The organism is Streptomyces sp. NPDC002004 (assembly GCF_053593975.1).
Window position 1 is genome coordinate 1 of record NZ_JBSFDP010000009.1, and the last position, 113,129, is coordinate 113,129.

Consider the following 113,129-nt stretch of genomic DNA (forward strand, 5'->3'; position numbering starts at 1 on the left):
CGCCCGCGCGCCCCCCGGCCGCGGCCGCGCATTCGCCGGCCGGCGGGGGTTCCCCCGTGGTCCGCGGGCCCCCCCCCCCCCGCCGCCCGGGCCGCCACCCCCGGGGCCGGGCCCCCCCCCCGGCCGCGTGCGCGGACGCCCCGCGGGTGCGGCGCCGCGTCAGCGGGACAGCACGTCCAGCAACCGGTCCACGTCCGCCGCCGAGTTGTACAGGTGGAAGGCGGCGCGCAGATGACCGGCCCGGTCGGAGAGCGCGATGCCCGCGCGCTCCAGCTCCGGCTGGCGGGAGCCGAGTCCCGGCACGGAGACGACGGCCGAGCCGGGCGAGGGCACGGGGGTGCGCCCGAGCTCCGCGAGCCCCGCGCGGAACCGGTCGGCCAGCGCCACGTCGTGGGCGTGCACCGTCTCCACGCCCAGCTCCCCGATCAGTGCGAGGGAGTGCCGGGCACCGGCGTACGAGAACAGGCTCGGGCTCTCGTCGAAGCGCCGCGCCGAGCGGGCGAGCTCCTCGACGGGCCCGTAGCAGCTGTCCCAGGGGCGCTCGCCGGCGACCCAGCCCGCGAAGACGGGGGCGAGCCCGCCGAAGTCCTCGGGGACCACGAAGAACGCGACGCCGCGCGGGCAGAGCAGCCACTTGAAGCCCACGGCCGCGGAGAAGTCGTACGCGTCCGCGTCGAACGGCAGCCAGCCGGCGGCCTGCGACGCGTCGATGTACGTGCGGGCCCCGTGCGCCCGCGCGGCCTCACGGATCGCCGCCAGGTCCGCGATCCGGCCGTCCGCCGACTGCACGGCGCTGACGGCGACCAGGTCGGTGCCGGGGCGCACCGACTCGGCGACGCGCTCCAGCGGGACGGAGCGGACCTTGAGGTCGGGCCGGACGTGGAACGGGTTCACCAGCGAGCTGAAGTCGGCCTCCGCGGTGAGCACTTCGGCGCCCGAGGGCAGCGAGGAGGCGATCAGGCCGGTGTAGACGGCGACGGAGGCTCCGGCGGCGACGCGGTGCGCGGGCACTCCGACGAGCCGGGCGAACGCCGCGCGCGTGGCCTCCACGTCGGAGAACATGTCCGTCGGCTCGCCGGCGGCTGCCGCGCTCAGCGCGCGGCCCATGGCCTGCACGGTGCGGGCGGGGAGCAGCCCGCTGCTCGCCGTGTTCAGATAGGTCGGGCGGGGTGCGAACTCGGTGCCGGCGAGAGTGCCTTCGAGAGTCTCCATGGACTCACTCTGCGTCCCATGGAAGTAGAAGTCCATTGCCGATTTTTACGCGGTTTCCCTAAGCATGACTTATGCATGCCCGCTGACCTGGGATGTCGCCGTAGGTGCCGGACTGCGGCCCGGTGTCACTGCTGCGGTACGGCACACCCGTCCGGCCCGCAGGCGTCGGCGTCGGCATCCGTGGCCGCCGTGACCGTGCCGAGCGGGGCGCGGGAACCCCAGGCCTGCTGGAGCGCCTGCGTGAACACCTCGGCGGGCTGGGCTCCGGAGACCCCGTACCTGCGGTCGAGCACGAAGAACGGCACGCCGTTGGCGCCCAGTTCTGCGGCCTCGCGCTCGTCGGCGCGCACCGCGTCGGCGTAGCGGTCCGGGTCGGCGAGGACCGCACGGGCCGCGTCGCCGTCGAGTCCGGCCTCGACGGCGAGCTCCACCAGGCGTTCGTCGTCGCCGAAGACGGAGCGCTCCTCGACGAAGTTCGCCCGGTACAGGACCCCGATGAGCGCGTCCTGTCCGCCCTCCTGCCGGGCGAAGTGGAGCAGCCGGTGCATGTCGAAGGTGTTGCCGTGGTCGCGTCCCTCGGTGCGGTACTCCAGCCCCTCGGCCGCAGCCTGGGCGCCCAGGTTCCGCTCGCCGGCCCGGGCCTGCTCCTCGCTCATCCCGTACTTCGCCATCAGCATCGGGATCACGGGTGCGGTGTCGGCCTTGGCGCGCCCCGGGTCGAGCTCGAACGACCGGTGCACCACCTCGACCTCGTCCCGGTGCGCGAAGGCGGCCAGCGCCTTCTCGAAGCGGGCCTTCCCCACGTAGCACCAGGGGCAGGCGATGTCGCTCCAGATCTCGACGCGCATGAGTGACTTTCTCCAGACGGTGTCGTAGGGCTGCGGAGGGACCCTCCGCTCCGAGGGAGAACAGAGGAGCGGAGCGGCGTATTCCCCGGTCAGGCGGCCGGTGCACGGGGGAACCGTGTGCGGTGGGCGCCGGGGCGTGGGCCGGGTGCGCACGGGGTCCCGGTGTCCGAGGCCCGGGTCAGCTGCCGTCCCGCAGGCCCTTGGGCCAGTGGTCCTCGTAGCGGATGCCCTCGTACGTGACCACACAGCCCTCCCCCACCGGGGACTGGGTCATGAAGCCCACCAGGGCCTGCGCCGACTCCTCCCCCTCCCCCAGCGAGAAGATCCGCACGAAGGTCCACCGCTCCCCGTCCGTCGACGCGTGGAAGGCGAACGCACGCCCCGTGCGCGAGACGCGCAGCCACACGCTCGGGCCGTCGACGACGAAGGAGTTCGCGTCGTCGGAGTGGCCCCGGGTGACCACCGTGCAGACGGTGGGCAGGTCCGGGGAGCGCTCCAGGCAGAGCTTGGCCCACCGGCGCTCGCCGACGTGCACGTAGAGCACCCCGGCGTCGAAAGCCGCGGCGAAGCCGACCGTGACGCGGGCGATCAGCTGGAAGTCGCCCGTGGGCGCGCCCAGCAGGCGGGGCGCGTCGGACGCCGGGTCCAGCGCCTCTCCGGTGGGCGGGACGAAGCGGTCCTGGCGCGGACCCGCCCACCCGGTGAGCACACCGTCCTCGTACGACCAGCCCCCGTCGGGTCCGTAGGTGCGGAGCAGGAAGGGCAGCTCGGGCAGCTCCAGTTCCATGGGGTCAGTGTCCCAGCGGGTGCCGCGCGGCACGCACTCAGCTCTCCGGGCGCCCGTTGAACCGCCGGGGCAGCCCCAGCGGATTGTCGTCCCGCAGTTCCGGGGGCAGCAGCGCCGCGGGGGTGCTCTGGTAGGCGACGGGCCGCAGCCAGCGTTCGACGGCGGTGCCGCCGACGGAGGTCGACGTGGAGGTGGTCGCCGGGTAGGGGCCGCCGTGGTGCTGGGCGGGGGCGACGGCGACGCCGGTGGGCCAGCCGTTGACCACGACGCGTCCGGCCAGCGGGGTGAGCGCGGCCAGGATCTCCGCGCCGCGCCCCTCGCCCGCGGCCTCGTCGCCGGACAGGTGCACCGTCGCGGAGAGGTTGCCGGGGAGCCGGGAGAGCACGGCGGCGACCTCGTCGTCGTCCTCGTACCGTGCGACGACGGTGACCGGGCCGAAGCACTCCTCCAGCAGCAGCTCGTGCGTACCGGCCGCGACGTGCCGTGCGGGCACCGTCAGGAAGCCCGCGCTGACGGTGTGCTCGCCGCCCGCTCCCGGCGTCACCGGCGCCTCGACGCCGGGCAGTTCGGCACGCTCGGCGACGCCGACGACGAAGGCCGCGCGCATCCGGTGGTCCAGCAGGACGCCGGGCTCGGTGTCGCTGACCGCGTCCGTCAGTGCCTTCACCAGCCGGTCGCCGGACTCCCCTGCGGGCGCCAGCACCAGCCCCGGCTTCACGCAGAACTGGCCCATGCCGAGCGTCATGGAGCCCGCGAGTCCGGCGCCGATCTGCTCGGCGCGCTCGGCCGCCGCCTCCTCGGTGACCACGACCGGGTTGAGCGAGCCGAGCTCCCCGTGGAAGGGGATCGGCGCGGGCCGGGCCGCCGCCCTCTCGAACAGGGCGCGCCCGCCGCGTACCGACCCGGTGAAGCCGGCCGCGGCGATCAGCGGGTGCTGCACCAGCTCTACACCCGAGTCGAAGCCGTGCACGACGCCGAGGACGCCCTCGGGGATCCCGTGCCGTGCGGCGGCCCGGCGCAGCAGGACCGCCACCAGCTCGGACAGGGCGGGGTGGTCGGGGTGGGCCTTGACCACGACGGGGCAGCCCGCAGCGAACGCGCTCGCGGTGTCGCCGCCGGCGACGGAGAAGGCGAAGGGGAAGTTCGACGCCGAGTAGACGGCGACGACACCGAGGGGCACCTTGAAGCGGCGCAGGTCGGGGACGGGCGGGGTCGCGGCCGGATTCGGGTGGTCGATCACCACGTCGAGGAAGGCGCCCTCGTCGACGAGGTCGGCGAAGGCCCGCAACTGGTAGGTGGTCCGGGCGAGTTCGCCGGTGAGCCGGACCGGGCCGAGCACGGTCTCCGCGTCGGCGACCTCCACGAGCTGGTCCCTCGCACCGTCCAGCAGCTCGGCGGCGGTGCGCAGGAAGGCGGCGCGTACGGCACGGTCCACCAGGGCTCCGCGGGCGGCGTGCGCGGCCCGCACGGCAGTGTCGACCTCCTCGGGTGTGGCCTCCACCGCAACCTGTTCGCGCTGCTTCCCGGTACGGGGGTCGACGCTCCAGACTGGTGCTGCTGCCACCGCGGATTCCTCCCGTCGTCGGCCCGGATGCCGGGCACGGGCCCCGGGCCTCGGGTCCGGGCGTCACGTCCGGACGTCGGCCCGGACGCCATGCCACCCACCAGGGCTGTTCGATATGCTGAACACCGTCTCTGATGCTGAATACAGCCGGAGACTCGGCACAGTAGTTCTCCGTGAACGAAGGGGTCAAGGGCGATGTCGGCAGGCGAGACGAGCGGCGGGGCGGGCGGCGGCGCGCAGGTCAAGTCCGCGGTGCGGACGGTGGAGTTGCTCGAGTACTTCGCCGGCAGCCCCGGTATGCACTCCCTCGCCGCCGTCCAGGAGGCCGTCGGTTACCCCAAGTCCAGCCTGTACATGCTCCTGCGCACCCTGGTCGAACTCGGCTGGGTCGAGACGGACGCCACGGGCACGCGGTACGGCATCGGCGTACGGGCACTGCTCGTCGGCACGTCGTACATCGACGGCGACGAGGTCGTGGCCGCCGCGCGGCCGACGCTGGACCGGCTCTCGGACGACACGACCGAGACCATCCATCTGGCGCGCCTCGACGGCACGAACGTCGTGTACCTCGCGACCCGCCAGTCCCAGCACTATCTGCGACCCTTCACCCGCGTGGGGCGCCGGCTGCCCGCGCACTCCACCTCGCTCGGCAAGGCGCTGCTCGCCACGTACACCGACGAGCAGGTCCGGAGGATGCTGCCGCAGACGCTGCCCGCGCTGACCGAGCACACGATCACGGACCGCGAGAAGCTCATCGAGGAGCTGCACCAGGTGCGCGAGCAGGGCTTCGCCGTGGACCGGGAGGAGAACACGCTCGGCCTGCGCTGCTTCGGCGTCGCCATCCCCTACCGCACACCGGCCCGGGACGCGATCAGCTGCTCGGTGCCGGTGGCGCGGCTGACAGCCGCCCACGAGCAGATGGTCAAGGACGCCCTCTTCGACGCGCGCGACCGGCTCACGCTGGCGACCCGGAGGCTCTGATGGAGATCGCCCTGCGTGCGGTCCACGACAGCGATCTACCGGTGTTCTTCCGGCAGATGAACGACCCCGAGGCGCTGCGGATGGCCGCGTTCACGCCGGAGGACCCCGCCGACCGGGAGCGGTTCGACGCCCACTGGGCCAGGATCCGGGCCTCGTCCGCCGTGCTGCGCACGATCCTGGCGGACGGCGACGTGGTGGGCAGCGCGGCTGTGTACGGGGAGCCGGGCGAGCGCGAGGTGACGTACTGGGTCGACCGCGCCCACTGGGGCCGCGGCATCGCCACCGCCGCCCTCCGGGCCCTCCTCACCGAGGTCCCCGAGCGCCCCCTCCAAGCCCGTGCCGCGGCCGACAACGCCGGGTCGCTGCGAGTGCTGGAGCACTGCGGGTTCCTCCCCACGGAGCGGACCAGGGGGTACGCGAACGCCCGCGGCGAGGACATCGACGAGGTGGTCCTCGTCCTGGAGGGCTGACCCGGAAGGGGCACCGGCTCCCCTGCGGGCCCCGGCGGCCGGCCCCCTCGGCGTCTCCGTCACACGGCCGGGACACCGCGCGGGCCCCGTGGACGGTCCTCGGGCAGTCCGCCTCCGCCGCCCGGCGGAGGCGGATCGTCGTACGGGACGAGGATCCCGGCGGGCCCGCGGCGGCACCGTGAGGGCATGCCGAAAACCCCTGCCTCCGCGCCGCACCGCACCGCCCCGTCCCCGACGGGCCGCACCGGCCTGCCGCGCCGTGCGCTCCGCGCCGTCGCCATCGTCTCCTGCCTGCCGTACCTCGCACTCAAGATCGCCTGGATCGGCGGGAGTCACCTCGGGATACCGGACGGCAGCGTGCTGCTGGAGCACCGCGCCATGATGGTCGCGGCGAACTCCCTGACCGTGCTGATGGACGGCGCCGTGATCCTGCTGTCACTGGTCCTGACCCGGCCGTGGGGCATGCGGGTGCCCGCGTGGCTGCTCGCCGTGCCCATGTGGATCGCGACGGGCCTGCTGACGCCGATCATGATCGGCTTTCCGGCGCAGCTGGCGGTCCGGGCCGTCCAGGGCAGCGGCGGCGGACCGTCGACGGGACCGCACGGGTCGCCGTTCCTCGCCGAGTGGGTCTTCGGCGTGGTGTACACCGGCTTCATCGCACAGGGCCTGGCCCTCGGCGCACTCTTCGTCCTGTATGCCCGCGACCGCTGGTCGCACCTGTGGCGCGGCCGCGTGTGGGAGCTGCCGGCCGGCCGGGTCGGCGCGGCGCAGCGGGCGACCGCGGTCGCCGCCGCCCTGTTCGCGCTGTACCCCGTCGCCATGCACGTCCTGTGGGCGCTGGGCAGCACGGCCGGCCTGGGCGCCCGGCCCGAGGCCCGCACGAGCGACTTCTCCGTGGTCGAGGCCACGCACGCGCTCTGTCTCGTCACCGCCGTCGCGGGCGCGCTGCTGCTGGCCTTCCGGCGCGGCCGGGCGTGGCCCGTCAAGGTGCCGCTCGCGCTCGGCTGGGCCGGCACCGGCGCCGCGGCCTGCTGGGGGGCCTGGACGGCGGTCTCCGCACTGGGCGTCGGCGAGATGGGGAAGCAGCCCTCCGCGGCGATGGTCCTCACCTACGCTGTGCAGATGATCGTCGGAATACTCGGGGGGACCGTCGGCGCGTACTTCTTTGCCGAGCGCGCGAGTTGCACGGCCACGGCCGGGTGCCGCGCCGGCTCCGCACCGGCGTGAGGGGGTTCGGCTCCGCCCTGTTCGGGCGGCGGGCGCGGCGCCGCTGGATCCATCTGATCCTCGGCGGGGCGCTCGCCATGCCGTACGTGTTCGTCGGCCAGGTCCTCATCGGGCTGCTGACCGGCGGCCGGAGCGGGTTCACCTCGCTGCCGGCGCAGTTCGCCGCCTTCCTCGTCGGGCTGCCGCTCGCCGCGGTCACCGCCCTGTTCCCGCTCACCCGGCCCATGTCGGTGGCCGCCGTGCGGGCGCTGTGCGACGTGGACGCCGCGGCGCTGGCCGACGGCCCGGCGCGGACCCGGGCCGCGCGGGGCCGTACCGCCGCCTGGTACACGCTGCACCTCGCGTTCGGCGGGATCCTCAGCGGGATGTCGCTGGCGCTGCCGCCGTTCGCGGCGGTCGTGATCGCGCTGCCGGTGGTACCGGGGCTGCGGGACTCGCGCATGAGCCTGCCCGCGGCCTTGATGCGGCCCTGGGCGCTGGCCCTGGCGCCGGTCGCGGGCGCTGCCATGCTGGTGGCGCTCGCCGGGTGCGCGGCACTGGCCGGGGCGCTGCTCGCACGCTGGGCGCCCGTGCTGCTGGGCCCCACGCCCACGGACCGGCTGGCCGCCGCGGAGCAGCGCGCCGCCGACCTGGCCGTGCGCAACCGGCTCGCCCGCGAGCTCCACGACTCGGTCGGCCATGCGCTGAGCGCCGTCACGCTCCAGGCGGGCGCGGCCCGGCGCGTCCTCGACAGCGACCCCGCCTTCGTCCGCGAGGCACTCGCCGCGATCGAGGACACCACGCGGCGCACCGTGGGCGAACTCGACGCGGTGCTGGGTGTGCTGCGGGAAGCCGACGGCGCCTCGTCGACGGCGCCCGCGCCCACGCTCGCCGCCGATCTCGGCGGCCTGTTGCGCCGCACCCGCGCGAGCGGGCTGCGAGTGCAGGACACGGTCGGCGTGGATCCCGGGTCGCTGCCTCCGATGGTGTCCCGGGAGGCCTACCGGATCGTTCAGGAGTCGCTGAGCAACGCGCTGCGGCACGCGGGGGCCGACACCGCCGTGACCCTGCGCATCACGGTCGAGGACGACTCCCTGCACATCGTGGCGGAGAACCCCCTGCCCGGGGAGCAGCGGCCCGCGCCCGGCCGGTCGGGCGGCGGCCACGGCCTGCGCGGCATCGCCGACCGCGCCCGGCTCCTGGGCGGCACCGCCGAGGCGGGGCCGGACACGGGGGTGTGGCGACTGCACGTGCGACTGCCCGTGCAGCCCGCAGGGCCCGCACGGCCCGCATGAGAACCAGGACGCCCGCATGTCGCACGAGACGCGCGAAGGCCCGCATGCGAGACGCGCACCACGGAGGCCCCGCATGCCGCATGAGAACCACGGAGACCTGCATGCCGCATGAGAACCACGAAGCCGAAGACTGGTACGACCCCCGGGGAAGGACCCGCATGACAACCGTGCCCAACGGGACCGGACGGACCCCGTCGGACCCCATCCGGATCGTCCTCGCCGACGACGAGCGGATGGTGCGCAGCGCGCTGCGCGCGATCCTCTCCGCCGAGCCGGGGCTCGAGGTCGTCGGGGAGGCCGCGACGGGCGCCGAGGCCGTGTCCGTGGTGAGGGAGGTGCGGCCCGACGTGGTGCTGATGGACGTGCGGATGCCGGAGATCGACGGCATCCGCGCCACCGAGCAGATCCTCCGGACCGGCTCCGGGGACCTCCCGCGCATCGTCGTCGTGACGACCTTCGAGAACGACGCGTACGTCTACGAGGCGCTGCGCGCCGGCGCCGCCGGCTTCCTCCTCAAGCGGGCCGAAGCGGATGCGCTGGTGCAGGCGGTACGGCTGGTCGCGCGCAGCGACACCCTGCTGTTCCCGGCGGCCGTGCGGGCCCTGGCGGACCAGTACGCGCCCGCCTCCACGGCCGTGCCGCCCTGGGTGGCGCGCCTGACCGCACGGGAGAGCGAGGTGCTGAGGCTGATGGCGGCGGGGCTGACCAACGCGGAGATCGCGGGCCGGATGGACGTCGGTCCGGCGACCGTGAAGACGCATGTGGCGGCGGTGCTCGCGAAGACGGGCACGCGGGACCGGACCCAGGCGGTGATCGCGGCGTACGAGGCGGGGTTCATGAAGCGCATCGCCCCTCGGTCGGGGTGGTGAGGGCGGATGGACGTGAACGGGGCGAACGGCCCGCCGATCGACCGTCGGAAGGCGGCTGCGGCGAGGTACCGCAGGGACCCCGTGTCGATTTCGGCGATCGCGGCTCCCGCCGACCGGCGGGGCAGGGCCATGGCCGTTGCGAGGCGCAAAGTGGCTGGATCACCGCAGTCGGTGGCCACTTGTTGCTCAAAGTAATGCCGCAGGGCAACGGCAGATGACATCATCTGCGGTACTCGCGGCAGCCCTCTCGTTGTAGGCCCGCGGCGAGAGGGCTGGGCGCACACGCCGAGGGGGAGCCCGGCTCGCTCTCTGCTCGCCTGCGACGGTCCTACCTGTCCATGCACGACTTGGGGCCGTTCATGACCTGGTACCACCACAACTGGCTCGCCGCCTACGCGTTACCGGCCGCCCTCAGCGCCGGCCTTGCGTGGATCGGCTTGGCCCGCCATTCCGTCGGCAAGGGCCGGCTGCTGGGCAGCTGGAGATCCGCCTCCTTGGCACTCCTGGTCCTCGCCCTGACAGGCGCAGTCGGGATCGCCGCCGGGCTGGCGCTTCCGCACCTGGCGAAGCTGCCTCCGATCGCCGCGGGCCTGGCCACCGGTGTCACGACCATGCCGCGCAAGAGGCAGGACGATACGACTCAGCCCTACGTCAAGTTCATGACGCTCGGCATTGCCTGGTTCAGGGAACGGCTCGAGTACCGCATGCAGCTCGACGCTCGCAACTGGTGCGACCGGTTCATGGACGGCTTCGAGAAGTCGACACAGCTCCGGGTGTTCATTCACGAGCTCAAGAACTACCTGCTGGACCGACATCCCACGCTCAGCAAAACGGTCACCAACCTCTTCGACGCCGCCGACAAGGCCATGATCAACGCCCTTGAGGTGCAGACCAAGACCGATGAGGCCCGCCGCGAGATCCACATCACCTGGACGCGGGAGCCGACCGACGAAGAGGTGTATCAGTGCCGCAGTGCTTTCGGTGAAGCACGCAACCGCTGCGGAGACCTGTTGCTGTACGCCTACCTGCACGGCCGCCGGACGGAACAGGCCGAGCTTGCGACACTGCGCACCAAGGCACTGTCCAACGATGCCTTCCACAGTTCGGCAGTGCCTCAGCAACAGCGACGGTTCAGCCTCCGCCGCAACCGCCCCTGAGCGGCGTTCCGACCCCTGGTGGCGTCGCCGTCCGATCGGCGGACGAGAGGCCCGGCCTGCTGCTAGCGATGCGTAGGGATGACGCTTCCACGCAAAGGCGATGACTGTCCGCTGCTGACCGACGGCCCCTGTGCAGTGTGTGGGCTGCGGGGAGAAAACCTGATCTCAACGTCTGCGCCCAGCGCTTCCGCTGCCGCAGCCAACGTACGCACCGTCAGGTTTGCGTCACCCGACATGATCTGACTGACCCGACCAGGGCTGACACCCATGGCCTTGGCAAGGTCCGAACGTGTCTTTCCCAGCCCTGCCAACAAGCCTGCGAGAGAAGCGGTGGCCTGGCGCGCCAACTGAGCGCCGGCTAACTCGGCGTTACTCTCACTACGAGCGAAGAAGCTCAAGATATGACCCCCAACTCATGTAACCGCAGCGGACGTTGCCGCTGCCTCAAGGATGCCACCTTTAGGTCTAGCTAAACATTCAGTTCCCGCAAAAACTCCGGGCGCGACGGCGCACATCGCTGCGTCGGTGTGCCTGCGACCTGCGACTATGCGCTTCCCGCGGCAGTCGATACGTGACTGGTTCAACGTCACCCCAATGGGTGTGCGGCGACTCCGACCGGCGGTCCGACGCCCCCCGTAGCGGGACATGGGTGACGGGACACGGGTCACCACAGCCACTCCAGTTATCCGAGCCTCCTCAGTCACCTCAGTCACCAGCCCATGCGCACGCGTCACGGGCCCCACGCGTCACTTGCCCGGACGTCGCAGGGCCACCCCCCCCAGCACCGCCCGAGCCCCCGCCTCAGCCTCAGCCTCAGCCTCAGCCCGAACATCGCAGGGCACACCGGCCCGGGCTCGTCGGAGGGCCGCCACGGGGAGTATGAAAGGTTCCTGAGAAAACCGGGCTTATGCGGCCGGATGGGAACGATTCCGCTGGGCTCGTTCGTCTGTCCGGGGGATGAATACGACGATCAGGCGCGCCTCGGTCTTCGTGCTGCTGCTCGTGCTGGCCCTCCTGGGCAGGGCCACCTGGGTGCAGTTCTACAAGGGCGAGGCGCTTGCAGACGACAAGCACAACCGGCGGAAGACGATGGAGCAGTACGCGCACCCGCTCGGCGACATCATCGTGGGCGGAGACGCGGTGACGGGCTCCCGGCGGACGACGGGCAGTGACCTCGCGTACAAGCGCACCTACAAGGACGGCCCGCTGTACGCGCCGGTCACGGGCTACAGCTCGCAGGTGTTCGGCGCCACCCAGCTGGAGGGGATCTACCAGGACCAGCTGGACGGCACGGACCCGCAGCTCAAGAACCCGATCGACGCGGTCACCGGGAAGCACACCGAACCGGGCGACGTGGTGACCACCATCGATCCGGCGGTGCAGAAGGCGGGGTACCGCGCACTCGGCGGCCAGAAGGGCGCGGCCGTCGCGATCGACCCGAAGACGGGCCGGATCCTCGGCATGGTCTCCACGCCGTCGTACGACCCGTCGGACTTCGCCGGTTCCGGCGCCTCCGACAGCAAGGCCTGGCAGGCGCTCGCCAAGAACCCGGACAAGCCCCTGGTGAACCGTGCACTGCGGCAGCCCCTGCCGCCCGGTTCGACGTTCAAGCTGGTGGTGGCGGCTGCCGCGCTGGAGGACGGGATGTACTCGTCGGTGGACGTGCCGACGAAGAGCCCGAACCCGTACACCCTGCCCGGCACCACCCGTGTCCTGGACAACGAGAACAGGGCAGCCCCCTGCGAGGACGCGAACATCCGCACGGCGCTTCAGTACTCCTGCAACAACGTCTTCGCCAAGATGGCCGTCGACCTGGGCCAGGACAAGGTCAGGGCGATGGCCGAGAAGTTCGGCTTCGACGACACGAAGCTGGACGTGCCGGTGCGGGCGTACCCGAGCGTGTACCCGTCGTCGATGGACAAGGCGCAGACGGCGCTGTCGGGCATCGGGCAGTTCGACGTGACGGCGACCCCATTGCAAATGGCCATGGTGTCGGCCGCGATAGCCAACGGCGGTGAGCTGGTGTCGCCCCATATGGTCTCGAAGATCGTCGATGGGAACGGCGATGCGGTGCAGAGCTTCGACGACGCCGGTTCGAAGCGGCTGGTGAGCTCGTCGACGGCCGGCCAGCTGCAGTCCGCGATGGAGACGGTGGTGCGCAAGGGCACCGGTACGAACGCACTGATACCGGGCGCCACCGTCGGCGGCAAGACGGGCACGGCGCAGCACGGCGAGAACAACAGCAAGACGCCGTACGCGTGGTTCACGTCGTACGCGAAGGACGACGGCACCGGCAAGGAGGTCGCGGTCGCCGTGATGGTGGAGCAGTCGGACGCAGCCCGCTCGGAGGTGTCCGGCAACGGCCTGGCGGCCCCGGTCGCGAAGGCGATGATGACGGCGGCGCTCAAGGGCTGAGCGCCGCCGGGCGGGCCGTCAGCCCACGAAGTACATCGGGTTGGGGAGCTTGTAGGTGCGGTCGGCGTAGCCGCCGTCGAGGTCGGACTGCTGGTCACCGAAGTTGGCGATCAGGTCGTAGCCCTCGGACTCGATGTGGGCGCGGGTGCCGCCCTTGTACTGCACCGTCGTGCAGGTCCAGGTGGGCTTGGCGCAGGAGTCCAGGTACGACGGCGGGTTGACCTTGTCCTTGAGGATCAGGTGCTCGTCGTCGAGGGGGACGTCGATGCCGACCTTCTTGAGGTTGGCGGCGGCCGGCTCGCGCAGCGAGGCGTCCATGCCGGTGAGGAAGAAGACCTCGACGCCCTTGTCGTGGGCGTAGGAGACCAGCTCGGGGATGCCGTAGACGGCGACGCGGCTCTCCTTGTTCACGTAGTCGTTCCACGTGGCCGTGGAGTACGTGAAGTTGGTGGCCTTCTCGTAGTCGTAGCTGAGCAGGGTCGTGTCGTCGACGTCGAGGACGATCGCCGGCTTCATGCCGTGCTTGAGGTCCTTGGCGGCGGCACGCGCGATGTGGCGCTTGGCCGTGGCCTCGATGCGGGCCACGTCGTGCGCGTAGGCGCTGTCGGACGACGCGGACCAGGTGCCGTCGGCGTTCTTCTTGCCGCCGTAGTACGAGTCGATCTGCTCGACGAGCTTGGCGAGGTTCTGCGGCTCGGCGGTGGTCTTGGCGGTCGCGGGACCGGCGGACGCGGCGCCGGTGCCGAGCAGGGCGGCACCGGCCAGGGCACAGGCGGCGGCGGCAACGCCCGCCGCTCTCAGGGATGTACGCATGGCATGTGTCTACGCGCATCACACAGCCCGGCGCGAGCGCCTTCCGGCGCCCGTTGCATGATCGATATACGAGTGTGTCCGACCCTGACGCGACACTGTCCGATTTCTTACGGTCCGTTATGGCATCGCCCTTCCGCTTCCCCACGGACCGTCACTCCGCCCGAGGAGAGGCGGAGTTGACGGCCGGGGCGGGCACGCGATGCCGTGCCCGGCGTCCGGGCACGTGCTGCGGTCGTCGTGGGCCGTGTCGCTGCGCGGCAGGAACGCCGACGCCTTCATGCCCCGAGGCCCTCGGCGGGCGCCCCGAGGAGGGCGTTTCCGCGTTCGACGAGTTCGGCGAGCCGCTCGACGTGCTCCTCGGCCGGCTCCTCCAGCGGCGGCCGCACCTCGCCGACGTCCAGGCCGCTCAGCCGTACGCCGGCCTTGACGAGCGAGACGGCGTATCCGCGGCCCAGCGCGCGCAGTTCGCCGAGCGGACGGTAGAAGCCGTCGATGAGGCGGCCCACGGTCGCGTCGTCGCCGCTGCCGAGGGCCCGGTGGAAGGCGAGCGCGATCCCGGGTGCGAAGCAGAACACGGCGGAGGAGTACAGGGTCACGCCGATGCCGCGGTAGGCGAGGCCGGTGAGTTCGGCGGTGGGCAGGCCGTTGAAGTACAGGAAGTCGTCGAGCCCGGCGGCGCGCACGGCGCTCACGATGCGCTGCATCAGGTCCAGGTCGCCGAGGCCGTCCTTGAGCCCGATGACCCCCTCCGTGCGGGCCAGTTCGACGACCGTCCCGGGAGTGAACACGGCGTTGTCGCGCTGGTAGACGATCACGTCGAGGGAGGTGGCGGCGGCGAGCTCGGTGTAGTGCCGCAGCAGTCCCTCCTGGCCGGCGACCACGAGGTACGGCGGCATTGCGAGCAGCCCGTCGGCGCCCGCCTCCTCGGCGAGCCGGGCGAACCGGACGGCGAGCGCGGTGCCGTACCCGGTGCCCGCGACGACCGGGACACGGCCCGCGGTCTCCTCGACGGCGGCCCGTACGCACGCCTGGAACTCCTCGGGCGCGAGGGCGTGGAACTCCCCCGTGCCGCAGCAGGCGAAGACGGCGGCGGCTCCGGCGTCGCCTCCGCGGCGCACATGGGTGCGGTAGGCGTCGAGGTCGACCGCGCCGTCCGGGCCGTACGCCGTGACGGGGAAGAACAGCGGCCCGCTGGGAACACGGAGTCGGGCGGCGAGCGGGGCTGACGTCACTGACTCTCCCTCGTCGTGCATGTTCCTGATTCTTGTCCATGTTTCTGAACATCGCCACGCTAAGCCGACGCTCGCGAGGCGGTCAAGCGCGCGCTCGCGCGACACGCACACGGAAGGACCCATTCCCCCTGAGGAGGTTTCTCGCAGTTCCTGCCGAGGAGTTGCCTCTCCATGCCCCCTTGACCGGACGATGTGGATCTCCTTAGCGTGTCCACGCATGTGAATTATCTGGATGAACACGGCCGCCTCGTACGGACGCCCCAAGGAGACCCGCATGTCCGCTCCCCGCACCCTCCTGATCACCGGCGCCGCCGGCGGAGTCGGCACGATGATGCGGGAGCTGCTGCCCGCGTACGGCTACGAGCTGCGGCTGCTCGACATGGTGCCGGTCGAGGGCGAGCCCGGGGCGATCACCGCGGACCTGGCCGACACGGCAGCGCTGCGGGAAGCCGTCCGGGGCGTCGACGGCATCCTGCACCTCGCGGGCATCGCCCTGGAGTCGTCGTTCGACCGGATCATCGAGGCCAACATCCGCGGGACGTACCACCTTTACGAGGCCGCGCGCGCGGAGGGCGTGCGCCGGATCGTTTTCGCCTCCTCCAACCACGCCATCGGCTTCACTCCCCGCCCCCAGGGCAACGACCCGCTGATCCCCGGGCACACGCCGCACCGCCCCGACACCTACTACGGCCTGTCGAAGGCGTTCGGCGAGGACCTCGCCCAGCTGTACTGGGACAAGTACGGCCTGGAGACCGTCTCCGTCCGCATCGGCTCCTGCCTCCCGGAGCCCACCACCGTGCGCATGCTGTCGCTGTGGCTCTCCCCCGGCGACGCCGCCCGGCTCTTCCACGCGGCGCTCACCGCCGACGGGGTCGGCCACACGGTCGTCCCCGGTTCCTCCGCCAACACCCGACTGTGGTGGGACCTCGCGCCCGCCCGGGCCCTCGGCTACGACCCGCAGGACGACTCCGAGCCGTACGCCGAGAAGCTCCTGGCCGAACAGGGCGAACTGGAACCGGCCGACCCGGACCACATCCACCTGGGCGGGCCGTTCTGCACGAACCCGCCGCTGTGGCCGCACTAGGCCTGCCGGTCGGCGTGCCGGGCCCCGTGGGGCCGGCCCCACCACGGCGAACGGGCACGGAACGGGCTCGTCCGCGGTGGGAAACGGGCAGCCCCGTGCCCGTCCCCCGCCCGCACCCCAGGTCCGCGGCGGGCAGCCGTCGCGGGAAACGGGCACAGTCGGGCAGTATCGATGCCGCAACGAACCTGGTCACGACCCCGCACCCCCGGTAGAACTTCCCCAGTGGCCCGGACCGGGCCCGAACGGGCAGGGACGCGGAAGGCGGGTGAGGCCGTGGGCGCCGAGGAACGACACAGGGCGATCGTGCACGCGGCGCGCCGCACCGGCTCCGTCGACGTCGCGGCGCTCGCCACCGAACTGGGCGTCGCGAAGGAGACGGTCCGCCGCGATCTGCGCGCCCTGGAGGAACACGGGCTGATCCGCCGCACCCACGGCGGCGCCTACCCCGTGGAGAGCGCCGGCTTCGAGACGACGCTCGCCTTCCGCACCACCATGCACGTGCCGGAGAAACGCCGGATCGCCGCCGCCGCTGCCGACCTGCTCGGGGACGCGGAGACGGTCTTCGTGGACGAGGGCTTCACGCCGCAGCTGATCGCCGAGGCGCTGCCCCGGGACCGTCCGCTCACCGTGGTCACCGCATCGCTGGCCGCCGCGGGCGCCCTCGCCCAGGCGGACAGCATCACCGTGCTGCTGCTCGGCGGCCGGGTCCGGGCCGGAACCCTGGCGACCGTGGACCACTGGACCACCCGCATGCTGGCCGGGTTCGTCATCGACCTCGCCTACATCGGTGCCAATGGCATCACCCGGGAGCACGGGCTGACGACACCCGACCCTGCGGTCAGCGAGGTGAAGGCGCAGGCGGTCCGCGCCTCGCGGCGGACGGTGTTCGCGGGCGTGCACACCAAGTTCGGCGCGGTGAGCTTCTGCCGGTTCGCCCAGGTGTCCGAGCTGGAGGCGATCGTCACGAGCACCGGACTACCCGCGTCCGAGGCCCACAGGTACGCACTCCAGGGACCCCAGGTCATCCGCGTGTGACCGGCCGCCCCGCCCCCTGACCGTCCACAACGGCTTCCCGCAGGCCCACGGAACCGAGCACGCCCACCCCGGGCGGCCGTCGGTGCGCTCCCGCACACCCGCCGCCGCCCCGCACATCCCCTTATATCCCGATAACTCCCAGGAGCGATCCATGCGAACCCAGAGCCGACGGAGGCCGCGCGCCTCGCTCGCCGCGGCCGCCGCGGGGACGCTGCTCGCCCCGCTGCTCTCCGGCTGCTGGGCCGGGGCCGGCGGGACCGGTTCCGGCGGCGACTCCATCAACGTACTGATGGTCAACAACCCGCAGATGATCCAGTTGCAGAAGCTCACGGCCGCGCACTTCACCAGGGCGACCGGCATCAAGGTGAACTTCACCGTCCTCCCCGAGAACGACGTCCGCGACAAGATCAGCCAGGACTTCGCCAACCAGGCCGGGCAGTACGACGTCGCCACGCTCAGCAACTACGAGATACCGATCTACGCCCGCAACGGGTGGCTGCACGAGATGGACTCGTACGTCCGCAAGGACCGGGCCTTCGACCAGCAGGACGTCCTGGCGCCCGTCCGGGCTTCGCTCACCGGCGACGACGACAAGGTCTACGGCGAGCCGTTCTACGGCGAGTCGTCGTTCCTGATGTACCGCAAGGACGTGTTCGCCCAGAAGCACCTGCGGATGCCCGCGCACCCCACCTGGCAGCAGGTGGCGCGGCTCGCCGCCCGGGCCGACGGGGCCCGGCCCGGGATGAAGGGCATCTGCCTGCGCGGCCTGCCGGGCTGGGGCGAACTGGCGGCGCCGCTGACCACCGTGGTGAACACCTTCGGCGGAACCTGGTTCGACAAGGGCTGGAAGGCACGTCTGACATCGCCCGAGTTCGAGCGGGCGACGCGGTTCTACGTGGACCTGGTGCGCCGGCACGGCGAATCCGGCGCCGCACAGTCCGGATACGCCGAGTGCCTCAACGACCTCACCCAGGGAAAGACCGCCATGTGGTACGACGCCACGGCCGCCGCCGGTTCCCTGGAGTCCGCGCACTCGCCGGTCAGGGGGAAGATCGGCTACGTACCGGCGCCCGTCGAGCGCACCCGCAGCTCCGGCTGGCTCTACACCTGGGCGTGGGGCATGCAGAAGGCGTCACGGAACCCGGACAAGGCCTGGAAGTTCGTCTCCTGGGCGTCGAGCAAGCAGTACGAGGAGCTGGTCGGCGAACGGGTCGGGTGGGCCGACGTGCCCGCGGGCAAGCGGGCGTCGACCTACGCCAACCCGGCGTACCGCAAGCAGGCCGCCGCGTTCGAGGACGTCACCCGCGCCGCCATCGCGGGCGCACGCCCGCGCGACCCGGGAGTGCAGCCCCGCCCCGCGCCCGGCATCCAGTTCGTCGGCATCCCCGAGTTCACCGACCTGGGCACCAAGGTCTCGCAGGAGATCAGCGCCGCCATCGCCGGACGCCAGTCCGTCCCCACCGCGCTGCGGAAGTCCCAGCGTCTCGCCGAGAAGGTCGCGAAGGAGTACGAGGGACGATGACCGCCACCACGACCGCTCCCGTCGCGCCCGCCGGCGCCCCCGTCGCCCGCCGTCCCGTGGGACGTCTGCGTACCTGGGCCACCCGCGCCCCGCTGCTGCCCGCCCTGGTCTTCATGATCGCCGTGACGCAACTGCCCTTCGTGGCCACCCTGGTGATCTCCTTCTTCCGCTGGAACGCCCTCTACCCGGACGCCCGCCGGTTCACCGGACTCGCCAACTACACCCAGGTGCTGACCGATCCGGACCTGCGGCACTCGGTCCTGACGACGATCCTCCTGACGGTCACCGTCGTCGGCGCGAGCCTGGTGACCGGCCTCGGGCTCGCCCTGCTCCTGGACCGTAGGTTCCGCGGGCGGGGCCTCGTCCGCACGCTGCTCATCGCCCCGTTCCTGCTGGTGCCCGTGGCCTCCGCGCTGCTGTGGAAACACGTGCTCTACAACCCGGAGTACGGGCTGTTCAACGGCCTGCTGCACTGGGTCGGCGGCCCTCAGCCGGACTGGGTGTCGAACACCCCGCTGCTCGCCGTCGAGGTGTCGCTCGTCTGGCAGTGGACGCCCTTCATGATGCTGATCCTGCTCGCCGGGCTGCAGAGCCGGTCTCCCGAACTGCTGGAGGCGGCCCGCATGGACGGCGCGGGCACCTGGCAGATCTTCCGCCATCTGACGCTGCCGCACCTGCGCCGCTATCTGGAGCTCGGCGCCCTGCTCGGCTCGATCTACATCGTGCAGAACTTCGACGCCGTCTTCACGATCACCTCCGGCGGCCTGGGCACCGCGAACCTCCCCTACTCCGTCTACCAGACCTTCTACCAGGCGCACGAGAACGGACTCGCCTCGGCGGCCGGCGTCCTGGTCGTCATCGGCTCGATCGTCATCGCGACGCTGGCGCTGCGCATCGTGTCGTCCCTGTTCCGCGAGGAGGTGTCGCGCGCATGATCCCCGTACGAGCCCGCAGAACCGGCAGTGCCGGCCTGGGCCTGGCCGCCTGGCTGGCCGCCCTGCTGTTCTTCCTCCCCATCGCCTGGATGGTCCTGACGTCCTTCCACTCCGAGGAGGACGCGGCGACCAACCCGCCGTCCCTCGCCGCCTCCCTGACGCTCGACGGCTACCGCGACTTCTTCGGTGCGGGCGGTGGCGCGAGCCCCTGGCCCGCGCTGGTCAACTCGACGGTGGCGTCCGCGGTGTCGACGCTCTGCGTCCTGCTGCTGGCCCTCCCCGCGGCGTACGCCCTGTCCATCCGGCCCGTGAAGAAATGGACGGACGTCCTGTTCTTCTTCCTGTCCACGAAGATGCTGCCGGTCGTGGCGGGCCTGCTGCCGGTCTACCTCTTCGCCAAGGACACCGGCCTGCTCGACAACATCTGGCTGCTGGTCCTCCTCCACACCTCGATGAACCTGCCGGTCGCGGTGTGGATGATGCAGTCCTTCCTCGCCGAGGTGCCCGTCGCCCTCATCGAGGCCGCACAGCTGGACGGCGCGAGGCTGCCGACGGTCCTCGCGCGGGTGGTGGCGCCGGTCGCCCTCCCGGGAATCGCCGCGACCTCGCTCATCTGCTTCATCTTCAGCTGGAACGAACTGCTCTTCGCACGGGTGCTGACGGGTGTCGTCGCCCAGACCGCGCCCGTGTTCCTGACCGGCTTCATCACCAGCCAGGGCCTGTTCCTTGCGAAGGTGTGCGCCGCGTCCCTCGTCATCTCCCTGCCGGTGCTCGCCGCGGGGTTCGCCGCCCAGGACAAACTGGTCCAGGGCCTGTCTCTGGGAGCCGTGAAATGAAGGCCGCCGTCATCGAGTCCGTCGGCAAGGCGATCGTCACCGAGGTGCCGGACCCGCTGCCCGGCCCCCGCGAGGTGGTCGTGGAGGTCGCCGCGTGCGGCCTGTGCGGCACCGATCTGCACATCCTCCAGGGCGAGTTCGCGCCCACGCTGCCCGTGGTGCCCGGGCACGAGTTCGCGGGTGTCGTGGTCGAGCGCGGCCGTGACGTCACGGAGCTCGCGGTCGGCGACCGGGTGGCCGTCGACCCGTCCCTGTACTGCTTCGAGTGCCGATACTGCCGCAGCGGCCACAACAACCTCTGCGAACGCTGGGCCGCCATCGGCGTGACCACGGCGGGCGGTGCGGCCCAGTTCGCGGTGGCGCCCGCCGCCAACTGCGTCAAGCTCCCCGACCACGTCCGCACCCAGGACGCCGCCCTCGTCGAGCCGCTGTCCTGCGCGGTGCGCGGCTACGACGTGCTGCGCGCCCGGCTCGGTGCGCACGTCCTCGTGTACGGGTCCGGGACCATGGGCCTGATGATGCTCGAACTGGCCAAGCGCACGGGTGCGGCGAGCGTCGACGTCGTCGACGTCAACCCGCAGCGGCTCGCCACGGCCCGGCAGCTCGGGGTCTCCGGATCCGCCGTGAGCGCCGACGAACTGGACCGCCCGCAGGGCTGGGACGTCGTCGTGGACGCGACCGGGAACGCCGCCGCGATCCAGGACGGGCTGGGACGGGTCGCCAAGGCGGGCACGTTCCTCCAGTTCGGCGTCGCCGACTACGCGACCCGGGTCACCATCGACCCGTACCGCATCTACAACCAGGAGATCACCATCACGGGTTCGATGGCCGTCCTGCACAGCTTCGAGCGTGCCGCCGAGCTGTTCGCGGGCGGAGTCCTCGACCCCGGCGTGTTCATCAGCGACCGGCTGCCGCTGGAGGATTACCCCGAGGCCCTGGAGCGCTTCGCCTCGGGGGCGGGACGCAAGATCGTGGTGGTGCCGTAGGGCCCCCTTCGCCCCGCTGCTCCCCGTCCCCGGCTCCGGGCTCCGCCCCTGGTCACGGGGAGGGGCGCGGTGGGGGAAATTCCTTTGGTAAGGGAACGGCAAAGCCCACCCGGTCGTTACCCCTGGCATGACAGCTATGACCCCAGGCTCGAACATCCCGCTCTCCGCCACCCGCGTGGCGGTGGACGTCACCGCACCGGTCCGGCTCGACGTCTCGGGCCTGCTCCTCACGGCCGACGGGAAGGTCCGTTCGGACGACGACTTCATCTTCTACAACCAGCCCGCGGGCCCGGGTGTCACCCACCGCTCGGGCGGCGGCACCGCACCGGACGCCATCACGGTCGACACGGCCGCGGTACCCCCGGGCATCGAGAAGATCGTCGTCACGGCCAGCCCGGACGCGGCGGGCCAGACCTTCCAGGGCATCGAGCCGACGGCCACGATCCGCGACGCGGACACGGGGTCGCCGCTGGCCACGTTCACACCGCCGCAGCTCGGCACCGAGACGGCCCTGGTGATCGTCGAGATCTATCTGCGCAACGGTCAGTGGAAGGCCCGCGCGGTCGGCCAGGGGTATGCGAACGGTCTGGCGGGCATCGCCACGGACTTCGGGGTGACGGTCGAGGAGCCCGCACCCTCACCGGCCCCGTCCCCCACGCCCGCCCCCGCGGCGGACGCGCCGGCGCCCCCGGCCGCTGCCCCTGCCGCCCCGGCTCCCGGTGCCGAAAAGATCAGCCTGGACAAGGGACGCGTCAGCCTTCAGAAGAACCAGACGGTGTCCCTGGTCAAGGGCGGCCGGCCGCTGCTGTCGCAGGTCAGGATGGGCCTCGGCTGGGAGCCCGCCTTCCGCGGCAAGGACATCGACCTGGACGCCTCGGTCATCGCCTACGGCCCGCAGCGCGACCACGTCGACAGCTGCTACTTCGGCAAGCTGTCGATCCTGCACGACGCGGTCAGGCACTCCGGGGACAACCTCACCGGCGAGGGCGGCGGGGACGACGAGGTGATCACGGTCGACCTGGGCCGCATCCCGCAGGAGGTGACGGCCCTGGTCTTCACGGTCAACTCGTTCTCGGGCCAGAAGTTCACGGAGGTCGCCAAGGCGTACTGCCGGCTGATGGACGCCGCCACCGGGGAGGAGCTCGTCCGCTTCGACCTGACGGGAGCCGAGCCGCAGACCGGTGTGATGATGGCGAAGCTGATCCGCCAGTTCTCCGGCGAGTGGGAGATGACGGCAATGGGCCGGTTCGCCAAATCCCGCACGGTGCGCGGGATGGTGCAGCCGGCGGCCGAGGCCCTGTAGTCAGCCGGCCGGACCCCCTCCGGGGCCCCTCGTGTCGGCCCGGAGCCGGGCACGGCCCCGCCACCCCTCGCCGCTCGGCCCGCCACGGGGGCGACCCCGCACCGGGCGCCCGGACGGGTGACCCGCCACCTGTTCGGAGGATCTTCGACCGGTGCGCCCCACTCTCCGTGTGCGGGGACGTCGGGGGGTGCGCAGGCTGGGGGGTGTGATCGTAACGGTGGTGTCGATGCCGGAGGGGGCCGTCGCGCGTACCGACATGGCTGGGGCACGGGAGCGGCTGGCGGCGTCCCGGTTCCTGGTCGTGGACGTCGAACTGCCGGAGGAGGGGTCGCCCGAGGAGGAGCAGGTCGCCCACCTGCTGGGGCTGGACGCGCAGGAGCTGGACTGGTTCGGCAGGGAGGGCGAACCCCCACGGGCCGAGGACGAGGGGCGGACGGCGGGGTTCGTCCTGCCCGTGATCCAGGACGACGAGGTCGTCCATGTGCACGCCGTGATGAGCGAGCAGTATCTGATCACGGTCCACCGCGGTCCGGTCGCCCTGCTCCAGCGCTTCACCGCCCGGTTGCAGCACGACCGTCCCCCCGACCACATCGCCACCGTGTTCCTGCTGCTGCAGGGCGCCCTGGAGACGTTCCGCCGGTCCGCGACGCAGGGCGTCCTGGAGGTGGAGGACCTCGAGGACGAGATGTTCGAGGAACGCAACCAGCAGCAGGTCTACGCGATGGCCCTGCTGCGACGCCGCGCGGCCACGCTGCACCACGGGCTCCTGCCCTTCGCGCAGGCGATGCAGGAGGTCCTCACGCGCCGGGCGGTGGACCGTGACGTCCCCGAGGAGCGGCGGGCGCTGCACCGCGCGTACGAGACCAGTGCGAGCCGGGTGCTCGGGGCCATCGAGGAGCTTCAGAACGCCACGCGCCGGGCGATGGTCACCTATTCGTCCCTGGTCGGCGGCGAGCAGAACGCCGTGATCAACCGCCTGACCATCCTGTCGACGATCTTCCTGCCGCTGACCTTCCTCACCGGGTTCTTCGGCATGAACTTCAGCTATATGACGAACGAGCTGACGAGCGAGGTCACCTTCTGGCTGCTCGCCGTGGCCCTGCAGGTGGCCGTTCTGGTCGCGGCTCTGTACGTGGTGCGCCGCACACAGTTCTGGCGGGAGCTGCGGGGGGACGACTCCGGCTCGGGCACCGAGGACTGAGACCGCCGCCCGGGCGGACACCCCGGGCGGCGGCAGGGTACGAAGGGAGTCCGTGCCTACCTGCGCTGGCGCTTCCAGGGCCCGGTGATCGCCAGCATGATGCCCGGCTCCTGGATGTTCGCGTACAGGGTGCAGCCGTCGGGCGAGAAGGTGACGCCGGTGAACTCGCTGTACTCCGGCTCCTCCTCGGTGCCGATGTTCAGCTCGTTGCGCGCGATGGGGTACGTGCGACCGCTGTCGGTCGCACCGAACAGGTGCTGGATGCCTTCGCCGTCCTCGGCGATGACGAGGCCGCCGTAGGGCGAGACGGTGATGTTGTCGGGGCCGTCGAAGGCGCCGTCCCGTGACGGGTCCTGGTTCACGCCGAGCAGCACCTTCAGGGTGAGGGTGCGGCGCTTCGGGTCGTAGAACCACACCTGCCCGTCGTGCTGCACCGGGCTCTCCTCGCGGGCGAAGGAGGAGACGATGTACGTGCCGCCGTCGCCCCACCACATGCCCTCGAGCTTGCGGGCCCGGGTGATCTCACCGGCGGCGAACTGCTTGCGCACCGAGACGGTCTTCGCGTCACGGTCCGGGACGTCGACCCAGTCGACGCCGTACACGGTGCCGATCTTCGTGGCGCGGGAGAGGTCGTCGACGAAACGGCCGCCGGAGTCGTAGCACTTGGGGGCCTGGAGGACACCCGCGTCGTCGGCGAGCGTCGCGAGCCGGCCGCGGCCGTGCTCGAAGCCCTGCGGCGGGGTCCAGCGGTACAGCAGGCCGTTCGGGCCGGCCGCATCCTCGGTCAGGTACAGCTGGCCGCGCCGCGGATCCACGACGACGGCCTCGTGGGCGTACCGACCAAGTGCCTTGACGGGCTTGGGGTTCCGGTTGGCCCGGCGGTCCTGCGGGTCGACCTCGAAGACGTAGCCGTGGTCCTTGGTCATGCCGTTCTGGCCGGCCTTGTCCTCGGTCTCCTCGCAGGTCAGCCAGGTGCCCCAGGGGGTGCGTCCGCCGGCGCAGTTGGTGGACGTGCCCGCGATGCCCACCCACTCCGCGACATGGCCGCCGTGGCGGACCTCGACGACGGTGCAGCCGCCGGACGCGGCCGGGTCGTAGACGAGGCCCTCGGTGAGCGGAACCGGGTACGTCCAGCCGGCGCGGGGGCCCTTCAGCTCGTGGTTGTTGACGAGGAGGGTCGTGCCGCGCAGGCCCTCGAACGTGGAGGTGCCGTCGTGGTTCGACGGCGTGAACTCGCCCGACTCCAGCTTGGTCACGCCGCTGTGCGTGATGACGCGGTACGAGAAGCCGGCGGGCAGCGCGAGCAGACCCTCCGGGTCGGGGAGCAGCGGGCCGTACCCGACGCCGTCGTCGTGCCCGGCTCCCCCGGGGGTGCCTGCGCTCTCGGTGTCCTGCGAGGCGAGGGCGCCGGGGGCAGTGGCCAGTACACCGGCACTGCCTGCCAGAGCGACACCGGCGCCGGTCAGCGCGGTTCGTCTGGCGAAGTCCCTGCGGGTGAGCGACATAGGTTTCTCCTACGGGCACGTCGGCTGGACTCGGATCCGACCGTACGCTGCCGGGCCCGCCTGAACAGCAGTTGAACACCGGCCTACTCCCCGCCGAGGAATACCCCCGTCCGCCCGTCATTTTTCGCCACGCGGCCGACCCGGCTCCCTGCGCGGCGACGGTCGCGGGCCGTACCGGCGTGGCCGGGCGAGGCCGCACCGGCCGGGCAGCCGCACCGGAACCGCACCGCGCGCGAGGCAGGACGTCCGCCGCGGGCGGTCGGGGACACCGGACCGCCCGCGGCGGACGCGGGGCGTGAGGGGGCGTCAGCCCGCCTGCTGGGACCTCGCCTTGAAGGCGGCCTTGCGGGCCTCCTTCGCGACCCTCTTGTCGGGGTGGAGGCGGCCCATCGCCTCCAGGACGTCGGCCGTGGCGGGGTGGTCGACACGCCATGCGGTGTCGAAGAAGCCTGCGTGCTGTTCGGCGAGGCCTTCGACGAGCGCCTGGAGCTCCTCGGAGTTGCCCTCGGCCGCCAGCTGCGCGGCCACCGTGTCGATGGTGAGCCAGAAGACCATCGCCCCGGACGGCGGCGGCACGTCCTGAGCCCCGTGCTCCACCAGCCACACGCGGGCCAGCCCGCCGAGCTGCGGGTCGTCGAGCACCTCCCGCAGTGCGGGCTCCGCCTCGTTCCCGACGAGGGACAGGGCCTGCTGGCAGCGCAGCCGCCGCAGCGGGGCCCCGTCGTCGTCACCCCGCGCGGCGGCCAGCAACTCCTGTGCCGCGGACAGTGGTTCGCGCCGGGCGAGCCACTGCTCGGTCTCGGCACGGGCGGCGGACTGCGGAAACCCGCTCGTACCGGCGAGCAGCGCGTCCGCGCCCTTGTCGGTGAGCTCCCCCACCGCCGGCGCCTCCACGCCGGCCTCGAGCATCCGCACCCGCACCCCGTACCGGCCGAGCGGGGTGAGCCGCACCATCCCGTACCGCGTGACGTCGGAGTCGTCGACCGGCGCGGCGGGTTCCGCGTCCGCGTCGGCCATGAGCGCCTCGTCGACGGGCTGGAACTCGACGAGTCCGATGGGTTCGAGTGTGCGGAACTGGTCGTCGAGCCGCATCATCGCGTCCGACACCTGCTCCAGGATGTCGTCCGTGGGCTCCCCCATGTCGTCCGGCACGATCATCGACGCGGCGAGCGCGGGCAGCGGCACGGGCTCGTCGCCCGGCCCCTCCTGGTGGACGGAGAGCAGGTACAGGTTGCCGAGCACACCGTCGAGGAAGTCGGCCTCGGCCTCCGGGTCCCAGCCGAGCCGGTCGAAGTCGACGGTGCCGCCGCCCTCGATGGCGTCGACGAGATCGTCGAGGTCCGGCACGCTCGCGTCGGCGAGGACGGTGTCGAGCGCCGTGCGCCAGAGCCCCAGGACGTCCTGCGGCGATCCGGTGCCGACGAGCACGAGGGCGGCACCGGCGACGACGGTGCCCTCCTCCTCGTCGGCGATCTCGACGAGTCCGGTGTCGACGGCGACCCGCCAGGCCTCGCTGGCGTATGCGGCGGCGTCCTCGTCGTCCGGCAGACCCAGCGCCTGCGCGGCGGCCGGCAGCTGCTCGTCGACGAGTTCACCGCCCGCACCCACCCGGGTCTCGGGCCCCGCCCAGCGGGCGAGCCGTACGGCGCGGGCGAACAGCGGCGCCGCGAGCGCGTCCCGCGCGAGCTCCGCTTCGGAGTGCAGTCGCACCGGGGGCATGGGGGTGCTGGCTGACATCGGCTGGTTTCTCCTCCGGGCATCGGGGTTCACGGCTCAGCCTAGACGGATTCGTCCCATCCCTCCCGCCGGTCGAGGATGAGCGCGCTCCGACGAGCCCCCTGCCGAACCGCCCTTCTTGACCCGGTTCATGTACCCGTCAAATTCCGTACACGGCTGAAACCTTGACAACTACCCGTCGGTCACAAGAGATTGACGCGCGTAGAGAGCCATCAGGAAGCCGTAGTTGGCCACGGGGGGCCGCGGTGTCACCGCAGTACCGCACGGCCCGTGTCATCACACGCACCACCCTCGTCCCGGCGCTTCACCAACGTCCCCGGAGGGATCCCTTTGTCGAGCAAGACCCCGAGCAAGCCGAGCAGATCCATGTCGCGTCTCGCCGTGCTCACCGTCGCCGCCGTCTGTTCCACGGTGACCACCGTGGTGGTCACCTCGCCCGCGCACGCGGACGAGGTCCGTATCCATGACATCCAGGGCGCGACCCGGATATCCCCGCTCGCGAGCAAGCCGGTCACCGACGTGCCCGGCATCGTCACGGGCATTCGCACCTACGGCTCGTCCAAGGGCTTCTGGGTCCAGGACCCCGACCCGGACGCCGACCCCGCCACCAGCGAAGGCGTCTTCGTCTTCACCGGCTCGGCCCCGAAGGTCGCCGTGGGTGACGCGGTGAAGGTCTCGGGCACGGTCTCGGAGTACGTCCCGGGCGGCGCGACGTCCGGAAACCAGTCGGTGACCGAGATCACCAAGCCCACGGTGACGGTCGTGTCGTCCGGCAACCCGCTGCCGCAGGCCGTCGTCATCAACGCGAAGTCGGTGCCCTCCGCGTACGCCCCGGAGGGCGACACCGCGGCGAACGGCTCCATCAACGGTCTGACCCTCCGGCCGGCAGACTACGCCCTGGACTACTACGAGTCGCTGGAGGGCATGAACGTCCGCATCGGCTCGTCCCGTGTGGTCACGGCCACGGACCCGTACTCCGAGCTGTGGGTCACCGTGAAGCCGCACGAGCACGCGGACACGCGCGGCGGCACCGTCTACGGCTCGTACACCTCGCAGAACACCGGCCGGCTGCAGATCCAGTCGCTGATCCCGGCTGCCGACCAGCCCTTCCCGACCGCGAACGTCGGGGACGAGCTCCAGGGCGACACCGAAGGCCCCCTCGACTACAACCAGTTCGGCGGCTACACGCTGACGGCGCGTTCGCTGGGCAAGCCGGTCACGGGCGACCTGGCCCGCGAGACCACCCGCAAGCAGCGGAGCGGCGAGCTGGCCGTGGCGACGTACAACGTCGAGAACCTGGACCCGACCGACCCGCAGGACAAGTTCGACAAGCTCGCCGACGGCGTGGTGACGCACCTTCAGTCGCCCGACATCGTCGCCCTGGAGGAGATCCAGGACAACAACGGCGCCAAGGACGACGGAACCGTCGACGCCGATGTGACGGTGCAGAAGTTCATCGACGCGGTCGTGGCCAAGGGCGGTCCGCGGTACGAGTGGCGCTCCATCAACCCGGTCAACGACAAGGACGGCGGCGAGCCGGGCGGCAACATCCGCCAGGTCCTCCTCTTCAACCCGGACCGTGTCTCCTTCACGGACCGCCAGGGCGGCGACTCGACCACCGCGACCGGGGTGACCAGCACCCACGGCAAGGCCGCACTGACGCTGTCCCCGGGGCGTATCGACCCTGCGAGCGACGCCTGGGCCAACAGCCGCAAGCCGCTGGCCGGCGAGTTCGTCTTCCGCGGCCGCACGGTCTTCGTGATCGCGAACCACTTCGCGTCCAAGGGCGGCGACCAGTCGCTGCACTCGCAGTACCAGCCGCCGGTGCGCAGCTCCGAGACGGAGCGCCACCAGCAGGCCACCGAGGTGAACTCCTTCGTCAAGGACATCCTCAAGGCGCAGCCGAGCGCCGACGTGATCGCCCTCGGTGACATCAACGACTTCGAGTTCTCCGGCACCGCGCAGCGCCTGGAGGACGGCCGCGCACTCTGGTCGGCGATCAAGTCCCTGCCGAAGAAGGAGCGTTACACCTACGACTACCAGGGCAACAGCCAGGTCCTCGACCAGATCCTGGTGAGCCCGCGGATCCGCAAGGACGGCGACTTCAGCTACGACAGCGTCCACATCAACGCGGAGTTCGCGGACCAGAACAGCGACCACGACCCGCAGGTGCTGCGTTTCCACCCGTAAGGGGCGCGGGTACGGCGCCGGGGGCCCCGGCGCCGTACCCGGCGGGCGGCTCAGGCGAAGACGCCGTCCAGCCAGTCCTGCCAGGCGGCCTCGTTCGCCTTGGCGTCGGCACCCGACGCGAAGTCGTGGACGCTGATGCCGACCGGGGCGCCCCAGTGGTTGCGCCCGAAGAAGCGGACGAGGGCGTCGTCGGTGCGCAGTCCGATGAAGTACGGGTTGCGGAAGTCGACCACGGCGTCGAGGGACCGCCCCCCGGGGCCGTGGGCCGCGACGCGCCCGCCCTGCGCCGTGTCCTCGCTCAGGCCGAGCGCCCGTGCGACGGCGGCGAGGGCGTCCGGGGCGACGGACGCCACGGGCCCGTTCAGGGTCGCGAAGGCGACCGGGCGGCCGGCGAAGTGCGTCAGGTACTCGCGCAGGGTGTGCAGGTAGAAGTCGGTGTGCTTGTCGGCGCCGTCGTACTGGTTGTCCCAGTCCTCGACGAAGATTCCGCTGTGCACGTAGCGCACCCAGGCGCGTCTGCCCTCGTCACGCGGTTCGACGGTCTCGTCGATCTGGTTGAGGGTCTGCTGCGTCATCCCCTCGACGTTCTCCACAAGGCTGGTGAGCCGGTGCGGCGGGTCCCAGTTCGTGAGCGTGGAGCCGAAGGGTCCGGCGCCGCCCTGGCGCGGCTCGAACTCCATCGGCCACAGCCAGCCGCCGGTGCCGCTGGTGATCGCCTCCCACACCTGCTCCGGCGTGGCGTCGACCTCGAACTCGCGGGCGATCTCGAATTCCTTGGACATGGTGATGACTCCTGGGGTCAGCGGGGCGGCCACGGCGCCGTTCGCGCCGGTCCTGCGGGGCGTCACGACGCCCCCTCGGTATCTGTCGTCGCGGATGTCGTCGCGGACGGGGCGGCACCGGTGCCCGGCGCCGGACCCGGTGATCCGGCCTCCACCGCCGGGGGTGTCGATTCCTCCTCCACCGCCGGGGACGGCGAGCCCTGCTCCGCGGCCGGGGGCCCCGATGCGGCGTCGGGCCGGACCGTCGGATGCACGGCGACCACGATCCGGTGGTCCCGTCCCCCTTCGGCAGTGCCGTCGTGGTACTTGCGGATGAGTGCGCCGACGCCCTGGGTCAGCTCCTCGATGAAGGCGGCCCGGTCGGCGGCCGACGCGAAGCGCACCTCGCCGTCGAGCGCATAGGTCGCCAGCCTCTTGCGGGCCTTGGTGGCTCCGGTGATCAGCGAGCCGATGTCGCGTACGAGGCGGGCGGCGACGGCGAGCAGCCAGCGCGCGGAGAGCTGGTCCCGGGCACGCTCGGGGTCGGGCTGCACGGCGCCGAGGGCGAGCGGCGAGATGACGTACGACGCGGCGGTCGCACGCATCAGCCGCTCGGTGACATTGCCCTTGCGGCGCTCGCCCGCGAGCTCGACCAGGCCGTGCCGCTCCAGCGCCTTGAGGTGGTAGTTGACCTTCTGCCTGGGCAGTCCGACCTTTCCGGCCAGCATCGCGGCGGAGGCGGGCCCCGCCGTCAGCTCGGCCAGCAGCCGGGCCCGCACGGGGTCCAGCGAGACGGCGGCGGCGGCCGGGTCCTCGATCACGGTGACGTCCAGCATGCGTCCAGACTCTCACCGACAACTTTTTTTGTCCAGGCGGTTCGAGTTTTCGGTGAGTCGTGGGACCTGGTGCGGGATGCGCGGCGGTGGGGGCGGCGGCGGGGCTCCTCTTCGGGCATGACCGACGGGCACCCTTCGGCCCCGGCCGACGCAGGTGCGCCGTCGCGGAAGCGGTGGAGGGGGCGGAGATCCCGCCGGGACGCGGGGTCGGGCCGACGCCGAACGCCGCCTCGCGCACGAGATCCCGGCACATGGCCGTCGCGGCGAAGCGGGCGGGCGGCCGCGGTGAGAACCGCGTCAGGCGATGGTGTCCCCGTCCCGTCCGAGCCGGGCCAGTTGCGTCTGGAACCAGTCGAGGCGGGCCTGGAGCAGCGCCGCCTCCGCGACCAGTTCGGGCACCCCCAGGTCGGCGGGCGGCGCGGCCACGGTGCGGGCGGCGCCCGCGCGCACGGTCAGCCCTTCGCCGGCCAGCCGGGCGAAGCGGGCGAGCGTCAGCGACGTACGCGCCCCTGTGCACCCCGGGCAGGCGGCCTCCAGGGTGATCCAGCCGGGCAGGCCCCGGCCCGTGTCGGCGAGCGCGGTCGCCGTGGCACCGCAGCCGCAGGGCCCCACGGTCACGGAGCGCACCCGCTGACGGGCGTAGCGGAAGCCTCGTTCGAACCGGATGTACGCGCCGAGCACGGTGACCTCGAGGAGCGCGGCCCGCCGGTTCTCCGCGGTGCACAGCAGCGCCTCGGCGTCGGAGCGCACATGGACGCAGTGGAAGCCGCAGTCGCAGCGGCGGTGCGGGGCGCGGTGGCGCAGTCCGTAGGCGCAGCGCGCCTCGTCGAGCACCCCGTACGGCAGGGCGCCGCCCAGGGAGACACCGGTGAACCCGACCCGGGTGCCGTCCTGGGACAGCACCGGGTGGGTGATCTTGTACCCGGTCGGCGGCTCCGTCGGGCGTTCGGCCGGGAGCCGCAGTCTCATCCGCGGAACCTCAGCCGGCGACCGGGGCCTCGGCGTCGCGCGTGGCGACGGTCGTGGCGGCCGGGCGCTCCGGCTCCGGGTGGAGCCGTGCGGGCCGTGCGTCGCCCTCGTGTTCCTGGTCGTGCGTGGTCTCGCGCTGCCGTTCCTCCGCGACACCGGTCGCGAGCGCCTTGCCGAGTTTCATGACGCCTCCCGTGACGGGGCACTTGATGTCATGGTGCAGCACACACCCGCGGATGCGCACCAGGGCGTGCGGGGGCGGGCCGGCTCAGGCCGCGCCGAGCGCCACCGCCACGGCGTCCCTGACCTCGCGGTCGGTGGGCACGGGCCGGCCCCGGGCCGCCGCCATCGCGGCGAGTGAGGTCATCGCGACCTCGGGCAGCCCGCAGGCCGTGAACCTGGCGAACTCGGCCAGGTCCGAGGCCACGTTGAGCGCGAAGCCGTGGCTGGTGACGCCGCCGCGGATGCGCATCCCGATGGACACGAGTTTTTCGCCGCCGGGTGTCCATACGCCCACCAGGCTCTGCGCCCCGGGCGGAGTGTCGCGCCGGACGGTTTCGAAGCCGAGCGCGGCGCACGCCCGGATCAGCCCGTTCTCCAGCCGGCGCACGACATCGCCGGGACCGCTGCGGCGCTCGCGCTCGCGCAGGTCGAGCACGAGGTAGCCGATGAGCTGTCCGGGCCCGTGGTACGTCGCCTGGCCGCCGCGGTCCACCGCGACCAGAGGGACCGGGGAGTCGACGGGCAGATCCGCGGGCGGTGTCCGCGAGCCGTAGGTGATGACGGGCGGATGGCTCAGCAGCACCAGCCGGTCCGCGATCTCCCCCGCCCGCCGCTGCCCGGCCCAGCCGGCCATGCGCTCCACGGCATCGGTGTACGGCACTTCCCCCAGATCGACGCGTTCCGTTCCGGGGAACGCCCCTGCCCCGCTCATCCCATGCACCTCCTCGATGACCTTAGTCCGACACCACGCCGTAGCAGACCTGACCCGTATTCCGTAGAAGAATTAAGTGGTGCTACACAGTCGGCCTGCCGACACTACGTTCATGACCACATCGAGGCCCTTCGGCCGCGCGCTCTGCGCCATGATCACGCCGTTCACGGACACCGGGGTGCTCGACCTGGACGGCGCCCAGCGACTCGCGGACCGGCTGGTGGGCCGGGGGTGCGACGGGCTGGTGCTGTCCGGGACCACGGGCGAGTCGCCGACGACCACGGACTCCGAGAAGTCCGCGCTCGTGCGCGCCGTCTCCGAGGCGGTCGGTGGCCGCGCGGCGATCGTGGCGGGCGTGGGCACCGCGGACACCCGGCACACGGTCGAGCTCGCCCTCGCGGCCGAGAAGGCGGGCGCCGACGGTCTGCTGGTCGTGGCGCCGTACTACAGCAGGCCGCCGCAGGACGCGGTCGAGGCCCACTTCCGTCAGATCGCGGACGCCTCCGGGCTTCCGCTGATGCTGTACGACATCCCCGGCCGCACCGGCACCCGGATCGAACCGGACAGCCTGCTGCGCCTGGCCCCGCATCCGCGCGTCGTCGCGGTCAAGGACTGCGCCTACGACCTGTTCGGCAGCCAGCACGTGATGGCCCGCACGGATCTCGCGTACTACGCGGGCTGCGAGGAGTTCGTCCTGCCGCTGTACGCGGTCGGGGGCGCGGGGTACGTCTCGACGGTCGCCAACGCCGCCCCGGCCGAACTCCGCGCCATCCTCGACGCGTTCGACTCCGGCGACACGGCCGGGGCGGCCCGGCTCCAGCGCGCGGCCCTGCCCCTCATGGAGGCGATGATGGCATCCGGCCTGCCCGGCACGGTCACGGCGAAGGCCCTGCTCGGTGCGCTCGGCCTCCCGGCGGGCCCGGTCCGCTCCCCGCTGCGTCCCGCGGACCGGGAGGCGACGGAGGGACTGCTCGCGGCGTACCGCGCGCTCGTCGACGCACGGGCGGGTGCCGCCTGACGTCCCCCACCCGCACAGGGCCCGTCGGACGGCAGACTGGCCCCATGACCGCATCGGACCCCAAGGCCGACCTTCGCTTGTACCTCCAGTCCGCCCGTGATGCCCTGCTGTGGAAGCTCGAAGGGCTCTCGGAGTACGACGTCCGCCGCCCGCTGACGCCGACCGGCACCAATCTCCTGGGCCTGGTGAAGCATGTGGCCGGCGTGGAACTGGGCTATCTCGGCGACACCTTCGGACGGCCGTCCGGCGAGCCGCTGCCCTGGCTCGAGGACGGTGCCGAGCCCAACGCGGACATGTGGGCCACCGCCGACGAGTCACGCAAGCACATCGTGGAGCTCTACCGCAGGGCGTGGGCGCATGCGGACGCGACGATCGAGGCGCTGGCGCTGGACACCATAGGCAGGGTGCCGTGGTGGGCGGAGGACCGGAACGAAGTGACGCTGCACCATGCCGTGGTGCGCGTGATCGCCGACACGCACCGGCACGCCGGGCACGCCGACATCATCCGGGAACTCATGGACGGTTCCGTGGGGATGAACAAGGGCAACGACAGCATGGCGCCGGGCGATCCGGCGTGGTGGGAGAACCACCGGAGCCGGCTGGAGCGGGCGGCCCGGGAAGCGGACCGGAACGCGTAGCCCGAGGAGCCGGCCCGTACGAGCCGCACGGCACCGACGCGCGAGTGCCCTCCCAGGGCCGTGCTCGGGCCGTGGAAGGGCACTCGGCGAAGACCGACCGCGCCCGCTGCCGACGGCTCGTCGGCAGGTCGCTCAGTGGTCGGTGGGGCGGCCGCAGGTCGCGGCCGCCCTGGGTCAGTTGTGGCTGTGCAGGATGTCGTTCAGGCCGCCCCAGACCGCGTTGTTCGGGCGGGCCTCGACCGTGCCGGTGACCGAGTTGCGGCGGAAGAGGATGTTGGAGGCGCCGTTGAGCTCGCGTGCCTTGACGATCTGGCCGTCGGGCATGGTGATGCGGGTGCCCGCGGTGACGTAGAGGCCGGCCTCCACGACGCACTCGTCGCCCAGGGCGATGCCGACGCCCGCCTCGGCGCCGATGAGGCAGCGCTCGCCGATGGAGATGATGACGTTGCCGCCGCCGGAGAGGGTGCCCATGGTGGAGGCGCCGCCGCCGATGTCGGAGCCGTCGCCGACGACGACGCCCGCGGAGATGCGGCCCTCGACCATGGAGGTGCCGAGGGTGCCGGCGTTGAAGTTGACGAAGCCCTCGTGCATGACCGTGGTGCCCTGGGCGAGGTGCGCGCCGAGGCGGACACGGTCGGCGTCGGCGATGCGGACGCCCTTCGGCGCGACGTAGTCCGTCATGCGCGGGAACTTGTCGATGGAGGTCACCTGGAGGTGCAGGCCCTCGGCGCGGGCATTCAGACGGACCTTCTCGACGTCGTCGACGGCAACCGGGCCGAGCGAGGTCCAGGCGACGTTGGAGAGCAGGCCGAAGAGCCCGTCGAGGTTCTGGCCGTGCGGCTTCACCAGACGGTGGGACAGCAGGTGGAGACGCAGGTACGCGTCGTGCGCGTCCAGCGGCTTGTCCTCGAGCGAGGCGATGACCGTACGGACGGCGACCACCTCGACGCCACGGCGGGCGTCCGGGCCGATGGCCTTCGCGGCACCCTCGCCGAGCAGCTCCACGGCACGGTCGGCGGACAGGCGCTCGGTGCCGGCCGGGCCGAGGCCCTCGGCGGACGCCGCGACGAGCTCGGGAGCGGGGAACCAGGTGTCGAGGACGGTGCCGTCCGCGGTGAGGGTGGCGAGGCCGGCGGCGACGGCGCCGGTGGTGCGAGTAGCAGTCGAGTCGGTCATGCCAGCAACCTAACCGCCGAGGACCCGCCGAGGCGAACCGGTCTCAGCGTCCGGGCGCGGTCCCCACCAGGTACGGGCCGGTGTCCGGCGCAGCCGGCCCGCGACGAGCACCGCCGTCCCGGCCAGCGCCCCGAGGGCCGCGCAGGCGGGCCACAGCGCCGAGGGTGCCGCCGCGTAGAGGGCACCGCCGAGGGGCGCGGCGAGGACGGTGCCACTGACCGAGGCTCCGGAGTACAGGCTCTGGAAGCGGCCCTGCACATGGTCCGGGGCCTGGTCGGCGACGTAGGCCGTGGCCGTGGACTTGTACAGGACCTCGCCGAGCGTCAGCAGCGTCATCATGGTGACGGCGGTGGCGAGCGAGGCGCCGGCGAGCAGGGCCGCGTAGCCCCCGGCGACCAGCAGCAGTCCGGTGCCGACGACGGCGAGCGGGGAGCGCCGCCGCAGGGCGACCGCAGCGGGGAGCTCCAGGCAGAGGATCACGCCGCCGTTGATCGCCAGCAGGGCGCCGTAGACCTGCGCGTCCATGCCGTGGGCGGCGAGGAAGACGGGGAACGTCGAGTACTGCTGCCGGTATACCAGGTCGACGACCAGGATCGCGCCGAGCAGCACCAGCACGGCGGGCCGTGCCCGCAGCTCGGGCCACAGCCGGCCGCCGGCGTGTTCCGGGGCCGCCGTCTCCCGGGTCGCGCCGCGCGCCGGGACCACCCGCGCGGTCCACAGCGCGAGGAAGAGCGTGCCGGCCCCGTCGGCGACGAACAGCCAGCCGTACGAGGCATGGGTGGCGACCAGCGCGCCGAGCACGGGGCCCACGGTGAAGCCCGCGTTGGCGGCGGCACGGACGACGGCGAAGGCCTGGCGGCGGGCACCCTCGGGGACGATCACCGCGACGAGCGCCGCGCCGGCGGCGCGCACCACGCCGACGGCGTACTCGGAGACCGGTAGCGCCAGACAGAGCGCGGGCGTCGGGATGACGGGCAGCGCGACGAGGACAAGTCCGGAGGCGACGGCGGCGACGAGCAGGACCCGGCGGTGGCCGAAGCGGTCGCCGAACCAGCCGCCCGTGAAGTTGCCCGCGACGACTCCGGCGCCGCCGATGCCGCTGATCAGGCCCGCCTGGCCGACGTCGAGGCCGCGCGGGCCGGTGAGATAGAGGAACAGATAGACGAAGGTGAGGCTCACGACCATGGTGGCGAACTGGCCGCAGGCCAGCAGCCACACCGTGCGCGGCACGTCTTTCAGCGCTCGCATGCGCCTGCTCCCCCGATTCCCCCGCCGGACCTCGTGGTTCCGGCGATCAGCTCCGCCCGGGTCTCCGCCGCCCGAGTCAGTTTCTTTTGGGAACGGACTATGTCAGGATGCGAGTCTCCGGTCAACGACGTTTCCGCCGGGAGGAGCACAGAGCCATGGCCAGACGGACCAGCCTCGGCGACGCCGACTGCTCGATCGCGCAGGCCCTGGACGTGGTCGGTGACTGGTGGACGCTGCTGGTCGTCCGGGACCTGGCCCGCGGGGTGCACCGCTTCGAGGGGCTGCAACAGGAACTCGGCGTCTCCCGCAAGGTGTTGACGGAGCGGCTGCATCTCCTCGTGGACGCGGGCGTGGTCTCCCGGACGCCGTACCAGGAGCGGCCGGTGCGCCACGAGTACCGGCTCACGCCGCGCGGCCGGGCCCTGGTGCCGGTCCTGGTGGCCCTGCAGGACTGGGGCGACGCCTGGGTCCTGGGCGACGGCGCGACGACGGCGACGGCGGACCCGGGCTCGGCCGAGGCCCGGCGGGTCCACGAGCTGCGCGGCACCCGCGTCCCCGAGCTCCGGCTCACCGACCTGGACGGCGCCCCGCGCGACCCGGTCGCCGGCACCGCGTACACGGTCCTGTACTGCTTCCCCGGCGGCTACGCCCGGCCGGATGCGTATCCGCCGGGCTGGTCCGGGATCCCGGGCGCACCCGGCTGCACCCTGGAGTCGTGCACCTACCGCGACCGGCTCGCCGACTTCACGGCGGCCGGCGCCACGGTGCACGGCGTGTCCACCCAACGCCCCGACGAACAGCGGGCGTTCGCCGACGCGGAGCGGCTCGGCTTTCCGCTGCTGTCGGACACGGATCTGGAGCTGGCGGCGGCGCTGCGCCTGCCGACCTTCCGCGCGGCCGGCGCCAGCCGGCTCAAGCGGCTCACACTCGTCGTGGACCGGGAGCGGGTGGTGCGCGAGGTGTTCTACCCGGTGACGGACGTGGCGGGCAGCGTCGCGGCCGCGCTCGCGGCGGTCACGGACGTCACGGAGCCGACGGCTCCGGCTCCTCCCCGGGACCCGGGCCGGGCCCCGCGATCACCCGGTGCAGCATCTCCCGCGCATACGCCTCGTCGTACGCCCCGCCCGTGAGCAGCACCTGAAGGCAGATGCCGTCCATGAGCGCGACGAGCGCCCGCGCGGTCACCGGGTCGGTGCGCCGGGCCAGCGGATCGGCGAGACCCTCGCACCACTCGGCGGCGACCGGCCGCAGGGCGGGGCGGCGCAGGGCGGCGAGGTAGAGCTCGTACTCGAGCTCGACGCCCGTGGGGTCCCCGGCGAGCCACTCCCCCATCAGCCCGGCGAGTTCGCCGGCGAGGTCGGTGCGGCGGTCCTCCAGCGCGCCGCGGCTGCGCACCACCTTGGCGAAACCCTCGTTGGCCTGGCGCAGCGCGGCGACGAGGAGCTCGTCGAGGGTCTTGAAGTGGTACGTCGTGGAGCCGAGCGGCACGTCCGCCTCGGCGGCGGCGGAGCGGTGGCTGAGTCCGGCGATGCCGTGCGCGCCGACGACACGGATCGCGGCGTCGATGATGCGCTGACGGCGCTCGGGGTCGTAGCGGCGCGTCATGGCCTGGTCCCGGTCATCAGTGGGCACCGCCCAGGTTGAGCAGGACCACTCCGCCGATGACGAGGGCGATCCCGGCGAGCTTGGCCGCCGTCATCGGCTCGTCGAGGAACAGCATGCCGATCCCGGCGATGACGGCGGTGCCGACCCCGGCCCAGATGGCGTAGGCCGTGCCGACCTGGATGGTCTTGAGCGTCTGGGCCAGCAGCACGAAGGCGACGAGATAGCCGGCGACGGTGATCAGCGTGGGCCAGAGTCTGCTGAATCCGTCCGCGTACTTCATGGCCGTGGTCGCGGTGACCTCGGCGGCGATGGCTCCCGCGAGGAGCACGTATCCCATGTGTACGAGTGTACCCATCGATGCGTACACCCGTACACATGAGCGCGGCGCACCCGGCCGACCCGGGTCGGCCGGCCCGCAGCGGCCGCATGCTCAGTCGACGAGCGAGTTCTTCGGCCGCAGCACACAGAACTCGTTGCCCTCGGGGTCCTCCAGGACCACCCAGCCCACGTCCTCGCCCTGCCCCACCCCGGCGCGGCGTGCCCCGAGCGCGAGGATCCGTTCGACCTCGGCGTCCTGGTCGTCCGGCGCCAGGTCGATGTGCAGCCGGTTCTTCACGGTCTTCGCCTCCGGCACCGGCACGAAGCACATCCCCGGGTACGCCGACACACCGGCGCCGATGACGACTTCGTCCTCGGCCTCGAAGAGCACCTTCCAGTCCAGCACCTGGCACCAGAACCGCGCCTGGGCCGGCAGATCGTGCGCGTCCACCACGAGGTGGTACATCGATACGGTCATGCGGCCAGTCTCCCCCGGCCGCACGACACCCTCCAGTACCTCCGGACCGTCAGGACACCGTGAACCACGTGGCCCTGGACTTCTTCCACTCCGGGTGGGTGAGGTCCTTGGCCTCCGTACCGTCCCCGTACAGGTCGGCGGAGCCGTCGTCCGTGAGCAGCCGCGCGCGGGCACCCGGCGCCGACAGGTCCGGCACCGACACGACGGCCTCCCAGCCGCCCGGGTCGCTCGTCGGCAGGTCCACGCGCTTGACCGGCGCGTGCCCCGCCACCCCGTCCCACTGGTAGAGCGCATACGGGTCGAAGTTGTCGTCGGCGGCCCAGCTGCCGGCCACGATCAGATACTGGCCGGCGGCGTTCTTGCGGATGTCGCGGACGGAGAGCCCGCCGAGGTCCAGCTCGACCGGCGCCCCGAAGACCGGCTTCGCACCGCTGCCGACCACCTTGTCGATGTTGGTGACCGGCACGAGCAGCGCCTTGCCGCCGTTCTGCGGGGGCACCAGCGGGGCGCGGAAGCCGATGTACGCGGTGGTGGACGAACCGGGGGCGAACTCCAGGCCCTCGACGTTGAACCCGTCGATCTGCTTGGGCACCTGGCCGGCGGCCGTACCGGCCGCGAAGCCGTACCGGCCGCCGTTCGCCTCGTCCCAGGCCACGAGGTCGTCACGCAGCTTCCGGTAGGCGGAGCCGTAGGTCAGCTGCGTCGACGCGCCGCTCCCGGTCACCGTGGTGGTGAAGACGGTGTTGCGGGCGGACTTGTACTCGCCGTCCTTGTTGTTGCCCAGCGATCCCGTCCAGTAGACCGTGTCACCGACGCGGGCCGCGCCCTCGATGTCGATCTCCTTGTCCACGCCGATGCGGGAGCTGAAGTCCCACGTCCTCACGGGCGCTCCGGAGGCCGAACCGTCGTACAGCCGCAGCACATTGGACTCGTCGTCGGCGACGAGGACGTACCCGCCGCCCACGTCCACGGCGGCCGACGCGTCGGACGACCCGGTGAAGTAGCGGGTGTCCGCCGCCTGCTGGACGGCGGCCGACGCGGCGTAGTGCAGGGTCTTGGTGGCCGTCCTGCCGCCCAGTCCGGTCACCTTGAGGGTGAGGTCGGTGTAGCCCCGGCCGCGCGCGGCCACGGCGACGCTCCGGGTGGCGCCGGTCCCGGCGACGGAGACGTCGCCCGGCTGGGCGACCGAGGACTTCGTGCTGGCCGAGGCCGCCACGGTCAGCGATGAGGCGTCCGCACCGCTCTGCCCGACGGTGACGGTCACGGTCGGGTCGCCGGTCGCCCCGACGGCCCCGGACAGGTACGAGGCGGACAGGGAGATGGTCGGGGTTCCGTAACTCGCCGCGTGTGCGGGTGCGTTCAGGCCGACGCCGACGAGTGCGAGGACGCCGCCCGCGGCGGCGACGGCCCGGCGGCGGGACGGGGAAGCGGTGTGCGGCACAGGAGTGGCCTCTCCACGAGGTGATCTTGCCGGTGTCGAGGAGAAGGGTGGGCCGTCTCCCCCAACACGGGTGGCACGGCACCGGTACTCCGGGCGAACAACAGCCGTGCGGCGGGCGACACTTCGCCGCGCCGACGGCCTGCGCCGCACACGCCTCGCGCGCTGCGGGGCGCGCCGTGCCCCGTCCGCCCCGCGGCCCCCTGCCTCCTGCCTCCTGCCTCCGCCCCTCACCGGATCAGGCCCGCGCCCCGCGCTCCGGACACCGCCGGGGTCACTGCCGCACGACACGCTCCCCACGGACATGCGAAGGCCCCGGCTCGATGAGCCGGGGCCTCACACCGTGTGCGGCGGGTCAGACGTTGAAGCCGAGCGCCCGAAGCTGCTCGCGGCCGTCGTCCGTGATCTTGTCGGGGCCCCACGGGGGCATCCAGACCCAGTTGATGCGCAGTTCGTTGACGAGGCCGTCCGTGGCGGACTTGGCCTGGTCCTCGATGACGTCGGTGAGCGGACAGGCCGCGGACGTCAGGGTCATGTCGACGGTGGCGATGTTCGCGTCGTCGACGTGGATGCCGTAGATCAGGCCGAGGTTGACGACGTCGATGCCCAGCTCGGGGTCGACGACGTCCATCAGCGCCTCGCGCAGCTCCTCCTCGGAGGCAGGCTTGGTCGCGACTGCCTCCGGCGTTCCGTTCTCGCTCATGCGGTCTTCGCCTCCTCCGCGAAAGCCTGGGCCGTCGCGTCCTTCCACGCCATCCAGCTCAGGAGGGCGCACTTCACTCGGGCCGGGTACTTGGACACCCCGGCGAACGCGACCGCGTCCTCCAGGACCTCCTCCATGGCGTCGTCCGGCTCGATGCGGCCCTTGGACTGCATCAGCTCCAGGAAGACGCCCTGGATCTTCTGGGCCTCGGCCAGCTCCTTGCCGACCAGCAGCTCGTTCAGCACGGAGGCCGACGCCTGGCTGATGGAGCAGCCCTGGCCCTCGTAGCTGATGTCCTCGATCCGCTCACCGTCGTACTTCACACGGAGCGTGATCTCGTCGCCACAGGTCGGGTTGACGTGGTGCACCTCGGCGTCGCCGTCCCGCAAGCCCCGCCCGTGCGGGTGCTTGTAGTGGTCCAGGATGACGTCCTGGTACATCGAATCCAGCTTCACTGGCAGCAGCCCCTCAGCCGAAGAAGTTCCGTACGTGCTCCAGACCGTCGACGAGAGCGTCGATCTCGCCCGGCGTGGAGTACAGATAGAACGACGCTCGCGTGGTCGCAGGAATTCCGTACCGCAGGCAGACCGGCCGTGCGCAGTGGTGGCCGACCCGGACCGCGATGCCCTGCTCGTCGAGGACCTGGCCCACGTCGTGCGGGTGGATGTCGCCGAGCGTGAAGGAGATCGCCGCGCCCCGGTCCTCGGCCGTGGTCGGGCCGATGATCCGCAGGTCGGGGACCTCCAGCAGGCGCTTGACCGCGTACTCCGTGAGCGCGTGCTCATGCTGCTGGATCTTGTCCATGCCGATCGAGGAGAGGTAGTCCACGGCCGCGCCGAGGCCGACGGCCTGCGCGATCGGGGGCGTGCCCGCCTCGAACTTGTGCGGCGCGGGGGCGTACGTCGACGAGTGCATCGAGACCGTCTCGATCATCTCGCCGCCGCCCAGGAAGGGCGGGAGGTCCTCCAGGAGCTCCTGGCGGCCCCACAGCACGCCGATGCCGGTCGGAGCGCACATCTTGTGGCCGGTGAAGGCCACGAAGTCGGCCTGGAGCGCCTGCACGTCCAGGGCCATGTGCGGGGCGGCCTGGGAGGCGTCGATGCACACCAGCGCACCGACCTCCTGGGCGCGGCGCACTATGGCCTCGACCGGGTTGACCGTGCCGAGGATGTTGGAGACCAGGACGAAGGACACGATCTTCGTCTTCTCCGTGATGACCTCGTCGATGTTCGACAGGTCGAGACGGCCGTCGTCCGTGAGGCCGAACCACTTCAGCTTCGCGCCGGTGCGCTGCGCCAGCAGCTGCCACGGAACGATGTTGGAGTGGTGCTCCATCTCGGTGATGACGATCTCGGTCTCGTGGTCCACGCGGTAGGGCTCGTCGGCCCAGCCCAGCATGTTCGCCACGAGGTTCAGCGACTCGGAGGCGTTCTTGGTGAAGATCACCTCGTCGCGGCTGGGCGCGTTGATGAACGCGGCGACCTTGTCCCGCGCGCCCTCGTACAGCGCCGTGGCCTCCTCGGCGAGGACGTGCACGCCTCGGTGGACGTTGGCGTTGTAGCGCTCGTAGTACTCGTTGAGCACGTCGAGCACCTGGCGCGGCTTCTGCGAGGTCGCCGCGTTGTCCAGGTAGACCAACTTCTTTCCGTCGTGGAGCACCCGGTCCAGGATCGGGAAGTCCTTACGGATCGCCTCGGTGTCGAGGAGGCCCGGCAGCTGTGTCACGCGGATACGCCACCCTTCACGTAGGACTCGTAGCCCTCGTTCTCCAGCTTGTCGGCGAGCTCGGGGCCACCGGACTCGACGATGCGGCCGCCCGCGAAGACGTGCACGTAGTCCGGCTTGATGTAGCGGAGGATGCGGGTGTAGTGGGTGATCAGCAGGGTGCCGACCTCACCGGTCTCGCGGACGCGGTTGACGCCCTCGGAGACGATGCGCAGCGCGTCGACGTCGAGGCCGGAGTCGGTCTCGTCGAGGATCGCGATCTTCGGCTTGATCAGCTCGAGCTGGAGGATCTCGTGGCGCTTCTTCTCACCGCCGGAGAAGCCCTCGTTGACGTTGCGCTCGGCGAAGGACGGGTCCATGTTGAGGCGCTCCATGGCCTCCTTGACCTCCTTCACCCAGGTGCGCAGCTTGGGGGCCTCGCCGCGGACGGCGGTGGCGGAGGTGCGCAGGAAGTTGCTCACCGAGACGCCGGGGACCTCGACCGGGTACTGCATGGCGAGGAAGAGGCCGGCGCGGGCGCGCTCGTCGACGGACATCTCGAGGACGTCCTCGCCGTCGAGGGTGACGGTGCCGCCGGTGATCGTGTACTTGGGGTGACCCGCGAGGGAGTAGGCGAGAGTCGACTTGCCGGAGCCGTTGGGGCCCATGATGGCGTGCGTCTCGCCCTGCTTCACGGTGAGGTCGACGCCCTTGAGGATCTCCTTCGTGGCGTTGTCGGCCTCGACGGTGACGTGCAGGTCGTGGATTTCAAGCGTTGCCATGGGTGCCTCAGGACTCCTGGGTGAGGGAGACGAGTACGTCGTCCCCTTCGATCTTTACGGGGTATACGGGGACGGGGCGCGTCGCGGGGAGGCCGGACGGCTTTCCGGTGCGCAGGTCGAAGCTGGAGCCGTGCAGCCAGCACTCGATCTGGCAGTCCTCCACCTCGCCCTCGGACAGCGAGACGTTCGCGTGCGAGCAGATGTCGTAAATGGCGAACACCTCGCCCTCCGTCTGCACGATGGACACCGGCGTGCCGTCGAGTTCCACCCGCTTCGGGGTGTCCTCCTCCAGCTCGTTCAGGCCACAGGCGCGTACGAACGTCATGCGACCGACGCCTCCAGCTCTTCCTCGATCTTGTCGATGAGGCGGGCCTCGATGTCCTCGACGCCGATCTGCTGGACCAGCTCGGCGAAGAAGCCGCGGACGACGAGGCGGCGGGCATCGTGCTCCGGGATGCCGCGGGCCATCAGGTAGAAGAGCTGCTCGTCGTCGAAGCGGCCGGTGGCCGACGCGTGGCCGGCGCCGACGATCTCGCCGGTCTCGATCTCGAGGTTCGGCACGGAGTCGACGCGGGCGCCGTCGGTCAGAACCAGGTTGCGGTTCATCTCGTAGGTGTCCGTGCCCTCGGCCTTGGCCTCGATGAGGACGTCGCCGATCCACACCGCGTGGGCGCTCTCGCCCTGGAGCGCACCCTTGTAGGCGACGTTCGACTTGCAGTGCGGGGTGTTGTGGTCGACGAGGAGGCGGTGCTCGTGGTGCTGGCCGGAGTCGGTGAAGTACAGGCCGAAGAGCTCGGCCTCGCCGCCGGTGCCGGCGTACTGCACGCGCGGGTGCAGGCGTACCAGGTCGCCGCCGAAGGTCACCACGAACGACTTGAAGGTGGCGTCCCGGCCGATCAGCGCGTTGTGCTGGCCGACGTGGACGGCCTTGTCGTCCCAGTCCTGGACGGACACGACGGTCAGCTTGGCGCCGTCGCCCAGGACGTAGTCGACATTGGCGGCGAGCACGGCGTCACCGGTGTGGTCGATGACGACGACGGCTTCGGCGAAGGCTCCCAGCTCGACGACCTGGTGGCCGTAGGCGACCCCGCCCTCGCCGTGCACGGCGATGCGGATCGGCTCGGTGAGCACCGTCTCCTTGGGGACCGTGACCACGCCGGCCTTCTCGAACGCCGAGTACGCCTGGGCGGCGACGCGGTCCACCGGGGTGCCCGCCCTGCCGAGGCGCGCGTCGTCGCGGCCGACGGTCTCGACGGTGACGCCCTCGGGGGCCTGGACGACGACCTTCACGCCCTCGCCGGTGGCGACCGCGGTTCCGTCGTGCAGCCCGCGCAGGCGCTCCAGCGGGGTGAACCGCCACTCCTCCTCACGGCCGTGGGGGACCGGGAAGTCCGCCACGTCGAAGGACGGGGGCGCGCTCATGCGCGTGGCGACGGTCGACTCGGCGGCCACCGCGATCTGGCCCGCGGTGGTGGAGCCCACGGGGATGTTCTGAGCCTCAGCCATGGCTGTCGTAGTGCTCTCTCTCTGCGTAAGACGTGTGCTGACCGATGGGGCGGGGTTAGCCGACCGCGCCTTCCATCTGCAGCTCGATCAGCCGGTTGAGCTCGAGGGCGTACTCCATGGGCAGCTCCTTCGCGATGGGCTCGACGAAGCCGCGCACGATCATCGCCATCGCCTCGAACTCGCTCAGACCGCGGCTCATCAGGTAGAAGAGCTGGTCCTCGGAGACCTTGGAGACGGTCGCCTCGTGGCCCATGGACACGTCGTCCTCGCGGACGTCCACGTACGGGTACGTGTCGGAGCGGGAGATCGTGTCGACGAGCAGCGCGTCGCACAGCACGTTCGACTTCGATCCGGCGGCGCCCTCGCCGATCTCGACCAGACCGCGGTACGAGGTACGGCCACCGCCGCGCGCCACCGACTTGGAGACGATGTTGGAGGACGTGTTCGGCGCCATGTGGACCATCTTGGAGCCGGCGTCCTGGTGCTGCCCCTCGCCCGCGAAGGCGATGGAGAGGGTCTCGCCCTTGGCGTGCTCGCCCATCAGGTAGACGGCCGGGTACTTCATCGTCACCTTGGAGCCGATGTTGCCGTCGATCCACTCCATGGTCGCGCCCTCGTACGCCACGGCGCGCTTGGTGACCAGGTTGTAGACGTTGTTCGACCAGTTCTGGATGGTCGTGTAGCGGCAGCGGGCGTTCTTCTTGACGATGATCTCGACCACGGCGCTGTGCAGCGAGTCCGACTTGTAGATCGGGGCCGTACAACCCTCGACGTAGTGCACGTAGGCACCCTCGTCGACGATGATCAGGGTCCGCTCGAACTGGCCCATGTTCTCCGTGTTGATGCGGAAGTAGGCCTGGAGCGGGATCTCGACGTGCACGCCCTTCGGCACGTAGATGAAGGAGCCACCCGACCACACGGCGGTGTTCAGCGAGGCGAACTTGTTGTCACCGACCGGGATGACGGTCCCGAAGTACTCCTTGAAGAGCTCCGGGTGCTCCTTCAGGGCGGTGTCGGTGTCGAGGAAGATGACGCCCTGCTCCTCCAGGTCCTCGCGGATCTGGTGGTAGACGACCTCGGACTCGTACTGGGCCGCGACACCGGCGACGAGGCGCTGCTTCTCCGCCTCGGGGATGCCGAGCTTGTCGTACGTGTTCTTGATGTCCTCGGGCAGGTCCTCCCAGGACTCCGCCTGCTTCTCCGTGGAGCGGACGAAGTACTTGATGTTGTCGAAGTCGATGCCCGACAGGTCCGAGCCCCAGTTCGGCATGGGCTTCTTCTCGAAGAGCCGCAGGCCCTTGAGGCGGAGCTTGGTCATCCACTCCGGCTCGTTCTTCTTCGCCGAGATGTCCCGGACCACGTCCTCGCTCAGGCCACGCTTCGCAGAGGCACCCGCCTCGTCGGAGTCGGCCCAGCCGTATTCGTACTTACCCAGGCCCTCGAGCTCAGGGTGGGCAGTCTCCGTGGGGAGAGTCATGCGGGGTTCCTCCCGGCCGTGCTTGCGGATGATGGTGTCGTGGTCTGTTGTGCGGGCGGCGCCGTCTGCGGATCGCCCCGGGGGATGTACGTCGTGCAGACGCCGTCGCCGTGGGCGATGGTGGCCAGTCGCTGGACGTGCGTCCCGAGCAGGCGGGAGAAGATCTCCGTCTCCGCCTCGCACAGCTGCGGGTACTTCTCAGCGACGTGGGCGACCGGGCAGTGGTGCTGGCACAGCTGCTCGCCGCTTTGCCGACCGGGTGCGCTACGCGCCGTAGCAGCGTACCCGTCGGCACTCAGGGCCTTTGCCAGCGCCTCGGTGCGCTCCCCGGGGGGCGCCTTCTCGATGGCCTCACGGTACGCCTGGGCCTGGGCCTCGATCCGGTCGCGGGCGAAGGCCGCGACGGCCGCCTCCCCGCCCGCGTTCTCCGCGATCCAGCGCAGCGCGTCGGCGGCGAGTGCGTCGTAGGACTGGTCGAAGGCGTCCCGCCCGCAGTCCGTCAGCGCGAACACCTTGGCGGGCCGGCCGCGGGTACGCGCTCCGTAGACCCGCTGCTCGCGCGGCTGTACGACATCGTCGGCGACCAGCGCGTCCAGGTGACGGCGTACGGCCGCCTGGGTGAGGCCGAGCCGGTTCGCGAGCTCGGTGACGGTCGACGGGCCGTGGTCCAGGATGGACCGCGCGACCCGGTTGCGCGTGGAGCGCTCCCCGGTCACGAGCTCTTCGTGAGCCTCGCCGACGTTTTTCACAACGCCATTGTTGCGTAATTCCTCGGGCTCGGACAAGCGCCCTGGATACGGGCCCACGGTGTCCTCGATCACTAAGGGTTACCTAAATAGCCCGCGGCACCCCTTGGCGGGACCGGGATTCCGCGGTGGGGACCGGGGGCCCCGGCCTCCCGGCGGCCCGATCGGCTCCCTAGACTTGCGCCTCATGCGAAGTGAGCCCGTCGTCCAGGTTCAAGGCCTGGTCAAGCGGTACGGAACCAAGACCGCCGTCGACGGTCTCGACCTCACGGCCTCCGGCGGCATCACCGCCGTCCTCGGCCCGAACGGTGCCGGCAAGACGACCACCGTCGAGACCTGCGAGGGCTACCGGAAGCCGGACACCGGCACGGTGCGCGTCCTCGGCCTCGACCCGGTCCGGGACGCGGCGGCCCTGCGCCCGCGGATCGGCGTGATGCTCCAGTCGGGTGGCGTCTACTCGGGCGCCCGGGCGGACGAGATGCTGCGGCACGTGGCGAAGCTGCACGCGCACCCGCTCGACGTGGACGCGCTGATCGAGCGGCTGGGGCTCGGCTCCTGCGGCCGTACGACGTACCGGCGGCTCTCCGGCGGGCAGCAGCAGCGCCTCGCGCTCGCCATGGCCGTCGTGGGCAGGCCCGAGCTGGTCTTCCTGGACGAGCCCACCGCCGGCCTCGACCCGCAGGCCCGCCGGGCCACCTGGGACCTGGTGCGCGACCTGCGCGCCGACGGCGTCTCGGTGATCCTCACCACGCACTACATGGACGAGGCCGAACAGCTCGCCGACGACGTGGCGATCATCGATGCGGGCAAGGTCATCGCACAGGGCTCCCCCGAGGAGCTGTGCCGCGGCGGCGCCGAGAACACGCTCCGCTTCACCGGCCGCCCCGGGCTGGACCTCGCCTCGCTCCTCAAGGCGCTCCCCCCGGACTCCGCCGCCGCCGAGCTGACCCCGGGCGGCTACCGCGTCACCGGCGAGGTCGACCCGCAGCTGCTCGCCACCGTCACCACGTGGTGCGCCCAGCACGGGGTGATGCCGGAGAGGATCTCGGTCGAGCGGCACACCCTGGAAGACGTCTTCCTCGAGCTCACGGGTAAGGAGCTGCGGTCGTGACCACCGCCACCGGAACATACGCGCCCAAGCCGGGTGCGGCCCCGCTCCCCCGCATGATCGGCACGCAGGCGGCGCTCGAGACGAGGATGCTGCTGCGCAACGGCGAGCAGCTGCTGCTCACCGTCGTCATCCCGACGCTCCTGCTGGTCCTGTTCAGCTCGGTCGACATCGTCGACACGGGGCGCGGGAAGGCCGTGGACTTCCTGGCGCCCGGCGTCCTCGCGCTCGCGGTCATGTCCACCGCGTTCACGGGGCAGGCCATCGCGACCGGCTTCGAACGGCGCTACGGCGTCCTCAAGCGGCTCGCCGCGTCACCGCTGCCCCGCTGGGGCCTGATGACCGCGAAGACCGCATCGGTGCTGGTCACCGAGGTCCTCCAGGTGGTGCTGCTGACGGTGATCGCCTTCGCGCTGGGCTGGTCGCCGCAGGGCAGCCCGATGGCCGTGCTGCTCCTGCTGGTCCTCGGCACCGCGGCCTTCTCGGGCCTGGGTCTGCTGATGGCGGGCACGCTGAAGGCGGAGGCGACGCTCGCCGCCGCCAACCTGGTCTTCCTGCTGCTGCTGGTGGGCGGCGGCGTCATCGTGCCGCTCACCAAGTTCCCGGCCGCGGCCCGGTCGGTGCTGGAGCTGCTGCCCGTCTCGGCACTCTCGGGCGGGCTGCGGGACGTACTGCAGCACGGCGCCGGGGTGCCCTGGGGGGACCTCGGGATCCTGGCGGCATGGGCCGTCGTGGGGCTCGCGGCGGCCGCCAGGTTCTTCCGCTGGGAGTGACGGCTTCCGCCTCGCAGGCGGCGCGGGCGGCACGGTCCCACGGGGCACGGCGCCGGAAACGTCCCCCTCGTGAAGGCGTGCACAAGCGGCCCCCTACGATGGGGCCCGTGCTCAACGTGACCCGGGACGACGCCGTACGAGCCGTCCGCAATCCGCTCGCCTTCATCGCCGAACGCTGGACGCCGGACCAGCGGACCGTGCAGCGCGCCGCCTTCTCGGCCGTGCTGATGTCGGTGGTCATCGTGGTCACCGGCGGTGCGGTGCGGCTGACGAGCTCCGGCCTCGGCTGCCCCACCTGGCCGAAGTGCACGGACCAGTCGCTCACCGCGACCAGTGAGATGGGCTTCCACGGCGCGATCGAGTTCGGCAACCGGATGCTCACCTACGTGCTGTGCGCCGCCGTCGGCTGGGCGATCGTCGCCGCGCGCGCGCAGAAGCCGTGGCGCCGCGGCCTGACCCGGCTCGGCTGGGCGCAGTTCTGGGTCGTCATGGGCAATGCGGTGCTCGGCGGCATCGTGGTCCTCGTGGGCCTCAACCCGTACACGGTCTCGGCGCACTTCCTGCTCTCCACCGCGCTGATCACGGTCGCCGTGGTGATGTGGCAGCGCACGCTGGAGGGCGACGCGGCGCCCCGTCCCCTGGTCGGCAAGGCGGTGGTCCAGCTGGTGTGGGCCCTGGTCGTGGTCGCGGCGCTGCTGATCGGCGTGGGCACGGTGGTGACCGGCGCGGGTCCGCACGCCGGTGACTCCAGCGACGTCGCCCGGATGCCGGTGGGCTGGGAGGCCGTCGCCGAGGTGCACGCCGTCCTGGCGTGGATCGTGGTGACGCTGGCCTTCGCCCTGTGGTTCGTCCTGAAGGCGGTCGACGCCCCGCGGGGCCCGCTGCAGCGCACGGGCCTGCTGTTCGCCGTGCTGCTCGGACAGGGCCTGATCGGGTACGTGCAGTACTTCACCAAACTCCCCGAGGCCCTGGTGGGTCTCCATATGCTCGGCTCGTGCCTGGTGTGGATCGGGGTGCTGCGGGTGCTGCTGTCCCTGCGGGAGCGGCCGCAGACCGCGGTCGGCCTCCCGGCCCAGGCCGACCCCGAGCTCTCCTCGGTCTGACCCCGGGCTCCCCCGGTCCGGCACGGCACCCCGTTCCCACCCCGGGTCAGCGCTCCGACAGGCCGTACACCCGCCGTGCGTTGCCCGCCGCGATCATGTCGGCGACCCGGCGCGCGTCGCGCAACGACCAGGAGCCGTCGCGGACCCATTCGCCGAGCAGTTCCTCCAGCGCCGTGCGGAAGAGGCGGGCCCCGACGACGTACAGCTCGGGCAGGCCGTAGCCGTCGGTGGAGAAGAGCAGCTTGCCGAACGGGACGAGTTCCAGCATCTCCGCGAGCACGGCCCTGGCCCGTGACCCGGTGTGCGTCAGGGTCAGTCCCATGTCGGCGTAGACGTGCGGGAACACGGCCGCCAGATAGCCGGACTGCCGGTGGTACGGATAGCCGTGCAGCAGGACCAGATCGCAGCCGAGACCCTCGGTGGCCTTCATGAAGTCCGTCAGGAGCACCGGGTCGGACCGGTCGAGGCGCAGGTCCGGGTCGCCGAACCCGGTGTGCATCTGGAGCGGCAGACCGCTGGCGACGGCGCTCCACAGCAGATGCCGCAGCAGCACCGGGTCGCCGAGTCTGCCCTCCGGTCTGCGCTCGGCCAGCCACTTTCCCGCGGCGCGCAGGACCTCGCCGGGCCCGGGCGGCTCGGGGGCGAGACCCAGACCGTGCCGGTAGGCCGCGACCGACTTGAACGCGATCGCGGACTGGGCGGCGAGGTGCAGCGCCTCGGCGAGGTTGGTGACGAAGGACTCGGCGGTGCCGGAGGTGTCGGCGACCTGCTCGGCCAGGAGCTCCAGCCGGACGACCTCGTGGGCCCGCCCGCCGCCCGCCGCGGCCAGCTCGTCGGGGCTGGTCAGATCGCCGCGCAGCCCCGTGTCGACAAGGAAGGTGCCGATGCCGGTGGCGCCCAGCAGTCTGCGGCACGCCTCGTACGCACCGAGTTCACGGCGGCGTGCGAGATAGCGGGCGGGCGAGGTGTACGGGTCGAGTCCGAGCAGCGGCGGGCACCAGCGGCGCACGGCGAACCCGGTCTGGGTGTCGAAGAAGGTGGTGCCGGCCGCTGCGGGCGCGGCGGCCTCGGTGAGGTACGACTCGAAGGAGCCGAGCCCGAGATCGCCGAGCAGCACGCCGTGACAGTGGTGGTCCACCAGGGGCGGCAGGTCGAACATCAGTACCGCCAGCGGGTGGCTGCGGTGATCTCCTGCGGGGAGCGGCCTGCGAAGTCCTCCGCCTCGGCCCGGCGGACGGCCACGACGGCGCCGTGCAGCACCTCGCCCATGGCCGTGCGCAGCGTCTCGGAGGCCTCGAAGCGCGCGGTGGCCTCGTCGAGGGTCTCCGGGAGACGGGCCGCGCCGGGGACCCGCACGGGGTCGCCGGACACCGGCTTGGGCAGCCGGGCGCCCTCCTCCACCCCGGCCAGACCGGCGGCGATGACCGAGCCCGCGAGGAGGTACGGATTCGCGGCGGCGTCGAAGCACTTGACCTCGGCGTGTCCGTCGCCGGGAATCAGCCGGAGCGCCGCCTCCCGGTTCTCGACGCCCCAGACCTGGTAGGCGCCGGCCCAGCGGGACGGGGTGAGCCGCAGGTAGCTGGCCGGGGACGGAGCACCGACGGCGAGCAGCTCGGGCAGCCGCTCCAGGACGCCGGCGAGGAACGCCTCGGCCTCGGGCGCGAGGCCGTACTCGGCGCCGGGGACGCGCTGGAGCTCGGCACCGTCCCGGTGCAGGCTGAGGTGCAGATGGCAGCCGTTGCCGACGCCGTCCGGGTCGAAGCTCGGCGCGAAGGAGGCGCGCAGCCCGTGCCGGGCGCTCACGGCCCTGACGGTCTCGCGCACGAGCACCACGTCGTCGGCGGCGGCGACCGGCCCGTCGGCCGCGGCCGTGGAGATCTCGAACTGGCCGGGCGAGTACTCGGGGTGCAGCTGGAGCACCCGTACGTCCTGCGCCTCGAGGGCGCGTACGACGTCGCGTGTGTAGTCGGACAGCTCGACGATGCGGGTCATTCCGTACGCCGGACCTCGCGTCGCGTACGCCCCGTCCGGGGTGCCGTCGTCGCGGGTGACCTGCCACTCGGTCTCGTACCCCATGCGCAGGGTGAGCCCCGTCGCGGCGGCGCGCTCGGCCATGCGCCGGGCGAACAGGCGCTGGCACGCCGCGTAGGGCGAGCCGTCCTGCTCGTAGCGGTCGGCGGGGGCCCAGGCCCATCCCGGCTGGGCGTGCAGCGCGACCAGCCGGTCCTGGTCGGGGAAGAGCCGCAGGTCGCCGTCGGGACCGCCGAGGTGCGCGGAGGCGACCATGCGGTCCGCCGAGGTGTACGTCTCGAAGCAGGGGGACGCGCCGATCCCGCGCGCGGCGGCCTCCGCCAGCCGGGTGACCGGGAACGTCTTGGTCCGGGCGATGCCGGCGTTGTCGACGAAGGTGAGGGCGACCACCTCCACGCCCTGCGCGGCGAGTTCCGCCGCCCGGTCCCGCCGCTCGCCGTGAGCCGACCCCGTAGTTCCCGCTGCCATGACCTTCCGCCCCTCTCCGTCCGCCGGACGTTGCATCCGTCCGACCCCAGCTTCTTTCCCTGGGTTAACGGAACAGACGCGCCGGGGGTGTTGCCGAGCGGTATTCGGCCATTGTTGGCGGGTTCCGCGGCGGGTCAGGGCGCGGACCCGTCACGGGCGGCCGCCGAGGGCCGCAGGACACGGACCGGAGGCGTCGCGTCCGGGGCGTGACGGCCCGGGGCGGGAGGGGCCGTGGCCCTCACGCCCGGAGGCGCTCCGGCCTCGTGGCCGAAGGCGCCCCGGCCTCACGCCGGGAGGGCGGGGGCCCTCACGCCTTGGCGCCGCCGATCTGGATCCCGGCCATCCGGGACCATTCGTAGGGTCCGGTCTTCACCTTGGCGGCGAACTCGCCGTCGAAGTCCTCGTGGACGGTGATCCCGGCCTTGCGCACGGCCTTCTCGGCGACGGCGTAGCTGGGCGCGACGAGGTCGCCCCATCCGCCGTCCTCGCCGACCAGCACGATGCGGGCGCCCTTGCGGCCGATGTACGCGACCTGCCCCTCGGCCCCGCCGTGCGCCTTCGCGAAGGCACCGATCTCCTTGGCGAGCCGGGCGGCCCGGCGCTCGTCCTTGGCGGCCTGCTTGCCGACCGAACCGTCGGCGCCGCGCTCCTCAACCTGCTGCGTGTCTCCCATGAGCAGGATGCTACCCACGAGTAGATCAACTCGCGACGGCCGCGGCGAGTGGCCTTGCCCACGCGGATCCGCGACCCTCGTGCGGGACGCGCTCAGGGGCGCGACGGGCGGGGCTGCCGGGGCGGGCCGGAACCGTTGGTCCCGATGCTCCGGAAGTGGCTGAATTCGACGCCGGGCTTCGTCGGACAGGAGAGTTCGGCGCAGCGTCGGTAAGTGGTGGATATGCCGGAGGCAGGTCGGGTTCGGCGGATGCTTTTCGATTTGTCCGCCGCCCTGACGGCTCGGTTTTGGCGACCGGGGTGAGCCGGGAGCGCCCGGATTTACGGAGCCCGCAGAAGTATTTGCGGGCGCGGCCGTGGGTCCCGGCAGCGCCCGCGTGATGCACGGCGTGAATTTCAGCTCGCGAGGTGTCCGAGGGGCGCGCACGGAGAGCTTGCACGCCCCGACCGGGGCTACCGCAGGAAGGGGTCCACCGCCACCGCGACGAAGAGCAGGGAGACGTAGGTGATGGACCAGTGGAACAGTCGCATCTCCTTGAGCTTGCCTCCGGACAGACCCTCCTTGGCGCGCGTCTGGAGGCCGTGGGCCTCCCACAGCCACCACCCACCGGTCACGAGCGCGACCGCGGTGTAGAACCAGCCGGTGTACCCCAGCGGCGTCAGGAGGAGGGACACCGCGACCATCACCCAGCTGTAGATGACGATCTGCCGGGCGACCACCTTGTTGGAGGCGAGCACCGGGAGCATCGGCACGCCCACGCGCGCGTAGTCCTCCTTCACCTTCATCGACAGCGGCCAGTAGTGCGGCGGCGTCCAGAAGAAGATGACGAGGAAGAGGATGACGGCGGCCCACGACATGGAGTCCGTGACGGCCGACCAGCCGATGAGCACCGGCATGCAGCCCGCGATGCCGCCCCACACGATGTTCTGCGCGGTACGCCGCTTGAGGATCATCGTGTAGACGACGACGTAGAAGAGGAGCGCCCCGAGCGACAGCCAGGCGGACAGCCAGTTGACCAGGAGCCCGAACCACAGCGTGGAGACGACGGCGAGGGTGAGGCCGAAGACCAGGCCCTCGCGCGGCGAGACCATGCCGGTGACCAGCGGACGCTGCGAGGTGCGGTCCATCAGGGCGTCGATGTCGCGGTCGATGTACATATTGAGCGCGTTGGCGCCGCCGGCGGAGAGGTAGCCGCCCACGCAGGTCGCCAGGACCAACCAGAGGTCGGGCACGCCCTGCTCGGCGAGGAACATCACCGGCACGGTGGTGATCAGCAGCAGCTCGATGATCCGCGGCTTGGTCAGTGCCACGAACGCCTTGACACGGGCCCCGAACGGCCGGTGGCTTGGGCTGCTGTTCGTCCCGAGCTCCCCCATGGCCTTGAAGGCATGGGCGGTGCCCCCATCCGTTGGACGGGATTCGACGGCCGTCACGCACACCCCTGACAGAGACATCCCAGCGAGCCCGACGACGGACGGAAGTGAAGTCCCGGTAAAGGCTCGCGCGTACCACGCCACTCTAGACGTTGCCCATACCTCGCCCTTCGCCGGGGTGGGGTCGTGTTGGGCGGGATGCCGGGACGGGGCCGGGGGCGGCGGCGGGGGCGGGCACGACCCGGACGGACGGTGCCATCACCCCACGAATCGACCGTCCAGATGAGCGTCCGCCAATTCATCTGGATGATTCCTGAGCATCCATTTGAGCGGCGCCGTATTCACATGGTGAACACGCAGAATCGTTTGTCGCGATGCGGATGCGCCCCGGTCCCGGCAGTCTGGAATGAGTCGAAAAAATGCGCGTTCTCTCGGGGGTAGGCTCGACAGCGGCCGGTGAACGCAGAGAGCACCGGCATTCGACATGTGGAGAGGAGCCCTGACCCAGGGTGAGCACCAAGCCGACCACCACAGATCTCGAGTGGACCGATGTGGACCAGCGAGCCGTCGACACCGCACGTGTCCTGGCCGCGGACGCCGTACAGAAGGTCGGCAACGGCCATCCGGGTACGGCGATGAGCCTGGCTCCGGCCGCGTACACCCTCTTCCAGAAGGTGATGCGGCACGACCCGGCGGACGCCGACTGGACCGGCCGTGACCGTTTCGTCCTGTCCGCGGGCCACTCGTCCCTGACCCTGTACATCCAGCTGTACCTGGCCGGCTTCGGCATGGAGCTGGACGACCTGAAGGCGTTCCGGACGTGGGGTTCGAAGACCCCCGGCCACCCCGAGTACGGGCACACGGTGGGCGTCGAGACGACGACCGGCCCGCTGGGCCAGGGTGTCGCCAACGCCGTGGGCATGGCGATGGCCTCCCGCTACGAGCGCGGTCTGTTCGACCCGGACGCCGCCGCGGGGTCCTCCCCCTTCGACCACTTCGTCTACTGCATCGCCGGTGACGGCTGCCTCCAGGAGGGCATCTCGCACGAGGCGTCCTCGCTGGCCGGTCACCAGAAGCTCGGCAACCTGATCCTGCTGTGGGACGACAACCACATCTCGATCGAGGGCGACACCGAGACCGCGGTCTCGGAGGACACGGCCGAGCGGTACGAGGCGTACGGCTGGCATGTGCAGCGGGTGGAGCCGAAGGCGAACGGCGACCTCGACCCCGAGGCGCTGTTCCAGGCCCTCCAGGCGGCCAAGGCGGTCACGGACAAGCCGTCCTTCATCGCGATGCGCTCGATCATCGCCTGGCCCGCCCCGAACGCGCAGAACACCGAGGCCGCGCACGGCTCGGCGCTCGGCGACGAGGAGGTCGCGGCCACCAAGCGCGTCCTCGGCTTCGACCCGGAGAAGACCTTCGAGGTCTCCGACGAGGTCCTCTCCCACACCCGCGGGGCACTCGACCGGGGCCGTGAGGCCAGGGCCGAGTGGGAGAAGTCCTTCCAGGAGTGGCGCACCGCCGCCCCGGAGCGTGCCGCCGAGTTCGACCGCATCGCCGCGGGCGAGCTGCCGGCCGGCTGGGAGGAGAAGCTCCCGGTCTTCGAGACCGGGAAGTCCGTCGCCACCCGCGCCGCCTCCGGCAAGGTCCTGCAGGCGCTCGGCGCGGTCATCCCCGAGCTGTGGGGCGGCTCGGCCGACCTCGCGGGCTCCAACAACACGACGATCGACAAGACGTCGTCGTTCCTCCCGGGGGGCAACCCGCTGCCCGAGGCGGACCCGTACGGCCGCACCATCCACTTCGGCATCCGCGAGCACTCGATGGCCGCGGAGATGAACGGCATCACGCTGCACGGCAACACGCGCGTCTACGGCGGCACCTTCCTGGTGTTCTCCGACTACATGCGCAACGCCGTCCGGCTGTCCGCACTGATGCACCTGCCGGTGACGTACGTGTGGACGCACGACTCCATCGGCCTCGGCGAGGACGGCCCGACCCACCAGCCGGTCGAGCACCTGGCCTCGCTGCGCGCCATCCCGAACCTGCACGTGGTACGCCCGGCCGACGCCAACGAGACCGCGCTCGCCTGGCGAGAGATCCAGCGCCGCTGGACGAAGGAGTTCGGCAAGGGCGCCCCGCACGGCCTCGTGCTGACCCGCCAGGGCGTGCCGACGTACGAGCCCAACGAGGACACGGCGAAGGGCGGTTACGTCCTCGCGGAGGCCGAAGGGTCCGACGGACGGACCGCGGCGCCGCAGGTCGTGATCATCGGTACGGGCTCCGAGGTGCAGCTCGCCGTCGGGGCACGCGAGCAGCTTCAGGCCGCGGGCATCCCGACGCGTGTCGTCTCGATGCCGTCCGTGGAGTGGTTCGAGGAGCAGGACCAGGCGTACAAGGACAGCGTTCTGCCGCCGTCGGTGAAGGCGCGTGTGGCGGTCGAGGCCGGTATCGGCCTGACCTGGCACCGCTACGTCGGTGACGCGGGCCGCATCGTTTCGCTGGAGCACTTCGGTGCCTCCGCCGACGGCAAGGTCCTCTTCCGCGAGTTCGGGTTCACCGCGGATGCGGTGGCCGCGGCCGCGCGGGAATCGATCGACGCCGCTCAGCGCTGACGCAGACATACGACCAAGTAGGAGATGTAACCCCTCATGACAGACGCACTGAAGCGGCTCTCCGAGGAAGGCGTCGCGATCTGGCTGGACGACCTTTCGCGCAAGCGGATCACGTCCGGCAACCTGTCCGAGCTGATCGACCAGCAGCACGTCGTGGGCGTCACCACCAACCCGTCCATCTTCCAGAAGGCGATCTCGTCGGGTGACGGCTACGAGCGGCAGCTCGGCGACCTCGCCGTCCGCAAGCTCACCGTCGACGAGGCGGTCCGCATGATCACCACCGCGGACGTGCGGGATGCGGCCGACATCCTGCGGCCGGTCTTCGACGCGACCGGCGGCCAGGACGGCCGGGTCTCGATCGAGGTCGACCCGCGCCTCGCGCACAACACCCCGGCCACCATCGCCGAGGCCAAGCAGCTGGCCTGGCTGGTGGACCGCCCGAACACCCTGATCAAGATCCCGGCCACCAAGGCCGGCCTCCCGGCGATCACCGAGGTCATCGGCCTCGGTATCAGTGTGAACGTCACGCTGATCTTCTCGCTGGAGCGCTACCGCGAGGTCATGGACGCCTACCTGGCGGGCCTGGAGAAGGCCAAGTCCTCGGGCCTCGACCTGTCCAAGATCCGTTCCGTCGCCTCGTTCTTCGTGTCCCGCGTGGACACCGAGGTCGACAAGCGCCTGGACACCCTCGGCACCGCCGAGGCCAAGGAGCTGCGCGGCAAGGCGGCCATCGCCAACGCGCGTCTCGCGTACGAGGCCTACGAGGAGGTCTTCTCCTCGGACCGCTGGCTGGCCCTGGAGAAGGCGGGCGCGAACAAGCAGCGTCCGCTGTGGGCCTCGACCGGTGTGAAGGACCCCGCGTACAAGGACACCATGTACGTCGACGATCTGGTCGCCCCGGGCACGGTCAACACCATGCCGGAGGCCACCCTGGATGCCGTCGCCGACCACGGGCAGATCACCGGCGACACCATCGCCGGGACGTACGAGCAGGCCCGCACCGTCCTGGACGCGCTGGAGAAGCTCGGCATCTCGTACGACGACGTGGTGCAGCTGCTCGAGGACGAAGGCGTCGACAAGTTCGAGACGGCGTGGAACGACCTGCTCAAGTCGACGGAGGCGGAACTTCAGCGCCTCGCCCCTTCGGAGGGCTGAAACTGTGTCAAGCAGCAACCCGCTGCGTGACCCCGCAGACCGACGGCTCCCGCGCATCGCGGGGCCGTCGGGTCTGGTCATCTTCGGCGTCACGGGCGATTTGTCACGTAAAAAGTTGATGCCCGCCGTGTACGACCTCGCCAATCGTGGCCTGCTGCCGCCGGGCTTCGCCCTCATCGGCTTCGCCCGCCGGGAGTGGCAGGACGAGGACTTCGCGAAGGAGGTGCACGACGCCGTCAAGGAGCACTCGCGCACCCCGTTCCGTGAAGAGGTCTGGCAGCAGCTCAGCCAGGGAATGCGGTTCGTCCAGGGCGACTTCGGCGACGACGACGCCTTCGAGACCCTGCGCTCCACGATCGAGGACCTGGACAAGACCCAGGGCACGGGCGGGAACTTCGCCTTCTACCTCTCCGTGCCGCCGAAGTTCTTCCCGAACGTCGTGCAGCAGCTGAAGAAGCACGGGCTGGCCGAGCAGACGAACGGCTCGTGGCGGCGCGCGGTGATCGAGAAGCCGTTCGGTCACGATCTGACCTCCGCCAAGGAGCTCAACGCGATCGTCCACGAGGTCTTCGCGCCCGACCAGGTCTTCCGTATCGACCACTACCTGGGCAAGGAGACCGTCCAGAACATCCTGGCGCTGCGGTTCGCCAACACCCTGTTCGAGCCGATCTGGAACCGGTCCTACGTCGACCATGTGCAGATCACGATGGCCGAGGACATCGGCATCGGCGGCCGTGCCGGCTACTACGACGGCATCGGCGCGGCCCGCGACGTCATCCAGAACCACCTGCTCCAGCTGCTCGCGCTGACCACGATGGAGGAGCCCGCCTCCTTCGACGCCGATGCGCTGGCCGCCGAGAAGACCAAGGTGCTGGGTGCGGTGCGGCTGCCGAAGGACCTCGGCAAGCACACGGTCCGCGCGCAGTACGCCGAGGGCTGGCAGGGCGGCGACAAGGTCATCGGTTACCTCCAGGAGGAGGGGATCGATCCCAAGTCGAAGACCGACACCTACGCCGCGATCAAGCTGGGCGTGGACAACCGGCGCTGGGCCGGCGTGCCCTTCTACCTGCGCACCGGCAAGCGCCTCGGCCGCCGCGTCACCGAGATCGCGGTCGTCTTCCAGCGCGCTCCGCACTCCCCCTTCGACCACACGGCGACCGAGGAGCTCGGCCAGAACGCGCTGGTCATCCGCGTCCAGCCGGACGAGGGCGTGACCATGCGGTTCGGCTCCAAGGTGCCGGGCACCTCGATGGAGGTCAGGGACGTGTCGATGGACTTCGCCTACGGCGAGTCCTTCACGGAGTCCAGCCCGGAGGCGTACGAGCGTCTGCTGCTGGACGTCCTGCTCGGTGACGCGAACCTGTTCCCGCGCACCGAGGAGGTCGAGCTGTCCTGGAAGATCCTCGACCCGATCGAGGAGTACTGGGACAAGCACGGCCGGCCCGCGGAGTACCCGGCGGGCACCTGGGGCCCGGTCGAGGCGGACGAAATGCTCGCACGAGACGGACGGAGCTGGCGCCGGCCATGAAGATCGACCTTACGGACACCAACGCCAGCAAGATCAACAAGGCGTTGATCCAGGGACGCCGGACGATCGGCTCACCGGCCGTGGGCATGGTCCTCACCCTGGTCATCGTCACGGACGAGGAGAACGCGTACGACGCCCTGAAGGCCGCCAGCGACGCGTCCCGGGAACACCCCTCGCGCACGCTCGTGGTGATCAGGCGCGTCTCGCGCTCGCCCCGCGACCGTACGTCCTCGCGCCTGGACGCCGAGGTCCGGGTCGGCGCCGACGCGGGAAGCACCGGCGAGACGGTGGTGCTGCGGCTGTACGGCGAGGTCTCGGACCACGCCCAGTCCGTCGTGCTGCCGCTGCTGCTGCCCGACGCACCCGTCGTCGTGTGGTGGCCGGTCAACGCGCCGGTCGACGTGGCGAACGACCCGCTCGGCGCACTGGCCCAGCGGCGGGTGACCGACACCTACGCCACCGAGGATCCGGTGCAGGAGCTGGGCGCCCGCGCCGAGACGTACGAGCCCGGCGACACGGATCTGTCCTGGACGCGGATCACTCCCTGGCGCTCGATGCTGGCCGCCGCACTGGACCAGCTCCCGTGCCGGGTCACCTCGGTCGCGGTGGAGGGCGAGGAGTTCAACCCGAGCGTCGAACTGCTCGCGATGTGGCTCGCCGACCGGCTCCACGTGCCCGTCCACCGCGCCGTCTCGGCGGGGCCCGGCCTCACCGCCGTCCGGATGGACACCGACCGCGGCGCGATCGCCCTGGACCGTGCCGACGGGTCCCTCGCGACCCTGTCGATCCAGGGCCAGCCCGACCGCGCCGTGGCGCTGAAGCGGCGCGAGACCGCCGAGCTGATCGCGGAGGAGTTGCGCCGGCTCGACCCGGACGACATCTACGCGTCGGCGCTGCGGTTCGGCGTGGACCGGCTGGAGCAGTCGGCCCCGTCCGGCGCCGGTGCGCCCGGAGCGGACCCGGCTGCGGACACCGGCAAGGGCGGGGGCACGGCGAAGAAGCCGGCCGCCAAGGCACCCGCGAAGAAGGCGGCGGCGAAGTGACCGCGGCTCCGCAGCTCGTCGTCCACCGGGACAAGGAGCTGATGGCGCAGGCCGCGGCGGCCCGGCTGATCACGAAGGTCGTGGACGCCCAGGCCGCCCGCGGCTTCGCCTCGGTCGTGCTGACCGGCGGGCGCAACGGCAACGGCCTGCTGACCGCGCTCGCCGCCGCGCCCGCCCGGGACGCGGTCGACTGGTCACGGCTCGACCTGTGGTGGGGCGACGAGCGGTTCCTGCCGGAGGGCGACCCCGAGCGCAATGTCACGCAGGCCCGCGAGGCCCTGCTGGACCGGGTACCGCTGGACCCGAAGCGCGTGCACCCCATGCCCGCGTCGGACGGTCCGTACGGCAACGACGTGGAGGCGGCCGCGGCCGCCTACGCGGCCGAACTGGCCGAGGCGGCGGGACCGGAGGACCACGGCCCCGTGCCGTCCTTCGACGTCCTCATGCTGGGTGTCGGCCCGGACACGCATGTGGCCTCGCTCTTCCCGGAGATGCCGGCGGTCCGCGAGACGGAACGCACGGTGGTGGGCGTCCACGGCTCCCCGAAGCCGCCGCCGACCCGTGTCTCGCTGACCCTCCCGGCGATCCGGGCGGCCCGCGAGGTGTGGCTCCTCGCGGCCGGCGCCGACAAGGCACAGGCCGCGGCGATCGCCCTGTCCGGCGCGGGCGAGATCCAGGCCCCCGCCGCCGGTGCCCACGGACGCAGCCGCACCCTGTGGCTGCTGGACGCGGCGGCGGCCTCCCAACTGCCGCGCTCGCTGTACCCGCCGGCTTCACCCTGAGAGGGTGCGGAGGGGGGCTCCCCCTCCGCACCCTCCTGTTCCCGGCCCGTACCCGGCTTTCGGCCTCTGCGGGTCCGTGTCTCACTCCGAACGGTTCGCCTCACGCGCCGGAGGGGCTGGGCCGGTTCACCGAACCGACCCAGCCCCTCCGGCGTTTCCGGGCCCCTCGCCTCGGTGCACTGCGCTGATCCGTCCCGGACCGCCCGTCAGCCTGCGCTGCTCGTGCAGCAGCGCAATGTCCGCGTTGCCGCCGCAGGACCGCCCGTCGACGCGCCCGTACCCGGCCGTCCGGAGGCCGGAGGCAGGTCGAGGCGCGGCGCCGAGCGGCCGGAGGTCACTTCACCGACCCCGCCATCACCCCCTGTACGAAGTGCCGCTGGAAGGCGAAGAAGACGACCACCGGCACGATGAGGGACAGGAACGCGCCGGGCGCCAGGACGTCGATGTTGCTGCCGAACTGCCGTATCTGCGACTGGAGTTCGACGGTGAGCGGCTGCGATGAGCTGTCGGCGAAGAGGAGGGCGACCAGCATGTCGTTCCAGACCCAGAGGAACTGGAAGATGGCGAGGCTGGCGATGGCCGGTCGGCCCACCGGCAGCACGAGCCGGGTGAAGATGCGCCACTCGGTCCCGCCGTCCATGCGCGCCGCCTCCAGCATCTCCTTCGGCATTTCCGCGAAGTAGTTGCGCAGCAGGAAGACCGCGAAGGGCAACCCGTAGGCGACGTGGAAGAGGACCACGCCGGGGATCGTGCCGAACAGCCCCAGCTGGCCGAAGAGTTTGGCCACCGGCAGCAGTCCGATCTGCATCGGCACCACCAGCAGCGCCACCACGAGCAGGAACACCGGGTCCCGGCCGGGGAAGTCCAGCCAGGCGAAGGCGTATCCGGCGAGCGCGGCGATGACGACGACGAGGACGGTGGCCGGTACCGAGATCAGCACCGTGTTCCAGAAGGCCCTGGTCATTCCGGCGTTGCCGAGCAGCGCGGAGTAGTTGGCGAAGGACAGCTGTCCGGGGCTGGCCAGGGAGGTCCACCAGCCGCTGCCCGCGCTGTCGCGTGCGGAGCGCAGCGAGGAGAGGAAGAGCCCGGCGAGCGGGGTCATCCAGATCAGGGCGACGACCACCAGGGACGCCTGGACGAGGCCGCTGCCGAGCCATCGGGTGATCCGGTTCATCGTTGACTCCTGCGGAAGCGGCGGACGTTGAACACCATCGCGGGGATCACCAGGAGGAGGAGCAGGACGCCGAGGGCGCTGCCCAGCCCCTGGTTGTTGCCGCCGCCGAAGGAGACCAGCCACATCTGGGTGGCGAGGACGGTGGCGTCCTCCTGCACGGGGCCCGGCGCGATGATGTAGACGAGGTCGAAGACCTTCATCACATTGATCACGAGGGTCACGAAGACGACGGTCAGGACGGGTGCGAGGAGCGGCACGGTGATCCGCCGGAAGATCTGCCACTCGTTGGCGCCGTCCATCCGGGCGGCTTCCAGCGCATCGCGCGGCAGGGCGGCGAGTCCTGCCCCGATGAGGACCATGGCGAAGCCGGTCCAGATCCAGAGGTAGGCGCCGATGATGGCCGGCGTGACGAGGGTGGGGCCGAGCCAGGAGATGCCCTGGTAGGGCTGGGCGAAGTTCTCCGCGGGCAGCTTCAGCGTGTAGGGGCCGGCGGCGAGGCCGTCGAAGGAGAAGGAGCCGTCGGCCGCGGTGCCGGTGGTGGCGACCGTCCTCCCGTCGCGCACCGCCTCGACCGTCATCTTCGGCAGTCCGCTCTCGGACCTGTCGACGGCGCCCTGCTTGCCGCCCCCGCCCGGAGTGAAGTCCAGGTAGACGACACCGCGCAGCTCGTGCGCGCCGGCCGTCCGGTGCGCGGCGGGGTACGCGGGCTTCGCGCCCGCGGGCAGCTCGTCGGGGCGTACGCCGACCAGTCCGAGCCGCACGGTGTGGCCGGGGGACGCCGTGGCGGACGTACGGTACGAGCCGTCGGCAGCTCCGGCCAGGCCCTGGCCGTCGCGGGCGCGTGCGGTCGGGTAGGAGGAGGCGCCCTCGAAGGCGTCGTGGACGCTGACGGCCGCGGCGTTGAGGACGCCCTTGTTCGGGTCGTCGTCGTAGGCGAGGCGGAAGATGATGCCCGCGGCGAGGAACGAGACCGCCATGGGCATGAACAGCAGCAGCTTGAAGGCGGTCGCCCAGCGGACCTTCTCGACCAGGACGGCCAGGATCAGGCCGAGACCGGTGAGCAGGGTGGGGGCGACGACGACCCAGATGGTGCTGTTGCGGATGGCCTTGAGCGTGGCCGGGTCGTGGAACATCTCGCTGTAGTTGCCGCCGCCGACGAAGCGGGTGCCGGAGGCGTCGAAGAAGCTGCGGCCGATCGAGAACAGCACCGGGTACACGACGAGGGCGCCGAGCAGCAGCAGGGCGGGCAGGACGAAGGCGACGGCGACGACCCGCCCGCGGCGCCTGGCGCGGCGCCGCGGGTCGGTGGCCGGCGCGTCGCCGGGCCCCGAGGTCTTGGCGGGGGCGGCGGTGACGGCGGTCATGTCGTATCAGCCCTTGTAGGCCTTGGCGGCCGCGGCCTCGAGCCGGCCCGCCGTCGCCTTGGGGTTCGACGGGTCGCGCAGGAAGTCCTGGAGGAGCTTCCACTCCCCCATGCCCTTGGTGCCGCCGAAGGCGGCCGGGGCCTGGTCGGACATGTCGAAGCGGACCGAATTGCCCGCGGCGACCAGGGACTTGGCGGTCTTGCGGGTGACGTCGTCGCCGTACGCGGCGAGGTCGAGCTTCTTGTTCGGGGAGAGGAAGCCGCCCGCCTTGGCCCAGACGGCCGCGGCCTCGGGGGTCGCCAGGTACTCCAGGAGCGCCGTGGCGGCCTTCTGGTTCTTGCCGTCCTTGAGGAGGACCGCCGCGTCGCCGCCGCTGACGACCGGGGCCTTGCCGCCGCCGACCGCGGGGAACGGGAAGAAGTTCGCGTCCTGGCCGATCTTCTTGCCGAACTGGTCCTTGGCGACGCCGGCGACGAAGTCGCCCTCGTAGACCATGCCGGCCTGGGGCTTGGGGCCGAAGACCTTCTCGACGGAGCCCGGGAAGTCGGTGCTCAGTGCCTCCTTGGCGCCACCCGCGACGAGCTGCTTGTCTTTGAAGAGGGAGCCGAGGGTGGTGAGCGCCTTCACCACGGTCGGGTCCGTCCACTTGATCCGGTGGGCGGCGAGTGCGTCGTACTTCTCGGGCCCGGCCTGGGAGAGGTAGATGTTCTCGAACCAGTCGGTGAGGGTCCAGCCGTCCTGGCCGGCCACCGCGAAGGCGGGCAGGCCCGAGTCGGAGACGGTGTGTCCGGCCTTGAGCAGCGCCGCGTACGTCTTGGGGGGCTTGACGCCCGCCTGGTCGAGGGCGTCGGGGCTGTACCAGACGGTCGACTTGTGGGCGGCCTTGAAGTAGAGGCCGTAGAGGGTGCCGTCGACGCTGCCGTACTTCTTCCAGACGCTCGCGTAGTTGGTGTCGACGGACTGCTCGGTCTTCTTCGAGAGCGGCTTGAGCCAGCCCTTCTTCGCGAACTGCTGGAGCACGCCGACCTGGGGGACCATCACCACGTCGGGGGCGTTGCCGCCCTCGATCTTGCTGCCGACGACGGTGGACACGTTGTCGCCGGTGGACACGAACTGGACCTTGGCGCCGGTCTTCTCGGTGAAGGCGTCGAGGACCTTCTGGAAGTTCTTCTGCTCGCTGCCGGACCAGACGCCGGCGACGGTGACGGTCTGGCCGTTCAGCGCCTTGTCGCCGCCGCCGGCGGGGCCGACGGGGCCGCCGCCGCAGGCCGTGGCGCCGAGCGCGAGGGCGAGTGCGGTGCAGCCTGCAAGCAGTGTGGTGCTTCGTCGCGGAGTCATGGTGATGTCCCTTCGAGCGGAGTGAGGAGGGGGCCAGGGGTGGAGCGGAGGGAGGGGTCGGGTGGAACGCCGGGGAAATCGAGGGGGCCTCAGAGGTCCGAGGTGTCTGCGATCCACCAGGCCGCGGTGGAGCCGGGCAGGACGCCCGCCGGGCACGGGCCGCTGGCGAGCAGCGGGGCGCCCGCGACCGGGGCGGGGACGGGTGCGGTGCCGAAGTTGACGGCGCAGACCAGGCTGTCCCCGCGGACGAAGGCCAGGACGTCGGGCGCGGCCCTGATCCAGCGCAGGGTGCCTTCGCCGAGCTGGGGCAGTCCGGCGCGCAGATGGAGGCCGTCGCGGTAGAGATGCCAGAAGGAACGGGTGTCGGCGAGCGCCCGGTCGGTGGCGTGCTCGGCGAACCACTCGGGCTGCGGCAGCCACGGCTTGGCGCCCTCGGCACCGGAGGTGAAGCCGAACGGCGAGGCGTGGCCCGACCACGGCAGTGGGACGCGGCAGCCGTCGCGTATCCGGGCGCGGCTTCCGGTGCGGCGGAAGATCGGGTCGGTGAGGACCTCGTCCGGCAGATCGACGACCTCGGGCAGACCCAGTTCCTCGCCCTGGTAGATGTACGCGGCACCGGGCAGCGCGAGCATCAGCAGGGCGGCGGCGCGGGCGCGGGCGGCGCCGAGTCCGCTGCCCTCGGTGCCGGACTGCCCGTACCGGGTGACGGTGCGGACCTGGTCGTGGTTGTTGAGGACCCAGGTGACCGTCGATCCGGTGCCGGCGATGTCCTGCATGGCCTCGGAGACGACCTTGCGGAAGGCGTCCGCGTCCCAGGAGGCGCCGAGCAGGTCGAAGAAGAAGGCCTGGTGCAGTTCGTCGGGGCGGACGTACCGGGCGTGTTCGCGTGCGGTCGGCACGGACACCTCGCCGACGAGCAGCCGTTCGCGTCCGTCACGTGCGGTGTACTCCTCGCACACGGAGCGCCAGTGCCGCCACACGTCGTGCACCTCGGGCTGGTTCCAGGCCAGCGGATTGACCGAGTCGCGGGTGCGTGCGTCGGCCTCGGGGTCCGGCGAGTCCGGCAGGTCCGGGTGCTTGAACAGTCCGGCGGCCACGTCGATCCGGAAGCCGTCGACGCCGCGGTCGAGCCAGAAGCGCAGCGCCTGGTCGAAGTGGGCGCCGACCTCGGGATTGCGCCAGTTCAGGTCGGGCTGCTCGGGCGTGAACATGTGCAGGTACCACTGGCCGGGGGTGCCGTCCGGCCCGGTGGTCCGGGTCCAGGCGGGTCCGCCGAACATGGCGTGCCAGTTGTTGGGCGGCTCCTCGCCGTGCGGGCCGCGGCCCTCGGCGAAGTGGAAGCGGGCGCGGGCGGCGCTGCCGGGCGCGGCGGTCAGCGCCTCGCGGAACCAGGGGTGCTCGCTGGAGCAGTGGTTGGGGACGATGTCCAGGAGCACCCGGATGCCGAGCCGCCGGGCGTCGGCCATGAGCAGGTCGAACTCGGCGAGGTCGCCGAAGAGCGGGTCGACGTCGCAGTAGTCGGCCACGTCGTATCCGTGGTCGTGCTGCGGCGACGGATAGAACGGGCTCAGCCAGATGCCGTCGACGCCGAGTTTCTTGAGATACGGCAGTCCGGCCCGGACTCCCGCGAGATCGCCGACGCCGTCCCCGGTGCTGTCCAGAAAGCTCCGGACGTACACCTGGTAGATCACCGCGTCGCGCCACCAATGGTGCGTGTTCACCCATTGACCTGTCTGTGCGTGCCGATGGTTATGCATGCATGTTAAGTAGACGTGTCGAGCGGGTGTCAACGAGTAGGCAAGAAGTGCCAGGGAGTTGGTGTGCTTATGTCCAGTAATTTCCCCGCCGGAGACCCTGGCGAAGGCAGGCTGGGATACCTAACATGTAACTAGAAGAAGGAATCGAGCTCCGGGATTCAGCCCCGGCGGGCGATCTCCGCAAGCTCGCGGGCGAGGCGGCGCACGGCCGCCTCCGGCGTCTGGTGGCCGGTCATCGCGTCGTGCACGACCGCCTGCACCGCCAGGCTGACCTGGTCGTAGCGCGGGCTCTTGGGGCGCGGCGCCGCTGCGAGCACGCTCGCGCGCAGGGTCGGCAGATAGGGGAACTTCCTGATCAGCGCCGGGTCCTGGTACAGCGCGGCCCGCACGGGCGGCAGCGCGCCCTTGGTGAGGACCTGCCGCTGCACACGTTCACTGGTGAGGTACGCGATCAGATCGGCGGCGGACTGCGGATGACGGGCGTGACTGTTGACCGCGAGGTTGGAACCGCCGAGCACGCTGGTGCCGGGTCCGTGGGGGCCCGGCACGGGAACGGCGCCGACCCTGCCGGCGACCTCGGAGCCCGGGGCGGAGGCGCTGGCGTAGGCGTACGGCCAGTTGCGCAGGAAGAGCAGATGCCCGTCCTGGAAGGCCTTCCGCGACTCCTCCTCCTTGTACGTGAGCGCCTTCTCGGGGATCCAGCCGTCGCGCACACCGCGGGCGAGGAACCCCAGGCCCTGCCGGGCGGCGGCGGAGTTCACGGTGACGCGCTCGCCCTCGTCGCCGAGGATCGTGCCGCCCGCAGAGTAGACCGCCTCGGCCGCGTTGACGGTGAGGCCTTCGTAGGGGAGGAACTGGCCCGCGTACCCGTCGAGTCCGTACTTCGGCGCGATCGTCCGGGCCTGCTGCTCCAGTTCGGCCCAGGTGCGCGGCGGCGCGACGCCCTCCTTGGCGAGGATGTCCTTGCGATACAGAAGAAGTCCGGCATTCGTCACATAAGGGACGGCATACAGCTTTCCGTCGTACGTCGCCGTGTCCACGACGGGCGGCAGAAAGCTGCCCAGCGGGAACCGGTCGCGCGCCAGCGGCGATATCCACCCCGCGGCGGCGAACTCCGAGGTCCAGGCGACATCGATGTTGAGCACGTCGAAGCGGCCGCGGTCACCGGAGCGCAGGTCGGTCGTCATCTGCGCATGGGTCTCGTCCGCGGAGTCCGGGAGTTCGACGAGGGTGACCCGCTCGTCGGGATGCGCGCGGTTCCAGCCGTCGAGGAGCGGGCCGAGATAGCCCGTGAGGTCCCCGGCCGTCGCCAGCGTGATCGGGCCCCGGCCGGACCCTCGGGCGCCGTCCGCCGGGGTGCCCGTGGCAACGTACCCGGTCAGCAGCACCGCGAAGACGAGGAGACCCCTACCGGCGGCGCGTATCCACCGCATAGGTTCCTCCCTGTGGCACCCGGCTCCGGTCGGCTTCGTCCGGCGACAGGGGCCATGTATACCCGTTAGGCATGGGCGATACTAGGGCCAGCAGCACATTACGAGGTTTTGAGGAGGAGAGCACACGTGCGCCTGCCTCTCCTGGCTCTCCTCGCGCGCGGGCCCGCCCACGGATACGAGCTGAAGCAGGACCTTGAGCAACTGCTGGGCGCCGCGTACCCTCAGCCGAATGTCGGCCAGATCTATGTGACCCTGGGCCGGCTGGAGAAGGCCGGACTGATCGCGGGCGAGGAGATCGCCCAGTCGAGCCGGCCCAACAAGAAGATCTACCACCTCACCGATGCCGGGCGGGAGGCGTTGCACGCCTGGTTCGAGGAGGCGGCGGACGAGCCGCGGGTACGGGACGAGTTCTTCATGAAGCTCGCGCTCGCGCCGCAGACCGGTCTCGCCGATCAGATCACCCTCATCAACAAGCAGCGGCGCCAGTACCTGAACACCATGCGCAATCTGTCGAAGCTCGCCGCGGCCGAGAACCGGGACAACCGCATCGCCCAGCTCCTCATCGAGGGCGCGATGCTGCATCTCCAGGCCGACCTCGACTGGCTGGAGCGCTGTCAGGAAGAGCTGGAGGAGCTGGAGTGAGCGACACACCGGCTCCCCTGCTGCGGGCGGAGCGCCTGGTCAAGACCCACCACGGCGAGGGCGCACCCGCCCGGGCCGTGCGCGGTGTCGACCTGTCCGTGCGGCGCGGCGAGTTCGTCGCCGTCACCGGGCCGTCGGGCGCCGGGAAGTCGACGCTGCTGCATCTGCTCGGCGGACTCCAGCGGCCGGACGGCGGCAGCCTCTGGCTGGACGGTGAGTGCACCGACGCCTACAGCGAGGCACGCTGGGCGGCCCTGCGCCGGCGCAGCATCGGCATCGTGTTCCAGTTCTTCAACCTGGTCTCCAATCTGTCGGTCGCGGACAACGTCGAGCTGCCCGCCCTGCTCGCCGGGATCTCCCCGAAGCAGGCGCGCTCCGAGCGGGAGAAGCTGCTGGCCGAGCTGGGCCTGGAGGGCAAGGAGCGCAGCATGCCGGGCGAGCTGTCCGGCGGCGAACAGCAGCGGGTCGCCCTGGCCCGGGCCCTGGTCAACCACCCGGCGCTCCTCCTCGCCGACGAGCCCGCGGGCAGCCTGGACAGCAAGGGCACCCGCGAGGTGATGCGGCTGCTGTCCCGCTTCCACGCGCGGGGCCAGACGATCCTGCTGGTCACCCATGACGCACGGCTCGCGAGCGCCGCGGACCGGGTGATCAGCTTCTTCGACGGCCGGATAGCCGACGACGCCGAGCTGGGCGGCACACCGCCGCGCGGCACCGGAACGTCCGGTGTGCTCGAGCTGAGGGACTGATCGGCCGTGCACGACCGGATGAAGGGCTGAGCGGCGTGCGGGCCACCCTGCGCTGGGCGCACGCCGATCTTCGTACGCACCGTGGCGAGGCACTGTTCATCGTGCTCGCCACCGCCGGGATCGTCGCCTCGCTGCTGCTGGCGGCGGCGCTGTTCGGCTATGCCACCAACCCCTGGCAGCGGGTCTTCACGCAGTCGCGGGGCGCCCATGTGTGGATCCACACCGGGTCCGGTGCCGACTCGGGCCGGCTCGCGGCGCTCGACGGTGTCGTGTCCACGGCCGGCCCGTACCGCACGGCGTCCACGACCGTGGAGTCGCGCGGCACCCGTGCCTCCGTCGAGCTGCGCGGTACGGCCGGGCGTCCGGCCACCGGCCGGCCGCTCCTGGTCTCCGGCCAGTGGCTGGACCCGGGCACCCCGGACGGCGTGGTCCTGGAGAGCAGCCTCGCCCGCGCGCTGTGGGCGGAACCCGGGGACACCCTCGCGCTGCCCGGCAACGGCCGGTCGCTGACCGTGCTCGGTGTCGCCGACAGCGCTGAGCCGCGCTACAGCCCCGGCGAGCGGGCGGGCGTGGTCTGGGCCCCGCCGTCCGTGGTGAGCCGGTCCGGGGGCCGGCCCGGGCAGGTCGTGGGGCTGCGGCTCGCCGATCCCGGCGACACGGACTACCTGGTGCAGCGCGCCGTCACCACGCTGGGCGCCGGAGCGGTCACCCAGGTCTCCAACTGGCAGCAGGCCCGCGCCGAGGCGCAGGGCGACAACCGGCTCCTCGGTCAGGTGCTCGGTCTCTTCGGGCTCGGCGCACTGCTGGCCGCGGGTCTCGCGGTGTACGGCGCGATCGCCACCCGTATCCGCGGCCATCTGCGGGACATCTCCGTGCTGAAGGCCGTCGGCTTCACCCCCGGCCAGGTGGTCCGCGCCTTCCTCGTGCAGCATCTGGCGTTCGCCCTGCTCGGGGCGGTCGCCGCCGCCGTGGTCACCCAGGCCCTGGGCAGCGGCATCCCCGGGCGGCTCGGCGACGCGATCGGCGTCTGGCAGGGCCTGCCGGGCCATGCCGCGGCCCTGTTCGGGGTGCCGGTGGCGGCGGTGCTGTTCATCGGCGCCACGACCGGTCTCGCGGCCTGGCGCGCCGGGCGGGTGCCACCGGTGCCGGTGCCACGGCCCGCGGCGCCGCTGGGCGGCCGGCTGACGGGTGCCGCCCGCAGGGCGCTGGAGCTGCGGGTGCCGCCCGCGCTGGTGCTCGGCTGGCACCGGGCGTTCGCACGCCGCCCCCGCTCGCTGGCCACGATCGCCCGGCTCACGCTGCCGCTGCTGCTGATCCTCGTCGCGCTGAGCGCCTGGACGACCATCGACGCCTTCCACAGCAGGCCTCAGCAGTACGGCCTCGCCGCCGCGCTCACCGCCCGGGCCGACGACACTCTGGGAGACCAGCGCGCACGGACCCTGCTCGCCGGGAACCCGCAGGTCGCGGACGTCCATCCGGGGGTCGAGGTGGCGGCCCTGGTACCGGGCCAGACCGGCACGATCGCGCTGCGCGGGCTCGGCACCCAGCAGCATCCGTACCCCTTCTCGCTGGCCGAGGGACGCGCGGCGCACGGGCCCGACGAGGCCGTCGCTGGGCAGGGTCTGCTCGATCTGCTGCACGTCCGGGTCGGCGACTGGGTGCGCGTGACCGTCGGCGGCACCCCGCAGATCCTCCACATCGTCGGCCGCAGCATCGAGCCCGAGAACGGCGGCCGGGTCATCTCCACCTCACTGGACACCCTGCGCGAGAACGACCCGGGGCTCCGCCCGACCCTGTACCAGCTGCGCCTGCACCCGGGCGTGGACGCCCGCGCGGTCGGCGCCGCCCTGACCCGGGTGTCGCACGGGCGGCTGGACGTGCACCCGGTGACGAACCCCGCCGACGGGCTCTCCCCGCTGCGCGGGGTCGTCGTCGGGCTGATCGCCGTGCTCGCCATGATCGGGCTGATCGAGCTGCTCACCTCGATCGGCGGTGCGGTGCGCGAGGGCGAACGGGATCTGCTGGCGCTCAAGGCGATCGGGCTCTCGCCCCGGGAGATCACGGCGATCACGGTGACGGCCACCGGCTGCACCGCGCTGGCGGCGGTGGCGCTGGCCACGGCGCTGGGGGTGCCCCTCGCGCACTGGCTGATCGACGCCCAGGGGCGGTCGAGCGGGATCGGCGCCGGGATCGCCCAGGCTCCCTCCCCCGCTCTGCTGCTGCTCTTCGGCGTCGGCGCCGTGGCGGGCGCCGCCGCGCTCGCCACGCTGCCCGCCGCGCACGCGGCCCGGCGCCGGCTCGCGGACACCCTCAGCGCCGTGGCCTGACCCTCGGCGCCGTGGCCCGGGCCCGGGCGCACCGGGCACCACCGGCCGGACGGGGGCCCGGCCCGCACGAGGCCGGACCCCCGCCGACGGGGCAGGGGTCCGGCCTTCGAGGGTCAGGGCTCAGCGCCCGCGCAGCGCCCGGTACTTGGCGACGAGCGACTTCGTCGACCCGTCCAGGCCCGGCACTTCGGCGCCCTCCGTCAGGGCGGGCTCGATGCGCTTGGCGAGGACCTTGCCGAGCTCGACGCCCCACTGGTCGAAGGAGTCGATGTTCCAGACGGCGCCCTGGACGAACACCTTGTGCTCGTACAGCGCGACGAGCTGGCCGAGGACCGAGGGGGTGAGCTTCTTGGCGAGGATGGTCGTCGTCGGGCGGTTGCCGGGGAACGTCTTGTGCGGCACCAGCTCCTCCGGCACCCCCTCGGCCCGCACCTCCTCCGGCGTCTTGCCGAACGCCAGCGCCTGTGTCTGCGCGAAGAAGTTGGCCATCAGCAGGTCGTGCTGGGCGGCCAGCGCGGGCTCCAGCTCGGGGACCGGGTTGGCGAAGCCGATGAAGTCGGCGGGGATGAGCTTGGTGCCCTGGTGGATGAGTTGGTAATAGGCGTGCTGCCCGTTCGTGCCCGGGGTGCCCCACACGACCGGGCCGGTCTGCCACTCCACCGGGAGCCCGTCGCGGCCCACGGACTTGCCGTTGGACTCCATGTCCAGCTGCTGCAGATACGCCGTGAACTTCGACAGGTAGTGCGAGTACGGCAGCACGGCATGCGACTGGGCGTCGTGGAAGTCGCCGTACCAGATGCCCAGCAGCCCGAGGAGCAGCGGGACGTTGGACTCCGGGGGTGCGGTGCGGAAGTGCTCGTCGACGAGGTGGAAGCCGTCCAGCATCTCGCGGAACCGGTCGGGCCCGATGGCGATCATCAGGGACAGGCCGATCGCCGAGTCGTACGAGTAGCGCCCGCCGACCCAGTCCCAGAACTCGAACATGTTCGCCGTGTCGATGCCGAAGTCGGCGACCTTCTCGGCGTTCGTCGACAGCGCCACGAAGTGCTTGGCGACCGCTTCCTGACCGGCCCTCAACTCGGTGAGGAGCCAGTTCTTGGCGGAGGTCGCGTTCGTGATGGTCTCGATGGTGGTGAACGTCTTCGAGGCGATGATGAACAGTGTCTCGGCCGGGTCCGCGTCCCGCACGGCCTCGTGCAGGTCGGCCCCGTCGACGTTCGACACGAACCGGACCGTCAGGTCACGGTCGGTGAAGGACCGCAGCACCTCGTACGCCATCGCGGGGCCCAGGTCGGAGCCGCCGATGCCGATGTTGACGACGTTCTTGATGCGCTTGCCCGTGCAGCCGGTCCACTCGCCGGAGCGCACCCGATCGGCGAAGGCGCCCATCTTGTCGAGCACGGCGTGCACCCGCGGCACGACGTTCTCTCCGTCGACCTCGATCACCGCATCGCGCGGCGCGCGCAGCGCGGTGTGCAGCACGGCGCGGTTCTCGGTCGTGTTGATCTTCTCGCCGCGGAACATGGCGTCCCGCAGCCCGAACACGTCGGTCGCGGCGGCCAGGTCGCGCAGCAGCCGCAGTGTCTCGTCGGTCACCAGGTGCTTGGAGTAGTCGACGTGCAGGTCGCCCACCTGGAGCGTGTAGTTCGAGGCGCGCGCCGGGTCCGCGGCGAACAGCTCACGGAGGGACGCTCCGTCGACTTCCTCGCGGTGTTTGGCCAGAGCCGCCCATTCGGGCGTCCGGTTGAGCCTGGTGCGGCTTTCTGCGTTCATCTCCGACTTCAGCCTTCTCTCGTACCCGCGTACGTACAGTGCCCCGCTGCACCCCCAACCTAATTGATCAGGGACCGGTATGAGCCCTCTGTCCGCTGTCGGTGGAGTCAAGACCCGGCACCGTCCGGCTTAAGGCCAGGTAGCAGTGCGATGACGGCACACCCGAACAGCGCTGCCGTGAGGAGCGGCGGCGTGTTCGGTCCCCACGCGGCGGCGACGGCCCCGCCGAGCACGGCGCCCACCGGGGCGCCGCCGATCGCCAGCGTGCGATAGGCGGAGCTGGTGCGGCCGAGCATTCCCTCGGGGCTGCGTTGCTGCATCAGGGTCACCTGGTTGACGTTCCAGACCATGCCCATCAGCCCGAAGACCGCGAGTGCGGCGGTGAGAGCGGCGACGCTCCTGATCGTACCCATGGCCAGCAGCGCACCTGTCTGGACGAGCCCGGCCAGGAGCACGCTGCGTATCCGGCCGATGCGTGCCGCGAGCGGCCGTACCAGCACTCCCCCGGCAAGGCTGCCCACGGCGTACGCGGTCATCGCCGCCGCGTAGCCCGCGTTGCCCGCGTGGAGCCAGCGGGTCGCCAGCAGGACCAGAGTGGCGATCAGGGCGCCCATGCCGACGTTGCAGAGGGCGGTGGCCACGCACAGACCGCGCAGCGCACGGTCGCGCCACAGCGCGCGCATCCCGTCCGCCGCCTCGGCGCGCAGGGTGCTCCCGGTGGGGCGCGGCCGCCGTGGCGGCGCGGAGGGAAGGGACGCCACGAGCGCGGCGGCCGTCAGATAGGTCGCGGCGTCGACGGCGAAGGGCGCCGCGGCTCCGGCGGCGAGCGCAAGGGGCACCAGGGGGGTGGCGAGCAGTCCACCGGCGATCTGTCCTCCGGTCTGCAGCCGTGTGTTCGCGCTGCCCAGCGCTTCGGCGTCCACCAGGGCGGGCAGCAGCGCGGTGGCGGCGTTGTCGAAGAGCGTCTGGAGCGTGGTGAGGACGAGGGCCAGGGCGATCAGCAGCCCGATCGAGGCGTGGCCCGTCCCGACGGCCACCGCGAAGGCTGCCACCAGCAGACCGCGCACGAGATCCACGGTCCCCATGGCGCGCCGCTGGTCAACACGGTCGGCCAGTGCGCCGCCGAGCAGCCCGAAGACGATCCACGGCAGATAGCCGCAGGCCGTCACGGAAGCGATGAGCAGGGGGTCGTCGGTGAGCGAGGCGGCGAGGAGCGGCAGTGCGGCCGTGCGCAGCGCATCACCGAAGCGGGAGAGCACGGCGGCCGTCCACAGCCTGCCGAATCCCCCGCGCCATGCGGGGGCCCGCGTCCCCTCCGTCTGCGTCGCCGCCACAACTCCCCCTTGCTGTCCACCGATCAAGAGGAACCGTAGGCGGCGCCACTGACAGTCGACCCGACAACGGGGCGTATACGACAAAAGCAATGAAGGGTGTGAAGCGGGCCAAGGGCGATGGGGAAGGGGCGCAACAGATCCGGCCGGGCACTCGTCGGTGTCCGGCCGGTCCTGAAATGTCTAGATCTCGCCCCGCAGTTTGGCGAGTGCCTCGGCGAGGATCGCCTCGCCGTCCGCGTCGCTGCGGCGCTCCCGCACATAGGCGAGGTGCGTCTTGTAGGGCTCGGTGCGCGGGGGGGCCGGCGGGTTGTCCCGGTCCTGACCGGCCGGGAAGCCGCAGCGCGGGCAGTCCCAAGTATCGGGCACCTGCGCGTCGCTGGCGAAGCTCGGCTGCGTCTCGTGCCCGTTCGAGCACCAGAAGGAGACGCGCAGCCGCGGCGCGGACTCGCCGCGCTCGGCCTCGCCCATCGGCCCAGCCCCGACCCGACTTCCTCGGATCGCGTTGCCACTTGCCACGGTGTAACTCCCTGCGTGATGGTGCCGCGAAACGAGTCGGCGTGTCGCTTCGCTGCGGGCGCCTCAGTCTACGTAAGGCCCAACGCGCGTCCAGTGATTGGAGTTACACCCCACCCCTCAGACGCAAGCCCCATGATAGGCCGCGCCGGTGGCGCGTACCCAGCATGGGGCCTTATCCGAGCTTTATATGGTCGGATCCGCACTGTGTGACGGCAGATCCACGCTCTGTGCCGGCGGTGTGCGACGTCAGGCGTTGATCTTCATCAGGACGCCGAGCACCACGATGCACGCGAACCACAGCACACCGATCACGATGGTGATCCGGTCCAGGTTGCGCTCGGCGACGGAGGAGCCGCCGACGGAGGACTGCATGCCGCCACCGAACATGTCGGAGAGGCCGCCGCCCTTCCCCTTGTGCATCAGCACCAGCAGCATCAGCAGCAGGCTGAAGACGATCAGGGCGATCGAGAACCCCAAAACCACGGCTGGACTCCCTTTCCGAGGTCTCCTCGGATCTTGATGGACGACGAGGGCCGAGGCTCAGCTTCTGTGAGCTCCGGCCCCCGCAAGGGTACGACGGATCGCCGTCACCGCATACTCGCGACGTGTCGTATCGCCGCCGGGACGCCCCGTATCGGAGCGCCCCTCCGCGTCACTGGTCGCGGAACCGGACGATCTTGACGAATTCGTCGGCGTCGAGCGAGGCACCGCCGACGAGCGCACCGTCGATGTCGGGCTTCGCCATGATCTCCGCGACGTTCCCGGCCTTGACCGAGCCGCCGTACTGGATCCGGACCCGGTCGGCCACGTCCTGCGAGTACAGCTCGACGAGCTTGCCTCGGATGGCCGCGCAGACCTCCTGGGCGTCGTCGGCGCCGCAGACCTTGCCGGTACCGATGGCCCAGACCGGCTCGTAGGCGATCACTACGGACTCGGCCTGCTCGGCGGAGACGTCCTTCAGACCGCCCTCGACCTGGGTGAGCGTGTGCGTGACGTGGTTGCTCGCCTCACGGACCTCCAGCTCCTCGCCGACACAGAGGATCGGGGTGAGGCCGTGCTTGAACGCGGCCTTCACCTTGGCGTTGACGATCTCGTCCGTCTCGTTGTGGTACTGCCGGCGCTCGGAGTGGCCGGCCGCCACGTACGTGCACTTCAGCTTGGCCAGCATCGGGCCCGAGATCTCACCGGTGTACGCGCCGGAGTCATGGGCCGAGATGTCCTGGGCACCGTACTTGATCTTGAGCTTGTCGCCGTCGACCAGGGTCTGCACCGAGCGCAGGTCGGTGAAGGGCGGCAGGACCGCGACCTCGACGGCGTCGTAGTCCTTGTCGGCCAGGGCGAAGGCAAGCTTCTGGACGTGGGCGATGGCCTCGAGGTGGTTGAGGTTCATCTTCCAGTTGCCCGCCATCAGCGGGGTACGGGTAGACATGTAGGGGTCAGTCCTCCAGTGCGGCGAGGCCGGGGAGCGTCTTGCCCTCGAGATATTCGAGGGAGGCGCCGCCGCCGGTCGAGATGTGGCCGAATGCCTTCTCGTCGAAGCCCAGGGTGCGCACGGCCGCGGCGGAGTCGCCACCGCCGACGACCGTGAAGGCCGGCGAGTCGATGAGGGCCTGGGCGACCGCCTTGGTGCCCTCGGCGTAGTCGGGGTGCTCGAAGACGCCCATCGGGCCGTTCCAGAAGACGGTGGCCGCGTCGGCGAGCTTCGAGGCGTAGAGCTTACGGGTCTCCGGGCCGATGTCGAGGCCCTCCTCGTCCGCCGGGATGGCGGTCGCGGCGACGGTCCTCGGGTTGGCCGGGGCCTTGGTCTTCAGGTCCGGGAACTCGGCCGAGACCAGCACGTCGACGGGGAGCAGGAACTCGACACCGCGCTTCTCGGCGCGCGCCAGGTACTCGAGGCAGACCGGGACCTGGTCCTCCTGGAGGAGGGAGATGCCGACCTCGTGGCCCTTGGCCTTGAGGAAGGTGTAGGCCATGCCGCCGCCGACGAGGATGCGGTCGGCCTTCTCCAGGAGCTGGTCGATCACGCCGAGCTTGTCGGAGACCTTGGCGCCGCCGAGCACGACGACGTAGGGGCGCCCGACCTCCTCGGTGAGCTTCTTCAGCACGTCGACCTCGGCCGCGATGAGGTAGCCCGCGTAGTGCGGGAGGCGGGCCGGGAGGTCGTAGACCGAGGCGTGCTTGCGGTGGACGGCGCCGAAGCCGTCGCCGACGTAGACATCGGCCAGGGCGGCGAGCCGGTCCGCGAAGGCACCGCGCTCGGCGTCGTCCTTGGAGGTCTCGCCCGGGTTGAACCGGAGGTTCTCGATCACCGCGATCTGGCCGGGCTGCAGGCCGTCCACCGCGTCGTGCGCGGCGGGACCCACGGTGTCCTGGGCGAAGGCGACCGGCTTGCCCAGGAGCTCGCCGAGCCGCTCGGCGGCGGGCAGCAGCGAGAACGCGGGGTCCGGGGCACCCTTGGGGCGGCCCAGGTGGGAGGCGACGACCACCTTGGCGCCGGCCGCGGTGAGTGCCTTGACGGTGGGCAGGACGGCACGGATGCGGCCGTCGTCGGTGATGCGGCCGTCGGCCAGTGGCACATTGAGGTCGGCACGGACGAAGACCCGCTTGCCGTCGACCCCTTCGCCGAGAAGTTCGTCGATCGTCTTCATGGAGTGACTCCTAGGTTCTGCTCTGTACGCGCAACAGGGTCCGGACTGCGCGGCGTTGCGCTGCCCGGACCCTGGTGCTCACATCGAGGTGCCTGCCGTATCAGCTACGGATCAGAGCTGGCCGCCGACGAAGACGGTCAGGTCGACGAGGCGGTTGGAGTAGCCCCACTCGTTGTCGTACCAGCCGATGACCTTCACGTTCTTGCCCTCCTGGACCATGGTCAGGGAGGAGTCGAAGGTGCAGGAAGCCGGGGAGTTGACGATGTCGGAGGAGACGATCGGGTCCTCGGTGTACTCGAGGATGCCCTTCAGCTCGCCCTCGGCGGCCTTCTGGAAGGCGGCGTTGATCTCTTCCTTGGTGACCTCGCGGCCGAGCTCGAGGACCAGGTCGGTCACGGAGCCGGTCGGGACCGGGACGCGCATGGCGATGCCGTCCAGCTTGCCCTTCAGCTGCGGCAGGACCAGGGCGGTGGCCTTGGCGGCACCGGTGGTGGTCGGGATGATGTTCTCGGCGGCGGCACGGGCGCGGCGCAGGTCCTTGTGCGGGAAGTCCAGGATGCGCTGGTCGTTCGTGTACGCGTGCACGGTCGTCATCAGGCCCCGGGTGATGCCGAAGTTCTCGTCGAGAACCTTGGCCATCGGCGCCACACAGTTGGTGGTGCAGGAGGCGTTGGAGATGACGTCGTGCTGCGCCGGGTCGTACTTGTCCTGGTTCACACCCATGACGATGGTGATGTCCTCGTTGGTGGCCGGAGCCGAGATGAGGACCTTCTTGGCGCCGCCGGCAAGGTGCTTGGCGGCGTCGTCACGCTTGGTGAAGATGCCGGTGGACTCGATGACGATGTCGACGCCCAGCTCGCCCCACGGGATGTCGGCGGGGTTGCGCTCGGACAGCACCTTGATGGTGCGGTCGTCGACGGTGATGGTGTCCTGCGTGTGCGACACCTCGGCCTTGAGGCGGCCCAGGATGGTGTCGTACTTCAGCAGGTGGGCGGTGGTCGCGGTGTCACCCAGGTCGTTGACAGCCACGATCTCGATGTCTGCACCCTGCTCCAGCAGCGCGCGGAAGTAGTTACGACCGATGCGGCCAAAGCCGTTGATGCCTACGCGGATCGTCACGAACCGATCTCCTCGTTAGGTACGCGCCGGTTTTCGACGCCGGCGAGTTGTATGGGATGTCCCCGACCGCCTCCGACCCTACCTCCCCGGGGCCCCGTCAGTGACATCGAGCAGGGCCCGGAATTGCACGGCGACCCGTACCAATGAGTAGGGGTACGGGCCGCCGATGGCCGGTGCCGTCCTTACGCAGGGTGAGCGGTTGCTCAGTGTCGAATTGCGGCGAGTGCCCTGCCCATCAGCGTGGCGCGGTCGGCTGCCGTGGCCACGTGCTCGAAGCCGAAGCCGAGGAGCACGCTGTCGTGCGTGGTGACCGCGGCGTACGGCCGGTAGAGCTCGCCCGTGCGGGTCCAGTCGCCCGGGATGTCCGGACTGCCGGGCGGGGCGGGCGCCGCGGCCCAGGAGCCGAGCGAGGTCTCGAAGCCCTCGCTGTCGCGCACCTGGCCGCCCACGACGAGCCGTGCGTCGTCGGCGAACAGGCCCCTCCCGCCGGTGGACGGGTCGGTGATGGAACTCAGCGACACCTCGACCTTGTTGCCCGCGTACGCGCCGAGGTCGAACGCGGTCTGCCGCCAGCCGCCGGACGAGCCGGTGAAACTGTTCCAGGCGCCGCTGGTGCCGGTGGCGGTGCAGCCGTCGGCGGACGGGGTCAAGTAGTGGCGCAGGAACGGGTGGGCCGCGACGAGAAAGCCCGCCCCGCACTCCTCGGGGACCTTCGCCTGCGAGCCGCCGTTCCGGTCGGGGAGCGTCGTCCAGTCCTCGGCGCCGACCGTGTGCGCCTCCAGGACGCCGTGGTCGTAGCCGGGCTCCTCGTCCCAGTTGAGCGCGAGGCGCAGCTCGGGGGCGTCGGAATCGGAGACCCCGGTCAGGTCGAAGGTCCGGGTGAGCCGCTTCCAGTCCAGGTCGGCGTGGGTCGCGGAGGCCATCCCCCGGCCCGCGAAGGGGGCGTAGGGATTGCTGATCCCGGGATAGGAACCCGCGGGTGCGCTCGCGAACTGGGGGAACGAGGCCGCGGGCAGGTTGTCGGAGGTGACGGTGTAGCGGCCCGCGGCGTCGAGCGGATCGTCGGAGGCGCCGGCCAGCCCGACGCCGTCACCGGCGAGGGCACCGCTGCCGGCGAAGGCGTCGGGGTCCGCCGCGGAGAGGCGTTCGTAGGCGCCGAGGTAGTACTGGGAGAAGTCGTCCGACAAGGCCCGTCCGAGGTTGATGTCGCCGCCGGCACGCTTGCCCGCCTCGATCAGCCTGCCACCCTCGTTGAGGTAGTCGCGCAGGGCCAGCGTGGTGGGCGCCCCGGGGGCCGAGGCTCCGGTGTAGTGCACGACCGTCGAGAAGTGCGACAGGACGCCGAGGGGGTGCGGGACGCCCTGGGTGGCCACGTCCCAGACGGCGGCGGCGCGGCCGTTGGCCTTCAGCGCGTCGACGTACTCCTGCACGTGCCGGGCCTTGGCGCCCTCCTCGGCGACAACGAGGGTGGATGCCTTGGGGCGGTCGGCGACGGTGAACGTGAAGGGGGCGCTGGAGGTCCGTCCCTTCGCCGTGCGCCCGGTGAACAGGACCTCGACCTTGTCGCCCGCGCGCGCGTGCGGGACGGTGGCGCGGTACTCGTCGAAGTGGAGGTTGTCCTCTCCCCCGTAGGTCCTGCCGCCCTTCCAGGCCTTGAGGTCCTTCGTGTGCGGGGAGCCGCCGTTGATCCGGTAGACGAGCCGCTTGTCGCGGACCGCCTCGCGGACGGTGACGGCGACCTTCTGGTCCGTCCCGTGCGCGTACGACGTCGTGAAGGCGTCGGGCGTGAAGTCGGGAGCCGCGATACCGGGCACGGAGACCGGCAGGTCGGGGTGCGCGGCGGTCTCGGCGACGGCGACCGCGAAGGGGACGTTCTTCTTGAACTCCTGCTCGATCAGCTTCTCGTCGTCGGGGAAGGTGAAGACGGAGGCGCAGTCCTGGGGCCGCCAGGCGTCGTCGGGGTCGACGGCGGACGCGGTCTGACAGGTCGACATCTCGGGGGTGAACATCGACGTGCCGTTGACGTTGGCGGCGTGTCCGTCGGCCTCGCCGTTGGTGGTGTACAGCTCGGACGACAGCTGAGAGCGGTAGCCGGGGATCGCGGGCTTCTCGGGGGTTCCGGCAAGGGCCTTGTAGAGCACGTCGTCGGGGGTCGGTGTGGCGACCTGCCAGCCGACGCCGTAGAGCAGCAGTTCGGCGGCCGAGTGGTAGTTGATGGCGTAGGCGAAGTGGATGCGCTTCTCGAACCGGTCGAGGTCCCGGGTCTCGGGCTCCGACATGGGCGAGGGGCCGCGGTAGGTCTCGCTGGACGGGTCCGGTGACGAACCCTCGTTGTCGTAGCCCCACTTGTAGGCGAAGTTGCGGTTGAGGTCGACGCCGTCGCCCGCGGTGATCCTTCCGTCGCCGTCCACGTCGCGCAGGTTCTTGCGCCACTGCCGGTCGCCGTCGGCGGCGTGCGTGTAGTCGTAACCGTCGGGGTTGGCGGAGACGACGAACCACAGCTCGGTGGAGTCGACGAGCTTTCTGATCCGGCTGTCCTTGGCGTAGTTGTCCAGGTAGTAGTGCATCAGCCGCCGCGTCATCTCCGTGGTGATCCACTCGCGGGCGTGCTGGTTGGACAGGTACAGCACGGAGGGGCGGGAGCCGTCCTTGGTCGTCCTGGCGCCCTTGGTCAGCTTGAGGGCGAGGATGTCCTGGCCCTTGAGGGTCTTCCCGATGGAGACCGCCTTGGCGAGGCCGGGGTGGGCCCGGGCCGCGGCGAGGATCTCCTCCTTCAGACCGCCCTTTCCGCCGTACGGCCGGAAGACGTGGTCCGACGCGACGGCGGCGCGCCGTTCGGCCGCGGCCGGAACCGTGTGCCGGGCGAGGCGGATGCCCTGCCCGCGCAGCCTCCTGGCCTGGGCGTCGGTCAGATAGAGCTCGACGCGGGCGGTGCCGTGCGCGGGTACCTGGGCGGCGAGTTCGTCGGGGTCCTGCCCCGCCTCGACGAGCAGCGGTACCTGCGCCTTGGTGATGTCGGCCCGGTAGACGTTCACATGGCCGTGGTCGGCGGCCGGGGTTCCGGCGGGTTCGGCGTGGGCGAGCGGTGCGATGGCGGCGCCGCCGAGGAGCAGCGCGCCCGCGGCGAGGATCGATCTCGCTCTTCGTCTCATGAGCTCCCCTTGCAGTTGTCCGGCACGTTCAGTGCGCGGACGCCAGGCTTGTCACCGGACGTGATCATGTCAATATGCTTTTCGGGCAGTCCCGGGAATTCCGGGCAGCGCGAGGAATGCCGGACACAAAGAGACATCCGCCGATGCCTGGAGGGGCATCAGCGGATGTCTACGTGCGCGGGGCGGCGCCTTCAAGGCGACCCGCCAGCCGTCAAGCCCGATTGACGCGAAGGGGCCAGCGGGGCGGACCGCCGCACGGGCCGGACGGCCGTCGGGTCTGCGGCGGCGGACAGCAGGGAACGGCCGGTGGGCCGCGGAGCACTGTCGGCGGTCAGCCCGCCAGGTTGTCGGCCATCTCCTCCGTGAGGTTGGACTCCGTACCCGGGATGCCGAGGTCCGACGCCCGCTTGTCGGCCATCGCCAGCAGACGGCGGATACGTCCCGCGACGGCGTCCTTGGTGAGCGGCGGGTCGGCGAGCGCGCCCAGTTCCTCGAGGGAGGCCTGCTTGTGCTCCATGCGCAGCCGCCCGGCCGCCGCGAGATGCTCGGGCACCTCGTCGCCGAGGATCTCCAGGGCACGCTGCACCCGTGCGCCGGCGGCGACGGCGGCACGGGCCGAGCGGCGCAGGTTGGCGTCGTCGAAGTTGGCGAGGCGGTTGGCGGTGGCGCGGACCTCGCGGCGCATCCGCCGCTCCTCCCAGGCCAGCACCGACTCATGGGCGCCGAGCCGGGTCAGCAGCGCGCCGATGGCGTCGCCGTCACGGACGACGACGCGGTCCACGCCGCGCACCTCGCGGGCCTTCGCCGCGATCGACAGCCGACGGGCGGCGCCGACCAGCGCGAGCGCAGCCTCCGGGCCCGGGCAGGTCACCTCCAGGGAGGACGAGCGGCCGGGCTCGGTGAGCGAGCCGTGCGCCAGGAAGGCTCCGCGCCAGGCCGCCTCGGCATCGCAGGTGGCCCCCGAGACCACCTGCGGGGGCAGACCACGGATCGGGCGCCCGCGGCCGTCCACGAGCCCGGTCTGGCGGGCCAGCTGGTCGCCGCCCGCCACCACCCGGACGACGTAGCGCGAGCCGCGGCGCAGCCCGCCGGGAGCCATCACGATCAGCTCCGAGCTGTGCCCGAAGATCTCCAGGATGTCCCGCTTCAGCCGCCGCGCCGCCATGGCCGTGTCCAGCTCCGCCTCGATCACGATGCGGCCGCTGACCAGGTGCAGCCCGCCCGCGAACCGCAGGATCGCCGAGACCTCCGCCTTCCTGCAGCAGGTCCGGGTGACGGGAAGCCGGGAGATCTCGTCCTTCACCGCTGCCGTCATCGCCATGGGCCGATCCTTCCATGCATCCGAAAAATACGGTCGTACGCGGCGGCCAGCAGCTCAGGGTCGTGCCTCGGGCTGCCGTCGGGCCTGGCCACCGGGGCCAGCTCCACCGCGGCTCCGAACCGTTGAGCGGCATCGGTCAGCAACTCGCGGTCGGGCACGGCGGCCTCGTCGGCCAGCACCACGTCCAGGGCGAGTTTAGGGGCGTGTCGTGCCAAAACCTCCAAATGACGCTGCGGGGAGAACCCTTCGGTTTCCCCGGGCTGCGGAGCGAGGTTCAGCGAGAGGACCCGCCGGGCCTTGGTCTCCATGAGCGCATCGAGCAGCTCGGGCACCAGCAGATGCGGGATCACCGAGGAGAACCAGGAGCCCGGGCCGAGGACCACCCAGTCCGCGTCGAGGACCGCCTCGACCGCCTCGGGCACCGCCGGCGGGTCGTTCGGGACGAGGTGCACGGACTGCACCTCGCCGGGGGTGAGCGCGACAGTCGCCTGACCGCGGACGGTGTCCACGTCGTCGGGGCGCTGCGGATCGTGCCCGCGCACCAGCGCCTGGAGCTCCAGGGGTACGGCGGACATGGGCAGCACCCGGCCCTGCGCGCCAAGCAGCCTGCCGACCAGGTCGAGGGCCTGGACATGGTCGCCGAGCTGCTCCCACAGGGCCACGATCAGCAGATTGCCGACGGCGTGACCGTTGATCTCGCCCTGCGACTGGAAGCGGTGCTGGATGACGCGGGCCCAGGTCTGGCCCCAGTCGTCGTCGCCGCACAGCGCGGCCAGCGCCTTGCGCAGATCGCCGGGCGGCAGCACGCCCAGCTCGTCGCGGAGCCGCCCGCTGGAGCCGCCGTCGTCGGCGACCGTGACCACGGCGGTCAGATCGCCGGTGATACGGCGCAGCGCGGCCAGCGACGCGGACAGGCCCATGCCGCCGCCGAGCGCGACGACCTTGGGCTGGGCGCCGCGGCGGCGCGCCTTCCCGGCCCGTTCGGGGCGCTCGCCGGGCGCCGGGGGCGTGACGCGGCGCAGCCGGCGCAGCCGGAGGGTACGTCCGGTCATTCGCGGCCCATGTCCCGGTGCACGACGACCGTCTCGACGCCCTCGGATGCCAGGCGGGCGGCGAGCTTCTCCGACATGGCGACGGAACGGTGCTTGCCACCGGTGCATCCGACGGCGATCGTCACGTACCGCTTGCCCTCGCGGCGGTAACCGGCCGCGATCAGCTGGAGCAGCTCGGCGTACCGGTCGAGGAACTCCTTGGCGCCGGGCTGGTTGAAGACGTATCCGGCGACCTCCTCGTTGAGGCCGGTGAAGGGGCGCAGCTCCGGGACCCAGTGCGGGTTGGGCAGGAACCGCATGTCCACGACGAGGTCGGCGTCGACGGGCAGTCCGTACTTGAAGCCGAAGGACATGACGGTGGCCCGCAGCTCGGGCTCCTCCTCGCCGGCGAACTGCGCGTCCATCTTGGCGCGCAGCTCGTGGACGTTGAGGCTGGAGGTGTCGATCACCAGGTCGGCGTCCCCGCGCAGCTCCCGCAGCAGCTCGCGCTCGGCGGCGATGCCGTCGACGATGCGGCCGTCGCCCTGGAGGGGGTGCGGGCGGCGCACCGACTCGAAGCGGCGGACCAGGGCCTCGTCGGACGATTCCAGGAAGACGATCCGGCGCGTGACGGCCTTGGCCTCCAGGTCGGCCAGGGACTCGCGGAGGTTGTCGAAGAAGCGCCGGCCACGGACGTCGACGACGACCGCGATCCGGGCCACATTGCCCTGCGAGCGGGCGCCCAGCTCCACCATGGTGGGGATGAGCGCGGGCGGCAGGTTGTCGACGACGAACCAGCCGAGGTCCTCCAGGCACTTGGCGGCGGTGGACCGGCCGGCACCCGACATCCCGGAGATGATCACCAGCTCGGGGATCGCCGCCTCGGGATCTACGGCCGCTTCCCCGTTCGTGCCCGTACTCACCTGTTCTCCGTGTTCTGCGCGGACCGCCTCGGTCCGATCGCGTGTGTCGTGCTCTTCGTGTGCAGTGTGCTCGCTCATGGTTCCTGCCCCCGTCGTTCGTCCGAGGCTCCCGCGTTCACGGGCACCTCACCGGACCCCGCGGCCGTCGTGGGTGTGCCGGTCTCCTCGTCATCAATGATCTCTCCGGTCGCCGTGTTCACGGCGGGCGCGGCGGGTGCCGCCCGGGCCAGGACCACCGCAATGGTCTCGGCCGTCTTGCGGCCTATCCCGGGGACCTCGCAGATCTGCTCGACGGTGGCGGCCCGCAGCTTCTTCACCGATCCGAAGTGCTTGATCAGCGCTTGCCTGCGGGTGTCGCCGAGGCCCGGTACGTCGTCCAGCGGGCCCGCCTTCAGGCGCCTGGTCCGCTTGGTGCGCTGGTAGGTGATCGCGAAGCGGTGCGCCTCGTCGCGCACGCGCTGGAGCAGGTAGAGGCCCTCGCTGGTGCGCGGCAGCACGACCGGATCGTCGTCTCCGGGCAGCCACACCTCTTCGAGGCGCTTGGCGAGCCCGCACACGGCGATGTCGTCGATGCCGAGCTCGTCGAGGGCCCGCCGGGCCGCCGCGACCTGCGGCTGCCCGCCGTCGACCACCACCAGCTGCGGCGGATACGCGAACCGCTTCGGGCGGCCGTCCTCGTCCGCGAGGCCGTTGCCCTCGTCCGCGTCCTCGGCGCCCCAGGCCTCGCCGGTCTTCTCCTTCTCCACGAGGTACCGCCTGAAGCGGCGGGTGATGACCTCGTGCATCGACCGGACGTCGTCCTGGCCCTGACCGTGCCAGAGTTGCGTGTCGCCGGCGCGGCCCTTGATCTGGAAGCGCCGGTACTCGCTCTTCCTGGCCAGCCCGTCCTCGAAGACGACCATCGACGCCACCACGTCGTCGCCCTGGAGGTGCGAGATGTCGTAGCACTCGATGCGCAGCGGGGCGCTGTCGAGGTCCAGGGCCTCGGTGATCTCCTCCAGCGCGCGCGAGCGGGTGGTGAGGTCGGATGCCCGCTTGGTCTTGTGCAGTGCCAGCGCCTGCTGCGCATTGCGCTGTACGGTCTCCATGAGGGCCTTCTTGTCACCGCGCTGCGGGATGCGGAGCGACACGTTCGAGCCGCGGCGTCCGGTCAGCCACTCCTGCACCGGCGCTATCGGGTCCGGCAGGGCCGGGACCAGGACCTCCTTCGGTACGGAGTCGCCGCTCTCCTCACCGTACAGCTGCTGCAGCGCGTGCTCGACGAGGTCACCCGTGGTGACGGCCTCCACCTTGTCGGTGACCCAGCCGCGCTGGCCGCGCACCCGGCCTCCGCGTACGTGGAAGATCTGGACCGCGGCCTCCAGCTCGTCCTCGGCGAGGGCCATCAGGTCGGCGTCGGTCGCGTCGGCCAGGACGACCGCGTTCTTCTCCATCGCCTTCTTGAGGGCCTCGACGTCGTCCCTCAGCCGGGCCGCCCGCTCGTACTCCAGCTCTTCGGCGGCCTCCGCCATCCTCTGCTCGAGACGGCGGATGTACGTGCCCGTGCGGCCGGCCATGAAGTCGCAGAACTCCTCGGCGAGTTCACCGTGCTCCTCGGGGCTCACGCGGCCCACGCAGGGCGCCGAGCACTTGCCGATGTAGCCGAGCAGGCAGGGTCGGCCGGTACGGGCCGCGTTCTTGAACACGCCGGCGGAGCAGGTGCGCACCGGGAAGACGCGCAGCAGCAGGTCGACGGTGTCCCGGATGGCCCAGGCGTGGGCGTACGGCCCGAAGTAGCGCACGCCCTTCTTCTTGTGACCACGCATGACCTGCACGCGCGGGAACTCCTCGTTCATGGTCACCGCGAGGTACGGATAGCTCTTGTCGTCGCGGTACTTGACGTTGAACCGGGGATCGAACTCCTTGATCCACGAGTACTCCAGCTGGAGCGCCTCGACCTCCGTCGACACCACGGTCCACTCCACGGAGGCCGCCGTGGTGACCATGGTGCGGGTGCGCGGGTGCAGGCCCGCGAGGTCCTGGAAGTAGTTCGCCAGGCGCTGGCGCAGGCTCTTGGCCTTCCCGACGTAGATGACGCGCCGGTGCTCGTCACGGAACTTGTAGACCCCCGGCGAGTCGGGGATCTGTCCCGGCTTGGGGCGATAGCTGGAGGGGTCGGCCATGCCCACACCCTACTGGCGCGGACCGACACTCCGGGGTCCTGCCCGGACACCGCTCCGGGGCGTCGCCGGTCCGGCCGGAAGGCGGTCGCTCCGGGGCCTACGGGGGCCGGGTCCGCCGTCCGGACCCGGGGCCGACGTCCCCTAGGGACGGGACCGCGGACGACGGCGCAGCAGGGACCGGACGGAGAGGACCAGGGCGGCGAGGGCGCCCAGCGCGGCGATCCCGGAGGCTATGGCCACCGGGGTCCTCGTACCGTCCCCGGTGGGGGTGCCGGCCGGGGCGTCGCCGCCGGTGGTTCCCGGGGCGCGCGTGCGGGCCCGGTCGGGCCGCGAGACGGCCTCGTACCCGGCGTCCCGGCCGGATCGCGGGTGCGCAGGGTCCGGGTGCCCGCCCTGGTGGTGCGCGGGCGGGGCGACGCCGCGCATACGGGCGACGGCCCCTTCCCGGGACCGCACGGCGGCGGCATCGGCATCGGCGAAGGAGCGGGAGAGCCCGTCGGGCGTCCCGGGTACCGCGTCGGCCCGGTGCGCCGTCGTAAACGGGGACCCGGGCGGTCCGGCGGCGCAGGCAAGCGGTGCCCCGGCCCCGAGCAGCAGGGCGGCCACGGCGCCCGCGAGCACGGTCCCTGCCCCACGACGCGTCCATCGCCCCGTACGCTCCGCACGTCGCGTCATGCGGTCGGTACGTCGCCCTGTACGCGCCGCACGTCGTCCCCCGTGTTCCCCGCGCCGTCCCATGTGCCGACCGCACCTCACCCCGTAAGCCGTCCCGCGCCTCGCCCCGTGAGCAGTCCGGCGCGCAGTCCCGTGAACCCCCAACCCGGCCGCGCACGCCGCCCCACGTCCAGCACCGTAGCGCCGCCCCGCACCTGTCCGGCGAACCCGCCGACGGGTCCCGGCCACCGTCCCGCGCGCGGGGGAACCGCTTCCGCACCCACCGTGGGTGCCCATCCGGTCACGCACCGCATCACCGCAGGCGGACGGAGGCATGGAGGAGCACATCCGGACGCCGCGGATGAGCATCAAGTGTTGTCCGGACAAGGTCAACACGCTTCAATGCGGAATGACTTGAGGTCGTGAACACGGGCCCACAGGTGTGAATGCGCGTGCACGCCGGCCGGGGCGACCCCGAGGAATTGCGCGAACGGCCCGACCAGCCGTCGTGGACATTCACAGAGAGGCCCCTCATGCGGCACGGCACACCCTTCGCGGACGCCGCCACGAACGACCTGGAGACGGCACTGCGCGCGGGACCGTTCCACGCCGCGCTCCGCGCGGCGATAGCCGCCCGCGGCCTCTCCCTGCACCGAGTGCAGCACCATCTGGCACGTCGCGGCGTCAAGGTCGGCGTGACGAGCCTGAGTTACTGGCAGCAGGGCGCACGGCGCCCACAGCGTCCCGAGTCGATGCGCGCCGTACGGGCACTGGAGGAGATCCTCCGGCTGCCGGACGAGTCCCTGGTCCGCCTTCTTGTCAGGGCCGAGGACGACCCCGGCACGGAGCGCCCCGCCGCGCGTTCGTACCGGTCCCTGATGGAGGCGTCCGGAGTGCTGGAGAACCTGCTCGCCGACCTGGAGTCGCCGCTCGACGGCGGGCTGCACACGGTCGGGCACCATGAACGCGTGCGCATCGGCCCCGGGCGCGAGCTGCTGGGCCGCGAGTCGCACCAGATCGTGCGCGCCCATCGGGACGGAGTGGACCGCTATGTGGCGATCCACTACGGCGACCCCGGGTGCATGCCGGACCGGATGGCCGTGCACGCCCTGGAGAACTGCCGCACCGGCCGGGTGCGGCGGCACCACGACACCGGGCTGCTCGTGGCCGAGCTGCTGTTCGACGTCCGGCTGGGCGGCGGGGACACCCACTTGTTCCGGTACGCCTTCGAGGACGGCACCGCCGGGCCGTGCACCGAGTACGTGCGCGGCTTCAGCTTCGCGGGCGGCCAGTACACGCTCCAGGTGCGCTTCTCGGACGACGCGCTTCCGGTGCGCTGCCACCGGTTCGCCCAGCAGTCGGCGGCGGCTCCGCGCAGCGGGCGCCGGGACCTGACGCTGAACGGCCCCCACCGATCCGTGCACCTCGTGGAGCCGCAGGTACGGGCCGGGCTCCTCGGGATCGGGTGGGACTGGGACTAGCCGCGGCCCTGCCCGGCCTCCGCGCCGCGGTGCTCCCCCGGGCCCGACCGCGTCGGCCCGCAGGGCCGCGTCAGGCCTTCCCGCCCTCCATGATCTTCCCGCCGTGCACGCTCACCGGGACCTCGGTCAGCGGCACGCTTGCGGGGCCGCCGAGCACCTGGCCGTTCGTGGCGTCGAACTTGCTGCCGTGGCACGGACAGACCAGCTCGGTGCCGCGCAGGTCCCGGATGGCGCAGCCCTGGTGCGTGCAGTGCGTGTCGAAGCCCTTGAGGGAGCCGTCCTTGCCGCGGCTCACCACGACGTTCTCGTTCCGGTAGAGCTTGACGCCGCCCTTGGGCAGCTCGCTCTCGGGGCCCAGCTCGACCGGGGTGGCGGGTCCCGAGTGGCTCTTGCCGTCGTCCGGCGCCGCGCAGGCGGTGATCCCGAGCCCGGCGGCCGGGACGAGGGCCGCCCCGCGCAGCACGGTGCGGCGGGATGCCGATGGGGCGGACGAGGAGGAGGACGAGGGGCCGGGCATGGCTGCTCCACGGTGCAGGGATCGATGGCCCGTCGACGATACCCGGGCCCAGGACGTAAACGTTTGCGCAAGCGTTTACGTACCCGCTGCCCATGCGGTACGTTCCGCTCGACGCACAGAGGCCGGCGACGGGAGGGAGTCCGATGGCGACCATGGCCGACGTGGCCCGGCATGCGGGCGTGTCCGTCGCGACCGTCTCGCACGTCCTCAACGACACCCGGCCGGTGCGCCCGGCGACGCGCCGCGCGGTGCTCGACGCGATCGACGCCCTCGGCTACACGCACAACACCCTGGCCAGGTCGCTGGTGACCGCGCGCACGCAGTCCATCGGCCTGGCGGTGTCGCCGATCAGCAATCCACACTTCACGGACATCCTGCGGGGGATCGAGGAGTCGGCGCTCGCACACGGCTACAGCCTGCTGATCGCCGATCCGCACGACGACCCTGTCCATGAGCGCCGGGCCGTGCGGCTGCTGCACGAGCGGCGGGTGGACGGCCTGATCGTCGCACCGTCGGCCGATCCGTCCGGGCTGCTCGACGACCTCGCCCGGTGCGCCGTGCCGACGGTGTTCCTCGACCGGTTCGTCGACGGCCCGTTCGACCAGGTGGGTGCGGAGGGCGCCGGGCCCGTCGAGGACCTCGTGGGGCACCTCGCGGAACTGGGGCACCGGCGGATCGGGCTGGTCGCGGGCCTGCCGGGCCTGAGCACGACCGCGGACCGTCTGACCGGGTACCGGCGGGGGCTCGCCGGGGCCGGGCTCGGGTACGACCCGTCGCTGGTCGCGAGCGGCCTGTCCGAGGCGGACGGTGCGGCGAGCGCCACCGCCGCACTGCTGGACGTGGCCGCCCCGCCGACCGCGCTGGTCACCGCCAACAACGCGATGACCATCGGCGCGCTGCGGACGCTGCGGGCCCGCGGGCTGTCCGTGCCCGACGACATCGCGCTGTGCTGCTTCGACGACTTCTCCTGGGCCGATCTGTTCGAGCCCCGTCTGACCGCGGTCGCCCAGCCGGGCAGGGAGATCGGCGCGGCCGCCGTACGTCTGCTGCTCGACCGGCTGGCCGCTCCGGAGGCCGCGCCGCGCGCGGTGCGGCTGCCCTGCACGCTCGTCCACCGCACATCCTGCGGCTGCCCGCCGGCCGCCGGTGACCCAGGCCGTCCGAGCCCTGTGTCACCCTTCCCGAAAGGACTCCCCTCGTGATCGTCGTCGCCGGAGAGGCCCTGATCGACCTCGTGCCGGAGGGTCCTCGTGCCGACAGCGGCCTGCCCTCGCTGGCGCCTCGGCTGGGTGGCGGCCCGTACAACACCGCCGTGGCGCTGGGCCGGCTGGGCTCCGTCACGTCCTTCTGCTCCCGGGTGTCGGCCGACCCGTTCGGCGAGGCGCTGCTGGACGGGCTGCGGGAGGCAGGCGTGGACGTGGCGGCCGTGCAGCGGGGCACGGAGCCGACGACGCTGGCGGTCGCCTCGATCGGCGCGGACGGCTCGGCGGGCTACGCGTTCTACGTCGAGGGGACGGCGGACAGGCTGTTCACGGTCCCGGACGCGCTGCCCGCCGGGACACGCGCGGTGTCGTTCGGCACGTGCTCGCTGGTCCTGGAGCCGGGCGCGAGCGCGTACGAGGAGCTGATGCGCAGCGCGTCCGCGCAGGGCGTCTTCACGGCGCTCGACCCGAACATCCGGCCGGGGCTGATCCCCGACGCCGATGCGTACCGTTCCCGGTTCCGCGGCTGGCTGCCGCACACCGGGCTGCTGAAGCTGTCCGAGGACGACGCCGCATGGCTCGGCGGCTCCCCGCAGGAGTGGCTGGAGGCCGGACCGGCGGCCGTGGTGGTGACCCGCGGCCGCGACGGGCTGACGGTTTTCACCCGGGGCGGCGGGGAGTTCGGCGTGCCGGGTTTGCCGGTCGACGTCGTCGACACGATCGGGGCGGGCGACACCGTGAACGCCGCGCTGCTGCACCGGCTCGCGGCGCATGACGCACTCTCCGTGGAGGCGCTGGCGGCACTCGACGAGGCCGCGTGGCGGGACGTGCTCGGGTTCGCGGCGCGCGCGGCCGCGGTCACCTGCTCGCGGCAGGGGGCCCAACCACCGTACGCCTGGGAGCTGGAGGGCTGGGGAACGTCCTGCGGGTCGGGCCGGGCCTGACCCGCAGGGCACCGCCTGCCCCCCGGGGCCCCCGGGGGGCAGGCCTGCGTCCGGTAGTGCGCTCGGGGCGGTGCCGTACAGGCACCGCCCCGAACCGCGTGACACGCGCCCCCGCACGCGGGTGGCGGCCGTCAGGCCTTCCGCGCGCGGGAGGTGGGCTTCTTCGCCGCGGCGGTCGGCTTCGTCCCGGTCGTCGTCCTGGCCGTGGCGGTCTTCCTGGCCGACGACTTCGCCGCGACCGCCTTCCTGCCGCCGTTGCCCTGGGCCCACTCCGCGTCGCTGACGCGCTCGCCGAGGATCTCCCGCAGGAACTTGCCGGTGTGGCTCTCCGGCACTCCCGCGACCTGCTCCGGCGTGCCTTCGGCGACGACGAGGCCGCCGCCGTTGCCGCCTTCGGGGCCCATGTCGACGATCCAGTCGGCCGTCTTGATCACGTCCAGGTTGTGCTCGATGACGATGACCGTGTTGCCCTTGTCGACGAGCCCGGACAGCACCGAGATCAGCTTGCTGATGTCCTCGAAGTGCAGACCGGTGGTGGGCTCGTCGAGGACGTACACCGTGCGTCCCGTGGAACGCTTCTGCAGCTCCGAAGCGAGCTTGACGCGCTGGGCCTCGCCGCCGGACAGCGTCGGCGCGGACTGGCCGAGCCGGACGTAGCCCAGGCCGACGTCGTTGAGCGTCCTGAGGTGGCGCGCGATGGCCGGAACCGCCTCGAAGAAGTCGAGCGCCTCCTCGATGGGCATGTCGAGCACCTCGGCGATGGACTTGCCCTTGTAGTGGACGTCCAGCGTCTCCCGGTTGTAGCGCGCGCCGTGGCACACCTCGCAGGGGACGTAGACGTCCGGGAGGAAGTTCATCTCGATCTTGATGGTGCCGTCGCCGGAGCAGTTCTCGCAGCGGCCGCCCTTGACGTTGAACGAGAAGCGCCCGGGCAGATAGCCGCGCACCTTCGCCTCCGTCGTCTCCGCGAACAGCTTGCGGACGTGGTCGAAGACGCCGGTGTACGTCGCCGGGTTCGACCGCGGTGTACGGCCGATGGGCGACTGGTCGACGTGCACGACCTTGTCGACGAGGTCGTCGCCGTCCACACGGGTGTGCCGCCCGGGGACGTTCCTGGCGCCGTTGAGTTCACGCGCCAGGTGGGTGTACAGGATGTCGTTGACGAGGGTCGACTTGCCGGAGCCCGAGACACCCGTGACGGCCGTGAACACGCCCAGCGGGAAGGACACGTCGATGTCCCGGAGGTTGTTCTCGCGCGCGCCGTGCACGGTGAGCCGGCGCTTGGTGTCGACGGGGCGCCGGATGTCCGGAAGCGCGATGGCCTTCTTGCCGGACAGGTACTTGCCGGTCATCGAGTCGGTGTTCTTCAGGAGGTCGCCCAGCGGTCCGCTGTGGACGACCTTGCCGCCGTGCTCACCGGCGCCCGGGCCGATGTCGACGACCCAGTCGGCGACCTTGATCGTGTCCTCGTCGTGCTCCACGACGATGAGCGTGTTGCCCATGTCGCGCAGCCGCACCAGCGTCTCGATGAGGCGGTGGTTGTCGCGCTGGTGCAGGCCGATGGACGGCTCGTCGAGGACGTACAGGACGCCCACGAGGCCGGAGCCGATCTGGGTCGCCAGACGGATGCGCTGGGCCTCGCCGCCGGACAGCGTGCCGGCCGCGCGGTTCAGGGACAGATAGTCCAGGCCGACGTCGACCAGGAACCGCAGGCGTTCGTTGACCTCCTTGAGGACCCGCTCGGCGATCTTCTTGTCGCGTGCGTTCAGCTTCAGCTCGCCCAGGAAGTCCGCGCAGTCGCTGATCGACATCGCGGAGACCTCCGCGATGGACTTCCCCATGACGGTCACGGCGAGCACGATCGGCTTGAGCCGGGTGCCCTCGCAGGTGGGGCAGGGCACCTCGCGCATGTAGCCCTCGAAGCGCTCCCTGCTGGCGTCGCTCTCGGCCTCGCTGTGGCGCCGCTTCACGAACGGCACGGCGCCTTCGAAGGCCGTCGTGTAGACCCGCTCACGGCCGTACCGGTTGCGGTAGCGCACCTCGATCTGGGTCCTGTGCCCGTACAGCAGGGCCTTCTTCGCGCGCGCGGGGAGGCCCGCGAAGGGGATGTCGGTGCGGAAGCCCAGGGCGTCCGCGAGCGCCCCGATGAGCCGTCCGAAGTAGTCCTTGGTGTGGCCGCCCGACCACGGGTGGATCGCGCCCTCGTCGAGGGTGCGCTCCGGGTCGGGGACGATCAGCTCGGCGTCGACCTCCATGCGTGTGCCGATGCCGGTGCAGTCGGGGCAGGCGCCGAAGGGCGAGTTGAAGGAGAAGGAGCGCGGCTCCAGCTCTTCGAAGGACAGATCGTCGTACGGGCAGTACAGGTGCTCCGAGTACATGCGCTCGCGCTCGGGGTCGTCCTCGGGGAGGTCGACGAAGTCGAGCACGACCATGCCTCCGGAGAGGCCCAGGGCGGTCTCCACGGAGTCCGTCAGGCGTCGCTTGGCGCTGTCCTTCACCGTGAGGCGGTCGACGACCACCTCGATGGTGTGCTTCTCCTGCTTCTTCAGCTTCGGCGGGTCGGAGAGCTGGATGGTCTCTCCGTCGACGCGGGCGCGGCTGTAGCCCTTCGTCTGAAGATCGTTGAAGAGGTCGATGAACTCGCCCTTGCGCTCGCGCACGAGCGGCGACAGGACCTGGAAGCGGCTGCCCTCGGGCAGGTCCAGCACCTTGTCGACGATCGCCTGCGGCGACTGGCGGGAGATGGGGCGCCCGCACTCCGGGCAGTGCGGCTTGCCGATACGCGCGAAGAGCAGACGGAGGTAGTCGTAGACCTCGGTGATGGTGCCGACCGTCGAGCGCGGGTTGCGCGAGGTCGACTTCTGGTCGATCGAGACCGCCGGGGAGAGACCCTCGATGAAGTCGACGTCCGGCTTGTCCATCTGCCCGAGGAACTGCCGGGCGTAGGAGGACAGTGACTCCACGTAGCGCCGCTGGCCCTCGGCGAAGATCGTGTCGAACGCCAGCGAGGACTTGCCGGACCCGGACAGGCCCGTGAAGACGATGAGCGCGTCGCGCGGAAGGTCGAGCGAGATGTTCTTCAGGTTGTGCTCACGCGCGCCACGGACGATGAGACGGTCGGCCACAGCCGGTCCGCACCTTTCTTGAGAGAACGACAGGGGCGGGGCCCCGGCCTTCTCAGACTATGGGGGGCCGCCTCAGCGAGGAACTGGTTGCCGGAATCCCCTTGCCGGAATCCCGGACTACCAAGGATGCCTGATACCGCGGTCGAGCTTATAGCACGTACATTCGATTCGTGGGCCTGGTCGACCACCTTCACCCGAACGTGTGGCGCGGCTATCGTCGGAGCCATGAATGATCATGCGCGTGACCTGGCGTCCGTACTCGACGCGACCGAGCGGCTGCTGACCGCAGCGGCCAAACTGGACAACGCATCCGTGGCCGGTCCGTCACGGCTTCCGGGCTGGACCCGCGGGCACGTCCTCGCACATCTGGCGCGCAACGCGGACGCCCTCGCGAACGTACTCCGGGGTCTGCCCATGTACGCGAGCTCCGAGACGCGGGACGCCGACATCGAGCGGGACGCCCCGCGCCCCCTCGACGCCCAGCTCGCCGACGTGCGCGAGAGCGCGGCCCGCTTCGAGGAGACGGCGGGCGAACCGGCCGACTGGTCCCGCACGGTCGAGCTCCGCAACGGCGTCACCGACTCCGCGTCCCGGGTGCCCTTCCGCCGGCTCGTCGAGGTCGAGCTGCACCATGTCGACCTCGGCATCGGGTACGAGCTGGAGGACCTCCCGGACGCGTTCGTCCAGCAGGAGATCTCCTTCCTCGCCGAGCGCTTCCGGGGCCGCGCAGACCTGCCGGCCGTCACGATCAGGCAGCAGGACGGCCGCACCCTCACCACGGGCGGCCGTGACGACGCCCCGGTCACGGTGACGGGCCACCAGGCGGATCTCCTCGGCTGGCTGTCGGGCCGCCGGGACGGGTCCGCACTGAACGCCTCCGGCGGCCCGCTGCCGACACTGCCGCCCCTGTAGATACGCGCTCCTTGCCGCCACGGTCCGGGACCGCTGAGTAGGCTGACTCCCATGACGTACAGCGGAGCGGTGAAGGTCGGCGGTCCTGCGGATGTCCACGAGCTGCAGGACCTGATGATCTCCAAGGTCGCGGTCGGCCCGATGGACAACAACTCCTATCTGCTGCGCTGCCGGGCCACCGGCGAGCAGCTGCTGATCGACGCGGCCAACGATGCGCACACACTGCTGACGCTGATCGGTGACGACGGCATCACGTCCGTCGTCACCACGCATCGGCACGGCGACCACTGGCAGGCCCTGGCGGAGGTCGTGGACGCGACGGGCGCGCGCACGTACGCGGGACGCCACGACGCCGAGGGCATTCCGGTGACGACCGACGTCCCGGTCGACGACGGCGACACCATCCGGGTCGGCCGCGTCGAACTGACGGCGCGACACCTGGTGGGCCACACACCGGGCTCCATCGTGCTCGTCTACGACGACCCGCACGGACACCCGCATGTGTTCACCGGGGACTGCCTGTTCCCGGGTGGCGTGGGCAACACCCATAAGGACGCGAAGGCGTTCGCGAGCCTCATCCACGATGTGGAGACGAAGATCTTCGACCGGCTCCCCGACGAGACCTGGGTCTACCCCGGGCACGGGAACGACACGACGCTCGGCGCCGAGCGGCCGCACCTCCCGGAGTGGCACGCGCGCGGCTGGTGACACCGGTGCGGTCCGGGGGCGCACCGCCTCCGGGCCGCGCCCCGGCCGGCTCCACCGCCGGCCGAAGTGCCCCAAGTGCCGTGCGCCGTAAGCGAGGTGCATGACGGGCGCACGACGACGGCGCGTCGTCCGGGGCACGCCCCCGGCCGACGGGCCGGCATCGGAACTCCGTCCCTCAGGACGCGGCCGCCACGAGCGCCGCGACCCGCTCCACCGCGAACGCGTACCCCTGCACACCGCAGCCCGCGATCACACCGTCGGCACGCTGCGAGACGTACGAGTGGTGCCGGAAGGCTTCCCTCCGGTGGATGTTCGAGATGTGGACCTCCAGCACCGGCAGCCCGTCGCAGGCGTTGAGCGCATCCAGGATCGCCACCGACGTGTGCGAATAGGCAGCGGGGTTGATGACAATGCCGCAGTGGTTGAGCCGGGCCTCGTGGATCCAGTCCACCAACTCGCCCTCGTGGTTGGACTGCCGGAAGTCGACGGTCCCGCCGTGCGCGGCGGCCGTCCTGGCGCACAGCGCCTCCACGTCGGCGAGCGTGTCGGACCCGTAGATCTCCGGCTGGCGCTGCCCGAGGAGGTTCAGGTTCGGCCCGTTCAGGATCATGACGGGGGCCGTGGCGAGCGAGCGGGTCGGGCGGGTCATGCGTGCCTCCGGTCGGATCGGCGCTTCACCTCCGGGTCGGATCGGCGCTTCAGGGGAGGTCTATCACGCCACCCCCGGTGCGCCGCTCGCCTCCGCGCGCCCCCGTAACCGGCGATCACTGTGGGTAGTTGACGTGGCATGCGCACTGCACACTCCGTATCCGGCCCCGGGGCTCCGCCGTCGATGGTGCGACTCGCGGCCGCCTCCCTTGCCGGGACGGCCATCGAGTTCTACGACTTCTTCGTGTACGGGACCGCGGCCGCACTGGTCCTCGGCCCGCTGTTCTTCCCCACGTTCTCGCCGCTGGCGGGAACACTGGCCGCGTTCGGGACCTTCGGTGCGGGCTTCGTGGCCCGGCCGCTCGGCTCGATGCTGTTCGGGCACATCGGCGACCGCCACGGCCGCCGCCCGGTGCTGATCGTCTCGCTGCTGCTGACGGGCGCTTCGACGGTCGCGGTGGGCTGTGTGCCCACATACGGCTCGATCGGTGTGGCAGCCCCCGTGGTGCTGCTGGTGCTGCGCTTCCTTCAGGGCATCGGCGTCGGGGGCGAGTGGGGCGGGGCCGTGCTGCTCACGGCGGAGCACGCGCCGGCCTCGCGGCGCGGGCTGTGGGCGAGCTTCCCGCAGATCGGTCCGCCCCTCGGGTTCCTGCTGGCCAACGGCATCGTTCTCGCGCTGTCCGCGACGCTCACGGACGCACAGTTCACCGACTGGGGATGGCGGGTGCCGTTCTGGGCGGCCGGTGCGCTGGCCCTGGCGGGGCTGTGGCTGCGCAGGTCGGTCACGGAGAGCCCGCACTTCCTGGAGCTCAGGGACCGCGCGCGCCTGCCGCTCGTCGAGGTGATGCGCGGGCACGGGCGCCTGGTGCTGCTGACCGCCGGCGCGCTCGCGATCGGGTACGCGGTGTTCTACACGGTGACTACATGGTCGCTCGCCTTCGGTACGGAGCGACTGGGAGTGAGCCGTACCGTCATGCTCACCTGCATCATGGCGGCCGTCGTCGTGAAGGCCGCGGTGACGCCGCTGGTCGCACTGCTGGGCGACCGGTGGGGGCGGCGGCCACTGTGCCTGGCCGGCTGCACCGCGACCGTCGTCTGGATGTTCCCGCTGATCGCGCTGCTGGCGACCGGTGAACCGCTGCTGATGTTCCTCGGCTTCCTGGGTGCGCTGCTGGGGTTCATCACGATGTTCGCCGTGATCGGCGCGTACCTTCCCGAGCTCTACGCACCGCGGGTGCGCTGCACGGGTGCGGCCGTCGGCTACAACCTGGGCGGGGTACTCGGGGGTGCCCTCACTCCGATCGTGGCGACGGCGCTGGAGCGGCAGAGCACGGGAGCGCCGTGGGGCGTGGCCGCCTATCTGGCCGGAGTCGGGCTGCTGAGTCTGGGGTGCTTCGCGCTGCTGCCGGAGACCCGTCCGCGGCTCGCTGCGGCGGCCGAGACGGAGGCGGAAGCGGCGGTGGGCTGAGCGGCCCGCGCCCCGCTCCCCCGGCCGGCCCGCTCGGGCCGCTACGGGGTGACCGCCAGCTCCAGGTACGCGGCGAACACGACGAGATGCACACCGCCCTGGAGCAGCGTGGCGCGGCCCGGCACCACGACGAGCGTGGCGACGACGACGGTCAGCGCGAGCAGCACCATGTGAACGGGGCCGAGGCCCAGCACGAGCGGCCCCGACAGCCAGAGGGAGGCGGCCGCGACGGCCGGGATGGTGAGGCCGATGCTGGCCATCGCGGAGCCCAGGGCGAGGTTCAGGCTGGTCTGCACACGGTCACGGCGTGCGGCGCGCACCGCGGCGATCGTCTCGGGCAGGAGCACCAGCAGGGCGATGACGACCCCGACCACCGAGGCGGGCAGACCCGCGGCCTGCACACCGGACTCGATCGTCGGCGAGACGCCCTTGGCGAGTCCGACGACGCCGACCAGCGCAAGGCCCAGCAGGCCGAGGCTCAGCAGCGCGGCGCGGGACGACGGCCGGTGGGCGTGGACATCCGTGTCGGTGACGGCGCCCTGCCGGGTGGGCGGCAGGAAGTAGTCGCGGTGCCGCACCGTCTGGGTCGCCACGAACAGCCCGTACAGGACGATCGAGGCGAGGGCCGCGAAGGTGAGCTGGGCGGTGGAGAACTCCGGGCCCGGCTTGCTGGTGGTGAACGTCGGCAGGACCAGGCTGAGCGTCGCCAGGGTCGCGACGGTGCCGAGGGCCGCCCCCGTGCCCTCCGGATTGAAGACGGCCACGCGGTGGCGCAGCGCGGCGACCAGCAGGCACAGGCCCACGATGCCGTTGCAGGTGATCATGACCGCGGCGAAGACGGTGTCGCGGGCCAGCGTGGCGCTCTTGGGCCCGCCGTCGATCATCAGGGTGACGATCAGCGCGACCTCGATGACGGTCACGGCGACCGCGAGGACGAGCGAGCCGAAGGGCTCTCCGACGCGGTGTGCGATGACCTCCGCATGGTGCACCGCCGCGAGGACGGACCCGGCGAGGACCAGGGTGACCAGGCCGACGAGGGGTACGGGCAGGGCGCGGCCCCAGGTGAAGGCGAGGAGGACGACGGCGAGGACCGGCACGACCGACGTCCACCGTGCCACGAGGGCCCGGAGCCGGACGGTCATGGACCCGACCGCCGCAGAGCGCCGCGGCGCCCGCCCCACGTCGTACGGCGGTGCGGCGGCGGCTGCGCGACCACGGCCGCCGCCCTACGCCGGGTCGTCGGTGCACCGGTGCCCGTCATACGTCGGCGCTCTGCTTCTGCACCGCCTCGGCGCGCGCCTGCTTCCTGGAGGTCATGAGGCTGGTCGCCGTCGTGATGACGAGCACCGCGCAGATGACGGCCAGCGAGACCGGAGTGGAGATCTCCGGAGCCGGCACACCGGACTCGTGCAGCGCGTGCAGCACCAGCTTGATGCCGATGAAGCCGAGGATCACCGACAGGCCGTAGCTGAGGTGGACGAGCCGCTCCAGCAGACCGCCGATGAGGAAGTACAGCTGCCGCAGCCCCATCAGGGCGAAGGCGTTGGCGGTGAAGACGATGTACGGGTCCTGGGTGAGGCCGAAGATCGCGGGGATCGAGTCGAGCGCGAAGAGCACGTCGGTGGTGCCGATGGCGAGGACGACGACCAGCATCGGTGTCATCACGCGCTTGCCGTTCTGCCGGATCCACAACTTGGTGCCGTGGTAGCGGTCGGCCACACCGAACCGCTTCTCAGCGGCCTTCAGCAGCTTGTTCTCCTGGTACTCCTCGTCGTGCTCCTCGGCTCTGGCCTCCTGGACCAGCTTCCAGGCCGTCCAGATGAGGAAGGCGCCGAAGATGAAGAAGACCCAGGAGAAGCTGGCGATGATCGCCGCGCCCGCGGCGATGAAGAGCGCGCGCAGCACCAGCGCGATGAGCACGCCGATCAGCAGCACGCGCTGCTGGTACTGCGACGGGACCGCGAACTTCGCCATGATCAGGACGAAGACGAAGAGGTTGTCGACGCTCAGCGACTTCTCGGTGACGAAGCCCGCGAAGAACTCCCCGGCGGGCTGTCCGCCCTCGAACAGCAGCAGACCCAGCCCGAAGAGGGCGGCCAGGACGATCCAGACGACCGTCCAGATCCCGGCTTCCTTGATGGATACGTCGTGGGGCTTGCGGCCGATGAAGAAGTCGGCCCCGATCAGGACGCACAGGCCCACGATCGTCAGAACCCACATGGTCAGGGTTACGTCCACTGCTCCTCCGGCAGTCGTCACGGCAACTTTCAGCGTCGTCGCTGCCGGAGGTCTCCTCCACCCGGGCGCATGGCGCTCCACCTGCGCCGCGGGCCGGCGCCCCGGGACCTTGGACAGGTCCGTACTGACGGGCGCGCCGCGTTCGGGAGTACTCCCCTCCGCGTGGAAAACAGTACCCGAAACACCAAGGAATGGTAAAGGGCTTGGTAAAGGTGATCCCAAGTACGCAGGTCGGGGCGGGTGTCCGGGTGTCAGTGGTCCCAGGCTCGACGGGCCTGCGCCACCTGGGTGAGCACCTGGTGCAGGATCTGGCTGCCGGGCGGGACGAGCGACGGCCGGTACGTCCATGCGTGCCCGACCCAGGGGTCCGCCAGGTGGTCGTCCGGTACCGGCGTCAGCCGCAGCAGGGAGCGCCACAGCGGGTCGAGCAGCGGCCCGAACCCGGCGGTGTCCTCCCGGTCCGCGACCATCATCAGGTGGACGCCCACGTCCGGTCCCTCGTCGGCCAGATAGCGCAGCTGGTTGACGGCCCGGTCGTCGAAGCCGTGCGGGAAGTCGTTCACGACGAGGAGCTGCCGGGCGGTGTCCACATCCGGCGGCAGGGCGTCGGACGCCTCGCTGCGGACGGCCATCTGCACCAGGTCCACGCGCCGGGTGAGCCGGTCCAGCAGGGCACCGACTCCGGCGGCCCCGACGGCCGGGGGCGAGGCGAGGACGCCCGCGCGCATCAACGGCTCCAGCGGGCCGGCGGCGGAACCCGCCGGGTCGATGACGTGCACGGCGAACTCACCCACCGGATGGGCCGCGAGCAGCCGCGCCGCATGCGCGACGGCGCTCTCCATCGCGAGCCGTCGCAGGTCGTGCGCATCGGCGTACACCTCGGCGGCGGCCGTGTGCGTGCGACCGCTGTCGATCCACAGGCCTCGCTCCAGGGGCAGCCTGAGCAGCATCGGAATGCGCAGCTCCGGGCTCTCCGGAAGATGGAGATCGCCCAGGCGCAGTGCCATCGGGGGCTCGGTGGGGACGCGGTAGGCGTGCCAGACCGGGTTGTCCCAGCCGGCGTAGGCCGGGGGCAGCGCGGGCTCGACGACGGACGCCTCCGCGGCGAGCTGGGCGACATCCCGGTCGTAGGCGTCCCTGGCCCGGTCGGTGAGCTCCGCGTGCCGTGCGCGAGCGGCCTCGCGGGCCACGTCCGCGCCGCCGGCGGCCCTGTTGCGCGGGTCGGCGAGCACCTTGTCGAGCTCCTGCTCCCGGCGCGAGTCCGCGAAGTCGACCGCGCTGCGGTACGCGGCGGTGGTCCGCGCCAGGTCCTCGAACATGCCCCACACCTGGTTGTAGAGCCGCTCGTCCATGGACCAGCCGGTGGCGTCCCCGGCGAACGGTCCGGCGGCCGCGCCGTCGGAGGGCGGGGGCGCCATGGGCGGGGGCGGTGCGCCGGTGCTACGGCCCGGGTGGGTGTAGTCGACGGGCCCGCCCGGGGCCTGCTGCGGCGCGGGGGCGACGGTGGTCGGCGGCTCGGCGGGAGCCTGCGTGCCGGCTCCGCCCGGCGTACCCGCCCCGGGCGACGCGCCTCCGGCCGTTCGCACCCGCGCTTCGTCCGTGGTGCGCTGCGGGGGCGCCGCGACCGAGCGGGCCAGACCGCGGGCCACCGCTTCGTCGATCTCCGCGGCAAGCTCCCGCGCCTCGGACAGACCCTGGTCGGCGAGCAGGGCGGCCAGCCCGCCCGCGTACCCCTGACCGATCGCGCGTACCTTCCAGGCACCCTGACGGCGGTACAGCTCCAGGGCGACGACGGCGGACTCGCTGTCCAGGCCGGTGAGGGTGTAACTGGCCACCTCGGTGCCGTCGAGGGCGGTGACCGCGACGAAGGGAGCGGCGACGGCACCGAAGTGCGCCGGACCACCGACACCCGTGGGCAGCGCCAGCAGCACACTGACCCGGTGTGCCTCCTCCGGGACGGCGTCCAGGTCCACCGCGAGCCGGTGGTCCGCGGCGGCCTGCTTGGAGGCCTCGATGCCGGGGAGTGCCGGAGATCCTGGGTGGGCCACCCATCCGGTGCCGCGCACCGTGTCGTGCTCGTCCGTGAGCGTGGCACCCGCGACCACCGGCGCGCCGGCGGAGACGCGGATCTCCAGACGGGTCTGGGCGAGGGGGTGGTTCTGCCCCCGGACCAGCTCGACCGTCATCGTCGTTCGTCCCCCTCGTCGAACCGCTGCGGCGGTCGGACCTCGTACCGGCCAGTGCTGTTGCTGCTGAGTGACTACAGGTGGGGCAGGATCGCCGGCATCAGGTCCTGGAACGTGCGGCCGTTGGACGGGGTGCCGAGTGCCGTCATCTGCCAGGAGGAACCGGCGCGGTGGACCTTCGCCATGATCTGGGCGGTGTACTGGCCGCCGCCGTCGAGGGTGTAACGCGCGAGCTCCTGGCCGTTGGTCTCGTCGATGATGCGGCAGAACGCGTTCTGCACCTCTTGGAAGGTCTGGCCGGTGAAGGAGTTCACCGTGAAGACGATCTGGTCGATGTGGACCGGGACGCGCTGAAGGTCGACGAGGATCGCCTCGTCGTCACCGCCCTGCCCCGCGCCGCCGACGAGGTTGTCACCGGTGTGCCGCACCGAGCCGTCGTCGCTGACGAGGTGACGGAAGAACACCACGTCCACGGGCTGCTTGTCCGCGAAGAGCACGGCCGAGGCGTCCAGGTCGATCTCCTGGGTGCGCCTGCCGAACAGGCCTCGACGGGGCGCCGCCTGCCACCCGAGTCCCATGCGCACCGCGGTCAGGGCGCCCCCGTCGTTCTTCTGCAGACTGATGGCCTGGCCCTTGGACAAGTTGACCGTCATGTGCCGTCCCCTCTCGCACTGTCCCCTGTTACCGCACACTCGCGGCCCGTCGCGCCGCCCTGGTGCACGGCTGCTTCGAACCCTACGCACCGCCACTGACAGTGACGCACACCGGGCTGCACTTTGTGTCGGTCTTGAGACACAGGGTGGCGCGGGGGGAGATACGGCGACGGGCGCCGGGAGATGCAGGGTGGCGCGGCGGCCCCGGGCCCCGCGGGCGGGTGGGCGGCGCCGTGCCCACCGCGCCGGGCCCGCGCGGCCCCCTGCCTCGCGGGGCCGTCAGGCGAGCCCCGCCTCGCGCATCTGCCGCAGCTCCTTCTTCATCTCGGACACCTCGTCACGCAGCCGGGCGGCGATCTCGAACTGCAGGTCCGCCGCCGCTGCGCGCATCCGGTCCGTCAGCTCCTCGATCTGCTCGGCGAGTTCGGCGGCGGGCCGGTCCGTCGGCACGGTGGCCCCGGCCTTGCCCTTGGCGGTCCTTGCGGCCTTCCCGGCGGCGGAGCCCAGCGAGGGCACCGGGGCCTTGCCGCCCTTGCCGTCCTTGCCCGCCTTGCGGTAGCCGCTGCCGAGCAGTTGCTCGGTGTCGATGTCCTCGCGCGCGATGGTCGCGACGATGTCGTTGATCTTCTTGCGGAGGGGCTGGGGGTCGATGCCCTTCTCCTTGTTGTACGCGATCTGCTTCTCCCGGCGGCGGTTGGTCTCGTCGATGGCCTTCTCCATCGCCGGGGTGATCTTGTCGGCGTACATGTGGACCTGGCCGGAGACATTGCGCGCGGCGCGGCCGATCGTCTGGATCAGGGAGGTGCCGGAGCGCAGGAAGCCCTCCTTGTCGGCGTCCAGGATCGCGACGAGCGACACCTCGGGCAGGTCCAGGCCCTCCCGGAGGAGGTTGATGCCGACGAGGACGTCGAACTCACCGGAGCGCAGCTCGCGCAGCAGCTCGACACGGCGCAGCGTGTCGACGTCGCTGTGCAGGTAGCGCACCTGGATGCCGAGTTCGAGGAAGTAGTCGGTGAGGTCCTCGGCCATCTTCTTGGTGAGGGTGGTGACCAGGACCCGCTCGTCCTTCTCGACGCGCTTGCGGATCTCGTGCACCAGGTCGTCGATCTGGCCCTCGGTGGGCTTGACGACGACCTCCGGGTCGACGAGGCCGGTCGGGCGGATGATCTGCTCCACCTGGCCGTCGCCACGGGACAGCTCGTAGGCGCCGGGCGTGGCGGACAGATACACGGTCTGCCCGATGCGCTCCTGGAACTCCTCCCATTTCAGGGGGCGGTTGTCGAGCGCGGAGGGCAGCCGGAATCCGTGATCGACGAGGGTGCGCTTGCGGGAGGCGTCACCCTCGTACATGGCACCGATCTGCGGGACGGTGACGTGGGACTCGTCGATGACGAGGAGGAAGTCGTCCGGGAAGTAGTCGAGGAGCGTGTTGGGCGGCGAGCCGGGCAGACGGCCGTCGAAGTGCATCGAGTAGTTCTCCACGCCGGAGCAGGAGCCGATCTGACGGAGCATCTCGATGTCGTAGGTGGTGCGCATGCGCAGCCGCTGGGCCTCCAGCAGCTTGCCCTGCTTCTCCAGCTCGGCGAGCCGCTGCTCCAGTTCGCGCTCGATGTCGTTGACCGCCCGCTCCATGCGCTCCGGGCCCGCCACGTAGTGGGAGGCCGGGAAGACGTAGAGCTGTTCGTCGTCGCTGATGACCTCTCCGGTGACGGGGTGCAGCGTGGACAGCGCCTCGATCTCGTCGCCGAACATCTCGATGCGGACGGCCAGCTCCTCGTAGACCGGGAAGATCTCGATGGTGTCGCCGCGCACCCGGAAGGTGCCGCGGGAGAACGCCACGTCGTTGCGCGTGTACTGGATGTCCACGAAGCGGCGCAGCAGCTCGTCGCGGTCGGTCTCCTCGCCGACCTTGAGGGAGACCATGCGGTCCACGTACTCCTGCGGGGTGCCGAGGCCGTAGATGCAGGAGACCGAGGCGACCACCACGACGTCCCGCCGGGTGAGCAGGGAGTTGGTCGCGGAGTGGCGCAGGCGCTCCACCTCCTCGTTGATCGAGGAGTCCTTCTCGATGTAGGTGTCCGACTGCGGGACGTACGCCTCGGGCTGGTAGTAGTCGTAGTACGAGACGAAGTATTCGACCGCATTGTTCGGCAGGAGCTCACGGAACTCGTTCGCCAGCTGGGCGGCCAGCGTCTTGTTCGGCGCCATGACGAGCGTGGGGCGCTGAAGCTTCTCGATCATCCACGCCGTGGTGGCGGACTTGCCGGTGCCGGTGGCGCCGAGCAGGACGACGTCCTTCTCCCCCGCGCTGATGCGTCTTTCCAGCTCGGCGATGGCCGTGGGCTGGTCTCCGCTCGGCTGGTAGGAGCTGACGACCTCGAAGGGCGCCACCGTGCGTTCGATCTTGGATACGGGCCGCATGGAATCAACCGTACGACCCCCCACCGACAACGGGGCCGGCTCACCAGTTCTGCGGGCTTCGGACGCCCTGCGGGGTGCGGGTGCCGTGGTGCTGCGGGGCGCGGGCGCCGGAGCGCAGGGACAGCCGGTGCTCCGTGCGCGGGCGGGGCAGGAAGGCCCCTGCGGGAAGCTCCGCCGGGCGTCCGGCGCGTCCGGCGGCCACCAGGTGCGGGTCGAACATGACGACGGCTCCGGCGAGGACGAGGAAGGCCAGCGGACCGATCAGCATGGGCGCGAGCAGCTCGGCGGGCGGGTCGCCGACGGGGGCCGCTCCGGCGGCGCCGTGGTGGAGGTGGACGGAGAGGGCAGCCATGCCGGTGTAGTGCATGCCTGTCACGGCCAGGCCCATGACCAGACTCGCCCCGAGGCTCCACAGGAAGCCGCGTGCCTGCCCGGCGGCCCACAGCGCCGCCGTCGACGCCACCACCGCGATCACGACGGAGGCGGCGACCGTCAACGTGTTGTACTCCAGGCGACCGTTCAGACGCATGCCCGCCATTCCGAGGTAGTGCATCGAGGCGACGCCCAGACCGGTGATGGTGCCGCCGGTGAAGAGGGGGCTGCCGGTGGTGCCCTTGAAGCCGACGATGAAGATCCCCACGCCGACCATGACAACGGCGACGGCGAGGCTCGCGAACGTCGTCGGCCTGTCGTAGTGGATGGGCGTGTCCTCGATGCTGAACCCCATCATGGCGATGAAGTGCATGGTCCAGATCCCGGACCCCATGGCCCCCGAGCCGAGTGCCAGCCATCCCGGCCGCCACGAGTGCGCGACCAGCAGCGATCTCGTGGTGCAGCGCAGTCCGAGGGCACCTCCCAGGCAGGCCATCACGTAGGCCACCACTGGCGTGACGAGTCCGAAGCTGAATCCGTCGACCGTGCCTTGCATGCGCGGCAGCCTTTCCACCTGTAGTGCCCCGGAAGGCCGTCCTGCCCCCGGTTCCGTGGCCGCCGGGGCGGCTGCGGTTGAGGCAGAGAGTACGGCTCGGCCCGGAACGCCTGAGCGATTGTTCGGCAAAGAATCACGGCCTTGCTTCAGGTGTGTGCCCCTCGTGATGACACCCGCCCGGCTTTGTTCAAGTTGTGGCGGCGTCGCGGATGACGCATGGTGACGCTCTGCTGTCACTCTCGAACCATCCGTGACCACCAGATGCGAGGAGTATCCGTGTACACACGCGCTGCCGCAGCCGCCACCGCCGCGCTGGTCGGAACCGGTGCGCTGTTCTTCCCCACGACCACGGCCTCCGCACAGCACGAGAACGTCGTGGTCGTCGGGCATCGCGGCGCCTCCGCGTACGCGCCGGAGAACACGCTGGAGTCCGTGGACAAGGCGCACGCGCTCGGCATCGACTGGGTCGAGAACGACGTGCAGCGGACCAAGGACGGCCACCTGGTGGTGCTGCACGACGCGAGCCTCAAGCGCACGACGAACGTCCAGGAGCTGTATCCGGGCCGGGCTCCGTGGAACGTCCGCGACTTCACCGCCGCCGAGATCGCCAAGCTGGACGCCGGCCGGTGGAAGGGGCCCGAGTTCGCGGGCGCACACGTGCCGACGCTGAAGGATTACCTGAACCGGGTCGACGCCAACCACCAGAGTCTGCTCCTGGAGATCAAGAATCCCGAGCTGTATCCCGGCATCGAACGCGACATCCTGCAGGAGCTCGGCAGGGACCGCTGGCTCAACAAGCAGCACCTGGACGAACGGCTGATCGTGCAGAGCTTCGGCGTCGACAGTGTGCAGACGGTCCACCGGCTCCGGCCGGACATCAGAACCGCGCTCCTCGGCACCCCGTCGATCGCCAAGCTGCCCGCCTACTCGGAGTTCGTCGACCAGATCAACCCGAGCGACAGCACCGTCTCGCGGTCGTACGTGAGCCTTGTCCACGCCTTCAACGGGGCTCACGGGAGGCGTCTCCAGGTGTACACGTGGACGGTGAACGACGCTGCGACGGCTCGTCGGGTGGCCGACTACGGCGTCGACGGCGTGATCAGCAACGTGCCCGACGCCGTCGCGAAGGACCTGCGCGAGCACTGACGCGGCGGCGTTGTCGGTGCCGGGCCGTACGGTGGTCGGCATGGACAGCGATGGGCAGTGCGAGCGGCGGGTCGTCTGGACCGTCGAGGACACGGGGATCGGCCCCCTGCTGCTGGCGGCGACCGACGCCGGCCTGGTCGGTGTCGTCTTCCACGCCACGGACGCGGTGCGTGACCGGGCGCTGGAGCGGATCGGCGCGCGGCTGGGCGGCACGCCGGTGAAGGCGCCGGACTCCCCGCTGCTGGCCGAGCCCGTACGCCAGGTGCGGGCCTACTTCACGGGCGAGCTGCACGACTTCCGGCTGCCCCTCGACTGGTCCCTGGTCTCGGGGTTCAACCGGCAGGTGCTGCGCGAGCTGGCCGCCGGCGTGCCGTACGGCACGGTGGTGGGCTACGGCGACCTCGCGCACCGCGTAGGCCAGCCCGGCGCCGCCCAGGCGGTCGGCGTCGCCATGGGGGCCAATCCGCTGCCGGTGGTCGTCCCCTGTCACCGGGTCGTCGAGAGCGACGGCGGCATCGGCGGATTCGGCGGCGGTCTCGAGACGAAGCGGAAGCTGCTGGCCCTGGAGGGCGTGCTGCCGGAACCGCTGTTCTAGGCGGGCGCGCGCTCTTCCCGGTGCGGGAGGGTGCGGGACACGGGGCACGCCCCGGGCCTTCAGGCTCCCGCCCCCACGCCCCCGCGCCCGGCCCGGGGTTTCGAAGCCCGGGTTCCGAAGCCCGGGTTCCGAAGCCCGGGTTCCGAAGCCGGGGTCCCGCAGGTCCGTACGCTGCCGGATCCCACACCCGAGGTCCGGAGGTATGTCGAACGCCGGTGCGAGCTGGGACACTGCCGCGGGTGACCACCTTCTCTTCCCGGGCGAACGGGACGGACCCCCGTGCGACGGAGCGACAGAGCGCCGGAGCCGGCGCGACGTACGAGATGGCCGCGCTGCGCCGCCGCATATCCCGCGTGCTGATAGCCGGTCAGATACTCGGCGGCCTCGGCGTCGCCACCGGGATCGCGCTCGCCGCGGTCCTGGCCAAGCAGGTCAGCGGCACCGAGTCGCTGTCCGGTCTGGCGCCGACGGCCACCGTGACGGGGACCGCCGTGCTGTCCGTGCCGCTGGCCGCCCTGATGACGGCGCGCGGGCGGCGGCCGGGCATCGTCCTCGCCTATCTGATCGGCGCGCTCGGTGCGGGTGTGGTCGTGGTGGCCGCGGTCGTCGGGAGCTTCCCGCTGCTGCTGGCCGGCATGGCCGGGTTCGGCGCGGCGTCCTCGGCCAACCTTCAGGCGCGGTTCGCGGCGGCCGACCTCGCGGATCCCGCGCACCGCGCCCGTGCGATCTCCACCGTCGTGTGGGCCACCACGATCGGCGCCGTCCTGGGCCCGAACATCGCGGCGCCCGCGGGCCGCAGCGTCCGGGGCCTCGGCATACCCGAGGCGGCGGGCCCGTTCCTGTGGGCGGCGGGCGTGTTCCTGCTCGCCGCCCTGACGGTGGCGGTCCTGCTGCGGCCCGATCCGCTGCTGACCGCCCGTGCCCTCGCGCCCGCCGACGAGCAGACGGCCCGGGGGCGCTCACTGCGGGCCGGGATCTCCGCCGTGACCGCGTCGGCGGGCGCCCGGCTGGCGCTCGTCACGGTCGCGGTCTCGCACACGGTGATGGTGTCGGTCATGTCGATGACGCCGGTCGACCTCGGCCACCACGGCGCGAGCATCGACCTCATCGGGCTGGTCATCAGCGGACACATCGCGGGCATGTACGCGTTCTCGCCGGTGATGGGCCGCCTCTCCGACCGGTTCGGCCGGTTCACCGTGATCGGTCTGGCCGTCGCTCTGCTGGCATGTGCGGCTCTGCTCGCGGGTACGGCGGACGACAGCCACGGGAGGACGGCGGCGGGGCTGTTCCTGCTGGGCCTGGGCTGGTCCGCCGGGCTGGTCGCCGGCTCGGCGCTGCTCACGGACTCGGTGCCGCAGCCGGCCCGCGCCGCGGCCCAGGGCCTGTCCGACCTGGTCATGAACACCTCGGCGGGCATCGGGGGCGTGACCGCCGGGATCGTGGTGGCGCGGGCGAGCTACGGCTGGCTCACCCTGGTCGCCGCCCTGCTTCTGCTGCCGCTCGCCGCGCTCGCCCTGTTCAGCCGCCGGGCCCCGGCCGCGACGGCCTCCGCGGACCTCGGAGACTGACGGTCCCGGGGGCCGGGGGCCTCGGAGACTGACGGTCCTGGGGCCGGGGACCTCAGAGGCTGATGTGGTAGGCCTTGCGAAGGGTCTCGTGCACCGTCCACGTCGTGCGGTCGCCCTCGCGCAGCACGGCCGCGTCGCCCGGGCCGACCTCGATGGTGGCGCCGCCCTCGACCTCGACGGTGGCGCGTCCGCTGACCACCACGAAGAGCTCGTTCGCCTCGGTGTCGGTGACCACGCCCGGCGTGATCTGCCAGATCCCGCGCAGCTGCTTGCCGTCGGCGGACTCCCACAGCACCTTGCCGGTCACGACCGGGTCGCCGGAGACGATCTGCTCGGGATCGAGCGGCTCCGGTTCGAGTTCGACGTCCGGAATGTGCACGGCGAATGAGGCGGCGGCCTGGTCTTTCGTGTTCATGGCCGGTCACCCTAGCCGGGGCCGGGGCCCGCGGCCACGGCGGGGAGCGCCGGTGCGGCGACGGGGATCCTCCGCGGCGATGACGGGCGCACGCCCGGCGCGACGGCGCGCCTGCCCGAGCGCTCCCGCCTGCCGCGGAGTCACGGACCGCCCGAACCCCCTGGACTGGGAACCGCCCTCGGAGGGAAAACGGTTGAGTGACTGCCCCGGACGTGGGGGCGCGTGCGGGATCCGGCGGCGACCGCGAACGGCCGCCGGGCGGCGTGCCTGGGGGCGAAGGGAGTCGTACGGACATGGAGATCTCCGGCGTTCTCAGCGCCATCGTGATCGGTCTCGTCGTCGGTGTGCTGGGCCGTCTCGCCCTGCCCGGCCGGCAACGCATCGGGGTGCT

Annotated in this window: 100 protein-coding genes (1 of these 100 running past the window's edge); 40 read left to right on the plus strand and 60 right to left on the minus strand. The window is 71.5% G+C overall.

The window, feature by feature from the left end; genetic code table 11:
• Positions 1–159 precede the first annotated feature (159 nt).
• From ACWCP6_RS16160 to ACWCP6_RS16175, 4 genes are all read right to left on the minus strand, one after another.
• Positions 160–1,212: an aminotransferase class V-fold PLP-dependent enzyme gene (locus ACWCP6_RS16160; RefSeq protein ID WP_450933070.1), complete on the minus strand. Its 1,053-nt coding sequence runs from the start codon at positions 1,210–1,212 to the stop codon at positions 160–162.
• 125 nt (positions 1,213–1,337) lie between these two features.
• Positions 1,338–2,060, minus strand: coding sequence for a DsbA family oxidoreductase (locus tag ACWCP6_RS16165; RefSeq protein ID WP_450933071.1), 723 nt, complete (start codon positions 2,058–2,060; stop codon positions 1,338–1,340).
• A gap of 178 nt (positions 2,061–2,238) precedes the next feature.
• The gene (locus ACWCP6_RS16170) at positions 2,239–2,847 is read right to left on the minus strand and encodes a DUF1349 domain-containing protein (protein WP_450933072.1); all 609 of its coding nucleotides are present in this window, start codon (positions 2,845–2,847) and stop codon (positions 2,239–2,241) included.
• A 37-nt stretch (positions 2,848–2,884) separates the two neighbouring features.
• On the minus strand, positions 2,885–4,411 hold the full coding sequence (locus ACWCP6_RS16175) for an aldehyde dehydrogenase (NADP(+)) (protein WP_450933073.1): 1,527 nt from the start codon (positions 4,409–4,411) through the stop codon (positions 2,885–2,887).
• Positions 4,412–4,606: 195 nt separating this feature from the next.
• Between ACWCP6_RS16175 and ACWCP6_RS16180 the strand changes: the two genes are divergently transcribed.
• From ACWCP6_RS16180 to ACWCP6_RS16205, 6 genes are all read left to right on the plus strand, one after another.
• Positions 4,607–5,392, plus strand: a complete 786-nt coding sequence (locus ACWCP6_RS16180) for an IclR family transcriptional regulator (RefSeq protein WP_450933074.1) — start codon at positions 4,607–4,609, stop codon at positions 5,390–5,392.
• On the plus strand, positions 5,392–5,862 hold the full coding sequence (locus tag ACWCP6_RS16185; RefSeq protein WP_450933075.1) for a GNAT family N-acetyltransferase: 471 nt from the start codon (positions 5,392–5,394) through the stop codon (positions 5,860–5,862). Before ACWCP6_RS16180 ends, ACWCP6_RS16185 begins: the two co-directional genes overlap by 1 nt.
• Positions 5,863–6,048: 186 nt before the next feature.
• The gene (locus tag ACWCP6_RS16190; RefSeq protein WP_450933076.1) at positions 6,049–7,089 is read left to right on the plus strand and encodes a hypothetical protein; all 1,041 of its coding nucleotides are present in this window, start codon (positions 6,049–6,051) and stop codon (positions 7,087–7,089) included.
• Positions 7,086–8,363: a sensor histidine kinase gene (locus ACWCP6_RS16195; protein WP_450933077.1), complete on the plus strand. Its 1,278-nt coding sequence runs from the start codon at positions 7,086–7,088 to the stop codon at positions 8,361–8,363. Before ACWCP6_RS16190 ends, ACWCP6_RS16195 begins: the two co-directional genes overlap by 4 nt.
• Positions 8,364–8,521: 158 nt before the next feature.
• Complete coding sequence (locus ACWCP6_RS16200; RefSeq protein WP_450933078.1) at positions 8,522–9,232, plus strand: response regulator transcription factor; 711 nt, start codon at positions 8,522–8,524, stop codon at positions 9,230–9,232.
• 359 nt (positions 9,233–9,591) lie between these two features.
• A complete protein-coding gene (locus ACWCP6_RS16205; protein ID WP_450933079.1) occupies positions 9,592–10,389 on the plus strand; it encodes a hypothetical protein in 798 nt (265 codons plus the stop codon).
• A gap of 62 nt (positions 10,390–10,451) precedes the next feature.
• On the opposite strand, the gene ACWCP6_RS16210 is transcribed toward ACWCP6_RS16205, so the two are convergent.
• Positions 10,452–10,787, minus strand: a complete 336-nt coding sequence (locus tag ACWCP6_RS16210; RefSeq protein WP_450933080.1) for a helix-turn-helix domain-containing protein — start codon at positions 10,785–10,787, stop codon at positions 10,452–10,454.
• A gap of 559 nt (positions 10,788–11,346) precedes the next feature.
• Between ACWCP6_RS16210 and ACWCP6_RS16215 the strand changes: the two genes are divergently transcribed.
• Positions 11,347–12,804: a peptidoglycan D,D-transpeptidase FtsI family protein gene (locus ACWCP6_RS16215; RefSeq protein WP_450933081.1), complete on the plus strand. Its 1,458-nt coding sequence runs from the start codon at positions 11,347–11,349 to the stop codon at positions 12,802–12,804.
• Positions 12,805–12,822: 18 nt separating this feature from the next.
• On the opposite strand, the gene ACWCP6_RS16220 is transcribed toward ACWCP6_RS16215, so the two are convergent.
• Positions 12,823–13,617 carry an HAD family acid phosphatase gene (locus ACWCP6_RS16220; protein ID WP_450933082.1) on the minus strand — a complete coding sequence of 265 codons (795 nt, stop codon included), beginning with the start codon at positions 13,615–13,617 and terminating at the stop codon, positions 12,823–12,825.
• Between the two features lie 275 nt (positions 13,618–13,892).
• Positions 13,893–14,849, minus strand: a complete 957-nt coding sequence (locus ACWCP6_RS16225; RefSeq protein ID WP_450933083.1) for a 5-dehydro-4-deoxyglucarate dehydratase — start codon at positions 14,847–14,849, stop codon at positions 13,893–13,895.
• Between the two features lie 274 nt (positions 14,850–15,123).
• Between ACWCP6_RS16225 and ACWCP6_RS16230 the strand changes: the two genes are divergently transcribed.
• The 8 genes from ACWCP6_RS16230 to ACWCP6_RS16265 all read left to right on the plus strand — a co-directional run bounded on the left by ACWCP6_RS16230 (position 15,124) and on the right by ACWCP6_RS16265 (position 23,751).
• Entirely contained in the window at positions 15,124–15,933 is an 810-nt protein-coding gene (locus ACWCP6_RS16230; RefSeq protein ID WP_450933084.1) for an NAD-dependent epimerase/dehydratase family protein, read from the plus strand.
• 273 nt (positions 15,934–16,206) lie between these two features.
• Entirely contained in the window at positions 16,207–16,968 is a 762-nt protein-coding gene (locus ACWCP6_RS16235; RefSeq protein WP_450933085.1) for a DeoR/GlpR family DNA-binding transcription regulator, read from the plus strand.
• A gap of 151 nt (positions 16,969–17,119) precedes the next feature.
• Positions 17,120–18,490, plus strand: coding sequence for an ABC transporter substrate-binding protein (locus ACWCP6_RS16240; protein WP_450933086.1), 1,371 nt, complete (start codon positions 17,120–17,122; stop codon positions 18,488–18,490).
• Positions 18,487–19,425 carry a carbohydrate ABC transporter permease gene (locus tag ACWCP6_RS16245; RefSeq protein ID WP_450933087.1) on the plus strand — a complete coding sequence of 313 codons (939 nt, stop codon included), beginning with the start codon at positions 18,487–18,489 and terminating at the stop codon, positions 19,423–19,425. Before ACWCP6_RS16240 ends, ACWCP6_RS16245 begins: the two co-directional genes overlap by 4 nt.
• The gene (locus tag ACWCP6_RS16250) at positions 19,422–20,261 is read left to right on the plus strand and encodes a carbohydrate ABC transporter permease (protein ID WP_450933088.1); all 840 of its coding nucleotides are present in this window, start codon (positions 19,422–19,424) and stop codon (positions 20,259–20,261) included. The genes ACWCP6_RS16245 and ACWCP6_RS16250 overlap by 4 nt, the downstream gene beginning before the upstream one ends.
• The gene (locus tag ACWCP6_RS16255; RefSeq protein ID WP_450933089.1) at positions 20,258–21,247 is read left to right on the plus strand and encodes a zinc-dependent alcohol dehydrogenase family protein; all 990 of its coding nucleotides are present in this window, start codon (positions 20,258–20,260) and stop codon (positions 21,245–21,247) included. The genes ACWCP6_RS16250 and ACWCP6_RS16255 overlap by 4 nt, the downstream gene beginning before the upstream one ends.
• A 136-nt stretch (positions 21,248–21,383) precedes the next feature.
• On the plus strand, positions 21,384–22,550 hold the full coding sequence (locus ACWCP6_RS16260) for a TerD family protein (protein ID WP_450933090.1): 1,167 nt from the start codon (positions 21,384–21,386) through the stop codon (positions 22,548–22,550).
• 205 nt (positions 22,551–22,755) lie between these two features.
• On the plus strand, positions 22,756–23,751 hold the full coding sequence (locus ACWCP6_RS16265) for a magnesium transporter CorA family protein (RefSeq protein WP_450933091.1): 996 nt from the start codon (positions 22,756–22,758) through the stop codon (positions 23,749–23,751).
• Positions 23,752–23,807: 56 nt separating this feature from the next.
• On the opposite strand, the gene ACWCP6_RS16270 is transcribed toward ACWCP6_RS16265, so the two are convergent.
• A complete protein-coding gene (locus tag ACWCP6_RS16270; RefSeq protein WP_450933092.1) occupies positions 23,808–25,256 on the minus strand; it encodes an alkaline phosphatase PhoX in 1,449 nt (482 codons plus the stop codon).
• A gap of 306 nt (positions 25,257–25,562) precedes the next feature.
• Positions 25,563–26,993, minus strand: a complete 1,431-nt coding sequence (locus ACWCP6_RS16275; RefSeq protein ID WP_450933093.1) for a hypothetical protein — start codon at positions 26,991–26,993, stop codon at positions 25,563–25,565.
• A gap of 366 nt (positions 26,994–27,359) precedes the next feature.
• On the opposite strand from ACWCP6_RS16275, the gene ACWCP6_RS16280 reads away from it, so the two are divergent.
• Positions 27,360–29,183 (plus strand): endonuclease/exonuclease/phosphatase family protein, encoded by a 1,824-nt coding sequence (locus ACWCP6_RS16280; RefSeq protein ID WP_450933094.1) that lies wholly within the window; start codon positions 27,360–27,362, stop codon positions 29,181–29,183.
• Between the two features lie 50 nt (positions 29,184–29,233).
• On the opposite strand, the gene ACWCP6_RS16285 is transcribed toward ACWCP6_RS16280, so the two are convergent.
• From ACWCP6_RS16285 to lipB, 5 genes are all read right to left on the minus strand, one after another.
• On the minus strand, positions 29,234–29,965 hold the full coding sequence (locus ACWCP6_RS16285) for an SRPBCC family protein (RefSeq protein WP_450933280.1): 732 nt from the start codon (positions 29,963–29,965) through the stop codon (positions 29,234–29,236).
• A 62-nt stretch (positions 29,966–30,027) separates the two neighbouring features.
• Positions 30,028–30,780 (minus strand): ArsR/SmtB family transcription factor, encoded by a 753-nt coding sequence (locus ACWCP6_RS16290; RefSeq protein WP_450933095.1) that lies wholly within the window; start codon positions 30,778–30,780, stop codon positions 30,028–30,030.
• Between the two features lie 297 nt (positions 30,781–31,077).
• Positions 31,078–31,749, minus strand: a complete 672-nt coding sequence (locus tag ACWCP6_RS16295) for a hypothetical protein (RefSeq protein ID WP_450933096.1) — start codon at positions 31,747–31,749, stop codon at positions 31,078–31,080.
• A gap of 10 nt (positions 31,750–31,759) precedes the next feature.
• A complete protein-coding gene (locus ACWCP6_RS16300) occupies positions 31,760–31,933 on the minus strand; it encodes a hypothetical protein (protein ID WP_450933097.1) in 174 nt (57 codons plus the stop codon).
• An 84-nt stretch (positions 31,934–32,017) separates the two neighbouring features.
• Complete coding sequence (gene lipB, locus ACWCP6_RS16305) at positions 32,018–32,683, minus strand: lipoyl(octanoyl) transferase LipB (RefSeq protein WP_450933098.1); 666 nt, start codon at positions 32,681–32,683, stop codon at positions 32,018–32,020.
• A gap of 112 nt (positions 32,684–32,795) precedes the next feature.
• Here lipB and dapA point away from each other — a divergent pair, with 112 nt between their 5' ends.
• Positions 32,796–33,701, plus strand: a complete 906-nt coding sequence (gene dapA / locus ACWCP6_RS16310) for a 4-hydroxy-tetrahydrodipicolinate synthase (RefSeq protein WP_450933099.1) — start codon at positions 32,796–32,798, stop codon at positions 33,699–33,701.
• 44 nt (positions 33,702–33,745) lie between these two features.
• On the plus strand, positions 33,746–34,339 hold the full coding sequence (locus ACWCP6_RS16315; RefSeq protein WP_450933100.1) for a DinB family protein: 594 nt from the start codon (positions 33,746–33,748) through the stop codon (positions 34,337–34,339).
• Between the two features lie 174 nt (positions 34,340–34,513).
• Here ACWCP6_RS16315 and dapD read toward each other — a convergent pair whose 3' ends face one another.
• On the minus strand, positions 34,514–35,515 hold the full coding sequence (gene dapD / locus ACWCP6_RS16320; protein WP_450933101.1) for a 2,3,4,5-tetrahydropyridine-2,6-dicarboxylate N-succinyltransferase: 1,002 nt from the start codon (positions 35,513–35,515) through the stop codon (positions 34,514–34,516).
• A 9-nt stretch (positions 35,516–35,524) separates the two neighbouring features.
• Positions 35,525–36,763, minus strand: coding sequence for an MFS transporter (locus ACWCP6_RS16325; protein ID WP_450933102.1), 1,239 nt, complete (start codon positions 36,761–36,763; stop codon positions 35,525–35,527).
• Between the two features lie 155 nt (positions 36,764–36,918).
• Here ACWCP6_RS16325 and ACWCP6_RS16330 point away from each other — a divergent pair, with 155 nt between their 5' ends.
• On the plus strand, positions 36,919–37,893 hold the full coding sequence (locus ACWCP6_RS16330) for a winged helix-turn-helix transcriptional regulator (protein ID WP_450933103.1): 975 nt from the start codon (positions 36,919–36,921) through the stop codon (positions 37,891–37,893).
• Here the strand turns inward: ACWCP6_RS16330 and ACWCP6_RS16335 are convergent.
• The 12 genes from ACWCP6_RS16335 to ACWCP6_RS16390 form a co-directional block, all read right to left on the minus strand.
• Positions 37,787–38,368, minus strand: a complete 582-nt coding sequence (locus ACWCP6_RS16335) for a TetR/AcrR family transcriptional regulator (protein ID WP_450933281.1) — start codon at positions 38,366–38,368, stop codon at positions 37,787–37,789. The two genes, ACWCP6_RS16330 and ACWCP6_RS16335, sit on opposite strands and share 107 nt — an antisense overlap.
• A gap of 16 nt (positions 38,369–38,384) precedes the next feature.
• The gene (locus ACWCP6_RS16340) at positions 38,385–38,705 is read right to left on the minus strand and encodes a DMT family transporter (RefSeq protein ID WP_450933104.1); all 321 of its coding nucleotides are present in this window, start codon (positions 38,703–38,705) and stop codon (positions 38,385–38,387) included.
• Between the two features lie 93 nt (positions 38,706–38,798).
• Positions 38,799–39,164: a VOC family protein gene (locus ACWCP6_RS16345; protein ID WP_450933105.1), complete on the minus strand. Its 366-nt coding sequence runs from the start codon at positions 39,162–39,164 to the stop codon at positions 38,799–38,801.
• Positions 39,165–39,213: 49 nt separating this feature from the next.
• Complete coding sequence (locus tag ACWCP6_RS16350) at positions 39,214–40,605, minus strand: hypothetical protein (protein WP_450933106.1); 1,392 nt, start codon at positions 40,603–40,605, stop codon at positions 39,214–39,216.
• A 352-nt stretch (positions 40,606–40,957) separates the two neighbouring features.
• On the minus strand, positions 40,958–41,305 hold the full coding sequence (locus tag ACWCP6_RS16355; protein ID WP_450933107.1) for a metal-sulfur cluster assembly factor: 348 nt from the start codon (positions 41,303–41,305) through the stop codon (positions 40,958–40,960).
• Complete coding sequence (sufU, locus tag ACWCP6_RS16360; RefSeq protein ID WP_450933108.1) at positions 41,302–41,760, minus strand: Fe-S cluster assembly sulfur transfer protein SufU; 459 nt, start codon at positions 41,758–41,760, stop codon at positions 41,302–41,304. The genes ACWCP6_RS16355 and sufU overlap by 4 nt, the downstream gene beginning before the upstream one ends.
• 13 nt (positions 41,761–41,773) lie before the next feature.
• A complete protein-coding gene (locus tag ACWCP6_RS16365; protein ID WP_450933109.1) occupies positions 41,774–43,030 on the minus strand; it encodes a cysteine desulfurase in 1,257 nt (418 codons plus the stop codon).
• A complete protein-coding gene (gene sufC, locus ACWCP6_RS16370; protein ID WP_450933110.1) occupies positions 43,027–43,791 on the minus strand; it encodes a Fe-S cluster assembly ATPase SufC in 765 nt (254 codons plus the stop codon). The genes ACWCP6_RS16365 and sufC overlap by 4 nt, the downstream gene beginning before the upstream one ends.
• Positions 43,792–43,798: 7 nt before the next feature.
• Positions 43,799–44,116: a non-heme iron oxygenase ferredoxin subunit gene (locus tag ACWCP6_RS16375; protein WP_450933111.1), complete on the minus strand. Its 318-nt coding sequence runs from the start codon at positions 44,114–44,116 to the stop codon at positions 43,799–43,801.
• Entirely contained in the window at positions 44,113–45,297 is a 1,185-nt protein-coding gene (gene sufD / locus ACWCP6_RS16380) for a Fe-S cluster assembly protein SufD (RefSeq protein WP_450933112.1), read from the minus strand. The genes ACWCP6_RS16375 and sufD overlap by 4 nt, the downstream gene beginning before the upstream one ends.
• Positions 45,298–45,352: 55 nt before the next feature.
• Positions 45,353–46,774, minus strand: coding sequence for a Fe-S cluster assembly protein SufB (gene sufB, locus ACWCP6_RS16385; protein ID WP_351469255.1), 1,422 nt, complete (start codon positions 46,772–46,774; stop codon positions 45,353–45,355).
• Positions 46,771–47,523, minus strand: coding sequence for a helix-turn-helix transcriptional regulator (locus ACWCP6_RS16390; protein ID WP_450933113.1), 753 nt, complete (start codon positions 47,521–47,523; stop codon positions 46,771–46,773). The genes sufB and ACWCP6_RS16390 overlap by 4 nt, the downstream gene beginning before the upstream one ends.
• A gap of 184 nt (positions 47,524–47,707) precedes the next feature.
• On the opposite strand from ACWCP6_RS16390, the gene ACWCP6_RS16395 reads away from it, so the two are divergent.
• From ACWCP6_RS16395 to ACWCP6_RS16405, 3 genes are all read left to right on the plus strand, one after another.
• Positions 47,708–48,631, plus strand: coding sequence for an ATP-binding cassette domain-containing protein (locus ACWCP6_RS16395; RefSeq protein ID WP_450933114.1), 924 nt, complete (start codon positions 47,708–47,710; stop codon positions 48,629–48,631).
• 53 nt (positions 48,632–48,684) lie between these two features.
• On the plus strand, positions 48,685–49,401 hold the full coding sequence (locus ACWCP6_RS16400; protein WP_450933282.1) for an ABC transporter permease: 717 nt from the start codon (positions 48,685–48,687) through the stop codon (positions 49,399–49,401).
• Positions 49,402–49,499: 98 nt separating this feature from the next.
• A complete protein-coding gene (locus ACWCP6_RS16405) occupies positions 49,500–50,504 on the plus strand; it encodes a COX15/CtaA family protein (protein ID WP_450933115.1) in 1,005 nt (334 codons plus the stop codon).
• 46 nt (positions 50,505–50,550) lie between these two features.
• On the opposite strand, the gene ACWCP6_RS16410 is transcribed toward ACWCP6_RS16405, so the two are convergent.
• The 4 genes from ACWCP6_RS16410 to ACWCP6_RS16425 all read right to left on the minus strand — a co-directional run bounded on the left by ACWCP6_RS16410 (position 50,551) and on the right by ACWCP6_RS16425 (position 55,109).
• Positions 50,551–51,663, minus strand: coding sequence for an amidohydrolase family protein (locus ACWCP6_RS16410; RefSeq protein ID WP_450933116.1), 1,113 nt, complete (start codon positions 51,661–51,663; stop codon positions 50,551–50,553).
• Positions 51,663–53,003, minus strand: a complete 1,341-nt coding sequence (locus ACWCP6_RS16415) for a glutamine synthetase (protein ID WP_450933117.1) — start codon at positions 53,001–53,003, stop codon at positions 51,663–51,665. Before ACWCP6_RS16415 ends, ACWCP6_RS16410 begins: the two co-directional genes overlap by 1 nt.
• 307 nt (positions 53,004–53,310) lie before the next feature.
• Positions 53,311–53,676 (minus strand): hypothetical protein, encoded by a 366-nt coding sequence (locus ACWCP6_RS16420; RefSeq protein ID WP_450933118.1) that lies wholly within the window; start codon positions 53,674–53,676, stop codon positions 53,311–53,313.
• Between the two features lie 452 nt (positions 53,677–54,128).
• Positions 54,129–55,109, minus strand: a complete 981-nt coding sequence (locus ACWCP6_RS16425; protein ID WP_450933119.1) for a heme o synthase — start codon at positions 55,107–55,109, stop codon at positions 54,129–54,131.
• A 449-nt stretch (positions 55,110–55,558) separates the two neighbouring features.
• Between ACWCP6_RS16425 and tkt the strand changes: the two genes are divergently transcribed.
• From tkt to pgl, 5 genes are read left to right on the plus strand one after another with little or no spacing between them, the layout of a single operon-like run.
• On the plus strand, positions 55,559–57,661 hold the full coding sequence (gene tkt, locus ACWCP6_RS16430; RefSeq protein WP_450933120.1) for a transketolase: 2,103 nt from the start codon (positions 55,559–55,561) through the stop codon (positions 57,659–57,661).
• Positions 57,662–57,697: 36 nt separating this feature from the next.
• On the plus strand, positions 57,698–58,816 hold the full coding sequence (tal, locus tag ACWCP6_RS16435) for a transaldolase (protein WP_450933121.1): 1,119 nt from the start codon (positions 57,698–57,700) through the stop codon (positions 58,814–58,816).
• Between the two features lie 4 nt (positions 58,817–58,820).
• Entirely contained in the window at positions 58,821–60,344 is a 1,524-nt protein-coding gene (zwf, locus tag ACWCP6_RS16440) for a glucose-6-phosphate dehydrogenase (RefSeq protein ID WP_450933122.1), read from the plus strand.
• Complete coding sequence (opcA, locus tag ACWCP6_RS16445; protein WP_450933123.1) at positions 60,341–61,387, plus strand: glucose-6-phosphate dehydrogenase assembly protein OpcA; 1,047 nt, start codon at positions 60,341–60,343, stop codon at positions 61,385–61,387. Before zwf ends, opcA begins: the two co-directional genes overlap by 4 nt.
• Positions 61,384–62,169, plus strand: coding sequence for a 6-phosphogluconolactonase (gene pgl / locus ACWCP6_RS16450; protein ID WP_450933124.1), 786 nt, complete (start codon positions 61,384–61,386; stop codon positions 62,167–62,169). The genes opcA and pgl overlap by 4 nt, the downstream gene beginning before the upstream one ends.
• A 334-nt stretch (positions 62,170–62,503) precedes the next feature.
• Here the strand turns inward: pgl and ACWCP6_RS16455 are convergent, their stop codons facing one another.
• The 5 genes from ACWCP6_RS16455 to ACWCP6_RS16475 form a co-directional block, all read right to left on the minus strand.
• Complete coding sequence (locus tag ACWCP6_RS16455) at positions 62,504–63,343, minus strand: carbohydrate ABC transporter permease (RefSeq protein ID WP_450933125.1); 840 nt, start codon at positions 63,341–63,343, stop codon at positions 62,504–62,506.
• Positions 63,340–64,707 (minus strand): ABC transporter permease subunit, encoded by a 1,368-nt coding sequence (locus ACWCP6_RS16460; RefSeq protein WP_450933126.1) that lies wholly within the window; start codon positions 64,705–64,707, stop codon positions 63,340–63,342. The genes ACWCP6_RS16455 and ACWCP6_RS16460 overlap by 4 nt, the downstream gene beginning before the upstream one ends.
• Positions 64,708–64,713: 6 nt before the next feature.
• Positions 64,714–66,045 (minus strand): ABC transporter substrate-binding protein, encoded by a 1,332-nt coding sequence (locus ACWCP6_RS16465; RefSeq protein WP_450933127.1) that lies wholly within the window; start codon positions 66,043–66,045, stop codon positions 64,714–64,716.
• An 89-nt stretch (positions 66,046–66,134) separates the two neighbouring features.
• Positions 66,135–67,802, minus strand: coding sequence for a glycoside hydrolase family 13 protein (locus tag ACWCP6_RS16470; protein WP_450933128.1), 1,668 nt, complete (start codon positions 67,800–67,802; stop codon positions 66,135–66,137).
• Between the two features lie 158 nt (positions 67,803–67,960).
• Positions 67,961–69,235, minus strand: coding sequence for an ABC transporter substrate-binding protein (locus ACWCP6_RS16475; RefSeq protein ID WP_450933129.1), 1,275 nt, complete (start codon positions 69,233–69,235; stop codon positions 67,961–67,963).
• Between the two features lie 126 nt (positions 69,236–69,361).
• Between ACWCP6_RS16475 and ACWCP6_RS16480 the strand changes: the two genes are divergently transcribed.
• From ACWCP6_RS16480 to ACWCP6_RS16490, 3 genes are read left to right on the plus strand one after another with little or no spacing between them, the layout of a single operon-like run.
• Positions 69,362–69,877, plus strand: a complete 516-nt coding sequence (locus tag ACWCP6_RS16480) for a PadR family transcriptional regulator (RefSeq protein ID WP_450933130.1) — start codon at positions 69,362–69,364, stop codon at positions 69,875–69,877.
• Entirely contained in the window at positions 69,874–70,623 is a 750-nt protein-coding gene (locus ACWCP6_RS16485) for an ABC transporter ATP-binding protein (RefSeq protein WP_450933131.1), read from the plus strand. The genes ACWCP6_RS16480 and ACWCP6_RS16485 overlap by 4 nt, the downstream gene beginning before the upstream one ends.
• A 35-nt stretch (positions 70,624–70,658) precedes the next feature.
• Positions 70,659–72,950, plus strand: a complete 2,292-nt coding sequence (locus tag ACWCP6_RS16490) for an FtsX-like permease family protein (protein ID WP_450933132.1) — start codon at positions 70,659–70,661, stop codon at positions 72,948–72,950.
• 120 nt (positions 72,951–73,070) lie between these two features.
• Here the strand turns inward: ACWCP6_RS16490 and pgi are convergent, their stop codons facing one another.
• The 13 genes from pgi to ACWCP6_RS16555 form a co-directional block, all read right to left on the minus strand.
• Positions 73,071–74,723: a glucose-6-phosphate isomerase gene (gene pgi / locus ACWCP6_RS16495; RefSeq protein ID WP_450933133.1), complete on the minus strand. Its 1,653-nt coding sequence runs from the start codon at positions 74,721–74,723 to the stop codon at positions 73,071–73,073.
• A 107-nt stretch (positions 74,724–74,830) separates the two neighbouring features.
• Positions 74,831–76,057: an MFS transporter gene (locus ACWCP6_RS16500; RefSeq protein WP_450933134.1), complete on the minus strand. Its 1,227-nt coding sequence runs from the start codon at positions 76,055–76,057 to the stop codon at positions 74,831–74,833.
• 180 nt (positions 76,058–76,237) lie between these two features.
• On the minus strand, positions 76,238–76,525 hold the full coding sequence (locus tag ACWCP6_RS16505) for an RNA polymerase-binding protein RbpA (protein WP_210719133.1): 288 nt from the start codon (positions 76,523–76,525) through the stop codon (positions 76,238–76,240).
• Between the two features lie 294 nt (positions 76,526–76,819).
• On the minus strand, positions 76,820–77,056 hold the full coding sequence (secG, locus tag ACWCP6_RS16510) for a preprotein translocase subunit SecG (protein WP_450933135.1): 237 nt from the start codon (positions 77,054–77,056) through the stop codon (positions 76,820–76,822).
• Positions 77,057–77,225: 169 nt separating this feature from the next.
• The gene (tpiA, locus tag ACWCP6_RS16515) at positions 77,226–78,002 is read right to left on the minus strand and encodes a triose-phosphate isomerase (RefSeq protein WP_450933136.1); all 777 of its coding nucleotides are present in this window, start codon (positions 78,000–78,002) and stop codon (positions 77,226–77,228) included.
• Positions 78,003–78,009: 7 nt separating this feature from the next.
• The gene (locus ACWCP6_RS16520; protein WP_450933137.1) at positions 78,010–79,221 is read right to left on the minus strand and encodes a phosphoglycerate kinase; all 1,212 of its coding nucleotides are present in this window, start codon (positions 79,219–79,221) and stop codon (positions 78,010–78,012) included.
• Positions 79,222–79,332: 111 nt separating this feature from the next.
• Positions 79,333–80,340, minus strand: a complete 1,008-nt coding sequence (gap, locus tag ACWCP6_RS16525) for a type I glyceraldehyde-3-phosphate dehydrogenase (protein WP_450933138.1) — start codon at positions 80,338–80,340, stop codon at positions 79,333–79,335.
• Positions 80,341–80,543: 203 nt separating this feature from the next.
• The gene (locus ACWCP6_RS16530) at positions 80,544–83,492 is read right to left on the minus strand and encodes a M14 family zinc carboxypeptidase (protein WP_450933139.1); all 2,949 of its coding nucleotides are present in this window, start codon (positions 83,490–83,492) and stop codon (positions 80,544–80,546) included.
• A 331-nt stretch (positions 83,493–83,823) separates the two neighbouring features.
• Positions 83,824–84,813 (minus strand): DNA-binding protein WhiA, encoded by a 990-nt coding sequence (gene whiA / locus ACWCP6_RS16535; RefSeq protein ID WP_450933140.1) that lies wholly within the window; start codon positions 84,811–84,813, stop codon positions 83,824–83,826.
• Positions 84,804–85,865 carry a gluconeogenesis factor YvcK family protein gene (locus ACWCP6_RS16540; RefSeq protein WP_450933141.1) on the minus strand — a complete coding sequence of 354 codons (1,062 nt, stop codon included), beginning with the start codon at positions 85,863–85,865 and terminating at the stop codon, positions 84,804–84,806. The genes whiA and ACWCP6_RS16540 overlap by 10 nt, the downstream gene beginning before the upstream one ends.
• The gene (gene rapZ, locus ACWCP6_RS16545) at positions 85,862–86,845 is read right to left on the minus strand and encodes an RNase adapter RapZ (RefSeq protein WP_450933142.1); all 984 of its coding nucleotides are present in this window, start codon (positions 86,843–86,845) and stop codon (positions 85,862–85,864) included. The genes ACWCP6_RS16540 and rapZ overlap by 4 nt, the downstream gene beginning before the upstream one ends.
• Complete coding sequence (gene uvrC, locus ACWCP6_RS16550; protein ID WP_450933143.1) at positions 86,842–88,929, minus strand: excinuclease ABC subunit UvrC; 2,088 nt, start codon at positions 88,927–88,929, stop codon at positions 86,842–86,844. The genes rapZ and uvrC overlap by 4 nt, the downstream gene beginning before the upstream one ends.
• A 141-nt stretch (positions 88,930–89,070) precedes the next feature.
• A complete protein-coding gene (locus ACWCP6_RS16555) occupies positions 89,071–89,604 on the minus strand; it encodes a hypothetical protein (protein WP_450933144.1) in 534 nt (177 codons plus the stop codon).
• A gap of 512 nt (positions 89,605–90,116) precedes the next feature.
• On the opposite strand from ACWCP6_RS16555, the gene ACWCP6_RS16560 reads away from it, so the two are divergent.
• On the plus strand, positions 90,117–91,064 hold the full coding sequence (locus tag ACWCP6_RS16560) for a hypothetical protein (protein ID WP_450933145.1): 948 nt from the start codon (positions 90,117–90,119) through the stop codon (positions 91,062–91,064).
• A 70-nt stretch (positions 91,065–91,134) separates the two neighbouring features.
• Here ACWCP6_RS16560 and ACWCP6_RS16565 read toward each other — a convergent pair whose 3' ends face one another.
• Positions 91,135–91,581 (minus strand): Rieske (2Fe-2S) protein, encoded by a 447-nt coding sequence (locus ACWCP6_RS16565; RefSeq protein ID WP_450933146.1) that lies wholly within the window; start codon positions 91,579–91,581, stop codon positions 91,135–91,137.
• Between the two features lie 143 nt (positions 91,582–91,724).
• On the opposite strand from ACWCP6_RS16565, the gene ACWCP6_RS16570 reads away from it, so the two are divergent.
• Together ACWCP6_RS16570 and ACWCP6_RS16575 are read left to right on the plus strand one after the other, a co-directional pair.
• On the plus strand, positions 91,725–92,783 hold the full coding sequence (locus ACWCP6_RS16570) for a LacI family DNA-binding transcriptional regulator (protein WP_450933147.1): 1,059 nt from the start codon (positions 91,725–91,727) through the stop codon (positions 92,781–92,783).
• Complete coding sequence (locus tag ACWCP6_RS16575; protein ID WP_450933148.1) at positions 92,780–93,727, plus strand: carbohydrate kinase family protein; 948 nt, start codon at positions 92,780–92,782, stop codon at positions 93,725–93,727. The genes ACWCP6_RS16570 and ACWCP6_RS16575 overlap by 4 nt, the downstream gene beginning before the upstream one ends.
• A gap of 131 nt (positions 93,728–93,858) precedes the next feature.
• On the opposite strand, the gene uvrA is transcribed toward ACWCP6_RS16575, so the two are convergent.
• The gene (gene uvrA / locus ACWCP6_RS16580) at positions 93,859–96,852 is read right to left on the minus strand and encodes an excinuclease ABC subunit UvrA (RefSeq protein WP_450933149.1); all 2,994 of its coding nucleotides are present in this window, start codon (positions 96,850–96,852) and stop codon (positions 93,859–93,861) included.
• 225 nt (positions 96,853–97,077) lie between these two features.
• Between uvrA and ACWCP6_RS16585 the strand changes: the two genes are divergently transcribed.
• Positions 97,078–97,764, plus strand: a complete 687-nt coding sequence (locus ACWCP6_RS16585) for a maleylpyruvate isomerase family mycothiol-dependent enzyme (protein WP_450933150.1) — start codon at positions 97,078–97,080, stop codon at positions 97,762–97,764.
• 51 nt (positions 97,765–97,815) lie between these two features.
• Positions 97,816–98,472: an MBL fold metallo-hydrolase gene (locus ACWCP6_RS16590; RefSeq protein WP_450933151.1), complete on the plus strand. Its 657-nt coding sequence runs from the start codon at positions 97,816–97,818 to the stop codon at positions 98,470–98,472.
• A gap of 175 nt (positions 98,473–98,647) precedes the next feature.
• Here ACWCP6_RS16590 and aroQ read toward each other — a convergent pair whose 3' ends face one another.
• Positions 98,648–99,121: a type II 3-dehydroquinate dehydratase gene (aroQ, locus tag ACWCP6_RS16595; protein WP_450933152.1), complete on the minus strand. Its 474-nt coding sequence runs from the start codon at positions 99,119–99,121 to the stop codon at positions 98,648–98,650.
• Between the two features lie 183 nt (positions 99,122–99,304).
• Between aroQ and ACWCP6_RS16600 the strand changes: the two genes are divergently transcribed.
• Positions 99,305–100,588 (plus strand): MFS transporter, encoded by a 1,284-nt coding sequence (locus ACWCP6_RS16600; protein ID WP_450933283.1) that lies wholly within the window; start codon positions 99,305–99,307, stop codon positions 100,586–100,588.
• A gap of 41 nt (positions 100,589–100,629) precedes the next feature.
• Here the strand turns inward: ACWCP6_RS16600 and ACWCP6_RS16605 are convergent, their stop codons facing one another.
• From ACWCP6_RS16605 to ACWCP6_RS16630, 6 genes are all read right to left on the minus strand, one after another.
• The gene (locus ACWCP6_RS16605) at positions 100,630–101,730 is read right to left on the minus strand and encodes a calcium:proton antiporter (protein WP_450933153.1); all 1,101 of its coding nucleotides are present in this window, start codon (positions 101,728–101,730) and stop codon (positions 100,630–100,632) included.
• Between the two features lie 115 nt (positions 101,731–101,845).
• A complete protein-coding gene (locus ACWCP6_RS16610; RefSeq protein ID WP_450933154.1) occupies positions 101,846–102,826 on the minus strand; it encodes a TerC family protein in 981 nt (326 codons plus the stop codon).
• 251 nt (positions 102,827–103,077) lie between these two features.
• The gene (locus ACWCP6_RS16615) at positions 103,078–105,012 is read right to left on the minus strand and encodes a TerD family protein (protein WP_450933155.1); all 1,935 of its coding nucleotides are present in this window, start codon (positions 105,010–105,012) and stop codon (positions 103,078–103,080) included.
• 74 nt (positions 105,013–105,086) lie between these two features.
• Positions 105,087–105,665, minus strand: a complete 579-nt coding sequence (locus tag ACWCP6_RS16620; RefSeq protein ID WP_450933156.1) for a TerD family protein — start codon at positions 105,663–105,665, stop codon at positions 105,087–105,089.
• 279 nt (positions 105,666–105,944) lie between these two features.
• Positions 105,945–108,086 (minus strand): excinuclease ABC subunit UvrB, encoded by a 2,142-nt coding sequence (uvrB, locus tag ACWCP6_RS16625; RefSeq protein ID WP_450933157.1) that lies wholly within the window; start codon positions 108,084–108,086, stop codon positions 105,945–105,947.
• 40 nt (positions 108,087–108,126) lie between these two features.
• On the minus strand, positions 108,127–109,014 hold the full coding sequence (locus ACWCP6_RS16630) for an MHYT domain-containing protein (protein ID WP_450933158.1): 888 nt from the start codon (positions 109,012–109,014) through the stop codon (positions 108,127–108,129).
• Positions 109,015–109,290: 276 nt separating this feature from the next.
• On the opposite strand from ACWCP6_RS16630, the gene ACWCP6_RS16635 reads away from it, so the two are divergent.
• From ACWCP6_RS16635 to ACWCP6_RS16645, 3 genes are all read left to right on the plus strand, one after another.
• Entirely contained in the window at positions 109,291–110,160 is an 870-nt protein-coding gene (locus ACWCP6_RS16635; protein ID WP_450933159.1) for a glycerophosphodiester phosphodiesterase, read from the plus strand.
• Positions 110,161–110,200: 40 nt separating this feature from the next.
• Positions 110,201–110,755 (plus strand): methylated-DNA--[protein]-cysteine S-methyltransferase, encoded by a 555-nt coding sequence (locus ACWCP6_RS16640; RefSeq protein WP_450933160.1) that lies wholly within the window; start codon positions 110,201–110,203, stop codon positions 110,753–110,755.
• A 323-nt stretch (positions 110,756–111,078) separates the two neighbouring features.
• Complete coding sequence (locus ACWCP6_RS16645) at positions 111,079–112,323, plus strand: MFS transporter (protein WP_450933284.1); 1,245 nt, start codon at positions 111,079–111,081, stop codon at positions 112,321–112,323.
• Positions 112,324–112,375: 52 nt separating this feature from the next.
• Here the strand turns inward: ACWCP6_RS16645 and ACWCP6_RS16650 are convergent, their stop codons facing one another.
• On the minus strand, positions 112,376–112,738 hold the full coding sequence (locus ACWCP6_RS16650; RefSeq protein ID WP_450933161.1) for a cupin domain-containing protein: 363 nt from the start codon (positions 112,736–112,738) through the stop codon (positions 112,376–112,378).
• A gap of 293 nt (positions 112,739–113,031) precedes the next feature.
• Here ACWCP6_RS16650 and ACWCP6_RS16655 point away from each other — a divergent pair, with 293 nt between their 5' ends.
• Positions 113,032–113,129: the beginning of a GlsB/YeaQ/YmgE family stress response membrane protein gene (locus ACWCP6_RS16655; protein ID WP_450933162.1), read on the plus strand. It continues 184 nt past the right edge of the window; 98 of the gene's 282 nt are visible here — the first part of the coding sequence; it begins with the start codon at positions 113,032–113,034; its stop codon lies beyond the right edge, outside the window.

What these genes read in the sequence shown, in the direction of transcription:
- ACWCP6_RS16250 (WP_450933088.1), top strand. Translation starts at nt 19,422, where the DNA reads ATGATCCCCGTACGAGCCCGCAGAACCGGCAGTGCCGGCCTGGGCCTG.
- uvrB (WP_450933157.1), bottom strand. Translation starts at nt 108,086, where the DNA reads ATGCGGCCCGTATCCAAGATCGAACGCACGGTGGCGCCCTTCGAGGTC.
- ACWCP6_RS16570 (WP_450933147.1), top strand. Translation starts at nt 91,725, where the DNA reads ATGGCGACCATGGCCGACGTGGCCCGGCATGCGGGCGTGTCCGTCGCG.
- ACWCP6_RS16415 (WP_450933117.1), bottom strand. Translation starts at nt 53,003, where the DNA reads ATGGCAGCGGGAACTACGGGGTCGGCTCACGGCGAGCGGCGGGACCGG.
- ACWCP6_RS16555 (WP_450933144.1), bottom strand. Translation starts at nt 89,604, where the DNA reads ATGACGCGACGTGCGGAGCGTACGGGGCGATGGACGCGTCGTGGGGCA.
- ACWCP6_RS16530 (WP_450933139.1), bottom strand. Translation starts at nt 83,492, where the DNA reads ATGAGACGAAGAGCGAGATCGATCCTCGCCGCGGGCGCGCTGCTCCTC.
- ACWCP6_RS16170 (WP_450933072.1), bottom strand. Translation starts at nt 2,847, where the DNA reads ATGGAACTGGAGCTGCCCGAGCTGCCCTTCCTGCTCCGCACCTACGGA.
- uvrC (WP_450933143.1), bottom strand. Translation starts at nt 88,929, where the DNA reads ATGGCCGACCCCTCCAGCTATCGCCCCAAGCCGGGACAGATCCCCGAC.
- tal (WP_450933121.1), top strand. Translation starts at nt 57,698, where the DNA reads ATGACAGACGCACTGAAGCGGCTCTCCGAGGAAGGCGTCGCGATCTGG.
- ACWCP6_RS16200 (WP_450933078.1), top strand. Translation starts at nt 8,522, where the DNA reads ATGACAACCGTGCCCAACGGGACCGGACGGACCCCGTCGGACCCCATC.
- ACWCP6_RS16565 (WP_450933146.1), bottom strand. Translation starts at nt 91,581, where the DNA reads ATGCCCGGCCCCTCGTCCTCCTCCTCGTCCGCCCCATCGGCATCCCGC.
- ACWCP6_RS16215 (WP_450933081.1), top strand. Translation starts at nt 11,347, where the DNA reads ATGAATACGACGATCAGGCGCGCCTCGGTCTTCGTGCTGCTGCTCGTG.
- ACWCP6_RS16180 (WP_450933074.1), top strand. Translation starts at nt 4,607, where the DNA reads ATGTCGGCAGGCGAGACGAGCGGCGGGGCGGGCGGCGGCGCGCAGGTC.
- ACWCP6_RS16190 (WP_450933076.1), top strand. Translation starts at nt 6,049, where the DNA reads ATGCCGAAAACCCCTGCCTCCGCGCCGCACCGCACCGCCCCGTCCCCG.
- ACWCP6_RS16600 (WP_450933283.1), top strand. Translation starts at nt 99,305, where the DNA reads ATGGTGCGACTCGCGGCCGCCTCCCTTGCCGGGACGGCCATCGAGTTC.
- ACWCP6_RS16355 (WP_450933107.1), bottom strand. Translation starts at nt 41,305, where the DNA reads ATGAGCGAGAACGGAACGCCGGAGGCAGTCGCGACCAAGCCTGCCTCC.
- ACWCP6_RS16590 (WP_450933151.1), top strand. Translation starts at nt 97,816, where the DNA reads ATGACGTACAGCGGAGCGGTGAAGGTCGGCGGTCCTGCGGATGTCCAC.
- ACWCP6_RS16330 (WP_450933103.1), top strand. Translation starts at nt 36,919, where the DNA reads ATGGCCAGACGGACCAGCCTCGGCGACGCCGACTGCTCGATCGCGCAG.
- ACWCP6_RS16245 (WP_450933087.1), top strand. Translation starts at nt 18,487, where the DNA reads ATGACCGCCACCACGACCGCTCCCGTCGCGCCCGCCGGCGCCCCCGTC.
- ACWCP6_RS16605 (WP_450933153.1), bottom strand. Translation starts at nt 101,730, where the DNA reads ATGACCGTCCGGCTCCGGGCCCTCGTGGCACGGTGGACGTCGGTCGTG.
- ACWCP6_RS16620 (WP_450933156.1), bottom strand. Translation starts at nt 105,665, where the DNA reads ATGACGGTCAACTTGTCCAAGGGCCAGGCCATCAGTCTGCAGAAGAAC.
- whiA (WP_450933140.1), bottom strand. Translation starts at nt 84,813, where the DNA reads ATGGCGATGACGGCAGCGGTGAAGGACGAGATCTCCCGGCTTCCCGTC.
- ACWCP6_RS16410 (WP_450933116.1), bottom strand. Translation starts at nt 51,663, where the DNA reads ATGTTCGACCTGCCGCCCCTGGTGGACCACCACTGTCACGGCGTGCTG.
- ACWCP6_RS16465 (WP_450933127.1), bottom strand. Translation starts at nt 66,045, where the DNA reads ATGACTCCGCGACGAAGCACCACACTGCTTGCAGGCTGCACCGCACTC.
- ACWCP6_RS16335 (WP_450933281.1), bottom strand. Translation starts at nt 38,368, where the DNA reads ATGACGCGCCGCTACGACCCCGAGCGCCGTCAGCGCATCATCGACGCC.
- ACWCP6_RS16375 (WP_450933111.1), bottom strand. Translation starts at nt 44,116, where the DNA reads ATGACGTTCGTACGCGCCTGTGGCCTGAACGAGCTGGAGGAGGACACC.
- ACWCP6_RS16560 (WP_450933145.1), top strand. Translation starts at nt 90,117, where the DNA reads ATGCGGCACGGCACACCCTTCGCGGACGCCGCCACGAACGACCTGGAG.
- ACWCP6_RS16295 (WP_450933096.1), bottom strand. Translation starts at nt 31,749, where the DNA reads ATGAGACTGCGGCTCCCGGCCGAACGCCCGACGGAGCCGCCGACCGGG.
- ACWCP6_RS16325 (WP_450933102.1), bottom strand. Translation starts at nt 36,763, where the DNA reads ATGCGAGCGCTGAAAGACGTGCCGCGCACGGTGTGGCTGCTGGCCTGC.
- ACWCP6_RS16395 (WP_450933114.1), top strand. Translation starts at nt 47,708, where the DNA reads ATGCGAAGTGAGCCCGTCGTCCAGGTTCAAGGCCTGGTCAAGCGGTAC.
- ACWCP6_RS16475 (WP_450933129.1), bottom strand. Translation starts at nt 69,235, where the DNA reads ATGCGGTGGATACGCGCCGCCGGTAGGGGTCTCCTCGTCTTCGCGGTG.
- dapA (WP_450933099.1), top strand. Translation starts at nt 32,796, where the DNA reads ATGACCACATCGAGGCCCTTCGGCCGCGCGCTCTGCGCCATGATCACG.
- ACWCP6_RS16290 (WP_450933095.1), bottom strand. Translation starts at nt 30,780, where the DNA reads ATGCTGGACGTCACCGTGATCGAGGACCCGGCCGCCGCCGCCGTCTCG.
- ACWCP6_RS16205 (WP_450933079.1), top strand. Translation starts at nt 9,592, where the DNA reads ATGACCTGGTACCACCACAACTGGCTCGCCGCCTACGCGTTACCGGCC.
- aroQ (WP_450933152.1), bottom strand. Translation starts at nt 99,121, where the DNA reads ATGACCCGCCCGACCCGCTCGCTCGCCACGGCCCCCGTCATGATCCTG.
- ACWCP6_RS16255 (WP_450933089.1), top strand. Translation starts at nt 20,258, where the DNA reads ATGAAGGCCGCCGTCATCGAGTCCGTCGGCAAGGCGATCGTCACCGAG.
- ACWCP6_RS16645 (WP_450933284.1), top strand. Translation starts at nt 111,079, where the DNA reads ATGGCCGCGCTGCGCCGCCGCATATCCCGCGTGCTGATAGCCGGTCAG.
- pgi (WP_450933133.1), bottom strand. Translation starts at nt 74,723, where the DNA reads ATGAACGCAGAAAGCCGCACCAGGCTCAACCGGACGCCCGAATGGGCG.
- ACWCP6_RS16650 (WP_450933161.1), bottom strand. Translation starts at nt 112,738, where the DNA reads ATGAACACGAAAGACCAGGCCGCCGCCTCATTCGCCGTGCACATTCCG.
- ACWCP6_RS16585 (WP_450933150.1), top strand. Translation starts at nt 97,078, where the DNA reads ATGAATGATCATGCGCGTGACCTGGCGTCCGTACTCGACGCGACCGAG.
- tpiA (WP_450933136.1), bottom strand. Translation starts at nt 78,002, where the DNA reads ATGTCTACCCGTACCCCGCTGATGGCGGGCAACTGGAAGATGAACCTC.
- ACWCP6_RS16540 (WP_450933141.1), bottom strand. Translation starts at nt 85,865, where the DNA reads ATGACCGGACGTACCCTCCGGCTGCGCCGGCTGCGCCGCGTCACGCCC.
- ACWCP6_RS16340 (WP_450933104.1), bottom strand. Translation starts at nt 38,705, where the DNA reads ATGGGATACGTGCTCCTCGCGGGAGCCATCGCCGCCGAGGTCACCGCG.
- ACWCP6_RS16400 (WP_450933282.1), top strand. Translation starts at nt 48,685, where the DNA reads ATGATCGGCACGCAGGCGGCGCTCGAGACGAGGATGCTGCTGCGCAAC.
- ACWCP6_RS16405 (WP_450933115.1), top strand. Translation starts at nt 49,500, where the DNA reads ATGGGGCCCGTGCTCAACGTGACCCGGGACGACGCCGTACGAGCCGTC.
- ACWCP6_RS16630 (WP_450933158.1), bottom strand. Translation starts at nt 109,014, where the DNA reads ATGCAAGGCACGGTCGACGGATTCAGCTTCGGACTCGTCACGCCAGTG.
- ACWCP6_RS16460 (WP_450933126.1), bottom strand. Translation starts at nt 64,707, where the DNA reads ATGACCGCCGTCACCGCCGCCCCCGCCAAGACCTCGGGGCCCGGCGAC.
- ACWCP6_RS16615 (WP_450933155.1), bottom strand. Translation starts at nt 105,012, where the DNA reads ATGACGGTCGAGCTGGTCCGGGGGCAGAACCACCCCCTCGCCCAGACC.
- dapD (WP_450933101.1), bottom strand. Translation starts at nt 35,515, where the DNA reads ATGACCGACTCGACTGCTACTCGCACCACCGGCGCCGTCGCCGCCGGC.
- ACWCP6_RS16470 (WP_450933128.1), bottom strand. Translation starts at nt 67,802, where the DNA reads ATGCATAACCATCGGCACGCACAGACAGGTCAATGGGTGAACACGCAC.
- lipB (WP_450933098.1), bottom strand. Translation starts at nt 32,683, where the DNA reads ATGAGCGGGGCAGGGGCGTTCCCCGGAACGGAACGCGTCGATCTGGGG.
- sufD (WP_450933112.1), bottom strand. Translation starts at nt 45,297, where the DNA reads ATGGCTGAGGCTCAGAACATCCCCGTGGGCTCCACCACCGCGGGCCAG.
- ACWCP6_RS16260 (WP_450933090.1), top strand. Translation starts at nt 21,384, where the DNA reads ATGACCCCAGGCTCGAACATCCCGCTCTCCGCCACCCGCGTGGCGGTG.
- ACWCP6_RS16300 (WP_450933097.1), bottom strand. Translation starts at nt 31,933, where the DNA reads ATGAAACTCGGCAAGGCGCTCGCGACCGGTGTCGCGGAGGAACGGCAG.
- ACWCP6_RS16165 (WP_450933071.1), bottom strand. Translation starts at nt 2,060, where the DNA reads ATGCGCGTCGAGATCTGGAGCGACATCGCCTGCCCCTGGTGCTACGTG.
- ACWCP6_RS16640 (WP_450933160.1), top strand. Translation starts at nt 110,201, where the DNA reads ATGGACAGCGATGGGCAGTGCGAGCGGCGGGTCGTCTGGACCGTCGAG.
- ACWCP6_RS16345 (WP_450933105.1), bottom strand. Translation starts at nt 39,164, where the DNA reads ATGACCGTATCGATGTACCACCTCGTGGTGGACGCGCACGATCTGCCG.
- ACWCP6_RS16160 (WP_450933070.1), bottom strand. Translation starts at nt 1,212, where the DNA reads ATGGAGACTCTCGAAGGCACTCTCGCCGGCACCGAGTTCGCACCCCGC.
- ACWCP6_RS16240 (WP_450933086.1), top strand. Translation starts at nt 17,120, where the DNA reads ATGCGAACCCAGAGCCGACGGAGGCCGCGCGCCTCGCTCGCCGCGGCC.
- ACWCP6_RS16275 (WP_450933093.1), bottom strand. Translation starts at nt 26,993, where the DNA reads ATGTCAGCCAGCACCCCCATGCCCCCGGTGCGACTGCACTCCGAAGCG.
- ACWCP6_RS16505 (WP_210719133.1), bottom strand. Translation starts at nt 76,525, where the DNA reads ATGGGCGAGGCCGAGCGCGGCGAGTCCGCGCCGCGGCTGCGCGTCTCC.
- ACWCP6_RS16230 (WP_450933084.1), top strand. Translation starts at nt 15,124, where the DNA reads ATGTCCGCTCCCCGCACCCTCCTGATCACCGGCGCCGCCGGCGGAGTC.
- ACWCP6_RS16285 (WP_450933280.1), bottom strand. Translation starts at nt 29,965, where the DNA reads ATGTCCAAGGAATTCGAGATCGCCCGCGAGTTCGAGGTCGACGCCACG.
- rapZ (WP_450933142.1), bottom strand. Translation starts at nt 86,845, where the DNA reads ATGAGCGAGCACACTGCACACGAAGAGCACGACACACGCGATCGGACC.
- sufC (WP_450933110.1), bottom strand. Translation starts at nt 43,791, where the DNA reads ATGGCAACGCTTGAAATCCACGACCTGCACGTCACCGTCGAGGCCGAC.
- sufB (WP_351469255.1), bottom strand. Translation starts at nt 46,774, where the DNA reads ATGACTCTCCCCACGGAGACTGCCCACCCTGAGCTCGAGGGCCTGGGT.
- ACWCP6_RS16280 (WP_450933094.1), top strand. Translation starts at nt 27,360, where the DNA reads ATGTCGCGTCTCGCCGTGCTCACCGTCGCCGCCGTCTGTTCCACGGTG.
- ACWCP6_RS16520 (WP_450933137.1), bottom strand. Translation starts at nt 79,221, where the DNA reads ATGAAGACGATCGACGAACTTCTCGGCGAAGGGGTCGACGGCAAGCGG.
- ACWCP6_RS16315 (WP_450933100.1), top strand. Translation starts at nt 33,746, where the DNA reads ATGACCGCATCGGACCCCAAGGCCGACCTTCGCTTGTACCTCCAGTCC.
- ACWCP6_RS16220 (WP_450933082.1), bottom strand. Translation starts at nt 13,617, where the DNA reads ATGCGTACATCCCTGAGAGCGGCGGGCGTTGCCGCCGCCGCCTGTGCC.
- ACWCP6_RS16270 (WP_450933092.1), bottom strand. Translation starts at nt 25,256, where the DNA reads ATGTCGCTCACCCGCAGGGACTTCGCCAGACGAACCGCGCTGACCGGC.
- opcA (WP_450933123.1), top strand. Translation starts at nt 60,341, where the DNA reads ATGAAGATCGACCTTACGGACACCAACGCCAGCAAGATCAACAAGGCG.
- ACWCP6_RS16420 (WP_450933118.1), bottom strand. Translation starts at nt 53,676, where the DNA reads ATGGGAGACACGCAGCAGGTTGAGGAGCGCGGCGCCGACGGTTCGGTC.
- ACWCP6_RS16455 (WP_450933125.1), bottom strand. Translation starts at nt 63,343, where the DNA reads ATGAACCGGATCACCCGATGGCTCGGCAGCGGCCTCGTCCAGGCGTCC.
- ACWCP6_RS16185 (WP_450933075.1), top strand. Translation starts at nt 5,392, where the DNA reads ATGGAGATCGCCCTGCGTGCGGTCCACGACAGCGATCTACCGGTGTTC.